This window comes from Heliomicrobium sulfidophilum, from assembly GCF_057715735.1.
This window is the reverse complement of sequence record NZ_JBVTZZ010000005.1, coordinates 230687-346029: the sequence shown is the minus strand read 5'-3', so window position 1 is coordinate 346029 and position 115343 is coordinate 230687. Positions and strand designations below refer to the sequence as shown.

Sequence of the window (115343 nt, the reverse complement as noted above, 5' to 3'; positions counted from 1 at the left end):
TGATAAAGCCGGGACCATGACCGGCATCCTCCCGTCCCGGCATGACCATCAGCAGGCCGGCGCCCAGTTCGGCGATCTGACCTGATACCTGTCGCCGCACCGTATCTCCAAGGGACATGAGGGTGACGACGGCGAAGACGCCGATGACGACGCCGAGCACTGTCAAGCTGGAACGGAGACGGTGGGCGGCGATGCCCTCGGCGGCCAGGCGGATATATTCACGCAGTTGCACTGAGCTTCCCATCCTTAATCCGGACGATCCGGTCGGCCCAGTTGGCCACATCCGGGTCATGGGTGACCATGACGATCGTCTTGCCTTCCCGGCGCAGGGCCGCAAACAGTTCGAGGATCTCCCGGCCGGTCTGCTGGTCCAGGTTGCCTGTCGGTTCATCAGCCAGGATCAGCGCCGGTTCGTTGGCCATCGCCCGGGCGATGCCGACGCGCTGCCGCTCGCCGCCGGAGAGTTCTGTCGGCCGGTGGTGCAGCCGGTGGCCGAGGCCGACCCGTTCCAGCAGTTCCTTCGCCCGGCGGCGCCGCTCTTCCGGCGGGACACCGGCGTAAAAAAGGGGCGTTTCCACGTTGCGCCAGGCTGTCAGGCGCGGGAGCAGGTGGAAGGACTGAAAGACAAAGCCCACCATGGCGTTGCGTAGGCGGCAGAGTTCCTTTTCGGCCAGGCTGGCTGTCTCATGGCCGGCCAGCCGGTACTGTCCCTCACTGGGCCGGTCCATGCAGCCGATGAGGTTCATCAGCGTTGACTTGCCGCTTCCCGAGGGACCCATGACCGCCAAAAACTCGCCCGTCGCCACCGTCAGGTCGATGCCGGAGAGCACCTGCAGGCGGCTGTCGCCGAAGGGGAAGGACTTGCCGACGTCAGTCATCTCGATCAGGCAACCTTTTTGGGCTTCTGGAGAGGCTTCTGGTGATCGGTTCATGTCTTTGTGCCATCCTCTGCCTTGGGCCGCTCCTCCGCCTTCGGGCGAACACTCTGCCCTGATGTGAATCTGGCGCCGCCAGGGATGATCACCCGGTCGCCAGGCTGGAGTCCTGACAGGATCTGCACAAAACTGTCATCGCGAAGCCCTGTCTCCACGGGGACAGTGACCGCCCGTCCCTTACGCAGCAGGTAGACCTGCGGTTTCCCCTCCTCTTCCCAAAGGGCGTCCACGCTGACGCGAAGGGCTTCCTCACGCTGATCCAGGATCACCCGCCCTTCGGCGGTCATGCCGGCGTAAAGGGTAATGCCTCTGGGCGCGCTCAGGAGGATGCGAAAGCCCTTGTTTCCCTCGTGGTCTCGGCTGATCATGCGGGATACGGTGAGCACTTTTCCGGAAAAAACCTGCCCCGGATAGCCGGCCAGGGTCCAGCGGACAGGCTGATCCGGCGTTAGTTTGAGTACATCCGTTTCATCGACCATGGCCTCAATGACCAGGGCGGTCGGGTCAGCCACTTCGGCCAGCGGCGTCCCCGGAGGCACCCAACTGCCGGTGGGCACTTTTTTTTCCATCAGTTGCCCGGCGATGGGCGTGGTGAGCGGCTGCCCGGCGATGCGGGCCACCGTTTCGCCTTCGTTGACCCGTTGTCCTTCATCGATGGTCCACTCGACAGGGCCGGGGAGGCTGGAAAAGAGGGTGTTCTGCCGTTTGGCCTTCACCTCGCCGCTGATCCAGAGGTCTTTTTGCACCGGCCCGCTGTCGACGGTGACGGTGACCACTTCCGGCGGGCCGGGCAGCAGGTAGTAAAGGGCGGCCAGAACGGGCAGCGCCGCCAGGAGCAGGATGATGACGCGCGGCGACAGGCCGGCGCGGGGCGACAGGAGCTGCCGCAGTTTTGTCATGCCGACAATCCTCCCATAAAAAAAATACCGGACGACCTAAAAACAGGTGCGTCTGGTATTTTTGCCTTTTATCGGGAATTCTATGAGTAGCCCTTTACCGCCTCGATCCGCCGAGGCCGGTCAAGGGGAGGGGTGGGAGTCCTTTCGACTGGATGAGCACCTTGAAGATCTCGCCCATGCCACCCGGCATGATCACCTTTTTCAAGGCCTGGTGGCGACGGAAATCCTCTACCGTCATTGAGGGACCTGTCTGCATGTCTTCCGGTCGGAGCCAGTGGACGAGAAACCACATCTGGCTCGTCAATCCTAGATTCTGCCATCCAAGCCCGGCAGCGACCGTTTGCAAGGACGTGAAGTCCACATGGGCGGTTATATCCTTTTCACCGGCGCCCTCCAGCGGATCCCAATCGGCCTGGTGGCACCGGTAACAGACGAGGGTGCCTTCACGACGTTCCGGGCTGTAGAGCTGCTCGGCAGCGTGGCCGTAGTCGACGGTGATCACGAAGCCTCTCGCCAGCAGGTGATCGACGGAACTCAGCCAGCCAGCGGCAGCCAGGTTGACCTCGAAGATCTGTCCTTCATCGAGTTTGAGGCCCTGGCCGGTGATATGGCGGGCCACCCAGTCTTCCAGAGCAGGATCGGATAAAGGGCCGTAATGCCAGCATAAGCTACCATCACCGCCTGTCCTTTCCGCCACATAGAGTTCCCAGGGACGGCCCCCTTTGAAGATCAGACGGTGCACTGGCAGGGCGTCGAGAAACTCATTGGTCACGATGACGCCTGAGAGGCCGGCCGGCAGAGCCTCTGCGGCTGACCAGCCGTAGGAACCCGGCGCGGCTGTGACGGGATCATTGTAGAGGGCGAGCGGCAGTCCGGCCAGGGCTTCTCGCTGGTGAGCGCGCAGGTTCGGGCTGATCTCGACGAGGTGATAGACGAGTCGATCGGCCAGAGGGCCGGCAGAGAGGGAATCGAGGATCGTCTGAGCCAGCAGTCCCCGGCCGGGGCCGAATTCGATGATGTCAAAGCGGTCAGGCCGTTCCATCTGTTCCCACATCTCTGTCAGTTGCCGCCCGATGACGCGGCCGAAAAAGGGGCTGATCTCCGGTGTGGTGATAAAGTCTCCGCCCCGGCCCATGGGGGGAGCGCCGGCTGTGTAATAGCCGTGCCGGGGATGGTACAGGGCCAGTTCCATATAGTCCCGAAAGGGGATCGGGCCCTGCGCCCTGATACGGGCGACGATTTCCTGCTGCAGTGGATCGGACATGGCGCGACCTCCTTGTTGTGGCTTTTCCCATCATACCACGAAGGCAGGAGCCAATCCAGGATTTGCCTCATTGGGAGGACAATCAGGGGCGCAACGCGAATTAGGCGCTATCGCCTCAATAGTGAGACAGGGCGACGGGACAGACGTTTTCTTCGAGGAATGGCATATCTGTAGTAACATCGGTACATAAGGAGGGCCCTCTATGAACAAAGAGGAAGGAATTCTGATCCTGGGCGGCGGCATCGCCGCCCTTTCGGCTGCCGAGGCGGCCCGTGGGGCTGATCCGGAGCGACCCGTCACCATCTGCACAGAGGAAGCCCACTACCCTTACTACCGGTTGCGGCTCTCCTTTTTGCTCGGTCAGCCTTTTGAAAAGCAGAGCCTGCTGCTCCACCCGCCCGGTTGGTACGACGAGCGCAACATCAAGGTGCTGTCCGGGTGGCGCGCCCGTTCCATCGACGGGGAGCGGCGCCAGGTCGCCTTTGAAAACGGGGAGACGATTCCCTACAGCCGCCTTGTGATCGCCGTCGGCGCCTCCGCCTTTTTGCCGCCGTTGCCGGGAAGCGAACTGCCCGGCGTCTACCGGGTGCGGCAATTGGATGATGTGGAGGTGATCAACGCCCAGGCGCACCCTGGCAGCCGGGTGATTGTCGTCGGCGGCGGCATCCTCGGTCTCGAAGCAGCCTGGACGCTGCGTGAACAGGGGATCGCCGTCACCGTTGTTGAGCATGGTCCCCGCCTGCTCGGCCGCCAGCTCGATGCGGGGGGATCGCGGATCCTGGAGCAGGTGGCCGCCGCTGAGGGCATCATCCTGCTCACCAGCGCCGACAGCGCAGCCATCGAAAAGGGGGAAGGATCCCTTCGCCTGCTGCTCGCCGATGGGCAAAGCGTAGAGGGAGATCTGATCATCTTCTCCACAGGGATCCGGGCCAATCTGGATCTGGCCCGACCAGCAGGAATCGCCACCGGTCGCGGCATCTGCGTTGACGAGTGGATGCAGACTTCTGTTCCGGACATCTTCGCGGCCGGCGATGTGGCGGAGTTTGCGGGGAACCTGCCCGGTCTCTGGCCGGTCGCCGCCGAACAGGGAAAAACAGCAGGCCGCAACGCCGTCTTGCCGAAAAAGGATTGGTCGTCCTACCGCCCGGCGGCCCTTTCCAACATGCTCCGCGTCTTCGGGATCAAGATCTTTTCCCTCGGCGCTGTTGCGCCGGGCGAGGGCGTTGTCACGCTAGGAGACGGGAGTGTCGCAACCGGTGAAGGGGTTGCGGCAGCGGGTGATGAGATTGCTGCAATGGGCGCTGGGGCAACTGGCGCTAAAACCTATAAACAGTTTTTCTTCCGCGACGGGCGGCTGGTGGGGGCGGTCCTCATGGGCGACCTGAAACTGGCCAATCGCCTGAAGGCGGCCATGGAGAGCGGACGTGATTTTTCCGGAGCCATGGAGACCTTGGAAACCTTCCTTTCAGCTCTCACCGATTAAAGGGCGACTTTTCTGGACAGGCTTGGCAATGATTGCATCGATTTGTTATGATGGGATACAAGAAAGGAGTGAACCGGTAATGAAGAAGTACGGTTGCTTGGTCTGCGGGTATGTGTACGACCCCGCCAAGGGAGATCCGGACAACGGCGTTGCTCCCGGAACCCCCTTTGAAGAGTTGCCGGACGGTTGGGTCTGCCCCCTTTGCGGCGTCGGCAAAGACGAATTCGAGCCCCTATAAATCGAACGCCAAAATCCTCGAACACCTTTCCATCGAGCATTTAACAGAGAAGGCGCATCAGAACCCCTAGGCAAGCAAGGCCGCTCATCGCGTGACGAAGGGCGGTCATTTTTTGCCCTTTTTGCGGAGCGTCGAATAGGCGGGCCAACGCTGGCCCATACTACCCGTTGGATAGAAAAAATTGCAGGTTCGTGGTTGACAATGGCAGAAGAGATGGCTATACTAAAAATACGAAATCAATAACAGTTATTATTAACGGGAGGTTTTCCAGATGGATTTTGTGAATGAAGTGAAACTGGGCGTCACCAAGGGCACCGTCGTCGAAGACGCCGTCAACGCCAACTTCCGCGGTGAAACGCAAGAGACGGGCCTCTATCTGGCCATGGCCCGCCAGGCTCAGCGCCAAGGCTATCCTGAAGTGGCCGAAGTGCTCAAGCGCATCGCCTGGGAAGAGGCGGAGCATGCTGCCCACTTCGCTGAACTGAATGGGATGATCTCTGAGTCGACCAAGGAAAACCTGGAGAAGATGCTGGCTGGCGAGATCGGCGCCAACAAGGGCAAGAAGATGGCTGCCACTGAAGCCAAGCAAAACGATATTGACGCCGCCCATGATTTCTTTGACGAGTCCTCCAAGGACGAAGCCCGGCACGCCCAGATGCTCAAAGGGATGCTGGACCGCTACTTCAAGTAAACTGCACAAAGGGAAATATGAAGGCAGAGCCCGCGCGGGCTCTGTTTTTTTCTCTGGACCTGGCAGGGTTTTTCCCGGGACTAGCCAAATGATTAGATGTCAAGGATGATAGTGCAGTCATTTCTCGCTTTGGCAGGAAGGGGAACCGGATGAACAAGATGGACTTGCACACCCACTCCACAGCCTCTGACGGTTCGTTGACGCCGCGGGAACTGGTCGCGCTGGCCAAGCGTGAAGGGGTGGGCCTGATGGCCTTGACTGATCACGACACCGTCGATGGTGTCGCCGAGGCCCGGGAAGCGGGAAAGGAATTGGGGGTCCAGGTCTTGGCCGGGGTGGAATTGAGCGTCGACCATGAACACCGGGAGATGCACATCCTCGGTTACCATATCGATACGGATCATCCTGCTCTCCAGGAGGGACTGCGCCAGTTGATCCACTACCGAGAGGAACGCAATCCGAAGATCATCGAACGGTTGCGGTCCTTGGGAATTCCGATTACTATGGAAGAAGTGGCCCAGGAGGCGGGAAGCACGGTCATCGGGCGTCCTCACTTCGGCCGGGTGCTCGTGAAAAAGGGTGTCGTCGCTTCTGTGGACGAAGCCTTCGCCCAGTATCTCGGCAGCGGCAAGCCCGCTTATGTGAAAAAAGAGCGGCTCCTGCCGGAGGAGGGGATCGCCTTGCTGCGCCGGGCCGGTGGCATTCCGGTGCTGGCTCATCCGATCTTTTTGGCAGAACAATCCTATCCGGAACTGCTGGCGCTGCTGCAGCGCCTGAAGGCTGCCGGCCTGATGGGCATCGAAGCCTATTATCCGGAACATTCCTTTCATGATATCCGCAAGTTTGTCCGTCTAGCCGCAGAAACAGACCTCTATGTGACCGGGGGAAGCGATTTTCATGGCAGCAGCAAGCCGTCGGCCCGCCTGGGCCGGATACTGCCGGATGGAGGTCCCCTGCCGGAGGAGGTCCGAAAACGTATTGAGGAGTGGATCGGCCATGTATGAACTGATCGTGCAGACCCACTTTGACGCCGCCCATTTTCTTCGGGACTACCCCGGCGATTGCGCCCGCATCCATGGCCACACCTGGCAGGTGGAAGTGACCCTGGCGGGCAGCCAGCTCGATGAATTGGGGATGCTCATCGACTTTAAGGTAGTCAAACAGGCGGTCAAGGCGATCTGTGACCAGCTTGACCACCAGATGATCAATGAACACGAGTATTTTCAACATCGCAACCCGACGGCGGAAAACCTGTCCTGTTACTTTTTTCATGAACTTGCCGGCTGGTTGAAAGAGAACCATCCCCATGTGCGGGTCGGCATGGTCCGCATCTGGGAATCGCCGCGCGCCTCCATCTGCTACCGGGCCGATGACGACCTTTCCGCATAAGGTGAGACAGAAAAATCAACCAAGGAGTCTAGCATGCTGACATACGAAGACGTTTGGGACGACCTGTTGGCCGCACTGGAGGATTCAGGTCTCGAAGCCTTTGAGGTACAAAACTTCATCGAGACGAGCACCTGTCTCCGGGAATTTCGCTGCTATTGCCAGGTCCCGGGAGCGAGCGCCGGTTCGGAAATCCGGGCAGAGATCGCCTTTGTCTGGGATGCCGTGATGACGGCTCGTTCTGTCTATGGTCATGAGGCCACACCGCCAAGCGGCTTTCGAACGTTACCCGGCTTGCTCTCGCGCGAGGGCGTCTTGGCCGACGCGCTTGAACTGGAGATCAAGTATTATTTCCCGGCCAAAGACTTTGAATCGGCCGGCTTTTTGACACGCACCGTCCAGAGCATCATCATGGGTATTGTCGATCATCAGAATTTCCCTGAAGTGAACTTTGAGATCTCCGTGGCCCCTGATCAGGTGGTCCATGTGCACCGCGCCTACGCCTTCTACCGCTGGCCTGTGCCCTTGAACACGGAGCGTTTGGAATTGACGCCCCTCTGCAAGGAGATCGCCCGGGTGTTGCAGGCGCTTCACCACTCGGGTCATTTTGAGGAGTCTGTCTAGATGGACAGGGTCGTGCTGGCGCCGCGACAATTTCCCGATGGCTTCGGTTATGATGTGGCTGGATGCCAACCCGGCGCCACGGTGGCCGATTACCTCGACGCTGTCGACGCATTTTTTTCGAGTACTGCTTGGACTGCTCTGCGGCAAGGCCGCGATTTGACGGGTTGGACTTCCTGTGAGGGGTGCCCTGGCTGCTGCCGCGAGCGGATTCCCTTAACGATCGGCGACGCCGTTCGCCTGTCCCTTGCCCTGCCGGATGTAGCCGAGCGAGCGGAGGCAGCAGGCGTGGTGACGGCGGAAGACTTGGTCAAGGTCATCGACGCCTTCGGTGAGATTCACACCCAGGGAAGGGCCATGGATATCACCCTGCGCCGCGACGAGACTGGTTGGTGCGGCCTTTTTGACGATGCAAGCCGGCGCTGTCGCCAACACGCCCTTCGTCCCCTCGTCTGCCGGACCTATTTCTGTTGTCCCATCTCCCATCGCGCCGAGAAGCTGCGCCAGCGGATCCTGAACGCTGGAGAGGATGAACTCGTCCGGCAGCTCCTCCTGTCTTCGCGAGGGCCGGCCTGGCTGGCCCGGGGATTGCGTCTTTCCGACTACCCGCCCGGCCCTTGGAGCAGAACAGACGGTCTACCGATTCTGTATGAGGCGGAGACGCCGCTGGCGCCGTTCCTGACGGGCCTTCACCTTGCCAGATAGCCAATCTGGTGGTATGCTAAAAAAAAGTGGAAATAAAAAAGATAAATGAATTTTGTTTTTTGAGAAAAGGGGATGGCGCGGGTGTTAGAGTACAGGACGCGCAAGCTCGGCTCGTGCAATATCGTTGACTTGAGAGGCGAGATCGATGGTCTCGGCCTCGAACGGTTTAAAAAGGCCTTGTCGGAAGCAGTGACGGAACAGTGTGAGGCCATTGTGTTAAACTTTTCCGATGTGGTTTTCATCAGCAGTTCTGGGCTAGGGGCTCTGGTGGCCTACTATAAACAACTGCAATCAGACAACCTGCAACTGACCGTCTTCGGGCTCAGGGATGTCATCCGTCAGGTCTTTGAAATCGTGCGTCTCAATAAGGTCATCGCCATCGTCGACTCCGAAGAGGATGCCCTCGCGTTGGTGACTGCGGCAAAGGAGTGAGGGGCCATGGATTTTTTGAGTTTGACCCCTATCCAGATGGACGCGTTGCGGGAAGTGGGGAATGTGGGCGCCGGCAACTCAGCGACAGCCCTTTCCCAGATGGTCCAAAAAGCGATCGATATGAAAGTCCCCTCGCTGGGAGTTGTGCCTTTTGATCATGTGGCAGACCATATGGGCGGCCCGGAAGCCCTGGTTGCTGGTGTCTATCTGCGAGTGGAAGGTAAGGCGCCGGCGAACCTGCTCTTTGTCTTGCCCATCGATTCCGCTAAGGCGCTTGTCGATATGTTGATGGGCTTTCCCCCTGGGACAACCCAGGAGATCGGCGAGATGGAAACATCAGCTCTCAAAGAGGTGGGGAACATCCTGGCCGGCACCTACCTCAGCGCCCTGTCCATGTTCACCCGGCTTACCTTTGAGCAGTCTGTTCCGGCGCTGGCCATCGACATGGCGGCAGCCATCATCAGCGTCGTGCTGACGAGCATTGCCGAGGTGGGTGATCATGCCCTGCTGCTGGCCACCGAGTTCGTCGGCCAGGGGCAGCAGATCGCCGGCTCCCTGTTCTTGATCCCGGAAGAAGGCTCGCTGGAACGGATCCTCGGTTCCCTCGGCTTGGCCTGACGGTCCTGACGTCTACTGAACCCCGCCTAGGCTAGGTGGGGTTTTTTCACCCCCCAAAAAGGTTGCTCCTGTGAATGGGTCTGTTGGAAAGGAGTCTGAGAAGAGATGCTGCGCTACCATTCCCGTCTCGTCGGTGATGTGGAGATTTTTACGCTTTCCGGCAGTTTCGACGCTTTGGGGGCGGCCGCCTTTCGCAACCATGTGGTCCCGCGCATCGAGCAGGGGCAACGGAGGTTTATTGTCAACTTCTGCGGCGTCCATTTCATCGATTCAACCGGACTCGGCTTTCTCGTTTCGATTTTGAAGACGATCCTCAAAAACGGCGGACGATTGCGGATTGCTTGTTTGAATCCCCTTATCAATGAGATCTTCGTCATGACCAAATTGGATCAGGTCTTTGATCTCGACGATACGGAGGCAGCGTCGCTCCAGCAAATCCAAGGAACGACAACGTGACCGGAACCCCCCGCTTGTTCTTCAAGCCCTTGTGATGAAGAAACGGAACAGGGGAATGCTTTTATCAGGGAGTTGGAAAAACGGTTGCGGTCATGTCATTGCATGAAGTTGGGACCTGATGTATAATACCCCTCAGGGGGTACTAACAGCTCCCGTAAGGAGGTGTTGCCAAATGAAGATCACCGAAACCATGGGTATTAGCGAATGTGTGGCCAAGTTTCCCAATACGGTGCCCGTTTTTATGAGCTTCGGCATGAGTTGCCTGGGTTGCTCGGCGGCTCGCTTTGAGAACATCGGACAAGGCGCGCGCGCTCACGGCATCGATGTGGATAAACTGATCGAAGAGCTGAACAAGGTCGCCGGCAAGGGTGACGAGGCCTGCGGCTGCGGTTGTGGTTGCGAATAGAGGCTGTGCGAAGAAGAACCCTCTGCGGAGGGTTCTTCTTTTTGTTCTCATAGTCTGATTTTTGTGATGATTACGGCAAGTGTTATTTATTCCTCTACTTGCGGCCCTTTGGCGGACGTGAGTATAATTAATCTGTAATATATACGGGAGTCTTCCCGTTGAAGTATGGGGAAGGAGGATCTATCGTCGATGCAATACAATGTACCCGTGCAAGTACCGGTCGGTGTCTCCAACCGGCACATCCACCTTTCCCAGGTTGATGTAGAAGCCCTATTCGGGGCCGGTTATTCGCTGACGGAGATGAAGCCTCTTGGACAGCCGGGTCAGTACGCCTGCAAAGAGGTGCTCATCGTGGCCGGACCGAAAGGAGTCATTTCCAATGTGCGCGTCCTTGGGCCTGTGCGCAAGCAGACACAGGTGGAGGTCTCTCGGAGCGACTCCTTTGTGCTCGGAATTCAACCGCCCGTTCGCGACTCAGGCGACTTGTCCGGTTCCCCCGGTTGTGTTCTGATCGGTCCCAAGGGTTCGGTCATCCTCAAGGAGGGCGTGATCATCGCCTCACGGCACCTGCATATCCACTCGACAGAAGCAGAGGCTCTCAACTTGAAGGATAAGGACCGTATCACCGTCGCTTTCGGAGGGGAGCGGGGGATCGTTTTCCAAAATGTGCTCGTCCGGGCCGGTGAGACGATGGCCCTTGAATTTCATCTTGACACCGATGAGGCGAATGCCTGTCTGCTCAAGAGCGGTGAAATGGCCTATATCATTGAAAAAGGCGAGCCCGAGGCGGCGGAAGTTCCGGTCGCGACTGTATTTGCAGCATCGTAAGCGGTTTATTCTTATTTCATGAAGGCGAAGTGGTTTTCGTTGCGGAACGAAAACCGCTTTTCTTTTCTAAACGGATGCTCGCAGGAATTGGCTTTCATTTTGCTTCTATTTTTGGTTTGGGCTGCCTGTATGGTTCTACTGATTCGGGTTTTCCGGGCACGTAGACGACAGCGGGGAGGAACGAAAAGTGCGCCAGATGGGTATCGAATTTATCACGATTGGCGATAAGTTGGCCAGACCGATTTTTACGTCGGATGGACAGGTGTTGCTTGGCAAAGGGGTCGTGCTTACGGCTGGCTACATCTCGAAACTGAAAAATCTCGGCATATCGGCGATTTATATAGAGGATGACCGTTTCCAGGATGTGAAGGTCGAAGATGCGGTCAGTGAGGGGACTCGCAGGGAAGCGTTGCAGAGCCTGAAGGATGCCACCGATTATGTCCGCTCCGGCAGAAAGATCGATGGCGCCAAGGTCAAGAACTCCGTCAACTCGGTCATCGAGGATTGTCTAAGCAGCCAGGGCATTCTCGTCAACCTGATGGACATGCGGACAAAGGAGAATTGGCTGCTTCCCCACAGCGTATCGGTTTGTGTGATGGCCACCATGCTTGGTGTCGCCCGCAGTCTTGACAGGCATCGTCTCCAGGACCTGGCCGTGGGGGCGCTGCTACATGATGTGGGCTTAACGACGGTGCCCAAAGAGATCCTGGACAAGGGCGAGGACCGGCTCGGCAAGGAAGAGCGGGAGATCTACGAAAAACACGCCGAAGAAGGTTTCAACATCATCCGTCGCACGGGGGAACTGAGCATCGTGGCGGCTCATGTGGCCTACCAGCACCATGAGCGTGTCGATGGAACCGGCTTTCCCCGGGGGATCCAGGATGCGGACATTCATCTGTATGGGAAGATCGTGGCCATCGTTGATCTTTATGACAAGTTGATCAATGGTGCCATGGGATCGAGGCCGCTTGCGCCCCACCAGGCTTGCGAGGTGCTGATGGGCCTCTCTGGCCGCTACCTCGATCTGAGCCTGGTTCAGCTCTTCTTGAAAAATGTGGCCACCTACCCCACCGGCATGTCGGTGCGCCTTTCCACCGGCGAGATCGGCGTCGTCGTCGATCAGAACAAGTCGATCCCCATGCGCCCGGTCGTCCGGGTGCTCCTGGAACGGCACCGCTTTGTGGAACCGAAAGAGTATGACATGATCAAGGATACGACGGTTTTTATCCAGGACGTGCTGCGCTGATTGAGACGCTGCCATCCCGGGCACTCTAACAGGGATGGAAGGACGGAAAAAACATTGAAGAAAGATATCCGCAGTTGGCTGAAGGATATGTTAGGTATTACTCTCGGGGGATTGATCTTCGCCTTTGGATTGAACTACTTCATTATCGCCAACCATCTGGCCGAAGGGGGCTTAACTGGTGTGGCCTTGACGCTGCACTATCTCTTCGGCTGGCCAGTTGGCGCCACCTACCTGATCATGAACATCCCCCTCTTTATTATCGGTTGGCGTGTGCTCGGCACCGAGTTTGCCTTGAAGACGGTCCTCGGCACCGCAGTGGCTTCCATCGGTGTCGACCTGACCCGCTCTTTTCAATCCCCCATGCCGGGAGACCTGTTGCTGGCTTCTCTGTACGGGGGGTCGGCCATCGGCCTCGGACTGGGGGTCATTTTTTTGTTCGGCGGGTCCACGGGCGGCGGCGACATCATCGCCCGCTTGGTCAACCACCGCTGGGGCTTGCCCATGGGCCGCGTTCTCTTCATGGTGGACGTGGTGGTGATCACGTCGGTGGGCTTCATCTTCGGCCAATCGGTGGCCATGTACACTCTGGTGGCCGTCTTCGTCGCCAGCCGGATCATCGACTTTGTTCAGGAGGGCGCCTATACAGCCCGGGCGGCCATGATCATCTCCGAGAAATCGACGGAGATCGCCCAGCGCGTCCTCGATGAGTTGGAGCGGGGCGCCACTGTCTTCAACGCGCGCGGCGTCTACACCGACGCCGAGAAAAACGTCCTCTACTGCGTCGTCAGCCGCTCCGAACTGGTGCGGCTGAAGTCGCTGGTGTATGAAATCGACCCCAGGGCCTTTATGATTATCAACGAAGTTCACGAGGTGCTCGGCGAGGGGTTTCGTAACTGGCACTCTTCTTGAGAGGTTGAGGTAAGCCGGGGTAAATTGGTTACGTTCTACTTCTCTTGAGGAGACAATCTACGATCCGAATTTTTACTTCGCGCATAGCTTAATATGCTGGAATTGTTCGTTACAATATGCACACTAAAAGAGAGAGCGTCGGGGGTTGATACCGGTCTCTCTCTTTGTCACCTGCGATTAATCAGAAGGATGTCCAGTACCAAAAAATCATCTAATAAATCGTTGACTAGCCATATTGAAGTTTGGCAAATTACATCTTGGATCTGGGGTGGATTGGCGGAGTGAGCGGTTTGGGCGGAGCGGCGTCGTGAGCGCAGGTTGCGAAGCGGAAAAGCGCGCCACGGTTCACATGCAGAAAAGCCCAGAGGTTTGGCGCGCCCGCGCAGCAACCAAGCGAACAGCCGCGCAGCCCTTAGCGAACTCCGCCAATCCACCCCGATCGCCAATCGCCCTTTACCAGCACATCCAAGAGTGGGCTCAAAAGAAGAACAGCGGCGCCGGCACCGCTTGAAACTCCGGCGGCACAGGGGCGGCAGGGGCCGCCTTTTTTTGTTCCCGGTTGATCTCCTCCTGCAGATCGAGAAGGTACTCAAGGGCGTGCTTTTCCATGGTTCCTTCGACCTTTTGACTGTAGAGGATCCGCTCGATGGGGCCGATTGTCTGAGCGAACATCTCGATTTTTTCGGAGAGCAGGCTCAGCATGCGCTCCTCGATGGTGCCACGGGTGCTCAGGTTGTAGACGTGAACATCGCGGCTCTGGCCGAGGCGGTGGACGCGGCCGATGCGCTGCTCCACACGCATGGGATTCCAGGGCAAGTCGTAGTTGATCACCTGACTGCAAAACTGCAGGTTGATGCCCTCGCCGCCTGACTCTGTCGAGATCAGCACAGGCACATCGCTCTTTTGAAACTGGTGCTGGGTCATTGCCCGGGTCCAGCGGCCCAGGCCGCCGTGGTAGACGAGGACGGGGATGCCGGCGGCTTGTAGGTGCAGGGCCAGGTAGTCCATCGTCTGAACGTACTCGGTGAAGATGACCACTTTTTCCCGGTTCTGCTTGAGGAATTCGGTGACTACATGGCCTTTGGCGTTTTGGCGGATCTTGCGGGCCAGGGGAACTAGTTCCTCCAATCCCATCTGCTCGATGGTACCGAGGGCGGCAAAGGAACTGGAGCAGACTTCGCGCAGCAGGATGAGCAAGCCCAGGGTGCTCTTGCGGTTCTCCTTGCGGCGCTTGAATTCACTGCGCAGGTATTCGATGACGGCGTTGTAGAGCTCCCGCTCCGGCTCGGTCAGTTCGATAGGGAGCAGGTGAACATGCCGTTTGGGCAGTTTGATGGCGCACTGTTCCCGGTGATGGCGGATGAGGACGCCTGAGAGGATGTCCTGCAGTTCCCGGGCGTCTTTTGGTTCTCGCTTGCCGCGAAGGAAGGCTGATTGGAAGTCGGCAATGCTGCCGAAATAACCGGGGCGAAGCAGGTCGACCAGGTGGTAGAGTTCCTTCAAGTCGTTTTGCACCGGCGTCGCCGTCAGCAGGAGCAGGCTTTTGGCGTTCAAGGTACGGACAAACTGATAGTTGCTGGAGCGGGGATTTTTCAACCGGTGAGCCTCGTCGATGATGACGGCGTCGTAAGGGATCTCGCCGATGATGTCAGCATGGGGCGAACGCTTTGCCAGATCGAGCGATGTAACGACAAAGGGGTGCCAATGCCAGCCGTACTCGCGTTTGTTAACCCAGCAGGGGAAGCCGAATTTGTTGCGCATCTCGCTGGCCCACTGACCGGTGAGGTTTTTCGGTGTGAGGATGAGCACTTTGTTCATCTGGCCGCGCTGCTGCAGTTCTTTTAAAAAGATGCCTGCTTCGATCGTTTTGCCGAGACCCACCTCATCGGCCAGGATGGCCCGACCGCCCATCGGATAGAGGGCTTTCCAGACAGCGTCGATCTGGTGGGGAAGGGGTTCAAAATCCAACTGGCTGAGACAGGTGATCCGGCCCAAGGCTGTCGTCATTCCTCCCCAATCGCCGCGTCAAAAGATGTCTCTATTCATTGACGGCTGATTGACTGTTAATGTCCCGAACCTCTTGTTATTGTGCGGGAACGACCTGTTCTTATCCTGGAAATTTTTCAGAAATATGTACATACTAAAGATGGTAGCGAGTGGGGTCGAAAATAGGAGGAGGATGCCTCTTTGGGCTACACCTTTGAATTCACCTGGGTCCTGCGGCTCCCGGTGGAGGAACTGCCATCAGAACCATCGACAAGCCCTGGCGAACAACTGCTCTGGAAACGCACTCACGGCAACATCATTCTGGGCTTTACCCGGGAAGGCGGACGCATGTACCCCGTGGGCATGCCGGTGTTGATCGTGACGAACCGAGAGGAGACGATCGGCATCGGCCGGATCCAGCGCTGTGAGATCCACGCCCTCCCAAACGGCAAACAGACGACCGTTGTCGAGTTTTCGATCACGCGCATGTTCAATGAGGAGGAGAGGCCTGTCGTCTCCGGGGTGTTCAAGGAGATGTATGGCTATCTCCCTGAGGGTTTATAGGTCTGATTTTGATTCGAAGGAAGGCGTTCACCCTGTTTGTGCTTTTGCCTGCTTATAATGAAGCTGTTGCGCTGCCGAGGCTGTTGGAAAAATTCGTTTCTCTGCAGGCGCGCTATCCCGAACTGCAGATTGTTGTGGTTGATGACGGTTCCGCCGATAAGACGGCAGAGGTGGCGGAAGGGTTTGCCGACCGGTTGTCTGTAACGGTGGTCCGGCATGGGAAAAACCGGGGGTTAGGTTGCGCGATGAAGACAGGGCTGCGCTGGGTCTGTTGTCACGGCGCTGCCGAGGATGTGGTCGTCACCATGGATGCCGACGACACCCATGATCCCGGTCACATCCCGGCGATGCTGGAGACGATCGACAGGGGCGCCGATGTGGTGATCGCGTCTCGGTATCAACAGGGCGGCGAGCAGGTAGGGTTGTCGCCGCTGCGGCGCATCCTTTCCTGGGGCGCGTCGACACTGCTCGGTTGGATTTTCGGCATTGACGGCGTCCGGGACTACTCGTCAGGCTACCGCGCCTACCGCATCGGGGCGCTGCAGCGCGCCTTTGAGCGGTTTGGAGAAAATTTTATCGAGGCCAGTGGCTTTCAATGCATGGCCGAGATATTATTGAAGATGAGAACCTTAAACCTGCGCTTTGGCGAGGTGCCACTGGTGCTTCGCTATGACCGCAAGGAAGGGCGGAGCAAGATGCCGGTGCTGGAAACGGTGCTGCAATATTTCTTCCTGGCCCGGAAAGTGTCTAGATTGGAGATTCTGCATGAAGAACGGCTTGGGTAACGGCATTTATCTGATCCTTACGGCGGTTTTCCTGGGGGCGATCGGCCAGGTGCTTCTCAAGATGGGTGCCAACCGGCTCGATATCCGGACGGGCCCCTTTCTTGAGATGCTGCCGCAGGTGATCATACAGATGCTGAAAAACCCCCTCCTCTTGGGGGGGCTTTTGGTTTTCGCCATCAGTTCGCTGCTCTGGATCATCTCGGTGTCGAAGGTGCAACTCAGCCTGGCCTATCCGCTGGTCAGCCTGGGCTATGTGATCGTCCTCTTTGCCTCCTGGGCTTTCCTGGGTGAACCGGTGAACTTGATTCGAGTCGGTGGGGTGCTGGTGATTTGTTTCGGCGTCGTTATGGTCGCGCAGAGTTGAATCGGAACCAATGGAGCGCCTGGCGGGGCTTCGCGCCCTGGGCGCTGGCCTTTGTTTGCCTGGCGGGGCTCATGCTGCGCCTGAAGGGGATCGATTCCCCTTTTGTCGACTTTCATGGATGGCGCCAAAGCGATACGGCGGCCGTGGCCCGCTTTTTTTATGAGCGCCAGTTCAATCTCCTGCGGCCGCAGTTGCCCTACTACGGCGCGCCGCCCAATTATGCCGAATTGGAGTTTTCACTGGTCCCGGCGATCACGGCCGGGTGGTATTACATATTTGGGGAAGCAGCCTGGGTGGCGCGCTCGGTGATCATCCTCTTCTCCCTCTGGTCGCTGGTGTCGGTCTACCGGATCGGCGCCCATTTCTGGGGGCTCTGGCCGGGGCTGGTCGCCGCCGTGATGATGGCTGTCCAGCCCTTCTATGTCTACTTCTCCCGTTCTTTTCAGCCCGATGTGCCCATGCTTGCCCTGGCGCTGGCCGCCCTCGCCGACTTTCTTTTCTGGTCCAGGGAGGGGTCGCAGTTTCATGCCTGGCGGGGATGCTTCTGGCTGACGCTGGCGGTGCTTGTCAAGCCGCCGGCAGCCATCGTCTATCTGCCCCTCCTCGTCTGGTGGTGGACAGCCTATCGCTCCGGAAGGGAAGGCAGCCTTTTTGTGGGGATCGCCTACCTGTTTGCGCCGGCCGTGGCCTTGCTGATCTACCTCCAGTCGATTCACGGGATCGCGGAACACCCCTTCGTCTCCAGCATTGCGACCTCCTTCACGGCCAGGCTCTGGCAGGAAGGGATCCCGGCGGATTGGTACGGCGACCTGGGGCGGGGGCTCTTTTTCTTCGTTTGTACGCCTTTTTTCGTTTTGCCCGCTTTGCTGGGCCTGCTGCGAGGCCTCTTTTCCCCGGAACGGTTATGGATCGTGGCCTGGATGGCCGGCCTGGCCGGTTTTTTTCTGCTGGCCGGCAGCCATGTGTTGAACAATCTCCAGTATTATTTTCTTCCGGCTGTGCCCCTGGCGGCCTTGCTTGTGGGCGTTGCGGCCGGGCGGTTGACCGCGCGCGAGGCCGGGCTGTTCCGCCGCGCTACCGCCGCCAGCCTAGCCCTGCTTCTTCTCGTCGGAGGATCCTTCCTGCTTTCCGCCTCCTTCCAGCGCGTGCTGCCCGAACGTTGGCTTCGCTACCATCCTTGGACCTATGAGAACTGGTACCAACTGGACGAGAAGGCGCTGAAGGTCGGTCAGGCGTTGGAACAGATCACACCGGACGATGCGCTGCTGGTTGTCGCCGAAGGCTCTCCGCGCAGCCTCTTTTACAGCCGTCGCTTCGGCTGGTTTATTCCCCCGGAGGAGTGCAGCGCAGCGTACCTGGCAGGGGTGCGCGCCGAAGGGGCTCGTTATCTGGTCTGGCCTGAGGAAAAAAGGCCAACCCATCTGGAGGGGTTGGCCGGGGACTGGCGTCCTGAGGGGTTCTGGCTCTTTGAGTTGGGGAGACCGTGATAAGAGCGTTCTGGGTGAGAAAGGGGAGAGCGAATGGCGGATGAGAGGATCCTGCAGGAATTAATGGAACTGAAGGATGGACAGGCCCAACTGACACAGATGGTGGCTGATCTGGTTCGCATTGTGGGTAATACGAATGCCGCTGTCGAAGAACTTCGGCATGATGTGGACGCTATGAAACGGGAAGTGGTTGTCATGCGGCGGGATATAGATAGTTTGAAAGTGGTTACAATCCAGATCCAAGGCGCCGTGGAAGATATACGCGAAACTCAGGAAGACCAGGGAAATCTCTTGGACTTGCTCGCCGTTCGGGTCAATCATTAGGAAGCGAAAATCCTTGGCCTCTCCAAAAGACGATGAAATAAACGATTTGTTCTTGACTCTACTCGGCTTTTTTGGGCTTCGATAAAATCTCATAGCCGCCCATCCCCACCAGGAAGACGCCGAAGATCTTTCGCAGGAGTGGGCCGGGCAGGTGGGTGGCCAGCAGCGCGCCGCCGATGGCGCCGCTGATCGCGCCCAGCGCAAGCAGGAAGGCCAGCTTTGGCCGCACGTTGCCGTTTTTAAAATGGGTTGCTAGGGCCACGGCGGACATGGGAAGAAAGGTGGTCAGCGCCAGCGCCTGGGCTTGGTGCTGCGGCACATCGAGCAACAGGATCAGCGCCGGGACGAGGAGTGTGCCGCCGCCGACGGCGAGGCCGCCGAGGATGCCGCTGAAGAAGCCGATGACCGATAGGGTGATCATCTCCATAACAACCGCACCCCGGCTACGATCATGACGATCCCAAGCAGTTGACGCAGGCGGTGGGGGGAGAGGCGGTTCATCAGCCGCGCCCCCAGATAGGCGCCTGCCATCCCTGTCAGCACGATGGGCCAGAAGAGGGACCAGGACAGGTGCCCCTTTTTCCAGTAGATAAAAGCGCTGGCCACAGAAGTGGGAAGGATGACGGCTAACGAAGTCCCATGGGCCTGATGCTGGGCGACGCCGAGCAGGAAGACCATGGTGGGGATGACGATCGTCCCGCCGCCGATGCCGATGAGTCCATTGATCAGGCCGGTGGATAACCCCGATAAAACCAGTATGATGTTCGTACGACTGTTGCTCAGGTGAAAAATGGCAGACGACCTCCGCTCACAGTTTGCCCCGGCTTTCGCTTAAATATGGCTGACTCCCCTTTTACGCATCCCACAGGGACGCGCTTTTTTTATGTTTATATCCCGTTCTTTCCCTTTTGGACTTTGCTTATGATCAAGAATAAACATCAATTGTGGCGGCCACTCACAAGGAATGGGAGAGAGGGAAGGGTGGATCAAACATGGCAGACCTTTTCCCTGGCCTGATATGGTCTGTGCTGGGGGTCAGCCTCATCGCCGGGTTGACCACGACAGGTGGTGCCTTGTGCGTATTGCTGCTCGGTTCGCTCGGTTCGCGGAACCTGAGCGCGCTCCTCGGCTTCGCCGCCGGGGTCATGGTTGCGGTTGTCGCCCTCGATTTGCTCCCATCGGCCTGGAGTTGGGGCGGGACTTGGGCGGTACTCAGCGGCTTTTGCCTGGGCGCCTTGCTCATCGCCGGCTGTGACCTCCTCTTAACTCAGCTCACCCTCTCGTCAAAGCGGGGAAGGCAGGCGGGACCTTTGCGCAAGATGGGCTATCTCATCGCCCTTGGCATCTCGTTGCATGACTTTCCCGAAGGGATCGCTATCGCCGCCGGGACGGCTGCGGAAAGCCACCTTGGTTGGATCGTGGCCGTCGCCATCGGTCTGCACAACATCCCTGAGGGCATTGCCACAGCGGCGCCGCTGCGCATGAGCGGGATGGCGCCTTGGAAGATCATCCTTCTCACCATGGTCATGGCCTTATTTACCCCCTTGGGCACCCTGCTGGGATTCGGCATCCTGGCGCTGTCGACGAGGTCGATCGCCCTGTTGCTCGCCCTGGCCGGCGGCGCCATGGCCTATCTGGTCTGGGACGAATTATGGCCCGAGGCGAGAAAACGCTCTTCCTACTGGGCCTGGGCCGGCGCGATCGCAGGGGCGCTGGGGATGGCCGCCCTCTCGGGCATGCATCACTAGAGGGCGACGCCGGCTTTACGAATTGAAAAAAATGGAATATAGAAGTAGGCCTGTCCATATGTATTGATCAGAAAATAAAGTCATAAGGAGGATCACCAGATGGACAGGGAGCGCAGTTGGTCGGCTGGCATTATCTTGATCGTGACGGCCCTCGTCATCGCCTTCGGTTTAGGCGGATGCTCGGCTGTCGACCGCTTTATCTCCATGAAGGACGAATTTAAGGCCAAGGAAACAAATAACGTCAAAACCGATCAGGTGGTGAAAAAGGAACAAACGGCCACACAGGGTCAGGCTCTTCCTGTCGATAGCGCTGCCAGAACAGAGACTGTTCCGCCGGGACCGGAACAGACGGTCATGCTCTATTTCGCCGATGACAAGGGGCAGAACCTGGTCGTAGAAAAACGGTCGATTCCCAAAACGGGGAGCATCGCCAAAGCGACTGTGAATGAACTGATCAAGGGACCCAACGTCAATTCAGGCGCTCAACCGACGATCCCGACAGGCACGCGGCTGATTGATATCAATGTGAACAAAGAGGGTCTTTGCACCGTCAACCTGAGCAAGGAGTTACAAAAGAACCACCAGGGCGGATCGGCCAGTGAAGCCTTGACCGTATACTCGCTTGTCAACACGTTGACCCAGTTCCAAGCGATTCAAAAGGTTCAGATCCTTGTGGAGGGGAAAAAGGTTGAGACTTTGGCTGGTCATATGGATGTTTCGCAGGCGATGGCAAGGAAAAATTCAATGATCACCAATGAGGGGAACACGGCCCAGAAGGCCTCCGATGGAGCGCAAAAGGCATCTGGCTCTGCAAACGAGAGCAATGGGACAGAGAAGAGAAATAATTAAAGGCGGAATCGGTGAGGCCATCTTCGCCGAAAAACGCTTGGTGAAGGCATGACGTTCGGCGCCTCTCGGCGCCGGACGTTTTTCTCCTTATTTAAGATGTGATTTATGAAAAAATGCAACCAACGAGTCGGTCTGCTGCGTCCAATTATTGAAATAAAAAACAATTGGACGAAGTTCTCAGACAATAAGCCCAAAGGCTGGGCAGGGGTGAGAAAACGTTTTACAATACGGGGAGAGAACAGTCCGGTTCGACGTGGAGGAATCATGAAACAAGTAAGATACAAGTCGATCGTCTATTGCCTGCTGACCACAACGATGAGCGCCTTTTTATTCTCTCCCGCGACGGCGCTGGCAGTGCCTGTTTCCGATTTATCAAGCGCCGGCGCCTCTGCGGCTGGTCAGGTTCAACCTCCGGGAGCTTATCCGGTGGAGGTCCAGGGGCAGGTGGTCAACGTCCGCACCGGACCGGGAACGGACAATGCCATCATCACAACGGTGAACAAGGGGCAACAGCTTTCTGCCAGTTCGGGCCGAAACGGGTGGACTCAGGTCACTCTTCCTGATGGTCGGACAGGATGGATCGCCGATTGGCTGATAGAGAGAGGAGCCGCTGCTTCTCCGCTCACCCCGCCGGTAAGTACCCCAATACCCCAGGCAAATCTGCCAACACAGAAACCGGTGCTCCAGAAGGATCTGCGCGCTTGGAAAGCGACGGCTTTATCGCCTGTCAATATCCGCAACGGTCCTGGGATGGCATATGATGTGGTACGAACAGTTCCTGCCGGGGAGAGCTTCGATTTGCTTCAGGTGCGTGATGGCTGGTATCAGTTGGCGCAAAAGGGCCAGTCTGCCGGTTGGTCTGCGTCATGGCTGTTTTCAACGCAGGCGCTTGCTCCCGGCAGCGTCGGATCCAGCGGGGTTACGCCCAGCCGCGGCACGCCGGTTACTCGACCGGTGGCGAACTTTCTGGCCGGGAAGACGATTGTCGTCGATCCTGGACATGGAAACGTCAATTTAAAATGGAACGTCGTCGACGATGGCGCGAAAGGGCACCAAGGAACGCGAGAGAAGGACATCACCCTCGACGTCGGACTCCGGCTTGCCGAAATCCTGAAGGCAAGGGGGGTCAATGTGATCATGACGCGGACGGCCCAACAGGTCATCCGCTCCGAGAATGACCTGGCGTACCGCGCCGATGTCGCCAACAAGGCCAAGGCGGATCTGTACGTGAGCATCCACTGCGATTCCCATACGGTTTCGGAAACAGGCGGCACGACGACCTATTATTTTTATAAAGACGATGAATCCCGTCAAGGAGAAGGGACGCGCATGCGGATGGCCGGCATGGTCCAGCAGTCGCTCGTCGCTGCTTTGGGACGTCGTGACATTGGGATCAAGGGCGCCAACTTCGCCGTGCTGCGAGAAACGAATATGCCGGCTATATTGGTGGAGATGATGTTCATTTCCAACCCCGCGGAAGAGGAGCTGCTCAATCAGGAGACGGTCCGGACTAAGGCGGCGACGGCTATCGCCGACGGTTTGCAGCGCTTCTTTGAACAGCCCTGATCGAGGGAGAACTTTTCTTTTCAGAGGGAATAATCTATGTTATGGTTTAAAGGTCTGTTGGTGTCAGTCTAGGGTTCTGTTGCCAGTTCGGCTAGGAGTGAGAAAGTTTGAAACGTTGCCAACCTATTGGCATATTTGACTCGGGCGTCGGCGGCTTGACCGTGGCGCGTGAGGTGTTTCGCCAATTGCCGGGGGAAGAGATCCTCTATTTTGCGGACACCGCCCATGTTCCCTATGGTCCTCGGCCTGTTGCGGAGTTGATCCGGTTCGCCCTGGAGATCACGGACTTCCTGGTTGCCGAAGGGGCGAAGCTGATCCTTGTCGCCTGTAATACGAGTTCATCGCTGGCGCTTGATATCATCCGGGAGCGTTACAGTGTCCCCGTTGTCGGTGTCGTCAACCCTGGCGCAGAGGAAGCTGTCCGTCTCTGCCGGAATGGGCGAATCGGCGTGTTGGCGACGGAAGCGACGATCCGTAAAGGCGCCCACAGCCGGCGTGTGGGAGAACTGAACAGCGCCATGCAGGTCTTCGGTCAGGCATGCCCTCGTTTCGTGCCCCTGGTCGAATCGGGGCGCCATCGCAGTGACGAAGCGCGCCAAGCTTCCAGGCAGTACCTGGCGCCGCTGATCGACGTCGGTGTGGATACGATCGTGCTCGGCTGCACCCATTATCCCTTTTTAGAGCCGTTGATCCGAGAGGCGATCGGTGACGACATCACCTTGATCGATCCGGCCTGCCAGACGGTCGCGCAGGGAAAGGCGCTCATGGAAAAAGGGCTCATCCCCTACCGGGATCCCCGAGGGCCAAAACCGCGCCACCGTTATTATGTCAGCGGTGATCCCGAGTCCTTTGCCCGGGTGGGTGGCGCACTCCTCGGTATGCCACTGTTCAACGACACCTGTCAGGTATGCCTCGACGGCATCCTGGAACGGGAACGGGGTCAGAAAGTGGTCTTTGCTTAAATCGCCTTTTTGTCCCGGCCTAAGCGCCGGGTCTCTCTTTGTAGTTTAGTTTTTCCGGAACAACCAGGCGGAATGGACAGGTGGGTTGTGTGATGGCGGAAAAAGTGGGATTGACGACAACGATCCCTGTTGAGATCGTCTATGCTGCCGGAAAGGTTCCGGTGGATCTGAACAATGTCTTTATCACCGGTGATGCGCCGGGGCAGTATGTCGACCGGGCGGAACAGGCCGGCTACCCGCGCAACATCTGCGGATGGATCAAGGGCCTCTATGCGACGCTGCTCGAACAGAAGGATTTGCGGCAGGTCATCGCCGTCACCCAGGGCGATTGCTCCAATACCCATGCCCTGATGGAGACGTGGCAGGTGGCCGGCGTCAAGGTGCACCCCTTTGCCTTTCCCTATGATCATGACTACGATCTCTTGCAGTTGCAGATGGAAAAGCTGATACAGGCGTTGGGCGCTGATTGGGATTCCGTGCGCCAGTGGAAAGGGCGGCTGGATCTGGTGCGCAAAAAAGCCCATGAGGTTGACCGTCTGACCTGGGAAGCGGATGTTGTTGACGGGTTGACGAATCACCTGGCTCTCGTCGGCTGTTCTGATTTTAACGGCGATCCGGATGCGTATGAGGCGTACTTGGACGGGATCATTACTGAAGCACGGGGAAAGGGAGAAGGGGAGACGAAGCAGGGTTTGTTCGGAGATCCGCAGTTGGTCAGGCTGGCCTACGTGGGGGTTCCCCCGATCGTCACAGATTTGTATGTATATATTGAAAGCATGGGCGGGAGAGTTGTTTTCAACGAGGTTCAACGGCAGTTCGCCATGCCCTTTGATGTAGAGGATATCATCGAACAGTACCGGCGCTACACCTATCCCTATACGATCTTTGACCGGATCGAGGATATCAACCGGGAGGTGGCGCGGCGAAACATCGATGGGATCATTCATTACACCCAGAGTTTCTGTTACCGCCAGATCGAGGACATCATCCTTCGCCAGCGTACCGATGTGCCCGTGTTGACGCTGGAGGGGGATCGACCGGGGCCGCTCGATGCGCGGAGCCGGATGAGGATTGACGCCTTTTTGGACATGCTCGCTGGGTAGCGCACCCTCGGAACGACTAGTGTACCGCCCTTGAACTGCGCCACTACATAGGCGTAGGGCGCAGTCGGACCGTTCGCTAAGAGCTGCGCGGCTACTCGCTTGCCTGCGCCGCTGGGCGCCAAACGTCTCGGGCTTTTCTGCATGTCGTGGCGCCCTTTTCGCGGCGCAGGCTGCGCTCGCTGACGCCGCTCCGCTCAAACCGCTCACGGTCCGACTGCGCCCTGTCGCTACACAGGCTGTGCCGCCTGCTGTATAGCGCTCGTTTACATCAGCGGAGGGCGCAGCCGGACCGCTCGCTAAGAGCTCCGCTAGGGCGCCAAACCTCTGGGCTTTTCTGCATGTAATGGCGCCCTTTTCGCGGCTCAGGCTTTGTTCGCTTGGGCTATGGGGCCACATATAGAAATCCGTCGATGACGTCACATCAGGGGGCGAAGACATCGTGAAAATCGGTCTAGACCTCGGCAGCCGCTACGTCAAAGCGGTTTTTATGGAAGATGATCACCTCGTCGATCATCGCTATTACGATACGCTCGCCTTCTACCGCGACTATGGCCGCAAGGTCGATGGCGAACTCGTTGTCGATTATGAGCGGCTCGGCTGGCCCTCGGGGGCGTCGATCACGTCGACAGGGTATGGGCGGAATCTGGTCAAGATCGCCGGCGGGCAGGTGATTCCGGAGTTGCGCGCTCACACGAGAGGGGCGGTTTTTCAGACGGGGCTCTCCGATTTTACGCTCCTCGACCTGGGCGGTCAGGACAGCAAGGTGATCAAGGTGGCAGGGGGACGGATGGTGGATTTTCGCACCAACGACAAGTGCGCCGCTTCCTCTGGGCGCTACCTGGAGAACATGGCGGCCGTATTGGCGATGGATGTGACGTCCCTCGGTCAATGCCGGGACAACCCCGTGGAGTTGTCGTCCACTTGCGCCGTCTTCGGCGAGTCGGAGCTGATCGGTCAGATCATCGAAGGCCACCCGATCGAACACCTGGCGGCGGGGGTGAACCGCACCATCGTCAAGCGTGTCGAGCCGATGCTACGGGAACTGTGCAGCCCGGTGGTTGTCTTTACGGGCGGCGTAGCTCGGAGCGGGGCGATCCGATCCATGTTGGAGGAAGCCCTCGATGTGCAGGTCATTCTCCCCGCCCATCCTCAACTGAACGGAGCCATCGGCTGCGCTGTGTGAAATTTTTCACGAAAAATGCCTCTATGAGGCAGGTTTTTTACTGTACGCGTTGAATCATATTGGTTGGGTCCAATCGAAGCATGCTCAAGGGTCAGCGTTGAAACTGTCCCGTCTCGGGACAGTTTCATTTATACAACAGCAAATCACTAAAAGATCAATTGAAGGAGGATGCCTGGATTGCGTACTATCACATTCGAACAGATCGCTTCGGCTGTGGAAGGACTGTGCATCAAAGCCAACACCCAGATCGGCGCCGATGTGAAAGAAGCGCTGGAAAAGGCCCACGCTGCGGAAGCATCGCCCCTGGGCAAGACCATCATCGGTCACATCATGGAGAACAACGCCATCGCCGAAAGGGAGATCGTCCCCATCTGCCAGGACACGGGGATGGCTGTCGTATTTGTCACCATCGGCCAAGAAGTCTATGTCGAAGGCGGCCTCACCGATGCCATCAATGAAGGCGTGCGCCGCGGCTACGAAAAAGGCTACCTGCGCAAGTCGGTCGTCAAAGACCCCCTGCTCCGCGTCAACACGGGGGACAACACGCCGGCCGTCATCCATTATGATATCGTTCCCGGGGACAAGCTGCACATCATGGTCGCTCCGAAGGGCTTCGGCAGCGAAAACATGAGCCAACTCAAGATGTTCAAGCCGGCTGACGGCGTGGAAGCCATCAAGAAGTTTGTCATCGAGGCTGTCGAAAAAGCCGGCCCCAACCCCTGCCCGCCTATCGTCGTCGGCGTCGGCATCGGCGGCACCATGGAAAAGGCCTCTTTCCTTGCCAAAAAAGCGCTGCTTCGTCATATCGGCCACCACAGCGAGAAAGAGCACATTGCCGCGCTGGAAAAAGAGCTGCTTGAGAAGATCAACAACCTGGGCATCGGCCCCCAAGGTCTTGGCGGCAACACAACGGCGCTCACGGTCAATGTAGAGACCTACCCGACCCACATCGCTGGTCTGCCCTGCGCCGTCAACATCAACTGCCATGTGGCCCGTCACACCGAAATTGAGTTGTAATCCGGCATAGAAGGGAAGGAGAGTTGGAATCATGAATGCTGTACGGTTGACAACGCCGTTGACTCAGGAGGCCCTGCGCCAACTGAAAGCCGGCGATACGGTTCTGATCAGCGGCACCATCTACACCGGCCGCGATGCCGCCCACAAACGTCTGGTCGAAACCCTTGACCGTGGGGAAGATCTGCCGTTTAATGTAAAGGACGCCGTCATTTATTTCGTCGGCCCCTGTCCGGCCAAACCGGGCCAGGTGATCGGCTCTGCCGGCCCCACCTCGTCCTACCGGATGGATACCTACTCGCCCCGGCTGATCGAGCAGGGCCTGACCGGCATGATCGGCAAAGGTTTGCGGGGACCGGCTGTTGTTGACGCGATGAAGAAGCACGGCTGTGTCTACTTCGTCGCCATCGGCGGCGCTGGCGCCTTGATGGCCCGCTCGATTAAAGAAGCGAAGGTCATTGCCTATGACGACCTTGGCACCGAAGCCGTCCGTGAACTGGTTGTCGAAGACTTCCCGGTCATCGTCTGCATTGATGCCGAAGGCAACAACCTCTACGAACAAGGGCGGGCTCAGTACCAGCGCGCATAACCACCTCCCGGCGGGACCGGCGGTGGAACCGCCGCCGGTCGCCCGGAGAGGAGTTTTATTATGGAACGTTTTGATGGCCGCCAGGCAGATCAACTGCGTCCGATTCAGATCCAACGGCAGTACCTGATCCATCCGGAGGGTTCCGTGTTGATCACCGTCGGTAACACGAAGGTGATCTGCACAGCCACGGTGGAGGAAAAGGTGCCGCCTTTTCAGAAGGGCTCCGGCAAGGGCTGGGTGACGGCCGAATACAGCATGCTCCCTCGGGCGACGGGAACCCGCACCCAGCGGGAGGTCACCCGCGGCAAAGCCTCGGGTCGTACGATGGAGATCCAGCGGTTGATCGGTCGGGCGCTCCGATCAGTCGTCGACCTGCAGCGGCTCGGCGAGCGCACCATTTGGATCGACTGTGATGTCATTCAGGCCGATGGCGGAACCCGTACCGCATCGATCACCGGCGCCTTTGTGGCCCTCAAGGACGCCTGCGATAAACTGCTGAAGAATAAACAGATTCAGAAGGATCCTATCGTGGAACCGCTAGCCGCTGTCAGCGTTGGCAAGGTATCGGGCGAACTCCTGCTTGACCTGGCTTACGAGGAAGACTCGAAAGCCGAGGTAGACATGAACCTGGTCATGACCGGCGGTGGCCGCTTTGTCGAGGTGCAGGGTACAGCCGAGGGGACCCCCTTTGACCGGGATGAACTGGACGCCATGATCCGTTTGGCTGAAAAGGGAATCCGTGAACTGATGGAAGCCCAGAAACAGGCGCTGGCGGAAAGTGCGCGGAAATAGCCATCCACGAGATCATCGCCTCAGAAAAAAGAGCCGGCGCCTTGCCCGGCTCTTTTTAGTCTTCTGCTCGGGATGCCTTGACAAGCAGTAGAACGAAGAAGTACGATGATTTTGAAAATATCAATCAGAAATGTTGCCGGGCCTGCGAGGGGGAAGCGGTATGTTTAAGATCATCTTGGCGACCCAAAACATGGGGAAGGTCCGCGAATTTGAGGCCATGACACAGGCGCAGACACCAGCGTTGCCGATCGAGTGGTTGTCGCTGCGCGACTTCCCCCAGATCACCGATCTCAAAGAAACGGGCGACACTTTCCGTGATAACGCTCTGATGAAAGCCGAACAGGTCGCCCGCGCCTGCGGCGTGCCTGCTATGGCCGACGACTCGGGCTTAGTGGTCGATGCATTGAACGGAGCGCCCGGCGTCTACTCGGCGCGCTTCGCCGGAGAGCCCAAGAATGATCGTCGCAACAACGAAAAACTGCTGGCGTGCTTACAGGGTGTTCCCGCCGAAGAGCGGAAGGCTCGCTTTGTCTGCATCCTGGCATTGGCCATGCCGGACGGGCAGAAGTTTTTTGCCGAAGGCGTCTGCGACGGGGTCATCGCTGCTGAAGGGCGCGGAGATGGCGGCTTCGGTTATGATCCTCTCTTCTACCTGCCGGCATACGAGAAGACCTTCGCCGAACTGCCAGCCGAGATAAAGAATAAGATCAGCCACCGCGCGTCGGCGATGGAAAAGATGTTCTTCCTGCTGCGTGTTTTGCTCTTTCCTGAGCCAGAACCGATTACCCAGCCTAATTTGTAATAACTTACCCCAGCGTGATTTCTCCGATCAAGTGCAGAGTGAAATCGGACAAGACGGTTCAAGCAGGACTGACTTGTCTTTTTCCAGACTCTCTCCGGGGCGGTTGATGGAATCGCCTCGTTGTTGATATTACAGATTGTCGATTCGCTTTGTAAATTTTGGAATGCATCGTAGGACTTGTCATCTTGTCAGCCGCATCACCGTATGTTATAATGTCATTCGATGTCTCGTGGAATGAGACGTTTAGAGGTTCCTTTGGTCACGGGGCGTAGCGCAGTTTGGTAGCGCACCTGCTTTGGGAGCAGGGGGCCGCAGGTTCAAATCCTGTCGCCCCGACCATCTTCATCTTCCCCTTCAGCGGCAGAACTGCTTGCGGCAAGGGGTTGCCGGAACCGATCAGGCGCCTGTAGCTCAGCTGGATAGAGCACCTGCCTTCTAAGCAGGGCGTCGGGGGTTCGAATCCCTCCAGGCGCGCCATTTGAATATTTCTTGACAACGGTCATCGCAGGAATTAGAGTATAAAAGATACAGGAGTTATGCGGGAGTGGCGGAATTGGTAGACGCACTGGATTTAGGTTCCAGCGGGCAACCGTGGGGGTTCGAGTCCCTTCTCCCGCACCACCGTCGTTTGCAAATCGGCAGCATGACCGCTTACCTCGGTGATCCGTCGCCGAGGTTTTATTTTTAATCACGCAAAGGAGGAGAATAAAACCCTAATATTTGGGAAAAATATGAAAGCTTACGTTCGAATCCTTTTGTGATAGCAGGAAATGCGAGATTGCCGTAGAATAATACCCTTATGCTTTTTAAATTTTCGGATAGACTACTAAAGGTCAAATCCGGCAACAACAGCCATCTTTACGATACAATCAATGGAAGGGGTACATACGTGAAGGCTTCAGTAGAAAGGCTCGCTAACAACCAGGTATCGCTGCAAATCGAGATTGATGAGGCAACATTCGAACAAGGGCTGGAAAAGGCCTATAAGAAAGTCGTCCGCCAGGTAGCCGTCCCCGGTTTCCGCAAAGGCAAGACCCCCCCGCAAGATTCTGGAAGCCCGTTACGGCAAAGAGGTTCTTTTTGAAGATGCCGTGGAGATCCTTGTGCCGGAAGCGTACATGCAGGCTATCGAAGAGAACAATGTGGAGCCTGTGGAGCAACCGAAAATCGATCTGGTCCAGATGGAAGCCGGCAAGCCGCTGATCTTCAAGGCCATCGTCACCGTCAAGCCGGAGGTCGCCCTCGGCGAATACAAAGGCGTCGAAGTGAACGTCCAGCCTGTGGAAGTGCGGGAAGAGGACGTCCAACGGCAACTGGAGACCATGCAGAAGCGCCATGCCCGCATTTCCACCCTCACGGAAGGGCAGGCACAGTTGGGCGACACGGCTGTCATCGACTTTGAAGGATTCAAGGATGGAATTCCTTTCGAAGGCGGCAAAGGCGACGATCACCCCTTGGAGTTGGGTAGTAACACCTTCATCCCTGGTTTTGAAGAAGGACTTGTCGGCGTTTCCGTCGGTGAAACGATCGATCTGAACCTGACCTTCCCCGAGCAGTACCATGTGGTGGAGCTCGCGGGACAGCCGGTCGTCTTCAAAGTCACTGTCAAAGAACTCAAGCGCAAAGAGTATGCCCCCATCGACGATGAGTTCGCCAAGGATGTCAGCGATTTCGAGACCCTTGACGAATTAAAAGAAGATATCCGTAAAAACTTACTGAGCGCTGCCGAAAAAGCTCGTGAACAGGCCAAGCAAAAAGCGGCCGTCGAAAAGGTCGTAGGCGACTCCCAGGTGGAGATCCCCGCGGTGATGATCGACAATCGCGCCGACCAACTGATGGAAGAGTATGGTCAGCGGTTGAACTACCAGGGCATCTCTTTGGAACAGTTCCTCGCGATGACCAAGCAGACCGAGAAAGACTTGAAGGCGCAGTTTATCCCGGAAGCGGAAAAAGTGGTCAAGCAAGAACTTGTTTTGGAAGCGGTGGCCAAAGCCGAAGGAATGGCTGTATCTAATGACGAATTGAACAAAGAGATCGAGGAGATAGCCGCCAACTACCGCAAACCGGCCGCTCAGATCCGGAAGCTCCTTGAATCGCGCGGCCAGATCGACACCCTGAAAACGGGGATGCTCTTGGATAAAGCCGCCAAATTCCTTGTCGACAGCGCCAAAGAAATCGCTGGTTGATCCGGGAAATCGCGAACTGCGCAGCTTTCCCGGACATAGATTGAACTGTATACCTGAGGAGGTTTCTTGGATGAGTCATCTGGTTCCAATGGTCGTCGAGCAAACCAATCGCGGTGAACGGGCGTATGACATCTATTCCCGGCTGTTGAAAGATCGGATCATTATCCTGGGCAGCGCCATTGATGATAATGTTGCCAATCTCATCATCGCCCAGTTGCTCTTTTTAGAGGCCGAGGATCCGGACAAAGACATCCACCTCTATATCAACAGTCCGGGAGGCGCGATCACGTCCGGGTTTGCCATTTACGACACGATGCAACTGATCCGCTGCGACGTATCCACAATCTGCGTCGGGATGGCCGCCTCCATGGGCGCCTTCCTTCTGACTGCCGGCGCAAAAGGAAAACGCTACGCTTCACCGAACGCTGAGATCATGATCCACCAGCCCCTTGGCGGTGTCAAAGGCCAGGCCACGGAAATCGAGATCCATGCCCGCCACATCCTTAAGACGAGAGACCGTATCAACCACATCCTGGCGGACCGCACGGGCCAGCCTTTGGAACGGATCGAACGGGATACGGATCGGGACTATTTTATGTCGGCAGAGGAAGCGAAAGCCTACGGCATCATTGACGGGGTGATGGACTTTAAGCCGCCGGCCAAGGCATGAGTAGCAGAGAGGTGAGGATATGTACAAAGGTTTCGGTGACGATAAAAGTCAACTGAAGTGTTCCTTCTGCGGCAAGCTGCAAGATCAGGTCAAAAAGCTGGTCGCCGGCCCCGGAGTCTACATCTGCGACGAATGCATCGAACTGTGCAACGAGATCATTGAAGAAGAACTGCAGGACGAGAACACCTTCGACCTGGGCGACGTGCCTAAGCCGAAGGAGATCCGAGAGATCCTGGACCAGTACGTCATCGGTCAGGAACAGGCCAAAAAGGCCTTGTCTGTCGCTGTCTACAACCACTATAAACGGATCAACCTGGGTTCGAAGATCGACGACATAGAACTGCAGAAATCGAACATCGTCATGCTAGGCCCTACCGGCAGCGGGAAAACGCTGCTGGCCCAGACACTGGCTCGCATATTGAATGTGCCCTTCGCCATCGCTGACGCCACCTCCCTGACGGAGGCCGGTTATGTGGGCGAGGATGTGGAAAACATCCTGCTCAAGCTGATCCAAGCCGCTGACTACGATGTGGAGAAAGCGGAAAAGGGTATTGTCTACATCGACGAGATCGACAAGATCGCCCGCAAGTCGGAGAACCCCTCGATCACACGGGACGTCTCCGGCGAAGGGGTTCAACAGGCGCTGTTGAAGATCCTAGAAGGCACGGTGGCCTCCGTACCCCCGCAGGGCGGACGGAAACACCCCCACCAAGAGTTCATTCAACTGGATACGACGAACATCCTCTTCATCTGTGGCGGCGCTTTTGACGGCATCGAAAAGCTGATCATGAACCGCATCGGCAAGAAGACGATGGGCTTCAACGCCGAGATCAAAGGCAAGCAAGAAAAGAAGATCGGCGAAACCCTCCGGGAGATCCTGCCGGTCGATCTGCTCAAGTTCGGCTTAATCCCCGAGTTTGTCGGCCGTTTGCCGGTCATCGTCACCTTGGACGCCCTTGACGAGGACGCCCTCGTGCGCATCCTGACAGAGCCGAAAAACGCCCTCGTCAAGCAGTATCAGAAGTTCTTTGAACTGGATCAGGTTCAGTTGGAATTCACCGATGACGCCTTGAAAGCCATCGCCCAGGAGGCGATCAAGCGCAACACAGGCGCTCGCGGCCTGCGGGCCATCTTGGAAGAGGTTATGCTCGACGTGATGTTCGACATCCCGTCCCGCAACGACGTCACCAAGTGCGCTGTGACCAAGGAAGTCATTCTGAAGCAGAAGGAACCGGTTCTGGTCACGAGTGACAGAAAAAAAAAGAAGGAAGAGTCGGCTTAGGGGCGCAGGGTGAGCCGGCTGACAAGACGCCGATAGGGCGATCACCTGAATCGTCGCTCCCGGGCAAGCGCCCGACGACCCGAACCAAACCCGGTACGCGCCAATGACACAGACCTCGGAGGATCTCGATCCTCCGGGGTTTTTGTTTTTCCGGTCCCCCATCTCATAAAAAGCCGACGCCGTCGGATACTATGGGGGATTGGCAAAAACAGAAATGGAGTGACGGCGGTGAACGTTTGGTCGGGATTAGGTGGATTGTTGGGCCTCCTCCAGATCTTTTTCATCGTTATCATCGGGATGTACTTCTGGCACCTGCTCAAAAACCAACAGAATTCCAAGACGGCGGTAGAGCGCGAATCAAGAAAGGAACTGGAAAAACTCCAGACCTTGCGCCGGATCGCCCTCACCGAGCCTTTGGCAGAGAAGACGCGGCCGGCGACCTTTGGAGAAATCGTTGGCCAAGACGACGGCATCCGGGCGCTCAAAGCGGCCCTCTGCGGTCCCAACCCGCAGCATGTGCTCATCTACGGTCCCCCTGGGGTCGGAAAAACAGCGGCAGCCCGTTTGGTCCTCGAAGAAGCCAAGAAAAATCCCCTGTCGCCCTTCTCAGCGCAAGCGAAGTTCATCGAGATCGACGGCGCGACGGCTCGCTTCGATGAACGGGGCATCGCCGACCCGCTCATCGGTTCGGTCCACGACCCGATCTACCAGGGAGCCGGCGCCCTAGGCATGGCCGGCATCCCACAACCAAAACCAGGGGCCGTGACGAAGGCCCATGGCGGGGTGCTCTTTATCGACGAGGTGGGGGAACTCCACCCTATTCAGATCAACAAGCTCCTCAAGGTGCTCGAAGACCGGAAGGTGCTCCTGGAAAGCGCCTATTACTCCAGCGAGGATCTGAATATCCCCAGTCACATCCACGATATCTTTCAAAACGGCCTACCTGCCGACTTCCGCCTCATCGGCGCCACAACCCGACTGCCCCAGGAGATCCCCGCAGCGATTCGTAGCCGTTGCCTGGAGGTTTTTTTCCGCCCCTTGACCCAGGAGGAAATCGGGACAGTAGCGCGCCGCGCAGCAGAGAAGATCGCCATGTCGATCCCTGAGCAGGCGGTCGAGGTGATCCGCCGCTACGCCACCAACGGACGTGAGGCTGTCAACATCGTCCAGATATCGGCCGGCCTCGCCCTTGCCCGCAGTGTCGGCGTCCTCTCTGTAGAGGATGTGGAATGGGTCGTCCACTCCGGCCAGTACGCACCCCGGCCGGAGAAAAAGGTTCCTCCAGAGCCGCAGGTGGGCGTCGTCAACGGCCTAGCGGTGATGGGGCCCTCGATGGGCGCCTTGATGGAGATCGAGGTGACTGCCTTGCCGGTCACTGCCGGCACGGGGATGCTGACGCTAACAGGGATCGTCGATGAAGAGGAGATGGGCGGGCTGGGCGGGCGGACGATGAAACGGCGCAGCCTCGTCAAAACCTCTGTCGACAACGTCTTGACGGTTCTGCGCGCCCAGACGGGAATTGAGCCGAGGGACTGGGACATCCATGTCAACTTCCCCGGCGGAACCCCTATCGACGGACCCTCAGCTGGCATCGCCATCGCAACGGCGATTTACTCATCCGTCAAAGGAGTCGCCATCGACAACCGGCTGGCCATGACAGGGGAGTTGTCGGTCCGCGGTCAGGTGAAACCGGTGGGGGGCGTTGTCACAAAGGTGGAAGCGGCGCGACTGGCCGGGGCAACCCGCGTGCTGATCCCGGCGGAGAACTGGCTGGAGCGTTTTTCTTCGATTCCAGGAATTTCCGTTATCCCCTTGCATACGATGGAACAAGTCTTTGCTGAAGCGCTATTGACGGATTCATCGTTGGCGGAGACGACTATTGCGCCTCCGGCAGACCTGTTGCCTGCGGCTGCTGTCGGTGTGGTGGCGCCTCCCTAAGCAGGCTTGTGAGTGAAATGATCTAATCGAAGGTTGCTGCCGGTTCATGGAGGGAAAACGCTGGGCTTTGTTCCCCGATTATAGTAAAATGAGGATAATCTTCTGGCCCCTTCAGAAGAGTAGGAGGTGTTTGCCCCGATGGCCGAAGAAAAGAAGATACGGCAGACGATACAGGAATTGCCCCTGCTGCCTTTGCGGGGGATCATCGTCTTTCCTTACATGGTTGTGCACCTGGATGTCGGTCGGGAGCGTTCCGTCAATGCGATTGAAGAAGCGATGGCCCAGGACCGGATCATCTTCCTCGCCACCCAGAAGGAAGCCCAGACCGATCAACCCGGCGCAGAGGACATCTACCAGATCGGCGCCATTGCCGAGATCAAGCAACTGCTGAAGCTCCCCGGCGGAACGATCCGCGTGCTCGTGGAAGGCCTGGCCCGTGCGGAGATTCTCGAATACATGGACATGGAACCGTTCATCCGCGTGCGCATCCGAGAGCATATCGAGCCCGACATTAAGTCGAACGCCGTGGAAGCATTGATGCGTTCCCTCGTCAACCAGTTTGAGCAGTACGTGAAGATCTCCAAAAAAATCCCGCCGGAAACCTTCGTCTCTGTCGTGGCTGTTGAAGATCCCGTCCGGTTGACCGACATCATCTCGTCCCACCTGACACTGAAGACGCAAGACAAACAACGCATCCTGGAAGCCCTCGACGTGGCCGAACGCCTGGAGATCCTGACGGAGATCCTGGCCAAAGAGATGGAGATCCTGGAACTGGAGCGCAAGATCAACGTCCGCGTCCGCAAGCAGATGGAAAAAACCCAGAAGGAATACTACCTGCGCGAACAGATCAAGGCCATTCAAAAGGAACTGGGCGAGAAGGAAGACCGCCAGGCCGAAGGGGAAGATCTGCGCGACAAGATTGCCAAGGCCAAACTGCCCAAAGAAGCCGAGGAAAAAGCCCTCCGCGAGGTGGAGCGCCTCGAAAAGATGCCGCCCATGGTGGCGGAAGCGACGGTGGTCCGCAACTACCTGGAGTGGCTGCTCGCTCTGCCCTGGGCGAAACAGACGAAAGACCGCCTCGACATCGACAAGGCCGAGGTCATTCTCAACGAGGATCATTTCGGCCTCGACAAGGTGAAGGAGCGGATCATCGAGTACCTGGCCATTCGCAAGTTGGCCCAAAAGATGAAGGGCCCCATCATCTGCTTCGTCGGCCCGCCAGGTGTCGGCAAAACCTCCCTCGCCCGTTCCATCGCCCGGGCGCTGGAGCGCAAGTTTGTTCGCCTCTCCCTGGGCGGCGTCCGCGATGAGGCCGAGATCCGCGGTCATCGGCGCACCTATGTGGGCGCCATGCCGGGCCGCCTGATCCAGGGACTGCGCACGGCGGGATCGAAAAACCCCGTCTTCCTGCTCGACGAGATCGACAAGATGAGCATGGACTTCCGCGGCGACCCGGCGTCGGCGCTCCTAGAGGTGCTCGATCCGGAACAGAACAGCACCTTTTCGGACCACTTCATCGAGGTCCCCTTTGACCTGTCCAAGGTCTTGTTCATCACCACCGCCAACGGCATGCACAACATCCCCCGGCCGCTCCTCGACCGGATGGAGGTCATCTACATCCCCGGCTATACGGAGGAGGAAAAGACGCGCATCGCCCTCGACCACCTCATTCCCAAGCAGTTGAAAGAGCATGGCCTGAAAAAAGAACAGGTCCAGATCTCGGAAAACACGGTGCGCCGCCTGATCCGCGAGTACACCCGCGAGGCAGGCGTCCGTAATTTGGAACGGGAGATTGCCGGCCTCTGCCGCAAAAGCGCACGGGCCATCGTCAAGGATCCCGAGCGTCGCGTTTCCATCTCGGCCGGCAACCTCCCCTCTTATATCGGCATCCCTCGATTCCGCTACGGCTTGGCCGAAGCGGAATCTCAGGTGGGTGTCGCCACGGGGTTGGCTTGGACGGAAACTGGCGGTGACACCCTGGCCATCGAAGTGGCTCTCATGCCGGGCAAAGGCAGCCTCGCCTTAACGGGCAAACTGGGCGACGTGATGAAGGAATCGGCCCAAGCCGGCCTCACCTATGTTCGCTCCCGCGCCAGCGACTTGGGCATCGCCGACAAATTCCACCAGAACACGGACATCCACATCCATGTGCCGGAAGGTGCCATCCCGAAAGACGGTCCTTCCGCTGGTATCACCATCGCCACAGCCCTCACGTCTGCCCTCAGCCGGCGGCCAGTCCGGCGGGAGGTGGCCATGACCGGCGAGATCACCCTCCGCGGTCGTGTGCTTCCCGTCGGCGGCATCAAAGAGAAGATGCTGGCAGCCAACCGGGCCGGATGCACCACCGTCATATTGCCGGCGGAGAACAAGAAGGACCTGGAAGAGGTCCCGGCCAACGTCAAGAAAAAACTGCGCTTCATCCTGGTCGAGCACATGGATCAGGTCATTCAGGAGGCCTTGCTCGAACCAGCGCCGGTGCAAGAGCCTGAGCCGCCGGAGACGATCCCCGCCGCCATGGAAACGCCCGTGCCGGTCTATCAAGGGATGATCGAAGAGACGCCGCCGGGATTGCAGACCTGAGAAGGTTGAGCGGTAGGACTTCGGCTCGATGACATGCCCATGATGAGAGGTACCCGCCTTTGGGTACCTTTCTTCCCATTGTCTCGCCAATAGACAAAGGTGGGGCAATAGAAGCATGCAACACAGGCGCGTAACAGAAGAATATGGCTTTGAACTGAGGTTAAGAGATGAGCGATAAGGCTTCCTTTGAAGGCAACGTTCTATTGCCTGAACAGACGAATGCTCAAAGGCCCGAACCGGCGGTTTCCAGCCCGCAAGAACCGACCAATCCAGTGCCGCAGGCTCCGGCGATCACACCGCCCGGCGCAGGCGGGGGCAAAGTGGCGGACGCCGGCCCGACCGAATCGTGGCTGAAAATCAAAGAGGCCGAGTTTGTGATCAGTGCTTTCAAAGGGGAGCAGTACCCTGAGGACAATTTCCCCGAAGTGGCCCTCGTCGGCCGGTCCAATGTGGGCAAATCGTCCTTGATCAACAAGCTCTGCAACCGCCGCCACTTGGCCCGAACCTCGTCGACACCTGGTAAGACGCAGACGCTCAACTTTTACCGGATCAATCAGGCCGCCTATATCGTTGACCTGCCCGGCTATGGCTATGCCAGCGTCTCCAAAACGCAGCGGGCCAGTTGGGGACCGATGATGGAGCACTACCTAAAAAAGCGGCCCCAGCTCCGCGGCGTCATCCAGTTGATCGATATCCGCCACCCGCCGTCAAAGGACGATATTGCCATGCGCGAATGGCTGAACCACTTCAAAATCGGCGCTGCCGTCATCGCCACCAAAGCGGACAAGATCAACCGAGGCCAGTACGCCAAACATGTGAAGCAGATCCGCCAGGACCTGGGTGTTCCCAAGGAACTCCCCATCATCGTCTTTTCGGCGGAAACGGGTCATGGAAAAGAGGATGTTCTCGAACTGCTTGATTATTTCTGGAACGAGATGGAGACGCAGCCTGAGGTGTGAAGCGAGATCTGTGAACCGCCAGAATATGTCGCCGAAGCTGCTCCCAAAAGCGAGGACTCAAGCTGCGAATAACCGCTTCTGCTATAGAGGCGGTTATTTTTTGTATAAACGGTGGTTCCCCGCATAGAGATGAGGGATGAGAAATTTCTTCCTAGGAGGGAAGAAGATTCTGGAACGGAAGAAGTCTTGGCGAATAAATATAGATACCAAAAAGGAGGTATCCCTTTGAAGCGGATGCATGTGACTAGGATGGGCCGCCTGCTGGTCGGCCTGTTGATCGTCAGCGTCACCCTTGCCGGCTGCCTTTCTCCACAAGCAACGCAAAACAAGGCTGGCTCAAAGACAGCGACGATTCGCTTAAGCGAAGTGGTTCACTCCGTCTTTTATACGCCCTTGTATGTAGCACTCAACAAAGGATTTTTCCAGGAGGAGAACCTGAACATCGAGATGAGCACCGCCTGGGGCGGCGACAAAGCGATGACGGCGCTCGTGGCTGATCAGGCAGACATCGGACTGATCGGACCGGAAACGATCATCTACACGCACCAACAGGGTTTGGACAAAAAAATCCTCTGCTTTGCCCAATTGACACAGCGGGACGGTTCCTTCCTGGTGGGCCGGCCCGGACAAGGCTTCTCCTGGGAAGGCTTGCAAGGTAAGACGATCATCGGCGCCCGCAAAGGCGGCGTGCCGGAGATGGTGCTCGAGTATGTGCTGAAACAAAAAGGCCTCAAGCCCTTTGAGGATGTGAAGATCATTCAGAACATCCAGTTCACTGCCACGGCTGGCGCCTTCCAGGCGGGAACGGGCGACTATGTAGCCCTTTTTGAACCGACTGTGTCGGAATTGGAACAGGCTGGCGCCGGTCAGGTCGTCGCTTCTCTGGGCGTCGAATCGGGCAAGATCCCCTACACCGTCTTCATGGCCTCTGAGGAATACATCAATCAAAACCGCGAGGCGGTGCTGGCTTTTACGCGCGCCATCTACCGGGCTCAGCAATGGACGGCTTCTCACAACGTCGACGAGATCACCGACACCATTTTGCCCTCTTTCCAGGGCAGCGAACGCGCAGTCGTTCGAAAAGCGGTAGAGCGGTATCATCAGCAGGAGAGTTGGGCTACTGATCCGCGCATGCAGCCGGGGGGACTCGATTATCTCCAGTCGATCATTGAATCGGCAGGAGAGTTGAAACAGCGCATTCCCGAGGAGGCCATGGTCCGTAACGATATCGCGGAAGAGGTTCTGCGGGCTGCAGGGCGATGATGCAGGATGGGGGAAAGCGAACAGGCCTTGTTCCGGCCGTTGAACTGCAGGATGTTTCGGTCACGTACCAGACCCCGAAGGGGGAAATTCCGGCCTTGGCGGGAATCAATCTGGGTATCGCTGCCGGAGAGTTTGTAGCCATCGTCGGCCCGAGCGGTTGCGGCAAGAGCACCATCCTCTCGCTGATCGCCGGGCTATTAAAACCTACTGCCGGAGACATCCTGATCAGCGGTGAACGATCAGGCTTGCACAGCACTCGGGTGGGCTACATGCTGCAGCAGGATTATCTCTTACCCTGGCGGACAGTTCGGGAAAATGCGCTGCTCGGCTTGGAAATAATGAAGGAAGTTGGACCAGAGCGGGAAAAAAAGGTAGAGACTCTCCTCGAAACCTACGGATTGGGCCATTTTTTGCACCATCATCCCCAGGAACTCTCGGGGGGGATGCGGCAGCGGGTTGCCCTGGTGCGTACCTTGGCTGTCGAACCGGAGATCTTTTTGCTCGATGAGCCCTTTTCTGCCCTTGATTACCAGACGAGGACGACGATCCAGGAGGAGGTATGGCGGGCGCTACGGGCGTCAAGACGGACAACGATCCTGGTCACTCATGATGTAGTTGAGGCGGTCGCCATGAGCGACCGGGTGATCGTGCTGTCCTCCCGGCCCGCCCAGGTAAAAGGGGAACTGGTCATAGACGTTGGCGTTGAACGGCCTGGGCCCTGGCAGGCCCGTAAAGCGGCGCACTTCAATGAGTACGTCGACGCCGTTTGGGCGGAATTGAAAGCCTACGTACCGTAAATGCGAACGGGAACGCGACAGATCCGGGATGTAAAACCTGTCGACGGGGATAGAGAGAAGGGAGATGCGCCGTGTCTACGATTCCCCGCCAGGAGTACTTGCGGCGTTTGCGCAGAGAAAGATGGTTCATCATCCTCATCCAGGCAGGACTGCTCGCAGCGGCGCTTGTCACCTGGGAGGTCCTGGCCGACCTGCGTGTCCTCGATCCCTTCCTCGTCAGCAAGCCCAGCCAGGTGGCAGCGCTGTTGACGAAACTGGCGAAGGAGGGTGAACTCTGGCATCATGTTGGGGTCACTGTCGGCGAGACGGTGGCCGGTTTTCTTCTGGGCACGCTTCTGGGCTTGGGAGTCGCCATCCTGCTCTGGTGGTTTCCCACGCTGGCTCGTTTGGCCGATCCCTTTTTGGTTGTGCTGAACAGCACCCCCAAAATTGCCCTAGGGCCGATCTTCATCGTCTGGATGGGCAATGGTGTTGGCGCCATCTTGACAATGGCCTTGACGATCTCAGTGATTACTACGATTACCGTTATCTATGCCGGATTCACCGAGGTCCCTGACGGGTATGTGAAGCTCATCGGCGTCTTCGGCGGAACCCGTTGGGATATCCTGCGCAAGGTGATCCTGCCGGCATCCGTGCCGACCATCGCGGCCGCCCTGAAGGTGAACATCGGCCTCAACCTGGTCGGCGTCATCGTCGGTGAATTTCTTGTTTCCAAGGCCGGCCTTGGCTATCTGATCATCTACGGCGGCCAGGTCTTTCAACTGACCCTCGTCATCGCCAGCATCGTCATCTTGGCGCTGGTGGCGGCTGTCATGTACCAGGCGGTCGTTTGGCTGGAGCAGCGCTGGGTTGCCGGCAGAGCGCCGGGGAATAGTCGCACCCACCTTGGCTCTGGCGGTTAGGACGGTAGTTGGCGTCCGATTACCCCGAAGGGTGCTTGTGTAAGTATTCAAACAAGAAGAGATAATAGATCTGTGGAACAAGCGACGGAGCGGAATAATGGGTAAGGATGGGACATTTTGCAGCGAAAAAAGCGGCAATCGTTAAGGAGCGAAAGAGTCCTTACAGACATCGAAAAAAATATCCAAAAGCTCCGTGCTGATTTCGAACGAAGCGACGACCTGCGGCTGCGTCGCCTCCATGTGGACATGGATGGACAATCTACACCTGTTGCCCTGGCCTTTCTCGTGACAGTCACAGATATGCAACGACTGGATCGGATCATCATGTCCCTGCAAAAGGATCGCACTTCAGCTGACATCATCCCAACGGCCCTTTCGGATCGCCTGAAACGCTTTGAAGAGGAACTATTGGCAGGCGGATCAGTACTCGCCATCACCCATTGGAATAAGGCGATGAAGGAGATGCTTTTTGGCGCAGCGCTGTTGTTCGTCGAGGGAGCCGCAGTCACATACGCCTTGCGTATCCCCAAAAAGACAGGGCGCTCCCCGGAAGAGCCCGAATCGGAACAAGTGGTGCGCGGCCCACACTACGGATTTGTGGAAGACCTATACGAGAACATCGCCCTGGTCCGCAGGCGCATGAACAGCCGTTCGCTCAAGGTGGAGGTTACGGAAGTGGGGCGAATTTCACTGACGAAAATCGCCCTCCTCTACATCGAAGGGGTCATTGATCAGCGGGTGCTGGCCGAAGTGAAAGAACGACTGGCCTATATCGATATTGACGAAGTGGCTTCCAGCAACACGCTCGAAGAATGGATCGAGGATCATCCCATCTCGATATTGCCGCAGATAGCCCATACCGAACGGCCCGATGTAGCCGCCTCAGCGCTGGCTGACGGACGATTTATCATTCTCGTCGATGGCTCTCCGTCGATCCTGATCGCGCCAACCACCTTTATCGAGTTTTTTCATTCCCCAGAAGACCAGTATGAACGATACTACTTTGGCAGCTTTACCCGGATCCTTCGCTACCTCGGTGCCTTTATTTCACTTGCCTTTCCCTCCATCTATGTGGCCTTGACAACCTTTCACCCGGAAATGCTCCCCAGTCTTCTGTTGTTTTCCATTGCCTCCTCCCGGGCCGGGATCCCCTTTCCTGCCTTGATGGAGGCGCTCATTATGGAGAGCATCTTCGAATTGCTGCGGGAGGCGGGGCTTCGCTTGCCTCGGTCAGTGGGACAGGCTGTCAGCATTGTCGGCGCGTTAGTCATCGGTGAGGGGGCTGTTCGAGCCGGGCTCGTCTCACAGGCGATGGTCATTGTTGTTGCCATCACCGGCATCACCTCCTTTGCCATCCCTGCTTTCAATCAAGCCCAAGCCTTCCGCATGCTTCGCTTTCCGCTGCTTTTGCTGGGTGGCACCTTGGGCGTCCTCGGGTTGCTCTGCGGCTTGTCGGTCCTGTTTTTGTACCTCTGTGGCATCCGATCCTTTGGAGTGCCCTATCTAAGCCCCCTATCCCCGCTAGAACCGCTGGCGTTGCGTTCAAAGTTGTTGCGCTTTCCCCTTTGGACGATAACGAAGCGGGACGACTATTTGGCGCCTTCCCACAATACAAGACGAATCGGCAAAAGCGCCGGGCGAAGGAGGATGGCCATGATGGCTCCAGATGGAATCGACAGCCTTCCCGTTGAAAAAAGGCGACCATTTACGCCCTTGAATCAAGTGGCCCGCCTTCCGCAAGAAGGGGTGGAGAGGAGGCGCGATGGGGATCAGTAAACCACATGGAGGGCTGGGCATGCGCCCTGTCTTGTTGCTCACAGTCCTCTTGTCTTTCCTCCTCGCAGGCTGCGGGGAGAAACAGGAATTGGACCGAGTAGCCTTTATCATCGCCGTTGGCATTGATAAAGTAGAGGAAGGGCGGTTCCAATTGACGGCGCAATTCTTCAAGGCCCCGGCCCGGATTGGTGTGGAAAGTGAGAAGATGAATCCTTTCTGGCTCATTAGCGTCGAAGGGGAGAGCGTGATGGACGCCTCGCTGAAGCTGCGACGACGTGTGGACGGTCCGATCAGCTGGCACCAGGCAAGGACATATATTATCGGCGACAAGGCAGCCCAAGAAGGCATGAAGGATATCGTTGATTTTTTAGTCCGCAATATAGAAGTGCGCAAGGGGGCCAACATGGCGATTGCGGAAGGCAGTGCCCGCGATTACATGGTCTTGGCGCCGGAATTTGAGATGAACATTGCCCAAGAGACATGGCGCATGATCGAAAACTACCGCGACTGGGGTGGAACGACGCGCCTGCGAATGGGCGAATTTATCCTGGCCTCCTATGAACCGCAGATGGGCGTTCTTTTTCCGTATTTGCGCAAGGACAAGCCCACCCCTGTAGAGTCCATGAAAGGAAAAAAGGAAGAAAAGCTCGAGTCTCATGCCGTCCCTGCCGTGAGCGGCGGCGCCATGGTTCGTGATTTTCGCATGCGCGGTCAGTTGAATGAAGAGGAGACACGAGGCTACCTGTTGGTTCGAGCCAAGGAAAAGGCCATAGTGCCCGTTTTGGTAGATTGCATGGATGAAGAAGCAGGTGGACAGGCCACCGTCGTCCTTTCATCGGTCCGCCGGAGGATAGAGGTGGGCGATAATGGTGGGATCCCTGCTTTTCGAATCGAGATTACCGCCAGCGGCAAATTGATGGAGTATAATTGCGAAACGCCGCTGGTCAAAGACAGAGTGAAACAGTTGGAGGAGATGACGTCGGAAAAAGCACGCCACTTTGTGCTCGCAGCCTGGAACCAAGCGCAACAGTCTGAAACAGACCTGTTCGGGCTTAGCCGAGAGTTGAAGGCGTTCTACCCTGAGATCTGGAGGAAAGAAAAAGAGCAATGGTCCCAACGGTTAAGTGAGATCACGCTGGACGTCAATGTGAATGTCCGTCTTTCCAACGTAGGGACTATCGACAAGGGCGTCATCTCGGAGAAGCAAAAAGCGAAACAGGGGGATGAAGGGTGATCATCCTCCTGCTTGGCATTGCTGGCCTGATGCTTCTTGTACAGGGAAAGTACCTCGAAGAGGCCTCTTGGGCGACGAAAGGGATCTATGTTTTCATGCTCGTGACGGGGTTCTACTACACCCTGATCGGCAGCCAGATGGGAGAGCCGCTGGTTCACCCGACGCGCTGGATCAGTCAATTGTACATGCCCATGGGCGAAAGGCTTTACGATTGGCTTGGCTTCGCCTTCTTTCGGTAGCGAAGGATAAGCGCCCCGAGGGGAAAACCAATGGCCCAGGGAAGTAGGTAAAGGGCGTAGGCTTTATTGACAAAGTCAAAAACGTCGAGGAGATGTTCATAGACAAATAAGGAGAGGCCCACGGTCAACAGCGCCGCCGGTGGGATCAAGAGTGAGCGATCCTTTGCGCCAAGCCAATCGGTCAGATGATCAATAAAACTATAGAAACAGATCATGCTTTTGATCAGCGATGAGAAAAAAAAGATGGGAATGAACGCCACATCCAGGCGATCAAGAAAAACGCCGAGCTCTTCGTGACGCACGACACTGAAGAGCGGAAAAAGGAGCGTATCGGCTTCCGCTCGCCCGAAGACGGCGATGACGATCATGTCGCGGAGCGCAAAGAGCAGCGTCGAGAGGATAACAGCGTAGAGGAGTGGTCGCAAGAGGCTCCTGTCTTTGGGGGCATGGGCGAGAAAAGGGAAGAGGAGGATCAACTCGGCGAAGGGAAAAGAGAAACCAGCCAATCCCTGGCGGAGGAAGTCCCCTGTCGGTGCTTCCAAGAGGGGGAACAGGCGGTGCACATCGAAGAGGGGGATTGCCAACCCGTAAATGGCCAACAAGCCGGCGATGATCAGCGGCAAGAGAAGCAGGGCAAAGCGAGCGATGACCTCTGGACCTAAGACGGCGCCGTAGGCGACAACGATGATCAGCGGCAAGGAGAGAGAGAGGGTTGAAGCAGTAGGGTAAATCTGGTACATGAGAAGGGTGTTCAGGTTATTCAACACCAGCGCGGCCAAATGCAAAGGAAACCAGAGCCAAAAGAGAGCGAGAATGGAGCCGATTCGTTGGCCAAAGGCCTTTCTGGAGAGACCGATCAGGTTTTCGCCGGGATAGAGGTCTTTGACGGCAGAAAGCAAGAGGGCGTAGCCGCAGGCGGGAAATCCGAGCAACAGCGAGCCGATCCAGGCGTCTTGCTTGGTGATTCGTGACGAGGGCGTCAAAATGATCCACGATCCCAGCAAAAAGATGGTGGCGAGCGCAAAAACCTGTGTGGAAGAAATCAATTCTTTTCGCATACTTCTAGTATGCACCGCGAAAAGAAAAAGGCCTCCGGTCAGTTCGGGAGGCCTTGTGGAAAAAGGTTCTTTTTATTTTGGCGGATTTTCCAGATAATCATAGCGGTGATCAAAGACCCGCTTCGTCTTCTTTTCGCTGCGCGGCAGTCCCCCCTGGGGGAGGACCTCTACATCAGCGACGATGCCAATGACCGACTTGATGTTTTTGCGGCAGGCGCGGGCCACCTCTTCCGGCTGGTGCCCGTTGGACAACTCGACGCAGATGCGGATGTGGTCTTTGTTATCCACCCGCTCCAGGACGATCTGGTATTCGCTGGACACACCGGGGGTGTGCTTGAGGACATGGTCGATCTGGCCGGGGTAGATGTTGACCCCTTTAATCTTGATCATGTCGTCGGTCCGTCCCAGCACACGCCGGATCATGGGGAAGGGGCTGCCGCAGGAGCAGGCGTGCGTCTCGATGGTGGTGATATCCCGGGTGCGGTAACGGATGAGGGGCATGCCTTCCTTGGCGATGGTGGTGATCACCAGTTCGCCTTCCTGGCCGGGCGGGAGCACATGGCCTGTCTCCGGATCGATGACCTCGAAGATGAGGTAGTCAGACCAGAAGTGCAAGCCTTCGTGGCAAGCGCAGTCGATGGCGATTCCTGGTCCGTAGATCTCTGTTAGGCCGTAGATATCAAAGGTTTCGATACAGAAAATCTCTTCGATGCGCCGACGCATCTTATCGCCCCACCGTTCGGAGCCAAAGATGCCGAGACGCAGCTGGATCTCCTCCAGCATTCCCCGGCGCTCCGCCTCTTCCGCCAGCATCAGGCCGTAGGAAGAGGTGCCGATGAGCACCGACGTCTTCAAGTCGGTCATCATCTCCAACTGCTTGTCCGTGTTGCCAGGGCCGGTCGGAATCGTCATAGCCCCCAGCTTTTCCACGCCGGCTTGAAAACCGATGCCGGCCGTCCACAAGCCGTAGCCTGGCGTCACCTGCACACGGTCGCGGCGGCCAACGCCGACCGTTTCCAAGCAGCGGGCCATCATGACGGCCCAGTCGTCTACATCCTTCTGGGTGTAGGGCACGATGACCGGTTTGCCTGTCGTGCCAGAGGAGGAGTGAATGCGAACGATCTCTTCCTCATCGACGGCAATCAGGCCGAGCGGGTAGGCTTGACGCAGGTCTTGCTTGGTAGTGAAGGGCAGGCGGGCGAGGTCTTCGATGGAACGGATATCCTCAGGCTCGATTCCCGCCCTCTGAAAACGCTCACGGTAAAAAGAGCTCCCCTGGTACGCGCGACGGAGGGTTTGCGCCAGTTGGGGAAACTGGCTATGCGCGATAGCGTCAAAATCAATGGGACGGCGAATTTCCGCCCGTTCACAGGTGACGGCAGATGGGGTCATGGTTCTCTTCTCCTCTCATGCTCTACTGATTGTGCTCAGGATCTCCGTTTCTTAGGCGCTTCGTTGCGCTATGGTTTCATTGCCCCATTGCGCTCAGGTTCTTCTCAGGCATCTCGGCTCGGCTCCATGACCTTTCCATGAATGTTCATGCGTTCATGCGGCGCAACGATCCCGTCCGTCAGAAAGGAACCTTACATCCTGTCTTTTAGGATACCAAAGGCGCTGTTCCGGCACAAGACCCCAGGTTGCGGCCAGCCAGGAAGGCCTGGCGGTTGATCTCGCGCAGGCGGGACGGCAGGATCGCCTCCGCCGCTCGCCAGAGCAGTTCGGCCGTAACGGGAAGGCCGGGCAGTGTGGACAGGGCGCCGAGCATGACCATATTGGTTGTCTTGGCGTTGCCTGTCTCCAAAGCGGCGGCGGTTGCGTCTATCAAATGGACGCGCTGTCCCTGTTGCTGCAAAAACTCGACGATGCCCGCTTCGTCATAGCGAGTCAGGCCCAGCGAGGCTGCTGGCGGGATGATCGGTCGGCGGTTGATGACAGCCTGGCCCTGGGGCGCGAGTTTCGGCCAGCCCTTGAGGCTCTCAGCCAGTTCCAGGCTGATGAGGACATCGGCGGCGCCGTCCGGGATCAGGGCGCCCCAGAGGCGTTCACCGACGCGGACATGGCTGATGACGGAGCCTTCCCGCTGGGCCATGCCGATTGTTTCCGACGTGCGAACCTTGTATCCGGCGGCCAGCGCCGCTTCGGCGAAGACGCGCGACGCCAGGACGCCGCCCTGGCCACCGACGCCGGCGATGATCAGGTTAAAGGTTTTCATGACTCCACCTCCGGCGAAATGGCCTTCCAGGGACAGACCTGGGCACAGGCGCCGCAGCCGAAACATTTTTCCCGGGCGATGGCGACGGCCCGTTTGCCCGATTGCTCCTTGCTGCCGCCTTCCCCTCCTGTATGTACCTCATAAAGGGCGGGGCAACCGAACTTACGCAGGCAGATGCCGCAGCGGCGGCAGGCTTCGGCGTCGATCCGGTAGGGGGTGGAACGGCGCACGAGGTTGACGCAGTCGCGCCGGGCGATGATCACAGAAACGCCGGGGTAGTCCAGGGCTTCCCGGGCGGCGGCGATGGTGGCCGGGATGTCATAGGGGTCCACGGTCCGTACCCATTCGACGCCGCAGCCGCGTGCGACAGTGGCGATGTCGATGGTCGGCGCGATCTCGCCTGTCCCCTTGCGGCCCAGGCCGGGGTGAGGCTGGTGGCCCGTCATGGCGGTCGTCCGGTTATCGAGCACGACGAGGGTCATCCGAGCCTGTTGATAGACGGCGTTGATCAACGGCGGGATGCCGGAGTGGAAGAAGGTCGAATCGCCCAAAAAGGCGATGTGGGGACGGTCTGGCTCGATGTGGGAAAAGCCGGCCGCCATCGCCACCGAAGCGCCCATGCAGACGATGGTGTCGGCGGCACCCAGCGGGGGCATGGCGCCCAAGGTGTAGCAACCGATGTCGCCGGTGAAGAGGGCGTCGCGGCTCCGGGCGGCTTGGATGAAGGCGTAAAAGCTGTTGCGGTGGGGACAGCCGGCGCAGAGGATGGGGGTGCGCAGCGGCGGAGACGGGAGGGGTTGGGACGCTGCCGGAGCCGGAGCAGCCGGTGCAGCGAGCGCAGGTGACTGATCACAAGGGAGCGAATCGGTGACAAAGCGGCGCAGCAGGGGCAGCAACAGATCGGTGTTAAACTCCCCTTCCCGGGGGAGGTGACCGGAGTGTTTGCCGATGATTGACAGGGTGAGACCGGTCCGATAGGCTGCTACGGTCAACTGCTCTTCGATGACCGGTTCCTGCTCCTCGACGATCAGCACCGATGTTTTGCCGCGCAGGAAATCGAGAATAGGCGCGGCGGGCAGGGGGACGGGGGCGCCCACTTTATAGACGGGAATGGAGACGCCGAGGGTGTGCAGCCCTTCTTGAACATAATTGAAGGCCACACCGCCGGCGACGATGGCGAGATCGTTGGCCGCGTTCCCAGGGCAACCGGCTAAGGCGGCAGGGGAACCTGCATTGCCTTCCCCACTGATGGGAACAACTCCGTTCAAACGTCGCTGCAAAAACCAGCGGCCCATCTCCTCTTGGATCGCGTTCAGCCGGCGGTGGCGTTTGGCTGACAGGGCCGGGAGGATCACCCAGCCGGGGTCGCGCTCAAAGCGGATCGGGGGGAGGGGGAGGGTTGGCTTCGGCGGCGGGGAAAAGGGCATATCCTGGCAGACGTGGGCTGTCCGGGTAGTGGGCCGGACGATGACCGGAACCTGTAAGTCCTCGGACAATTGAAAGGCCGCTTTGACCATCTCCCGGGCTTCCGCCGGCGTAGCCGGATCGAGGACGGGGAGCTTAGCAAAGCGGGCGAAAAGGCGCGTATCCTGTTCCGTCTGGGAACTATGTGGACCCGGATCGTCGGCGACGATCAGGACGAGGCCGCCCTTCACACCTAGATAGGCCAGGGTCATCAGGGGATCGGAGGCGACGTTGAGGCCGACCTGTTTCATGCAGGCCATGGCCCGAGCGCCCGTCCAGGACGCAGCGATGGCCGTCTCAAGGGCCACCTTTTCATTGACGGACCACTCGGCGTAAATGCCGTAATCGGCAGCATGATCCAGGATCCGTTCTGTCACTTCCGTCGACGGGGTGCCGGGATAAGCGGCCACCACACGGACGCCGGCTTCGATGGCGCCCCAGGCGATGGCTTCATTCCCCATCAGCAGCCGGCGCGGCGGTTCGGCAAGTCTGTTCATTGGCCTGTTCCTTTCTTTTCTGCATTTCGTCTTTAATTCGACTTGCCGCGCTAAAACCCTTGTTCCCGGGTAGTGATGGAAAAAGCTTAGATCTATGGCGAACTTTGCACCCTTTTTCGATGTTCCAAAGGGTTGTCTATGATAGAATGAAAATACTGCGGCCGACCAGCCCTTTGGTCCAATTCGGCAACCAGCAGGAGGTTTTTTTCTTGCGCATCACGGAACTGGCTCTCAAGCGACCGGCGATGATGACGATGGTCGTCCTCTTTTTCGTTGTCATCGGCCTCTACAGCTACCGGAGCATCGGGGTCGAGCTATACCCTGCCTTGAATACGCCCTTTGTCACTGTGTCGGCGGCCTACCCCGGCGCAGGCGCCGAGGAGATCGAGACTCAGGTGGTCAAGCCCCTGGAAGAGGGACTCTCCTCCCTAGCCGGCTTGAAAAAACTGACCTCTGTCTCCGTGGAAGGGCGGGCCACCATCCTCATCGAGTTTGAACTGACGGCGGACGCCAACCAGGCCGCCATCGACGTGCAGAAAAAGGTGGACTCCATCAAGGGTCGCCTTCCTGAGGATGTGAAAGACCCCGTCGTCATCAAACGGGACATGAACGCATTGCCGGCGGCCGCCATCTCTTTCAGTTCATCAAGACCCCTCTATGAGGCCAACGAGATGGCCAAGGACCTGATCAAAGAGCGGTTGCAGAAAATCCCCGGCGTGGCGGAGGTGACCATCTCGGGCGGCCAGGAGCGGGAAATCCAGATCAACATCGACCGAACGAAGTTGGAAATGTACGGCCTCTCCATCAACCAGGTCATCCGCCGCCTCGACTCGGAAAACCTGAACGAGCCTTCCGGCCGCCTGGATCGCCCGGAAGCGGAATACATGGTGCGCGTGCTCGGCCAGTTTCGCTCCGCCGAGGAGATCCGCAACCTGGAGATCCCTCTGTCAAAGGGCGGAAACATCGCCCTGCGGCAGATCGCCGAAGTGTCCGACACCTACAAAGAGGTTCGCGAGTACACCCGCTTAAACGGCCAGCCGGCTCTTGCCCTGATGGTCTTCAAGCAGTCGGACGCCAGCCTCGTCGATGTGGGCGACCGCATCAAAAAAGAAATCGAAGCCATAAAAAAAGAGCTTCCTAGCGACACCCAGTTGATCATCGCCCGTGATTTTTCCCAGTACATACGTCTTTCCGTCAATGGCACCCGTTCCAACATTCTCGAAGGCATTCTGACGACCAGCGTGGCCTTGCTCTTTTTCCTGCGCGACTGGCGTTCCATGGTCTCCGTCCTCATCGCCATCCCTACATCGCTCATCTCCACACTGGCCGGGATGTATTTCGCTGGCTTCACCTTTAACGTTATGTCCCTCATGGGGATGGCCATGTGCATTGGCATCCTCGTAGACGACTCGATCGTCGTCTTAGAAAACATCCACCGCCACTTGGCCATGGGCAAAAGCCCCAAACAGGCGGCCCTTGACGGCCGTTCTGAGATCGGCATGGCCGCCATCGCCATCACTTTGTCCGACGTGGTCGTCTTCGCGCCCATCGCCTTCATGAGCGGCATGGTCGGCCAGTTCTTCCGCCAGTTCGGCCTGACGGTTGTCTTCGCCACCCTCATGTCGCTCTTTGTCTCTTTCACCTTGACGCCGCTGCTCGCCTCCCGGCTGATGAAGCCTCATAACGGCGAGAAAACATTCCACCCGCTGGCCGGCGTCTCCTGGTACCAGGGGGTGCGGCGGCTGTCGGCGCGCTTCTGGACGCCGGTTGATCGATACGCCGTCCTCTTTCGCGATAAGTACCTAAGCATCCTCGAATGGTCCTTCGGCCACCGCAAAAAGGTGATTGCCGTCGGTGTCCTCTTTTTCTTCGCCTCAGTGGCCCTCATCCCCCTCAAACTGATCGGCTTCGAATTTGCGCCGCGGACCGACCAGGGCGACCTGACGGTCAACGTGGAACTGCCCATCGGCACGCCGATCCAGAAAACAGACCAGGCCTTAAAAACGATCGAAGCGTACCTGCAGACGATCCCCGAGATCCGCTTCTTCCAGACCTCCCTCGGTTCAACGGGCGGCATCGGCATGGGTTCGGCCGGTTCGAACATCGGCCGCATCGGCATCTCCCTCGTCGACAAGAAGGAACGGAAACGTTCTGTCTGGGACGTGTCCGAACAAATCCGCCAGTGGGCCGTCCATTTCTCCGATGGCCGGATCACGGTGACGGAGAGCGACTCGATGGCCTCCGGCTCCGGTTATCCCATTCAGATCGAGGTCTCTGGCTCGGATCCAAACAGGCTCATCGAAGCTGTCGATGAGATCAAATCGATCGTCGTTGAGACAAGTGGGTCTCGTGACATCGACACGAACTGGCGGGTCGGCCAGCCGGAGATCCAGGTCTCCATCGACCGATTGAAAGCGGCCTACATGGGCGTATCGGTCAAGGATATCTCAGAGACGCTGCGGGCGTCCCTAAACGGCAATGTGGCCACCAAGTTCCGCGCTGGCGATAAGGAATACGATGTCACCGTCCGAATCAACCAGTTGAACAAGTCGGATCTCGATTCCTTACGTTCCTTGACCTTGACCAACAGCGCCGGCATGCCGGTCCAACTGCGGCAGGTGGCCCAGATCAGCATGGGAACGGGGCCGACGGAGATCCGCCGGGCCGACCGGCAGCGGACGATCACCGTCTCCGCTGGGTTGCAGGGCCGGGTCCTCGATGACTTCCTCAAGGAGGTCGACGGCAAGATCAAGGCCAAGGGCTTGCCCCAAGGCGTCTCCTACAAATTTACAGGCTCGGCGCAGAGCATGAACGATTCCTTTGGTGAACTGGTAGCCGCCCTGGCTTTGTCCATCGTCCTCGTCTACATGGTCCTGGTCATGCTCTACGAGTCCTATATGACGCCCTTTATCCGCATGCTGTCGCTTCCCCTAGGCATCGCCGGCGCGTTGATCGCCTTGGCGGTGACGAAAAACTCCTTGAACATCTTCTCGTTCATCGGCATCATCATGATGGACGGTCTTGTCGCCAAAAACGGCACCCTCCTCATCGACTACACCCACACCCTGCGGGAGCAGGGCCGCTCCCTGAAAGAAGCGCTCGTGGAGGCCGGCCAGACCCGTCTCCGTCCGATCATCATGACGACGGTGACCATGGTCGTCGGCATGCTACCCTCGGCGCTGGCCCTCACCGAGGGTAGCGAATCGCGCTCCAGCATGGCCGTGGTGCTCATCGGCGGCTTACTCGCATCGACCCTCTTCACCCTCGTCATCATCCCCGTCGTGTACACCTTGATGGAGGATTGGAAAGAGGGGTTGCGGCGGCGGTGGGGGAGGCTGAAGGCGCGATTGTCGGGGCAAGGCGGGGTTTCGGCGTAGCAGGCGCCGCTCATGTAATGGAGGTTTCCTCGTAAAAGACGATTGGTAGAGGAAAAGCGGGGTGTATTGGCTCCGCTCGCTGCGCCAATACACCCAGGCTTTACTAAAGGACTATCATCATTGAAAGCATGAAGACGTTCAAAGAAAAGTTAATGTAACACCGATAACCTCGGCAGTAATGCCGGGGTTTTTTGTTGGGAGTCTGCTTGGCTGCCGGTGCCGTCTCTGTAATCACCAAGCAGCAGGAACACCCAGCGCCCCGGGACAGGCGCAAAAATTCCCTTTCTACATAATATGTCAGGGCTACAGCGGGGAACCGCGAGTTGGGCCGTCACATATACTGCACCAAGTCAAATGAAAATGAAAATCAATGTCAGAAAGCAGGGTGATAGCCATGTGTGGTATTGTCGGATGGATCGACTGGGAGGCCGACCTCTCCCAGCAGGGGCCTGTTCTGGCGGCGATGGTGGAGACGCTGACCCACCGCGGTCCGGACGCTTCGGGGACATGGGTCTCGCCACGAGCGCTTATCGGCCACCGGCGCCTGAGCGTCGTCGATCTCATCGGCGGCGTCCAGCCCATGATCCGGGAGGTGGGCCGGCGCCGCTACGTATTGACCTATAACGGCGAACTGTACAACACGCCGGAACTGCGGCAGGAGTTGGAGACGCGGGGCCACCGCTTCCACACCCGATCGGACACGGAGGTGCTCCTCGTCTCTTACATCGAATGGGGCGAGAACTGTGTCCATAAGCTCAACGGCATCTACGCCTTCGGCGTCTGGGATGAGATGGAAGGACGTTTGTTCCTGGCCCGGGACCGCATGGGCGTCAAGCCCCTCTTTTACACCCGCCGGGGCAGCGCCTTTTTGTTCGCCTCCGAACTCAAAGCCTTGCTGGCCCATCCGGACATTCGGCCGGAGATCGACGCCGAGGGCTTGGCAGAGATTTTTGCCGTCGGACCGGCCCGCACGCCCGGTCACGGCGTCTTCAAAGGGATCCAAGAAGTCCGCCCCGGCCGCGCCCTCACCATCGATGCGGCGTCGATGCGGCTAAATCCCTACTGGACGCTGCAAAGTCGGCCCCATGAGGACGACCTGGAAGGGACGACAGCGCGGGTCCGTGAACTGGTGCTGGACGCCATCGAGCGGCAACTTGTCTCCGACGTGTCGGTTTGCACCCTCTTGTCGGGCGGGCTCGATTCGAGCACCCTGACGGCTGTCGCCGCCCATGTGTACGAGCGGGACGGATTGGGCCCCTTGAACACCTACTCGATCGACTATCGGGACAACGATATCTACTTCAAACCGAGCGCCTTCCAACCCAATGCCGACGCCCCTTGGATCAAGCGCGTCTCGGCCCATCTCGGCACCGTCCACCACGACGTGATCATCGACACGCCTGAACTGGTGGACGCCCTCAAAGCGGCCCTGTGGGCACGCGACCTGCCGGGCATGGTCGATGTGGAATCATCGCTCTACCTCTTCTGCCGGGAGATCAAAAAAGGCGCTACCGTGGCCCTATCGGGCGAGTGCGCCGATGAGGTCTTCGGCGGCTACCCCTGGTTCCACCGGCCCGAACTGTTGAACGCCGGTGCTTTCCCCTGGTCCCGCCGCATCCACGAGCGGGCCAGCCTGCTGGCGCCGGAGATCCGCGAATATATCCAGCCGGAGGCCTATATGGCGCGGCGTTACGAGGAGACGCTGGCCGAGGTTCCGCGCCTGCCGGGAGAAGCGGCCGAGGAGGCGCGCCGGCGGGAGATGTTTTACCTGAACATCACCTGGTTCATGACCACTTTGCTCGACCGCAAGGACCGCATGAGCATGGCCCACGGCCTGGAGGTGCGCGTTCCCTTCTGTGACCACCGCATCGTCGAGTATGTCTGGAACATCCCCTGGGCGATGAAAACCTGCGAAGGCCGCGAGAAAGGCATCCTGCGCCGCGCCTTGCGGGGCATCCTGCCGGAAGATGTGCTCTGGCGAAAGAAGAGCCCCTACCCGAAATCCCACCACCCTGCCTACACGTCCGCCGTCCGCTGCTGGCTCATGGAGGTTCTCGACGATCCCGCGTCGCCCCTCTTGCCGCTCATCGACGTGGAGCGGGTGCGCGCCTTGGCGAAAGCCGATGTGGAGACGACAGACCTGCCCTGGTTCGGCCAACTGATGGGACTTCCGCAACTCTACGCCTACCTGGCCCAGGTCGACCTGTGGCTGCGCAATATGCAGGTTAGCATCCGCTAAGGCGGATCATAGATGAAAAAACCCGCTATGGATGCTCATAATCCCTGTTGCCGCCCGTCAAAAAGACGCGGACCGAGGAGAGGGAAGGGACATGCAGCGACTGATAAAAGGGAATGGATGGAATTTTCGACCTCGGGAGGTTTTTCCCGAGGTCTTTTGACCTTTTTCGGATTGCATTTTGTATTGAATATTTCAAGGGGGCATATACTATTTCCAAAATACAAGCAGACTCAAGGCGACAGTAGTATTCGGTGCAGGTCGCCTTGCGTGTATGGAGGGTGAGTTGTGATGACAGGTTCCCCCTATGACGTGGCAACAAGGGAAAAGGCATTGCAGACGCTGGATGATGAATACCGCCGCTACCGCCAGGCTTTGGAAGCCGCCTTCACACTGGCGGAAATGATGATGCAAAAGGCGCTGGAACCGGTCCGTTCGGAACTGCAGACGATCCGCGAACGGCTTGAATCGATGCCGGCCACGCCCGACATCCCCCAGATCCCCGGACAGGGCATCCTGACCGATCTGTCGGACAGCGCCCCCAATCTGGCCGTAGGTTCGGCAGAGAGCGGCGGGGTGGCGGAACGGGAGAGCGGCACGGCCCGGAAACCGCGCAGCCGGAAAAAGGAAAAGACCGAGGAAAAGGCCAAGAACCCTCGCATCCGCTGGGGATCGACCGATGAGGAGATCCGTCATACTGTCTTTGAGCAGTTGCGCTCCCTCGAGGAAAGAGGGAAGGAGATCACTATCACCACGATCAAAGCCGAAGTGCCCAGCATGATGCGCTATGTCTACGGGGAGAAGGCCCTCTTCAAGGGGATCGGAGAACTGCTGGAAGAGTACCGCAGCGAAGGGGGCAAAAAGGACCAAGGCGCAATCGCTTCCCACGTGATCGAACTGCCCAGCCGGAGAGAGGGGAGCGATTTTGACGGTCCTGAACCGGACCCGTCACCGCTCAGCGCGCCGCTGGTCACGGTGGAAGACGAGGCCGCCCTGTTCAAACCGGACACGTCAGCGACGCCGGTAGGAGTAGGGAGATTGCTCGATCTGACAAAAGTGTGATTGCAGTCATTTCGCGCCGACCCAGTTGGCAATGGTAACACGTGAAATAGATACAAAAAACTCGGAGCCTCTCGATAGAAATGGACGGATCCTTCTCTTGCAAGGGAAGGATCCATCCGCTCTACGGGAGGCTCTTTTAATTATTAGCAAGGAGACACAAGGTCAAGACAGCGCAAACCTCATGAGCCGCTCTGAACGTTGTGAAATCCGTTTCTTTTGCGTTTATCCTCTGATTTCTACCGTTCGCGGCTTTTTTTTACATAAAAAGGCCAATTTGTTCTTGTAGCTCGGACATTGTTTTTTATTGACGGACAGTACAACGAACCCTATAATTAGGGCTAAGATCGTCAATCGCTTAAAGATTGGCAGCAAAAGGAGGAGAAAAATGGGTAAAAGCAAATGGCTGAAAGGCTTGGGCGTCGTGCTCAGCCTGGCCTTGCTGGCCGGTTGCTCCGGGCAGCCCAAGGCAGCCCAAGCGCCGGGACAATCGGCGGATGAGATTCTGATCGGGGCGAACTTCGAGCTTTCGGGGGACGTTGCTACATACGGAACCTCGTCCTTGAACTCCGCCATGCTCTACTTTGACGAAGTGAACGCCAAAGGCGGTATCAACGGCAAGAAGATCAAGGTTGTCAAGTATGATAACAAGTCGGACAAGGCCGAATCGCTGAGCGTCGTGACCCGCCTGGTGACCCAGGACAAGGTTTCCGCTGTCATCGGTCCCGTCACCTCCGGCAACACCCTGAGCGTCGTCACCTTCGCCGACGACAAGAAGGTGCCCGTCATCACCCCGACGGCCACCAACCCAGACGTCACCGTCGATCCGAAGACCGGCAAGGTGCATGAGTACGTCTTCCGGACCTGCTTCCTCGACTCCTTCCAGGGCAAGGCGGCCGCCGAATTCGCCCTCAAAAAAGGCGCCAAAAACGCCGTCATCCTCGTCAGCCAGGCCGACGAGTACTCCAAGGGTCTCGGCAAGTTCTTCAAAGAAACCTTCACCGCCGGCGGCGGCGCCGTTGTCTCTGAAGAAGCCTTTGACAAGAACGACAACGACTATCTGGCCATCCTGACCAAGGTGAAGGGCAAAAACCCTGACGTGATCTACCTGCCGGCCTACTATGAAGCCGTCGGCAAGATCGTCAAGCAGGCCCGCGGTCTTGGCATCACGGCTACCTTCGTCGGCAGCGACGGCTGGGACTCGCCGAAACTGACCGAAGTGGCCGGCAAGGACAACCTGAACAACTGCTTCTTCACCAACCACTACACCCCGGAAGATCCTGATCCGGCCGTCCAAGCCTTCGTGAAGGCCTACAAGGATAAATACGGCCAGGTGCCCGACGCCCTCGGCGCCCTTGCCTATGACGGCGCCCGCCTGATCGTCGACGCCATCCAGCGCGCCGGCAGCGCCGAACCGACCAAGATCAAAGAAGCCCTGGAGGCGACGAAAGACTTCCCGGCCGTCACCGGCAAGTTTACCCTCAACGCAAACCATGACCCCGTGAAAGACATCGTCATCGTCGAACTGAAAGACGGCGTCCAAACGGTCAACTCCAAGATCAAAGCCCAGTAACCGCTGACGCGAAACGGAGATTGGGAAGTCCCGAGCGACTGAAGTTTCCTGTTCAACGATAACCCTGCCGGGGAGAAGAAAACTCCAGGAAGCGGCAGTCTCTTCCGGGCGGTTTTCTTCGTTGACAGGGAAATGTACACAGAAGTACAATTATGATAGGCATCATGTATGTAGCCGCCGGTTTCAGCGAAGAAACTCGTTCCGGCTAAAGCGGATTCCCAGCAACTCCCTACGACGGGGTCGGACAATGACGTTCGCCGTCACATGACGACGGAAGTTTATGGCCGACCTTGTTTTTATGTCCAGGGGTTGTTCTTTCCATCACTGAAAGGGGATTCCTATGCCGATGCGGACCCGGCCGGACAAGGGGGGGTGACGGGGAACAGTTCCGGCGAGCGGTTCCTGAGGACATATTTTTTTGGACATATTCTTGCGAAAGAAAATGAAAGGGGAGGTCACGTTCGTGCAGTGGAAAAAGAGTTTCGTGGCGGCTGTGTCCCTCGTTGTTACAGCCAGCCTGCTGACCGCCTGTTCCGGCGGCGGGAGCAAAGATACGGCAGCCAACGCGCCTGCCGCCAATGAGTTTGTCATCGGCGGCAACTTCGAACTGTCCGGTGGACAAGCCACCTTCGGCAAAGCGGCTGTGAACGGCGCCAAGATGGTCTTTGACAAGGTCAATGCCGAAGGCGGCATCAACGGCAAAAAGATCAAGTTCGTTGCCCTGGACAACAAGTCCGAGGCCACTGAATCGACGAACGTGGCGACCAAGCTGATCAACTCCGAAAAGGCTGTCGCCATCCTCGGTTGCACCACCTCCGGCGACACCCTTGGCATGGTCCAATTGGCCATGGACAAGAAAGTCCCTGTCCTCTCTACGTCAGCCACCAACCCCAAGGTGACCGTCGATGAAAACACGAAGAAGACGAACGACTTCATCTTCCGCGCCTGCTTCATCGACCCCTTCCAAGGGACGGTCATGGCCAACTTTACGCTGAACAACCTGAAGCTGAAGACGGCCGCTGTGCTCACCGACAACCAAGCGCCCTACTCGAAAGGTCTCGCCCAGTTCTTCAAAGAAGCCCTCGTCAAAGGCGGTGGCGAGATCGTCGCTGACGAAGGCTACGTCACTGGCGACCAGGACTTCAAAGCGACGCTGACGAAGATCCGCGGCAAGAACCCCGATGTGATCTACGTCCCTGGCTACTATGAAGAAGTCGGTAAGATCGTCAAACAAGCTCGCGAATTGGGCATGACCATGCCGATCATGGGCGGCGACGGCTGGGATTCGCCGAAGTTGACCGAGATCGCTACCCCGGCTGCCCTGAACAACACCTTCTTCTCGAACCACTACTCCTCGGAAGATACGGATCCCCTGGTTGTTGACTTCGTCAAGAGGTACAAAGAACTGTACGGCGAAGTGCCGGATTCCATGGCTGTTCTCGGCTATGACGGCGCTCTGATCATGGTCGACGCCCTGAAGCGCGCTGGCGAACCGAACCCCGTCAAGATCAAAGAAGCGCTCGCCTCCACCAAGGACCTCCAGACGGTCACCGGCAAGATCAGCTATGACGAACAGCACAACCCGATCAAAGCCGCTGCCATCATCGAGATGAAAGACGGCAAGCAGACCTTCAAGGACAAAGTGGCTCCGAAGTAATCGCTACGTTAATAAGGAAGGGGGGGATGGCTCCCCCCTTCCATTCTGACAAAGGAGGGGCTGACAGACGTGGAAGTATTTTTTCAACAGCTTATCAACGGCCTCTCCCTGGGCAGCATTTATGCTCTCATCGCGCTGGGGTACACGATGGTGTATGGCATCATCCGATTGATCAACTTCGCCCACGGTGATGTGTACATGGTCGGAGCGTATGTAGGGTTTTTTGCGACGACCCAGGGATGGGGTTTCCTTCCGTCGCTCATCATTTCGATGGTTGTCTGCGCGATCCTGGGGGTCGTCATTGAACGGCTCGCTTATAAACCCTTGCGTGGGGCGCCGAAGATCGCCGTCCTGATCACCGCCATCGGCGTATCCTTTTTCCTGGAAAACGGCGGCGTGTTGGCTGTGGGCGCGAAAATTCGCACTTTCCCCAATGTCTTCCAAGAGGTGCAGTACCACTTCTTCAATGGCAGTGTCGTCATCACCAACCGGCAGATCGTCATCATGGTCGTCACGGTGTTGCTGATGCTGTTGCTCCAGTACATCGTCCATTACACCAAGACCGGCAAAGCGATGCGGGCCGTCTCCCATGACACCCAGGCGGCCATGCTGATGGGCATTAACGTCGACAACACCATCTCCGCCACCTTTGCCATCGGGTCTTCGTTGGCCGCGGCAGCGGGCGTACTGGTGGGGATTTACTATAACGCCATCAACCCTTACATGGGCATCATGCCTGGCTTGAAGGCCTTCGTGGCCGCCGTCGTCGGCGGCATCGGCGTCATTCCCGGCGCTTTCGTGGGCGGTCTCTCCCTTGGCGTTATCGAGGCCCTTGTCAGCGGGTACGGTCAGTCGCTCTACCGCGATGCCGTGGCCTTTGCGCTGTTGATCATCATCCTTATCGTCAAACCGTCGGGGCTGTTCGGCAGCAACGTGCGGGAGAAAGTGTAGGTGAGCGGCGTGAAAAAAATGTTGAACCTGCCCAACCTGATCGTCGCCGCCGTTCTCCTCCTCTTTTACGGTCTCGTCAGCTTCGGCCTCGAACAAGGTTTCATCGATGACTACTACAAGTTGAACCTCTTTTTGATCTGCATCAACATCATCCTGGCCACGTCCTTGAACATCATCAACGGCATGACCGGCCAGTTCTCCATCGGTCACGCCGGCTTTATGGCCATGGGCGCCTACGGCTCGGCGATCATGACCATGAAACTGGGCTATCCCTTCCCTGTCGGGATCCTCGTGGGCGCCCTGGCGGCGGCCGTCGCCGGCATCCTCGTCGGTATGCCGACGCTGCGACTGAAAGGCGACTACCTGGCCATCGCCACCCTCGGCTTCGGCGAAATCATCCGCGTCATCATCCTGAACATTGAGTATGTCGGCGGCGCCGCGGGTTTGAACGGCATCTCCCAACTCACGAACTGGGAATGGCTCTTCTTCCTCACCGTGGCGACGGTGTTGATCATCAAGAACTTCATGACCTCCACCCACGGCCGCGCTTGCATCGCCATCCGTGAGAACGAGATCGCCGCCGAGACGATGGGCATCGACATCACCCGCTACAAGGTCATTGCCTTTACCATGGGCGCCTTCTTCGCGGGCATCGCCGGCTCCTTGCATGCTCACTACTTTTACACCATCCAGCCGACCACCTTCGGCTTCATGAAGTCCTTCGACATCCTCGTCTTCGTCGTCCTCGGCGGCCTTGGCTCCCTGACTGGTTCGGTCATCTCCGCTATCGGCCTGACCATCCTGTCGGCCTTCTTGCAGGAGTATGCCGAACTGCGCATGGTCATCTACTCGCTGCTGCTCATCGTCGTCATGCTCGTCCGTCCCCAGGGCCTCATGGGCACGGCCGAATTCAGCTATGCCGGCATGCGCCGCCTCTACGCCCGGTTGACTGGCAAAGGAAGGGGGACTGGCAATGATACTGCTGTCGGTTAATCACCTGAGCAAAACCTTCGGCGGCTTGAAGGCCGTCTCCGATGTCAACATCGAGTTGAAGATCGGCGAACTGGTCGGCCTCATCGGACCGAACGGCGCCGGCAAGACGACCCTCTTCAACCTGCTGACTGGTGTCTATAAGCCGACCGAAGGCGACATTGCCTTGCGGCGGGAGACGATCGTCGGCTTGAAGCCCTACCAGATCAACCAGAAGGGGATCGCCCGGACTTTCCAGAACATCCGCCTCTTCTCCAACCTGACCGTCTTGGACAACGTCAAGATCGCCTACCACCAGCACCGCAGCTACAACATGCTGAGCGCCATCTTGCGCCTGCCTTCCTACTTTCATGGGGAAGATGAAATGGACAAGAAGGCGGAAGGCCTCCTGGAGATCTTCAAGCTCGGCCACAAAAAATACGAATTGGCCAAGAACCTGCCTTACGGGGAACAGCGCCGCCTCGAAATCGCCCGCGCCCTGGCCGCTCAGCCGCAACTGCTGCTCCTCGACGAGCCGGCAGCCGGCATGAACCCCCAGGAAACGGCCGAACTGATGGAGATGATCCGCTGGGTCCGCAAGGAATTCGACCTGACCATCCTGCTCATCGAACACGACATGTCCCTCGTCATGGGCATCTGCGAACGCATCTACGTCCTCGACTACGGCCAGATCATTGCTGAGGGGACGCCGGATCAGATCAAGTCGAACCCGAAAGTCATCGAAGCTTATCTCGGAGAGGATGTGTCCCATGCTCACGGTTAAAGACCTGCACGTATACTACGGGGCCATCCACGCCCTCAAAGGCATCTCCCTGGAGGTCCAGCAGGGCGAGATCGTCACCCTCATCGGCGCCAACGGCGCCGGCAAGACGACGACATTGCACACCCTGTCCGGCCTGATCAAGCCCAAGTCGGGCGAGATCCGCTTCCAAGACCAGGACATCGCCGGCAAGGCCGCCCAGAAGATCGTCGCCATGGGCATGTCCCAGGTTCCGGAAGGCCGCCGCATCTTCGCCAACATGTCCGTCCTGGAGAACCTGGAACTGGGCGCCTTTCTCCGCAAGGACAAGGACGGCATCAAGGAGGACATGGAGAAGGTCTTCACCCGCTTCCCGCGCTTGAAGGAACGGACGAGCCAGCTCGCCGGCACCCTCTCCGGCGGTGAACAGCAGATGCTGGCCATGGGCCGCGCCCTCATGTCCCGTCCCAAGTTGATGCTCCTTGACGAGCCCTCCATGGGCCTGGCGCCGCTCCTCGTCCAGGAGATCTTCGCCATCATCAAGGAGATCAACAAGGCCGGCACGACGATCCTGCTCGTCGAACAGAACGCCCACATGGCCCTCTCCATCGCCCACAAAGCCTACGTTCTGGAGACCGGTAAGATCGTCCTCTCCGGACCGGCGAAGGAACTGGCGGAAAGTGAAGAGGTGAAGAAGGCGTACCTGGGCGGGTAATAACAATCGACCGTCGCTGCAAAAACTCTTGGTCTAACGTAACAGACCAAGAGTTTTTTGCATTTTATGTTAGTCGAAGCGATGGCGTAGGGACTAAGACAGAAATAATAAAATCGCTCTGCCCGATGCTATCTATCGATAGAGGGGCAGAGCGATTTTATTATTAACATCTGAGTAGAGCGGTAGTTATTTTACGATTCGTTACAACCGTAGATACCTCGGAATCCACGCCTCAAACTTATTCTTTGCGCTACAATTCGGACAGACGCAGAGGATCTCCGCCATCGCGTGGCTCTCATCAGCAACGCGGTGAGTGGAACCGATGTAGACCACATCGAGGGGGACCGTGTGCGGCAGGGCTTCGTTGTGAACGACCCCTTTGACACTGAGTTCGAAGCGCTCCCGGCAGGCCCGGCATGTCAAGATGACTGCTTTTTGTTTGGAAATGATCATGAACTACACCTCCGCTTAAAGTCACTTTCTCACTTAGGGGAAATAAAAAAGACCTTTCGATAGAACCGCCTTCTGCAGTAAATCGAAAAGGTCTCATCGGCGAGACAAAGGTGGGAACAGTAAAGCGCAGTGCCTTTAATTGAAAAAATCATGAGGAAGATGTATGTCCGTAACGTGCCCGTAACGGATTTAATATGTACTTATCATATGCAATTCTTTGACGACCGTCAAGAGGAGAAAACTAAGGTTGGAGCACTGCCAGGCGCTCTTTTTTTGTTTTTATTAATCGTCAATAAAAAAGACTAGGTTGTTATTCCCTATTCGTTAGGATTCGATTGGATTGTGCGAACATATATTTTTACTACGGAGATACCCTTTTCGTCACTGTCTCTGGATCAGATGGCATGGATTGGAGTTGGTTCCATGGCCCATAAGTTGTCGAAAAAATATAACTTGGGCGACAAACTCAAGTATAATATCGTGACAGCTACCGGAAAAATGCTCTTGCCTGAGGGGATTATTCTGAGCAAACAGTTTTACAACCAGTTGCTGACCTGGGAGTCGGAAGGCATCGACCTCTATGAACAAGAAAACAGCAAGGACTATGAGCAGCAGTTTCTCGCGTTAAAGCAAAAGGTTGCTGAAAACCAGTTTTACATTGAAACAGTCCATCAACTGAGAGCGTTAATGTCTGAAATTATGCTACAGAAGCACCGACCGGAGACGATGGAACTGTTGGCGCGTTCCGTCGTCGACGCGGTGGTGCAACATCCCGAACGGGCGCTGCAGTTGCCCTGCTCCTGTCAAAATGAGGAGTTGGTCTATTTCCATTCTGTCAGTGTATGCCTGATCAGTCTCTTGATCGGTTTGGATTTAGAACTCAGCGCTGACCGTCTGTACCTGCTGGCCCTCGGCGCTTTACTGCATGATCTGGGAAAACTGTATGTCCGGCCGGAGATTCTCTTCAAGCGCGGCGAGTTGTCCAAAGAAGAGCGGGAAGAAATGATGGAGCACCCTATCCTAGGATATGAGGTGCTCCACAAATGTGAGATTCCGGATACAGTGCTCCAGTGCGTCCTCCAACACCATGAACGGTGCGATGGCGCCGGGTACCCCTTTGCCTTAAAGTACGCCCAGATCGAGTTGGATGCCAGAATTGTGGCGGTGGCCGATGTTTATACGGCGCTGACGGCCAACCGGCCTCACCGGCAGGAGTATGGCTCCCTGGATGCGCTGGAGATCATTCACTCCAAATGCCGGTTAGGTTTGGACGGACATCTCGTTGACACGTTGGATTTCGTGGTGCTGAAGCAGCTTGCGAATATGAAGGTGGATTTAAGCAACGGGTACACGGGAAGCATCGTGCAGATCGATGAAAAAGACATCTTTCATCCCAAAGTGCTGGTTTGCGAAATTGGGGGCACCAGGATCATGAGTCCCTTTATTTTTGACTTAAGAGAGAATCCAGCCATCACGATCGACCGGATGCGGCCAAGTGTGAAAAAAAAGCAGACACCCGGATCTGGCGTTGCCAGGTAAGCCGGTGAATGATTACCTAGATGATCTCGGCGATGACCTCGATGAGTTGTTCGTTTTCAATGAAGCCCTGTGACCGGCAAAAGGTTACAGGGGTGTCGACGTAGCAGGCGCTGCTAGCGCTCGACGACGAAGCGCTGGACCAGTTCGCTGAGCCCTCGCGCCGTTTGGGCCATCATCTCGGTGGAGGCGGCAATCTCCTCCATCGCGGCTGTCTGTTCCTGTGTCGAGAGGGCGATGCGGTGGGAGGTGTCGTTGTTGCTGCGGGCGATGGCCGAGACGTGATCGACCGCTTCCAGGACCTGCTGTTCTTCGCTGGCCAGTTCGATGATTGCCGAAGAAATGGACTGCATCTTCCCGGTCACATCGGCGACGGCGTGGAGGATTTCTCGGAAGGATTCGCCGGCGCGCCGGACGACGCTGATGCCCGCCCGGACCACTTCGGTCTCGCTTTCGATGGAGTGGATGGCGCGAGCGCTCTCGGACTGCACCGAGGCGACTAGGCGGGCGATGTCCTGGGCCGCAAGGCGCGACTGTTCGGCCAGCTTACGCACCTCTTCCGCCACGACGGCGAATCCGCGGCCTTCGCTGCCAGCACGGGCCGCTTCGATGGCCGCGTTGAGGGCCAGCATCTGGGTCTGGCCGGCGATGGCGGTGATCGTCTCGACGATGCGCGATATCTCTTTCGACCGTTCACCTAACTGGTGGATCACCGCCGCCGACTGGAGGACCGTATCGTGGATGACCTGCATCTGACCGGTCGCTTCGTCGATCGAGCTTTGCCCTTCCATCGCGCGGCGCTGGGCGTTGGTCGTCGCTTGGGCCACTTCTGTCGCCGTTGTCGATAGGGAGGACAGTTGAGCCGTCATGCGGCGGACGACATGAGCCGTTGCCGCTGATTCCTTTTCCTGGTCTGCGGCGCCGGACGAGACCTCCTGGACCGCCCGGGCGATCTCTTCCGAGGCCTCCGCCGTCTGACCGGCGGCCAGTTGCAGGTTGCCGGCGAGGCGGTTGACTTCACAGGTGCTTTTCATGATGCCGTCGACGAGGGTCTTGACGTTGGTGATCATATTATTGAAGGCGTTGGCCAGGTCGCCCACTTCGTCCTTTTGCCGGACATCGACGGCATGGGTAAAGTCGCCTTCGGCCAGCCGCTTGGAGACGGTCACCATGGAGTTGAGAGGCCGGATGATGATGACGGCGATGATCAGGATCGTCGTGCCGGCAAGGCCGACAAGGGCGACGGCGGCAACGGTCAGCAGTTTCCAGAAGAGCTCCTTGGTGCGGGCGGCGATGAGCATGTCGGCCCGCTCCTTGCTGATCGATAGGCGAAAGCTGCCCCAGTGACGGCCTTCAAAAAATACGGGATAGGACATATCCCACATGGTGATCGTCTTTCCCTCGATCTTTCGTTCATAGACGGTTTTCAAGGGCTTTTCACGATCAAGGTTGGCGACGGCTGCTCCGCCGGCGGCATCGTTGAATATCCGGTTGGAGCGGTACTTTTGGCTGATAATTCCCGTGGCGCCCCAGGAGTCGCGGGAAAGGACGGGGTCGGTAGGGCTGTAAAAGGAGTTGTGGGTGGGTACGAATCCTGTTTTCGCCGGGTCGGGTGAGTATTTTGTCGGCAAGGCGAAGACCACATCGGGGTCGCTGCCCATGAAGGAGTCGATGTAGCGCTGCCAGTACTGGTCGGTGTAGGGGTCGGCTTGGGAGAGGTATTTGTACTCATACTCCCGCATGGGGATGCGGGCGCCGTCGAAGCGCTCCACTGTCTCATCCGGTTTAAATCGTTTCTCCGCTTCCACCTTGCTCTCTGGGATCAGGATCAGTTCATCATTGAAGAGCATCTGCTTCAACTCTTCACCGCGGACGAATTTGCCGGAGGGGAGTTCGACGCCGTTGCGGATATGGCTTTCGACCATGGCTTCTAAGCCTTTGGCCGCCGACTTGACAAGCGCTTCCCCTTTGGCGGTGAGGTCGCGCTCCACCCGGGATTGGACGCTTTGAGTCTCCATCCAGCCGTAGACGGCTAACGTCGTCACCAACCCGATCGACAGGGTGGTGCAGGTCCAGGCGGTCAGTTTTGTTTGCAGTCTCACCGCTGCGCCACCCCCTTTTTTCAGAATTTTCACTATAGTCCTATTTTACCGGATCTTCCAAAATGACGCAACAGCCGATGCCTTTTTTCATTCTCGCTGAAAGGGGAAGTTTTTTCTAAATGCTAAAGGTGAGGAGGTATCATCACGATAAAAACAGGTAGGAGGGGATCGCTTTGACTACGCCGATTCAGCGTATGATGGATACATTCGATCTGCCCAGCGTCGCCAGAGGCCAGGCGGCCGCCACGGAGGCCCGGAACGGCGCCCTCTTTCAGCGGTTGATGGAGGAACAGTTGCAGAAATCGGCCGATTCTACCGCAGGGGCGGCCATGACAGAGGCAGAGAAAGAAAAAGAGCGCAAGCGGCTGAAGGAATCCTGCCAAGAGTTTGAGGCGCTCTTTCTCCAGCAGATGTTGAAGGGAATGCGCAACACCGTTGTGAAATCGGACCTGATCGAAGAGGCGCCGGGCCGCAAGATCTGGGAGAGCATGCTAGATGAGGAGTATGCCAAGCAGATGGCCAAGCGGGAGGAAGTCGGCCTAGCGAAGATGCTTTATAAGGAATTGAGTCGTCCCCTCGAATAGGGGGCGGCTTTTTTATTGTTCGGCCGAGAGCGCAGGAACACCATTGGCCTGGCGCGAAATAGATTGTTCATAGGGGAGATAAGGAGGAATGGCGAATCGTGTCTGCTATGAAAGCGCTATCCGCCGCTCAGTTGCAATCGCGCCGTCTGCCGCTGGACCGGCTGACCGCCCGGTGCGAGCCGGAGATCTTCGAGTTTTCCTCCACCCGGGAGATCGCGCCGCTGGAAGAAGGGATCATCGGGCAGCCACGGGCCGTTAAGGCGATGGAGTTCGGCCTCGGCGCTAAGCATCCCGGTTTTCATATCTACATCTCCGGGCCGGTCGGTTCGGGGAAGACAGGTTTTGCCGTCACCAAGGCGAAGCAGGTGGCCCAGTCGGGGCGGACGCCTGATGACATCTGCTATGTGTATAATTTCTGCCAGCCGGACCGGCCCATCGTATTGACCCTCCCGGCTGGGATGGGGAGCGAGCTGCGCCGCGACGTGAAGGAACTTGTCGAGGAGTTGCAAGCCGAGATTCGTAAAGCCCTTGAGGGCGAGACCCATGAAAAACACCGGGCGGCCTTCCTGCGACAGGTGGAGACGAAGCTGACGGCCATGTTCCGGGAGATGGAGGAACTGGCCAAGGAAGAGGGCTTTATCCTGCAAAAAGGGCAGTCGGGCATCTTCACGATCCCCATGACCGAGGAAGGCAAACCCATGTCCAAGGATGAATTCGAAGCCTTAGACGAAAAGGAGCGTCAGGCGGTCAACGACCGGGAGCATCAGTTGGAAAGCCGGCTCGCCGATGTGCTCCGCCGCTCCCGGAATCTGCAAAAGGAAGCGAACAACCACATCAAGGAGATCGAGCGCGACACGGCCCAGCAGGCGACGAAACACTTGGTGGATGCGATTAAAGAAAAATACAAAAACCACCCCAAGGTGATCGAGTATCTTTCCCATGTGCAGGAGGATGTGCTGGAGCATCTGAGCGACCTCAAAGGAGGCGGCGCATCGGACGAGGAGGAGATCGCGTCGGCCCAGTTCTTCCTGCTGGCGCGGGGGCAGAAGCCGTCTCCGCAGATGCGCTATGAGGTCAACCTCTTTGTAGAGAATGCCACCCAGGTGGGCGCGCCGGTCATCGTCGAATCGAACCCCACCTTCACCAATCTCTTCGGCAAGATCGAGTACCGCAGTTCCTTCGGCAGCATGGCCACCGATTTTACGATGATCAAACCGGGTGCTGTCCACCAGGCCAACGGCGGCTTTTTGATCGTGCAAGCGTTGCCGTTGCTCACCTTGCCAGGCGCCTGGGAGGGGCTCAAGCGGGTGCTGCGGACGCGGGAGTTGCGCATCGAGAATCTGGGCGAACAGCTCGGGCTGTCCACGGGAGCCACCTTGAAGCCGGAGCCGGCGCCGGTCGACGTGAAGGTGATTCTGATCGGCAATCCGCGTGTCTACTACCTGCTCTACAATATGGACGAGGATTTCCGCAAATTTTTCAAGGTCCGTGTCGATTTTGACAGCGTGATGGAACGGAATCGGGAAAACATACGCAAGTATGCCGCCTTCGTCGGCTCTGTCTGCGACCGGGAAAAGCTGCCGCCTTTTTCGGCCGGGGCTGTGGCGCGTATCGTCGACTATTCGAGCCGCCTCGTCTCCCACCAGCGAAAGCTCTCCACCTCCTTTCACGACATCAAGGACATGATCGTCGAGTCGGCCATGTGGGCCCAGAGCGGGGGGGCCGAAGAAGTCCTGGCGTCTCATGTGGAGCGGGCGACGGAGGAGAAGAACTTCCGCGTCAACCGCATTGAGGAGCGCATCCAGGAGACAATGCGCGACGGGATGCTCCTCATCGATACGGACGGCGCTGTCGTGGGTCAGGTGAACGGCCTCGCTGTCCTCGACATGGGCGATTACGCCTTCGGCAAGCCGAACCGGATCACGGCTCGCGTCTTCCTCGGCCGGGAGGGTGTCATCCATATCGAGCGAGAGATCCGTCGAAGCGGGCAAAGCCATTCCAAGGGCGTCTTGGTGCTGACCTCCTTTTTTGCCGCCCGCTTCGCCCAGGAGCGCCCTCTTTCGCTCTCGGCAGCGCTGACCTTCGAGCAACTCTATGACGGCATCGACGGCGACAGCGCCTCTTCGGCGGAACTGTACGCCCTCTTGTCGGCGCTGTCGGGCCTGCCGATCCGTCAAGACATCGCCGTGACTGGCTCGGTTAACCAGCGGGGGGAGGTGCAGCCCATCGGCGGCGTTAACGAGAAGATTGAGGGTTTTTTCCGTCTCTGCCAAGCGCGCGGTCTGACGGGGTCGCAAGGGGTGATCATCCCGGCCCAGAATGCGCCGAACCTGATGCTCGATCAGGCGGTCCTTGACGCTGTCGAGGCGGGCGTTTTTCATATTTACGCCGTGTCCCATGTCGATGAGGGCATCGAAATCCTTTCCGGCGTCGCGGCAGGACAGTCGGATGAGGACGGCAGGTATCCTCCTAGCACGGTCAACGCCCTGGTGGCAGAAAAGCTGCTGCACATGGAGGAAAAGTGGCTGGAGTCATCGAAACAGGCTAGAAAAGCCCGGAAGCCTGTCCGGACGGAAGAGAAAACGGTTCAAACGGTGGTTGAATAAAAGACGTTAACAGAAGGAGCGCAGATCAGAAGGGGCGCTCCTTTGAATAGATTCCTTTGAATCGATCTTATTTTTGGGAGGCTGCTGTGTTTAACGAAGAAACTACACGCTTCAAGGTATATTTGATCGGCCTCTTGCTGCTGGCCCTGGTCTTGCGCGTCACCGTGATCGCCTTGCAAGGACCGACCCTCTTTCTGCACAGCGATGACTTGGGGTATGTGCAGTGCGCCGCCAAATGGCTCACGACGGGCACGATGACCTTCGGCTCCGACCGGCCGACCGCCTTCGTGGGGCCTGTCTTTCCCGGTTTTGTGGCCCTCGTCTTCGCCGTCTTCGGCAGCGATGATGCCGGGGTGCAGGCAGTTCGCTATGTGCAGGCGCTGCTCGGGGTCCTGTCCGTCTTTCTCACCTATCGTCTTGTGGAGAAATTGACCGAAAGGCGAACGGCGCTGCTGGCAGCTTTGTTTATGGCCGTCTATCCGTCGAATATTCTGATCAATGGGCTGATTCTCACGGAAACCCTTTTCACCGTCTTGCATCTCGGCTATCTTTTTTTGCTGGTCAAGTTGAGCCATGAGGAGCAACTCAGTGAAAAGGCGGAGATGTTTTTCTTCGGGCTCCTGGGCGCTTATACGGCGCTGTTGACGCTGACGCGGGCGACGGCGGCCCTCTTTCCGGCTGTTTTCATGCTGTACATGCTCTGGCGGCGGCGGTTCACCTTCCAGAACTGGCTGCGCAACGGCTTGATCGTAATGATGGTCTTTACGGTATGCATGTCCCCTTGGTGGATCCGCAACTATATCGCTTTTGAACGCTTCATTCCCTTTTCCTCGGGCGCCGGGGAACCGCTGTTGCTTGGCACCTACATTGAGATGGAGGGGCTCGTCAACGGGGCGGCGCCGGAATGGCCCGTCGGCGATGACGAGTTGGACGCCCAGGAGAAGTATAAGGAATATGCGATTGAACGGTTGAAGGAGAATGTGCCCAAGGAACCGCTACGATATCTGAAATGGTACACCTGGGGCAAGTTTATGTACATGTGGGGCGGCCCCTTCATGTGGGAGCCCATCTGGTCGTCGATCCGGTATTGGGTGGACTTCGTCCATCAGGCGCTGATGGTCTTGGGATTGGCCGGCATCGGGACGGCCCTCTGGCGCTGGTGGAACCGGCGGGAAGAGCTTCGCGCCCAAGGCGGACTGTTGTGTGATGAGGTACCGAGAGATCGCTGGGGCGCTGGGGGGCGGCTGGTAGGCCTGGTGCTGCTGCTGTCCATCCCTGTCTACTATACGGCGCTGCACAACCTCTACTTCGGTTTTGCACGCTACAATATCCCTTTTCTGCCGATCATCTTCTGTTTTTCCGCTTATGCGGTGATTGAGGCCTTTGATGCGCTGCTGGGGGCGCGCAAGGGGGATTATGGGCGGAGCAGGTTATTTCGGTAAAGAACATAAGCTCTTTTAGAACAAGACTACCCCCGCTATTCGGTGCATGGAACAATGCGATAGAAAAAGGATCCCCGAGTGTGGTGCTCGGGGATCCTTTTTCAACTTCTCACGATTTTGGGTTTTTGCTTGGCCACGGGCCAGGGTCGCTCGGTTTGTCGACCGCCGGTGAGTGATCGATGAGAAGATCGTCCCCCAGGTTGTTCGCCTCTTCCGTGACCGCCATGTGATCGAGGCGGGTAAAGCGAGGGCCATCCTCCGGCGATGTTTCCGGCAAAGTCTCCGAATCCCCTGGCACACCTTTCACAGAACTCATAGGCGAGTCCATGATTACCAAGTTTCGACTTCAGGCTCTTTGCAAGCCGGGCAGTTGTCGAGCTTTTTGTTGGGGGTCAACTCATTGGCCGTTTCCATCTGGTGGGCTTTGGTGTTGGCAGCCTGTTGGCCGCACTTGTCCTTCATGTCCAAGTATCGTCACCTCCATTGGCTAGTTTGCGCGGGGGAGAAGGAGGACATGCATCAAGGCGCTTTTCTCCCGGCGGCAGCGTCCGTGTCGGTGAGGCCGGTGTACTCCATGACGACGGAGGTCTTTCGGAGAGGGGGCTTTATCATTGACTGTGGATCTGTCGGAACTGAAGTGTGTGTCTATTGAATGGAGCCGCCAGTGGTGGCGCCCATGGCATAGGGAGAGGGATCACCGACAAAGCCTTGCGAAGGGGTCAGAGAAGTCGCCGACAGACCGGTTGAAGGGGCGTAGGGTGAGGGGCTGCCGACAAAACCAGGGGTCGGTGTCATGGTGCTAGCGGAGAGGCCGGAACCGCCGATGGAAGAGAAACCACCCAAGGCGCTCATCAAACCGCCACTGCCCATGCCTCCCATGCCGATGGAACTGGTGGCGCCGATGCTGCCAGTAGAGGAGAAGCCGCCACCGCCCATGGCCATGCCGGTTCCCCCCATGGACATGGCCGTACTTCCGCTTCCTGGTGCTGTCATGCCAGTGCCGCTCTGGGTGGAGGGAGGTTCACCCATGAAGCCCGGGGTGGGGGCGAAGGCGGAGGCGGACAGGGTCGAACCCTGCGCATAGGGGCTTTGTTCACCGACAAAACCGGCGGTCGGCGCGAAGGAAGACGCAGTGCCCATGCCGATGTTGTTGCCGAAACTCCCGGAAGTGCCGCCAAAGTTGGAGGTGCCGCCGATTCCAGAGGTGCCGCTGAAGCCAGAGGTACCAGCGAAGTTGGAGGTACCGCCATAGCCGGAGGTTCCACTGAAGCCGGAGGCGCCGCCGAAATCAGAATTCCCGCCGAAGCCGGAAGTGGTCCCAAAGGGGGTGACGCCGTAGGAGGCTGTGGAGCCCGTACCAGAGGTCAAGCCATAGCTAATGCCCAAACCGGAAGCGATGCCTATGGAGGGGGAGGCCATTTGCATGATCGTGGAAGCGTACTGTTGAGACTGATTGGACAGGCTTTGCAGTTGCTGCGTCATCTGGGAGCACACGTTTTGCAACTGCTGCAGTTGGGATTGGGTCTGCGCTTCCCGCTGCGCCAGCGATGTCAACTGTTGTTCATTGTTCCGTTCGATCTGGCGCATCTGTCCGACAACGGATTCGACTTGACGGAGCGTGGACTGCATGTTTTGGATCTGCTGGGTGATCTGTTGGTTCACGTAGACTCCTCCTGTTTCAATTGGCCTAGTCTAGCCTTACAATTCCCTGCCGGGATAGGCGGTAAACGAGGAGTTTTCTGGTAAACTGTTTAAAAGCGTAGTCAAGTCGTGTACATTGAAAGGGAGCTTTCGGCGCAGTGACAAGCACAGGAAAGGACTGGAGACAAGAGATGGACTCTTATCGCGACCGCGCTGTCGTCATCCTATCGGGCGGTTTGGACTCGACCACCTGCATGGCCTTGGCCGATTGCCGGGGTGAAGATATTTTTGCGCTCACCTTCGCCTACAATCAGCGCCATATCGGGGAGATTGAATCAGCCAAGGCGGTGGCCCGTCACTATGGGGCGCGCCATCAGATCATCGATCTGGGCGCGGTTTTCGCCGCCAGCGCCCTTACTTCGGCGGAAATCCATCCGGAGATCGTCCCGTTGGTTGCCGAGGGAGGTCCCGTTTTGATGCCGGGCTCGGACCCGGGTTCGGTTCTAAGTTCGGTCCCCGCGTCAATGCCAACATCGGTTGCAACTGCGATCCCGGCGACTTATGTGCCGGCGCGAAACATTCTTTTTTTGGCATACGCCCTTTCCTTCGCGGAAAAAGTGGGCGCACGGCGGATTTACGCCGGTGTGAACGCCTTGGACAACCCCGGCTATCCTGATTGCCGGTCGGAATTTATCGCTGCTTTTCAGCGGATGATCGACGTCGGGACGAAGGCGGGTACAGAAGGCCGGAGCGTGGAGGTGTTCACGCCGCTGATCGAGATGAACAAGGCTGATATCATCCGGCTCGCTTTGCAACTGGAGGCGCCGCTGCACCTGACCCTCACTTGTTACTACGGCGAAAGCCCGGCCTGCGGGGTCTGCGACAGTTGCCGCTTACGGCTGGAAGGGTTCCGGCTGGCGGGGCAAAGCGATCCGATCCCCTATCAGGAGGGATCGTGATTCAGCCAGTGAGAGCGGCTCTTATCACTTGTCAATGGTAGGAAACCATCGAGCCTAGGGAGTAAATGGGTATGTTGCATTACTGTTACGATGGCGAGTTTGATGGGTTGCTGACGGCCATCCATGAAGCCTATTATCGACGGCAGGTCCCTGACGATATCCGCCCGTCCGGGTGCGCCGAGACGAATCTCTTCGCCGAAGAGGTGGAGATCGCTACCGAGCCGGACAAGGCGGAAAAGGTCTTCACAGCCATCGCGGCCAAGATCTCACCGGACGTGCGCCGCCACGCCGCCTACGCCTTTTTGTCGGAACTTCCAGGGATGGAAAAGGCGATCTACGAGTACCTGCGCCTGGGCTTTCGCATGGGAGCCGCCGTGGACGCCCACTTGACGGACGAGCGGGTGCTGCGGGTCCATCGGATGAGCGCCAAGGTGCAGGCGGAACGGCACCGCATGCTCGGCCTGCTTCGCTTCCGCCTATTAGAAGGAAACATCTATTACGCGCCGATGGAGCCGGACCACAACATCACGGGGCTGCTGGCGCCCCATTTCACGGACCGGCTGGGTGATCAGAACTGGGTCATTCACGATCTCCGGCGGGGCTTGGCTGCTCTGTACAACCAAAAGGAGTGGATTTTGACCGAACTGGATGGCGGGGTTGACTTTTCGCAGGCGACGGTGGAGACGGTGTACCAGGACCTTTGGCGCGACTATTTCCAGAGCATCGCGATTACCGGCCGGATCAACCCGCGTTTGCAGCGGCGGTGCATGCCAGCCCGGTATTGGAAGCACTTGGTCGAAAAGTAACGGGGTGAGGGACGATAGGAGAGCAGGTTTCTGCCTGGGGACAGTAGTTGGTGGGGCAACGGGGGAAAGCCGGCGCGGGATATTTACGGGTGGCAAATGGACAGGCTGATAATGCGGCGCGTTTCTTTTCGATAGCGATCGTTCGTTAGCGGTGCTCGACCGCGAGAGGTTTGAAGCGTACGGTCCGAAAAAATAGGGCGACTTACCTGTTTAGTAACTGATGTTTGATCATGAAGGGAGAATATCGAATGGACAGCCAAGAAATGGCCGGACTCGTTTCCGACTTATTGCTGCGGGACAAACGGTTTCGCGCGAGCGTGATCAAAGGAAATGAACTGCTCATCCAGTTCAATGATCTGGAGGAAGCGGGACCGGTTTCGAACTGGGTCGGCATTCAGGTGCGCTTGGGAAACAGTATGGAAGAGATGGAAAGGCCGGTAGGTGGATGCGGGTGTCCGCACCGGCAGGGGTAATACGAGAGGAGGAAAGATGCCGATGCCAGTCATTGCTGAGGTTACCATTATTCCGCTGGGGACCGGTTCTCCCAGTCTGAGCCACTACGTGGCCGATTGTCACAAGGTGCTCTGCGGGGCCGAGGGGATACGTTACCGGTTGACGCCGATGTCGACCCTTATTGAGGGGGAACTGGACTGTGTAGTCGACATCATCCGAAAGATGCATGAGGTTCCCTTCGCCGCCGGAGCGATGCGGGTGTCAACGACCATCCGCATCGATGACCGCCGAGACAAAGCGTTGTCCATGGAAGGGAAGGTTCGGGCGGTGGAGGAGAAGTTGATCAACATATAAGAATCCCTCTGTTGAAAGAAGTAATGGTAATATTAAGTAGACAAGGGCAGTTGTTTTTTGAAAAATGGTGTATTTACAAAGGGCGGGGGAGTAGTATTTGAATATTACTGCAATCCCGGGGATAAACCGGTTGATACAAGACCTAAAGAAAAAATCGGAAATCGAACGAATCATCCTTTTTGGTTCACGGGCTACAGGCGATCATGAGGAACGTTCTGATATCGACTTGGCCATTGTGGCGCCCAATGCGTCCCAGCGACAATGGCTGGAAATTCTGGATGCAGTGGAAGAGGCAGACACATTGTACTTGATTGATGTCTTACGCTGGGAAGAGGTTTCTCATACGCTCAGGGAAAGAATTACCCTTGAAGGGAAAGTGCTATATGAGCGAGGAACAAAAAGCAGCGCAAAGTCTACTCAATCTGGGAAATGCGCTGAAGCGACTGAAGGAGGCTTTACGGGAGCCTGAAGAAAACAACTTGGTGATTGATGGGACCATTCAACGATTTGAGTTTGTCATCGAACTTTACTGGAAAACACTCAAGCGATTGCTCCTGTTGGAGGGTATTGAAACAAAAACTCCACGGGAAGCCTTGCGGCAGGCCTATACGGTGGGTTGGATCCAAGACGAACAAGTTTGGCTGCAAATGTTAAAAGACCGTAACGAAACCCCTCATATTTATGACGAATCTGCTGCAAAGCGCATTTATTGGAACATCCGAAGCAACTACCCTACGCTGGATGGAACGTATCACTTTTTGCTTAACAAGTTCAGTAAAGAGTCGCTAGGGAAAGGCCCGACAATGGCCGAATCAGAACCTGCGCAATCCAAATAATACCAAGCAAATTAGTGACCCCTTAAGGGCAACTGCACCACATGAGCGCCTGCATCCAGAGCGGCATGAATGACGGGTGCTTTGGCAAACAGCGCGTCTAACCTGTACACATCCGTTATTTTTCCATAGGTCTCGGCCATACGTCGGATCAATCGTTGGGCGACGGTGGTTTCTCCTTCATCCTTGTCCACCCCATCCTGAGGTTTTCGCATTTCCCAGTCATAAATCAGGTTCGCGCTACCGCCAACCTGTTGGGCGACTACGGCCGCATGATAATAGTCGGTGGTCTTGTCGCGATGTTCGCGCGTGAGGCATTCGGCCCAACGATGGGCTTTGGTGTTTCCACCAGGTGTTCTTCAGAGGATTACTTGTAGTTTTGTGGGTGGCTGTGCTACACTTTGCATTGAGGATTCCTCCTTTGTGCAGTGTTTTGCGTTGCAACAACTCACTTCGACAAAGGGATTAGGAATCCTTTAAACTTTTCAGGAATTTAATCTAATTATATCCATTTTCCTGTGGGAATTGTCGCGTTTTCGTGACAATTCTTCAACAGCGCTTCAGATAAGGGATTGGCGGACTTTTTTTCAAAGATGCGTGGGCTCTGGGAAATCCCTTTAAACAAACAACACTTTACTATTCGATATACTGACATTTGACGTCCCATCCCTTCGGGTGAAATTCCTTCTAACAGCAGGTAATCCCCCCAACCCCGTCGAACCCTCTTTCAAAATCGTTTGAGGAAGGTGATCGGGATGAAGAAAAGGGGGATATTGCTTTCTCTCGTGTTTTTGCTTTCCCTATCCCTTGTCGGCTGTGGCGGCCCGTCCAACACCGAATCGAAGTCCCTGATCGTGGAAGAGAACAAATCAACGCAGCAGGCGGAGTCCAACAACGCTGCAACGAAGAAGAACATCGCCCTGGTCATGAAGACATTGACCAATCCCTTTTTTGTGGAGATGGAAAAAGGCGCCCGACGGGCCGAGAATGAACTGGGCGTCAACCTGATCGTCAAGGTGGGGGCCAAGGAAACCTCTATCGAACAGCAGATCGCCATTGTCGATGAGTTGATCCGCGACAAGGTGGACGCCATCGTCATCGCCCCCGGCAGTTCCACCGAACTGATCCCGGTCCTCAAGAAGGCCCAGGACGCCAAGATTCCCATCGTCAACATCGACAACCGCTTAAACCCAAAACTGTCCAAGGAACTGGGTCTAGTCGAGGTGCCCTTTATCAGCGTCAACAACGAACAGGGCGCCTACCTGTCGGCGAAGATGATCGCGGACAAGGTCAACCGGCCGACAGAAGCGATCATCTTAGAGGGGATCCCGGGCACTGACAACGGTGAACAGCGCAAGCGCGGCGCGCTGCGGGCCTTTGGTGAAAATCCGAACATACGGCTGGTCGCTTCTGAGACGGCCAACTGGAAGATCGACGAAGGCCACGATGTCACTGCCAAGCTTTTTGAGCGGCATCCCAATATCGGCGCCATCTTCTGCGCCAATGACATGATGGCCCTAGGCGCCATTCAATACCTAGAGAAGACGGGGAAAAAGGACGTCCTCATCGCCGGTTATGACGCTTTAGATGAAGCGAAAAAAGCGATCCACGCCGGCAAGCTGCTGGCGACCATCGACCAGCAGGCCGACCTCCAGGGCTACACAGGGATCCAGTATGCCTATAAAGCGATCCAGGGCGAGAAAAGCCCGCCGGAGACGATGGTCGATGTCAAGGTGATCCACGCCAGCGACGTGGAATAAGGTCGTTTTTCAGGACGGGAAGCGATGAACAAAGCGCCGAGCTTCAACATAACCCAAAAGTTCATCCTCTATCTTTTGCTGATGACCATCATTCCGCTCGTGATCGTCGGGATGGTGTCTTTCAGCATGTCCAAACAGATCATCCAAGAAGAGGTCAGCGCCTATACGCGGGAATTGATGAGCAACCAGCGCGACTATATGGTGCGGATGCTGGAAGAAGTGGAGAGCCTCATCGCTAATATCTCCAGCATCGAAGACATCAAAGCTGTCGTCGATGATCGCGGCGAACGGCCAGACGACTTCACCAGCCTGGCCACACAGGCCAAGATCGGCTACATACTGAGCGGCTACACCAACTTGAAAGGCCTCGTCTCCATCGATATCTTCTCCCTGGCCGGCGCCCACTATCATGTGGGCGACACCTTGAACGTGCAGGAGATTCGCAGGGACCTCAAAGAGCAGATTTATCAGGCGGCGTTGCGTTCCGATAAAGCGGTCCTCTGGACCGGCATCGAGGATAACGTCAACGCCAACTCCAAACATAAAAAAGTCATCACGGCGGCCAAGGTCCTCAAAACCTTCGACAGTGAGACGATGCGCGAAAAGCCGATCGGTCTGCTGCTGGTCAACTACAGCATCGAAGCTTTCTATGCTCACTTCATCCAGACCGACTTCGGCAAAGACGCCTTCATGATCATCGTCGACGGCAAAGACCGGATCATCTTTCACCCCCAGAAAGACAAAATCGGCAGCCAGATCAACCCGGAACTGCTGACGGCCTTCAGCGGCGCCACGGCGACCATCAACGAGAAGATCGACGGACAGGAGATGTCGATCACCTATACCCGATCCGAAGTAAACAATTGGAAACTGGTCAGCTTCATCCCCATCGACAAGCTGACGGCCAGGACGAGCGATATCCGGAACAGCACCCTATTGGCGCTGGCCCTCTCCATCGGCGTGGCCGTCTTTTTTGCCTTCCGTTTCAGCAAGCAGAACGTGGAGCCGATCAAAGAGATCACACGCCTCTTCCAGGAGATCCGTGAGGGGACCATCGATGTGGAAAGGCGCCTTCCCGAAGGACCTCGCGACGAAATCGGCGAGTTGATCCGCTGGTTCAACACCTTTTTGGACAGCCTGGCCGAGAAAAAACAGACCGAGCAGGAACTGCTGCAATCGATCGAAACACAGACCCAGTTGACGCTCCATCTGGAGAAGCTGAACCGGGAATTGATGGCCGCCAAAGAGGAAGCGGAGAAATCGAACCAACTCAAATCGGAGTTTGTGGCCAACATGAGCCATGAGATCCGGACGCCCATGAACGCCATCATCGGCATGACGGGCCTGCTCCTCGATACGCCGCTGAATCCCCAGCAACGCGAGTTTTGCCTGATTGTCCAGGATTCGGCCAATTCGCTCTTGACGATCATCAATGACATCCTCGACTTCTCCAAAATGGACGCTGGCAAGATGGAACTGGAAATGATCAGCTTCAGCCTCGTCAATGTCGTCGAGAGCATCGGCGAAATGCTGGCCTCGAAAGCCTTTGAAAAGAACCTCAACCTATCCACCTTTGTCGACCCTGGCACGCCGCCGCTGCTCCTCGGCGATCCTGTCCGTATCCGCCAGATCCTGCTCAACCTGGTGGGCAACGCCATCAAGTTCACCCATCGGGGGGAAGTGGCCCTTCGCGCCGCGGTTCTATCCGAAACGGAGCAGGCCGTCACCATGCGCTTTGAGGTCTCCGATACGGGCATCGGCCTCTCGGAAGAAGCCCGCCGTCGCCTCTTTCGCCCTTTCACCCAGGCGGACGGTTCGACGACCCGCAAATTCGGCGGCACCGGCCTGGGCTTGTCCATCTCCAAGCGGCTCGTGGAGATGATGGAGGGCGCCATCGGCGTGGAGAGCCAGTTGAGCAGAGGGTCTACTTTTTGGGTGGAGATCCCCTTGCCCAAAGGCCACCAGCCCGGTGAACCGGAGGAAACAGAGGAATTCCTCCGCGGGCGCCATGTTCTGCTCGTCGGCGCCAGCGGCAGCAGCCGCCACAGCTTGCGCCAGTACCTCGCCGCCTGGGGCATGACGACGGGAATCACCGATGAGGCCGATGAGGCTCTTCACCGGCTGAGGCAGGCCGCTGCCGCCCAGGCGCCCTACGACTTGGTGATCGTCGAGTCAGGATTGCCGGGGTTGGACAGCCTGGCCTTCGCCCGGCAAGTCCAGGACCAGTTCCCGAAGGCCAATCTGAAGCTGATCATGGTGACGGCCTTCAACGCCCGCGAAGAAGGGGAGACGGCCCTCGAAAAGGGATACAACGCCTACCTGACCAAGCCAATCAAGCAGTCGCAACTGTTCGACTGCATCGCCAGCGCCATGATCGGCTCGGCGTCAAATGCGATTTCCCTTTCTACACCAACACCAACGGCTGCCCTATCGTCGGCTTCATCTGCGTCTCCCTCCTTGTCTCCGCCGCCGGTACCTTTTCCGGCAACGGCGCCGTCACCGATGCCATCGTCGACGATCGAGTTGCCGCACAGCCATCGCCGCATCCTTTTGGCTGAGGACAATCAGGCGAACCAGCGATTGGCCCTTTTGCTCCTGAAAAAATTCGGCTTTGAGGCTGATGCTGTCAGCAACGGCCGCGAGGCGGTGGAGGCCTGCGCCACTGGCAAGTATGCCCTGGTGTTGATGGACTGCCAGATGCCCGAAATGGATGGCTTTGAGGCGACCCGATTGATCCGCGCCGCCCAATCAGCCGGTGGACCGGCTGTGCCGATCATCGCCATGACAGCCAATGCCATGCAGGGCGACCGGGAATGCTGCATCGCCGCAGGGATGGATGATTACATCAGCAAGCCCATCAACCGGGAGGCCATGCAGGAAGCGCTCCGGAAGTGGATCCCTGAGAAAGGGAGCAGGGATTCGGAAGACACATTGTAAAATACAGAGTAAAAAGGATTTTTTGCAAAAAGGCCAATGGGCAAAAAAGGAAGTTGGAGCCATGAAGGTCCATCGCTTTTGCAGAAGCAGAGGCTTGGTTTTTCATGGCTTTTTTCGTGTACCAAATTGCAACAACGATTAGCCGAGGGTGGAGCAAATGGTGGAGGAGGGCGATTATTATAAGGGCGCTGTTAATTCGTGCTTTTTCGCCGCAAAGTCGAAGTGAAAAGCAGGAAAAGGCAAGCCGGTATCCAATTGAGCATAGAAGGGATGGAGCGGTCCATGATGCCCTACACTTTGTTCCGGGAGGGAAGGCCTTTGTCCCAGCGATGCTTTGATGTAACCTTTTGGGGGGTGAGGGGTTCCCTGCCCATGCCAGGGCCGCTCACGACTCGATATGGCGGCAATACCCCCTGTGTCCAGGTGCGGATCGGGGAGCGCGATTTTATCATTGACGCGGGATCGGGTCTTCATCACTTGGGGCAGGCGTTGAGCAAAGAAAACAGTGGGTCCATTCAAGGAACCTTTCTCATCTCCCACCTCCATTGGGACCACATCCAGGGCTTCCCCTTCTTTTTACCTGCTTTTGCCAGTAAAAACCGCTTCACCCTCTACGGTCAGGCAAAGTTGGGAAAAACCTTTGCGCAGCTGTTCCGGGGGCAGATGCAGCCCCCTTATTTTCCCGTCCTGCTCGATGCCATGGGGGCCCAGTTGGACTTCTGCGATCTGGCGGGCGGCGACGTCCTCGATTTCGGCGATGGCGTCACGGTGCGGACGGTCTTGTCCAACCATCCCGATGAATGCTTGGCCTTCCGAATCGAACAGGGTGGACGTTCCTGCTGCTACGTGAGTGACACGGAGCACTATGCCTGGATTGACCCGGTGTTGAAAGAATTCATCGCCGGCGCTGATTTGGTCATCTACGACGCCTGTTATACCGATAGGGAATACGAGGGCGGCGAAGGGAAGCCATCCCGCAAGGGCTGGGGGCATTCGACTTGGCAGGAGGGCATCAAGCTGGTGCAGACTGCTGCCGCAAAAAAGCTGATCCTCTTTCACCATGCGATGGAACGGACCGATGTGGACTTAGATCAGATCGAGGGAATGGCGAAAGTCCTCTATCCTGACTGCCTGGCGGCGAAGGAAGGGATGACGATCCGTCTGTAATTTTGATACCGATGCGATTCCATTGCTGTTTCCGATTCGAAGGCCAAAAACGAATCGGGAACGGCGAAGCCGGGAACAGGGGCGGAGGAAGATTCTAACGCCTTGACAGCCATTTTCTCGCATGCTAAGATGGGCTCAAGTTCAGCACAAGTTCATAGAGATGCCTCATCTCCGTCGAGGTGAGGTAGAGGCGCGGTTAATCAAGAGTAACTCCGGGAAGGTCCAATGGCATGGACGGCGCAACGGAGGGAAAGGGATGGCCGCCGAAGTCCAGGTTTGCCACATCTGGGCTGGGTCTGCAGTGAAGAACTGCAGGACTGTCACCGGGGAACATTCCCACTTCTCATTCGGCATGCTGTGCTGGTTGAGGAAGGTTTCACGGTGGAGCGCTATCTTACGAGATGTATGGGAAAGGGAGAGAGGCATTCTTAGGCGCATGAGTAAACCGCCGCCGGGAATGACCCCGGCGGTTTTTGTTTTGCCTCGAACGAATGCCAATATATTCCTTTTGGCCATATAAAAGAAATGAAGCACATTGTGATGAGGGGAGTCGGCAACATTGAAACTACACGGAACTACTGCCATCAACGAGCGGGGACATTTGGTCATCGGAGGCTGCGATGCAACGGACTTGATCAAGGAGTTCGGCAGTCCTTTGTATGTGATGGATGAAGCCCACCTGCGGGAAAACTGTCGGAAGTATTACGAGGCCTTCAGCGCCTCCGGCGCCGGCGAGGTGCTCTTCGCCTCGAAAGCCTTTATGAACATGGCCATGTGCCGCCTGGTGGAACAGGAAGGTCTGGGGCTCGATGTCGTCTCTGGCGGCGAACTGTACACGGCCCGCCGCGCCGGCTTCCCTATGGAGAAGATCTACTTCCACGGCAACAACAAGACGCCGGCTGAACTGCGCCAGGCGATCGAATACGGTGTCGGACACATCGTCGTCGACAACCTCTACGAAGCGGACCTGCTGAACGCCATCGCCGGAGAGATGGATGCCCGGGTGCGGGTGCTCCTGCGCATCACCCCTGGCATCGACTGCCATACCCACGAGTTTGTCCGCACCGGTCAGATCGATTCCAAGTTCGGCTTTACCTTGCCCACCGGCCAAGCCCTCGCTGGCGTCAAAGCCGTCCTGGAGCGCGGCAACCTGATCTATGATGGCCTCCACTGCCACATCGGCTCCCAGATCTTTGAGTTGGAATCCTTCAGCTACGCCGCTGAGGTGATGATGACCTTCATCGATGAGATCCGCCGGGAGACAGGCGCTGAGACGGCGATCCTCAACCTGGGCGGCGGCTTCGGCATCCGCTACACCGAGGCGGACACCCCGGGCGATGTGGCCGAGTACGCCCGCATCGTGCTCTCTGCCGTCGCCCTGGAGGCGGAAAAGCGCGGTCTGCCTACGCCGAAGGTCCTCGTTGAGCCGGGCCGCTCCATCGTCGCCACGGCAGGCACGACCCTCTACACGATCGGTTCTGTGAAGGAGATCATCGGCGTTCGCAAGTATGTTGCCGTCGACGGTGGCATGACCGACAACCCCCGTCCGGCCCTCTACGGCTCCCGCTATGAATCCATGCTGGCCAACAAGGCCACCCAGGAGGCCGAAGAGGTCGTCTCCGTCACCGGCAAGTGCTGCGAATCGGGCGACATGCTCCTCTGGGACGTGTCCCTGCCAAAAGTGGAGTCTGGCGACATCCTCGCCGTGTCCTGCACCGGCGCTTACAACTACACCATGTCCATGAACTACAACCGGCTCGGTCGTCCCGCCGTGGTCTTCGCCCGTGACGGCAAGGCGGCGGTGGTCGTGGAACGGGAGAGCCTTGACGACCTGATTCGCAACGACCGGATTCCGCCGTACCTGCAACGGTAACTCACTTCATAGGCAGGCTGCGGTTGACGCAGACAGCTACCTGCCATACTGAGAAATAACGTATCTTGTTCAACGGACCATCCGCTTATCGACGGGTATCTACGAAAGGTGGTGAAGCACATGTCGGAAAAGTTCTATGAGATGATGATCGAATCGCTGAATCAATCCCAGAATCCCCAAGCGGTACGCCCGGGAACCGACGATGCCGCTGACACCACGCCGGAGAAAAGCAGTCGGTAAGTACGGAGAATGCTCATGATAACGGTGGCCTTTGTGCCGCCGTTTTTCTTTTTATCAGAATGGAGCCGTTTTTTTGGGGACAGCCCATCCGCCAATGGGCAAGAAGTGGAAAAAAACAAAGTCCCTATGCTATAATGTACGTTATGAATGCGCGGGGAGGCGGCGGCCGGTGGAGATCATCCTCACACACAACAATACCGATTTTGACGGCTTGGCTGCCTCTTTTGCCGCCTCAAAGCTCTACCCCCGCGCGGTCCCTGTCCTTGCCGGAAAACTGAGCGCCAATGTACAGGAGTTCATGGCGCTGCATAAAGATACGCTGGGGTTTAAGACGATCAAGGACATCCCGGCCCACCAGGTGAAGCGGGTGATCCTTGTCGACACCAAGATGGCCTCCCGGGTGGGGCCTTTGGGCCAGTTGACGCAAAAACCCGATGTGGATGTGCACATCTATGACCACCACCCCGCCAGCGCCGACGATGCGCCAGCATCCCTGCTGGTGCGGGAGGATGTGGGTGCCGTGACAACGCTCCTCGTCGAGATCCTGCGCCGCCGCCACTGCCGGCTGACGCCTTTTGAAGCGACGGTGCTGGCTCTGGGCATCTACGAAGACACGGGCGGGCTTATGTTTTCGACGACGACTGAGCGCGATGCCGCTGCGGTAGCTTACCTGCTCGGTCGCGGCGCCAACCTGTCGGTGATCAACGAGTTTATTGACCGCCCCTTGTCGGTGGAGCAGAAGGAATTGCTCCGGGAACTGACTCAGCGTTCCGTCGTCCTGGTCATCCATGGCATCCGGGTCGTCGTCACCTCGGCTGAACTGGAGGAGTACGTAGAGGGACTCTCCCATCTCGTTCACCGCTTGGGCGACATTGAAAGTCCCGACGTGATGGTGGCCGTCGTGCGCATGCATGACCGGGTCCATGTGGTGGCCCGCAGCCGCATTGAGGCGGTGCGGGTCAACACCCTTGTACACCCCCTCGGAGGCGGGGGGCACGGCTCAGCGGCGGCGGCCTCGATCAAGGGCGGCGAAGCCGGGCTCATCCTGGAGCAATTGGTGAAGAGCCTCTATAGCACGATCCGGCCCCAACAGGGTGCCCGGGAGATCATGTCTTCGCCGGTGAAGACGATCACCCCCGATACGACCATCGATGACGCTGGCAAGGTGATGCTCCGCTACGGCCATACGGGGCTTCCGGTGGTGGAAGGCGACCGTTTGGTCGGTGTCATCAGCCGCCGCGATTTCGATAAAGCCTACATCCACGGCTTGCGCCATGCCCCCGTCAAGGGGTTTATGTCGCGCAACGTGATCACCATCAGCCCCGATACATCGCTGCGCGACATCCAACGCCTGTTGATCGAACATGATATCGGCCGTTTGCCTGTCCTCGAAGGGGGAAAACTGGTCGGCATCGTCTCCCGCACGGACGTGTTGCGCACCCTCCACGGCGAGAACATGCCTGTTCGCTACTGGACCAATTTCGGGATCCAGCGGGCGGGCGAAGCGGCGCCGCTGGGGATGGACCGACAACTGGCCCAGCGAATGCGCGGACAACTGCCGCCTCCTATCTTCGACCTCTTCGAAGATGTGGGCCGCCTCGCCGACGGAAACGGCGTCCAGGTCTATGTGGTAGGTGGCTTTGTGCGAGACCTCCTGCTGGGTGTGAACAACCTCGACATTGATCTGGTCGTTGAAGGTGACGGCATCCGCTTTGCTGCCGAACTGGCACGTTTCCTCAAAGGAACCCTGCGGACCCATGAAAAGTTCGGCACTGCCGTCATCCGCTGGGGTGACCAGAAGATTGACGTGGCGACGGCGCGGCGGGAGTTTTACCAGTATCCGGCCGCCCTTCCCCAGGTGGAGGCTTCCGACCTGCGCCAGGACCTCTACCGGCGCGATTTTACCATCAACGCCCTGGCCATCCGCTTGAACCGCGATCGTTTCGGCGAATTGGTCGACTTTTTCCAGGGACTGAAGGACTTGGAACAGGGGATGGTCCGCGTCCTTTACAACCTGAGTTTTGTGGAGGATCCGACGCGCATCCTGCGGGCGGTCCGCTTTGAACAGCGCTATCGCTTCACCATCGAACCCCAGACGATGGGCTTTGCCCGGGAGGCCATCGCCCGGCAGATGATCCGGGAGCTCTCCTATGAACGCATGGTCGACGAGTTAATCCTGATCCTGAGCGAGGAAAACCCAGCGCCGGCGTTGCGCCGAATGACAGAACTGGGTCTGTGGGAATTCCTCCTGCCGGGGCTGGAGTGGAACCCCTGGGTGGAGGTGGAGGTGGCCGCCGCGCCGCCCCTGCTCAAGGCGCTTGCCGAGGCGGGCCTGCCTATTCCACGGCGGCCCTGGGTCGTCTATTTCTACGTCCTGGCCCGGCACCTCTCCCTGGAAGGCGTTTCTTTTGTCAACGACCATTACCCGTTGAAGCAGGCCATGCGGGAGGGCTTGTTCAAACTGCATAAGGAAGGGAAAGCTACCAACCAGGCCCTGATGAACTGGCTGCGGGGCGATCATCCCTTGAGTAAACTGGAGGTCCTTCTCCGGGACTGGCCCGAAGAAGCCATTCTGGCCTTGCGGGCTGGCTTTTCCCTCTCCGATACGTTGCGCCTCATGGCTGCTTGGCGGCAGATCCGGGAGACGCAGCCCCGACTGACGGGACAGGACCTGAAAGCGCTCAAAATCCCGCCGGGACCGGTCTACGCCCGGATCCTGAACCGGTTGCGCCTGGAGCGCCTCGACGGCCGGCTGGCCGACATCGACGCCGAGCGGGACTTCGCGATCCGCCTCTTGAAAGGGGAATCGCCACCGTTGGAGACAAAAGGAGGCAACCATGTTTGATTTTGATTTGACCAGTTTGGTCGCTCGGGCGCCAGCCATCCTGATCGCCTTGGCCTTGCACGAATACGCCCACGCCCGCATGGCCGTCTGGCTGGGCGACCCGACACCACGCTGGGAGGGCCGCCTGACCATCAACCCGATCTCCCACCTGGACCCGATCGGCACGCTCATGCTCATCTTCGGCCCCTTCGGCTGGGCGAAGCCGGTCGGCGTCAACCCTTACAACTTCCGGGGCAACAAACAGCGTGGGATGATGTTCGTCGCCCTGGCCGGGCCAATGATGAACGTGCTCCTGGCGATCGTTTCGGTGGCTCTTTTCGTCGGTTTCGGTAATGTCAGCGAGGCGAGGGCGCTGCTGTGGAGCATGATCAGCATCAATGTGGGCCTCGCTGTCTTCAACCTGATCCCCATTCCGCCCCTTGACGGCTCCAAAGTCCTGGCCGGCCTCTTGCCCTACCGGAGTCAGGGCTGGTTGCGCCAACTGGAGCAGTACGGCCCCATGCTTCTGCTCGTGCTCGTCTTTTTCCCGGCAGTGTCGAGCGTTTTGTTTCAGCCCCTGTATGACGCGCTATACAGTCTGGTCTTTCCCGTAGGCATCGCCATTGGCCAATTACTATTTTAGAGAGACGCCTTTACAGAAAGCGCAGAGGAGATTGCTTCAATTCGTTTATGACATAAGCTTGATGGATTTAGCGTTTTTACAAACCTTAACAAGGCGCAACCGGGTGTATAAAGGTAATCATAGTGAATGGTGTCATAGAGGAAGGAGTCTTCAACGTGAAAAAGGGAAAAATCTTCAGCGGCATGCGCCCGACGGGTCGTCTGCACATCGGCCACCTGAGCGTCATCGAGAACTGGATCCGTTTGCAGGACGAGTATGACTGTGTCTTCGGGGTCGTTGACTGGCACGCGCTGACGACAGCCTTCGATGATGTCCAGGCGATGCAGCAGCGCATCCGCGAGATCACCCTCGACTGGCTATCGGCAGGCCTCGATCCCGAAAAGAGCCCGATCATGGTCCAGTCTCAGGTCAAAGAACATGCCGAGTTGCACCTGCTCTTTTCCATGATGACCCCGTTAAGCTGGCTGGAACGGGTCCCCACCTATAAGGACCAGATCCAGCAGTTTGGCGCCCAAGGCAAGGACATCAGCATGTACGGCTTCCTGGGCTATCCATTGCTTCAGGCGGCCGACATCCTCGTCTACAAAGCCACTCATGTGCCGGTCGGACAGGATCAGATCCCCCATATCGAGTTGAGCCGCGAGGTGGCTCGTCGTTTTAACCACCTGTACCAGAGGGAGGTCTTCCCGGAGCCGCAGGTCCTCCTCTCTGAGGTGCCCATGCTGCCGGGGATCGACAACCGCAAGATGAGCAAATCCTATGGCAACGACATTCCCTTGTCGGCGACAGCCGAGGAGATCAAGGAAAAGGTGCGCCTGATGGTCACCGACCCGGGCCGCGTGCGCAAGACCGACCTGGGCAACCCCGATGTCTGTGTCGTCCACATCTACCACAAGATCTACAACAATGGGGAGGTCGCCGACATCGGCGATCAGTGCCGCAAGGCCGGCATCGGCTGCGTCGCCTGCAAACAGCGCCTGGCGGCCAAGCTGGAAGCGGTCCTCGGCCCCATCCGGGAGCGGCGTGAAGATCTGCTGGCCAAGCCCGGCCGGGTCGACGAGGTTCTGGCGGAAGGTTCTCTTCAGGCCCGGGCCAAGGCGGCCGACACGATGGAACAGGTCCGCGAGGCCATGGGTGTCCGTGGGGTCATGGACTGACCGGCCATGGCATACCAGGTCAGCCTGCCCGTTTTTGAGGGGCCCTTCGACCTGCTCGTCCACTTGATCGAGAAAAACCAGGTCAACATCTATGACATCCCCATCGCCCAGATCGCCGCGGAGTACCTGGCTTACCTGCAGCAGATGGACGAGCTTGATCTGGAGACGGCGAGCGCCTTCTTGCTGATGGCTGCCCAACTGCTGGCCATCAAGGCGCGCATGCTCCTGCCCAAGCCGCCCAAGGCGGAGGCCGAGGGGGCAGGCGATGACAACGAGGACCCGCGCCAGGAATTAGTCGACCGCCTGATTGAGTACCGCCGCTACAAGGCGGTGGCGGAACTGCTCAAGGAGCGGGAAGTGGACCGCAACCGCGTCTACAGCCGTGTTGTCGACCCGGCTACCCTGGCCTGCCTCTTCGGCGAAGAAAACCCGCTGGAAGGGGTGATGGTCGGCGACCTACTGGCGGCCTTGCGCAAGGTCTTGAGCCGCCAGGACAAGGAAGACCCTGTCGCCGATATCCCTCGGGAGGAGATTTCGGTGCAGGCGCGGATGCAGGAACTGCTCGCGTCGATCGCCCAGCTTCCGCCCCAGGCGCCGATCCCCTTTTCCGCTCTTTTTGCGGGGCGGTGGCGCCCGGCGGAGATCATCGTCACCTTCCTGGCCATGCTGGAACTGGTGCGCCTGAAAAAGGTGCGCGTTCTCCAGCGGGAGGCCTTGGATGAGATCTATCTGATGGCTTCAAGTGGATAGGCCATCGTTCTTTGTACGTCTTTTTGAGGTTTTCTGTGTACGCCGAATGGGACGGTTATGGCCTAAGGCCGATTGAATGGCTACGGCCTGTGGGGGGATTCCGTTGACCGCCATGTTTCCCAATTCGATGAGCCGTGTGATCGAGGCGCTTCTTTTTGTCTCCAGCGATCCCCTCTCCGTCGAGGCGCTTGCCGAAGCGACAGGCTTCGCCGCAGAAGCGGTGCGGGAACTGCTTGCCGGACTCAAGGCCGACTATGACAGGCAGGAGCGGGGTTGGCAGTTAGAAGAGGTGGCCGGCGGCTTCCGCCTGTCTACCCGGGCTGAGTACGCCCCCTATATCGAGCGGTTGCTCCGGACGCCCCAACAGGGTCTTTCCAACGCCGCCCTGGAGACGCTCTCCATCATCGCCTACCACCAGCCAGTGACGCGCGCCGAGATCGAGCAGATCCGGGGCGTCAAGGCGGACCGCTCCCTGGCGACACTGCTTGGCAAGGGGTTGATCCAGGAGGTGGGGCGGAAAGAGGCCCTGGGCCGGCCCATCCTCTACGGGACGACAGACAGCTTTCTTCGCCATTTCGGCCTGCGCAGCCTCGATGAACTGCCAAAGCTGGAGGAAGTCTTCCTCCAGGAGGAACTACCTCTAACAGGGCGCGGGGAACATATCAATCCGGAGGTATGACGGATGCAGCCTGAACGCCGACAACTGACGCTGACTGGGATAGGCCTTTCCTATCTGGAATGGAAGGGGAAGGGGACAGAGCCGCTGCTGCTCCTGCACGGTCTGGGCGACCATGCCCTCATCTGGACTCCCTTGGCGAAAGGGCTCGCCGACCGCTTCCACATCGTCGCCCCGGACATGCGCGGCCACGGTGAGAGCGACAAGCCGGGGAGCGGCTACAGCTTTCGCGAGGTGATCGCCGACCTGGAAGGCTTGATGGATCACCTCGGCTGGAGTGATGCCCACATCGTCGGCCACTCCTGGACGGGCAAGCTGGCCCCCATCTGGGCGCGCCTGAACAAAAGGCGCTTCCGGAGCATGGTCCTCGTCGATCCGATCTTTATCGTCAAGATGCCGGCCGTCATGAAACTGTCTTTTCCCATCCTCTTTCGCGTCCTCGACAGCTTAAAAGGGATGGGACCCTTCAGAAGTTACGCTGAAGCAGAAACGCTGGCCAGAGGCTTGCGCCAGTACCAGGGTTGGAGCGAACACCAGCAGATGGTCTTCCGGGAGGGTTTGGAGCAGAAACCTGATGGCCGATGGGGCAGCAAATTCGTCGTGCCGGCCCGCAACCAGATTTTCGACGATGTGATGCGCGTCGCCGGCCTGACCGAACCCATCACCGTGCCCACCTTGTTCGTGCAGCCCGAAAAAGGCGTCAACCGCGCTGATTTTCAGATGAAACCCTACATAACCTACCTCAAGAACCTGGAAGTCCACCGCATCGCCGGCAACCACTGGCCCATGCTGGTGGAACCGGAGATCTTCAACCGGACTGTGGAGGAGTTTCTTGTCAAGCAATTGGCAAAGCATGCATAGCAAGAACACTGCTGGCGCCTAGCGTGCGGTGAAACGTTAGTTGGTCGGGTATGCGTACGTCTTAGCGTCTAGTATGATTAGAAAATGATTGAGCTTTAGACCGATTCTCAAAATCTGAAAAGTCGGGGTGGATGGGCCTGCGAGCGATTTGGGCGGATCGGCGAGAGCGAGCGCAGGCTGCTGAGCGACAAGGGCGCCATGACATGCAGAAAAGCCCAGGAGGTTTGGCGCCCAGCGAAGCAGCCAAAGCGAGCCCGCCGCGCAGCCCTTAGCGAGCAGGCCCATCCACCCCCGATTTTCCACAAATGTTCGAATCGAACCGAATAAGGAAATAGCGCCGCTAGCATCCCAGCAAAGCTAAGCGGAGCTCAAGAGGGAGGTGGGCTGCCAGTGACGGCCCAATACATCGACGGCAAAGCCATCGCCGCCCAACTGCGGGCGGAGATCAAGGAAGAGGTCAGCGCCCTCCGCGAGCGGGGGATCACGCCCAAACTGGCGGTCATCTTGGCCGGAGACGACCCGGCTTCCGTCGTCTACGCCCGTTCCAAAGAAAAAGCAGCGGCCAACCTGGGCATCGCCTTCGAGCTGTTCACTCTGCCCGGCGATACGGCGGAGGCAGACCTCTTAGCTCTCATTGACCGTCTGAACGCTGATGCCGGCGTCCACGGGATCATGGTCGAACTCCCCTTGCCCAAACAGATCGCCAAGGAAAAGGTGATGGAGGCGATCCATCCCCTCAAGGATGTGGACGGCGTCCATCCCCTCAACCGGGGTTACCTGATGGCCGGACAACCCGGTCTCGTCCCGGCGACACCGATGAGCTGCATCGAACTGCTGGAGCGTTCCGGCGTCGAGTTGGCCGGCAAGCGGGTCGTCATCATCGGCCGCGGCGAGACGGTGGGAAAGCCCCTCGTTTTCCTGCTCCTGCGCCGCAACGCCACTGTGACCGTCTGTCACACGCGCACAAAAGACCTGGCCGCCGAGGCGCTTCGCGCCGAAATCGTCATCGCCGCCGCCGGCAAAGCCGGCCTGGTGACTGGGGAGATGATCGCACCTGGCGCCGTGGTCATCGACGCCGGGATCAATGAAGGCGACGACGGAAACATCGTTGGCGATGTGAAGACCGGGGAAGCGGCAGAAAAGGCGTCGCTGATCTCGCCGGTACCCGGCGGTGTCGGCGCCTGCACGACGGCGTTGCTCTTTCGCAACGTCTTGACCGGGTTAAAGTTGCAAGGGGGAAAGGCCCATGAGTGACATCTTTGAACGACCGCTGCGGGAGGTTATCGCCCAGGCCGCGTCAGCGTCGCCGACGCCGGGCGGCGGTTCCGTCTCGGCCATCGCCGGCGCTTTTGGCGCGGCCATGGCGGCCATGGTGGCCAACCTGACCGTAGGCAAGGAAAAATACAAGGATGTAGAGCCTCAGGCGCGGGAGCAACGGAAGCGGCTGGAGGGGATCACCGCCCGGCTGGAAGAGCTCGTTCAGGCCGATATGGATGCCTTTGAAGCCTTCATGGCCGTCTATAAGCTCCCGAAAGACACGGAGGAACAAAAAGCGGCCCGGGCCAGGGCACGCCAGGCGGCGGCGATCCAGGCCACCGAAGCGCCCCTCGCCATCGGCGACGCCTGCCTGGAGGCCTTAGAGGCGGCTGTCGAATTGGCGGCCATCGGCAACGGAACGGCCATCTCCGATGTGGGTGTCGGCGCTTACCTGGCCGAAGCCTCCCTCAAGGGCGCCCTGCTCAGTGTCGACATCAACCTTCCCGCCATCGACGACATCGACTACGTGGCGAAGGCGAAAACGCGGCGGGATCGGCTCATCACTGAGGCGGAACGTCTGCGCGCCCAGGCCGTCCACATCGTCAGCAAACGGATTCAGGGTTAAATCAGACTAATTAAGTCAGAGAATGGAATATTTTAGTGTCGTTGGTGGGATGCTATCCTTCCGAATGGGAGGGTGGCCGTTCCATGACCAAGCTGTTGTTCTGGACCCTCATGGCTGGCGCTTTTGTCGTCGCCCTGGGGGTCCTTGTCGCTTACCTGCCCTTTACCATGCATATCCGGTACCGCAGAAACGGCGAAGAGGATGACTTCGTCGTCAACTGGGTCTTATTCGGCATCCCCCTCAATCTGGTGACTCTTCCGAAGGTCGACCTGAAATCGGAAAAAACGCCGCCCACCATCCTGTTTCGCCTTAAGAAGCTCTATCAACGAAATGATCATAAACAGGAACAGCGATTTGACCGCCTCCTGTCCGGTTTCCCGACGGCTTGGCCGCGTTTCAAACGGCTTATGCGGATCGTTCGCCTGGAAAAGCGCAATTTTCGCCTGCGCAAGCTGCGCTGGGAGACGCGCATCGGCGTAGGGGACGCGTTGGACACAGCCCTTCTGGCGGGGGGCCTTTGGTCCTTCAAATACATGCTGGTGGCCTCGTTGGACAAGTTTGCCGACAACGTCGACGGCCGGCCGAAGGTTAAGGTTGTCCCGAGCTACGGCTCAAAGCGGCTGGACGTATTTCTGGAATGTGTCTTCACCATCCGGCCTGGTCATATCATTGTCGTCGGCTTATGGAACGCCGGTTACTTCCCAGGAGACATGTCAAAAACCTTCGCTAAGGCGAAAGAGGGGGCTCGCAAGGAGCAGCCTTCCTATCAAAACACCTCTGTCGGCAAGGGACGCTTGTGGCAGACAGCAGGTCGAAACCCCGCTGTGAGACGCAGACCGGGGTTGTCGAGGTGGGCCATTGGGCCGAATCGATATCAGTTTAAGAAAAGATAAAAAACATAAATAAATATTCCCCTTCGAGCCACAATACTACAATGAATAGCGAATGAAAGGGGAAGACACATAGAGATGAATCATCCCATCGAGGCGCTGATGCGAACGGCCATGGAAAGCATCAAGGAAATGGTCGACGTGAACACCGTCGTGGGCGATCCTGTAAAGGCGCCTGATAACAGCCTGATCATCCCTGTCTCTCGCGTGGCCTGCGGATTCGCCGTAGGAGGCTCCGAGTTTGCTGAGCCCAAAGGAACGGATATTCCCGACGTGGAAGCGGTGCTTCCCTTCGGCGGCGGCAGCGGCGCCGGCGTATCGGTGCAACCGGTCGGCTTTCTCGTCGTTCATGAAGGAAACGTTCGCCTGCTGCCGGTTGAAGGCAATGCGGCGATCGATCGCTTGATCGACCTGGCGCCTCAGGTGTTAGACCGCATCCGGGACATGGTCGGCGACAAAGGGGAGGAAATCGAAGACCGTCCTGGCGCCTGTAGCGAGGCGAAGGAAAGGGACCTCTGATCTTAAAGCTATTATTCGAGAAAAAATAGCGCAGCAGAAAGGGAGAGCGGCGATCCAGGGCGTTGGATCAGCCGCTCTCTTTACTCCCTTTGCTTATTCGAACAGAACCCAGTGTTCTTCCGGCGGATCCTTGTGCAACTCCCGCTGTTTGGAGGAAGGTGGCTCTGTGATGGCGCGACCGAGAGGTTTAACAGGCTTAGTCGCCGAGTCGTCATCTCCCGGCGCTGGTTTTTGCGGCGGCGCCGCCGGAGACGGAGTGGCCGATGGGGAGGCGTTGTTTAGCCTTTCCCTACTGGGAGTCTGCCCATCGGGAGCAGAGGAGCGAGAATCGGCGCCTCCGGAATGTGTCCCTTGCGTCGATCCTTCTGAATTGGCTCCCCCTTGCACTGGTTCACCGGAAGAAGAGAAAGGCGAAGGAAACAAACTCGGCGGGGTTCCTGGAGTAAAGCCATTGGGGGACTGGGAGACATGGCCTGGCGGAAGTCGGCCTGACTCGTTCTTTGCCACCTCGTCCTCTTTCTCGCCGGACCGCGCCCAGGGGTCCACATCCTTCGGCCCCACGTAGCGCGCCATCCGTTGGGCATGATACCCCTCCGGCCGGGCAAACGCCTCGACAGGGTAGTCCTGAAGAGTGGTGCTGAGCACTTCCCGAAACATCTGGGCGGGGTAGGAGCCGCCGTAGACTTGTTTTAGGTAGTGATTACTATCAGTGCGGTCATAGCCCATCCAGACGGCGCAGGTCACTTCTGGCGTATAGCCGACAAACCAGGCGTCTTTGTTGCCCTTGACGTTCTTAAACTCAGGCAGGGGTGGCAGTTCTGTCGTCCCTGTTTTTCCAGCGACGGGGCGGCGCATCTGTGCCCGGAAGCCGGTGCCCGATTGGACGGCCGTGATCAGCATGTCCGTCACCCGGTAAGCGGAGACAGGCGACAAGACCGCTTCCTGCTTCGGCTCGATCGTTTTTTCTTTCCCCAGGGCGTCGACGACGCGCACGACGGCATGGGGCTCTACATAGACGCCGTTGTTGGCCAGGGCTGAGAAGGCACCGGCCATATGCAGCGGCGCAACCCCTTCGGTCATGCCGCCCAGAGCGAGAGAGAGGTAACGGTCTTTATCGGTCAGGGGAAGGCCGACCTTTTTGGATAGTTCGACGCCCTGCTCTGTTCCTACCGTTTTTAACAGGTAGACAGCTGGGATATTCACCGAGTAGGCCAGAGCCTCCCGGATCGTCAGCGCGCCTCGGAATTTGCCGTCATAGTTGGCAGGGGCGTAGCCGTTGAAGTCCATCGGCCCGTCATAGACGATGTCCTCGGGGATGAAGCCATTCTCCATGGCGGGGGCGTAGACCATGACCGGCTTGATGGTCGATCCGGGCTGGCGGCGCAGTTGGGTCGCCCGGTTGAAGCTACGGCGGCCGTCATAGCCGCGGCCTCCGCCGACAGCGAGGATCTCGCCGTTCTTGTGATCGACGACAACCATGGCCGACTGCACCGGTTGGTCATCTGGTCCCGGCGGGTAGAGGGACCCGTCATTGATCACCTCTTCGACGCGCCGCTGAACCGTCGGATGGAGCGATGTATAAATCTTCAGACCGCCGCGAAAGACCTGATCCTCCGTATAGCCGTGCCGGTTGCACAATTCGGAGACGACGTGATCGATGAACGCAGCAAATTGGCGGTTCTGGGTAAAACCGTGCAGTTGCTGGGGCAGGGGCGTTTTCTTGGCCTCATCCAGTTCCGATTCGCTGGCGAAACCGTTTTTCGCCATGATCGAGAGGATGGTATTCCGACGATCCAAGGTCGCTTCCGGATTTGTAATGGGTGAGTAGTAGCTGGGCGCCCGCGGCATGGAGGCAAGCAACGCCGCCTCTGCCAGGCTCAACTCGGAGATGTTCTTGCCGAAGTAAGTATGGGCCGCTGCCTGCACCCCATAGGCGCCGTTGCCGAAGTAGATGCGGTTGAGATACATCTCCAAGATCTGCTCTTTGTTGAAGCGTGATTCGATCTGAAAGGCGAGAAAGGCCTCCTGCACCTTCCGCTTGATCGTCTTATCGGTGGTGAGGAAGGTGTTTTTGACAAGTTGCTGGGTGATTGTGCTGGCGCCCTGAGAGTAGCGACCGTCTTGGAAGTTGGCCACTAGGGCGCGCGCGATGGCCCGGAAGTCGACGCCCTGGTGGTCATAGAAACGCACATCCTCGGCGGCTACGATGGCGTTCTTCATGGTTGGCGGGATCTCGCTCAGGGTAACCGGGATCCGGTTTTGCTCGCCGTGCAGAGCGGTGATCATGGCGCCTTCACGATCATAGATGAAGGAAGTGGCAGCTAAGGAACCAAGGGTGGAGGCGTTCAGTTCGGGCCGGTCATGGAGATAGTAGAAGACAAGGCCGAGGAGGCTGACGAAAAAAAGGAAGAAAATGCCGAGTGTAACCTGTAGCAGTCTTTTTCCCAAGAGACGGGGAGCGCGCGGGGGGGTGCCAGAAGAATCACTTTCGTCGTTCCATGCCGGATCAGGCTTGGACCTTTGGGTCATAGAGGAAACACCTCCCGCTGTAAGACATTCCTGCCGTTGTTCGGAACAATGTCGGTCTGACAAACCGGAAATTCACTGTAATATATTAACATAAATAGAATTAAAAAACCATTTTAATTCATTCACCCCCTGTAACGATTTGAGAAAGAGGCGCGCTGGTTCTAGCCTGTCCCTTCCCCTCATAGTTTGTACCGTCGAGGGGGGATGGGGATGAATGCCATTTGGCTCTTTTTTCTTTTAGGCGGTATCGGCATCGCTGCGGCGCGGGGCGATGTGCAGAAAGTGACCGATGGCGCCCTGAAAGGGGCGGAGATGGCCGTCGAGGTCGCCCTAGGGCTGATCGGCGCCATGGCTCTTTGGCTGGGCATCATGCGCATCGCCCAAGAAGCCGGGCTGATCGACCTGCTGGCCCGATTCGCCCGGCCTTTCCTGGTCCGGCTCTTTCCGTCGATTCCACCGAATCATCCTGCGCTCGGCCATATCTTGATGAACCTGAGCGCCAATGTGCTCGGATTGGGGAGCGCGGCGACCCCCTTCGGCATGAAGGCGATGCAAGCCATGCAGGAACTGAACCGAAACCGGCCAGAAGCGTCAGAGGCTATGTGCACTTTTTTGGCATTGAACACCTCCTGCATCACCTTGATCCCGGCGACGATCATCAGCGTGCGTGTCGCCGCCGGTTCGGCAAACCCGACGGAGATCGTGGGGCCGACCATTCTGGCAACGATGGTCGGCATGACGGTGGCGGTGACGGCCGATTGGTTGTTGCGCAGCTATTATCGGCGACGGGGGGGTTGACTATGCCCGCGGCAATCCTGGACACCTTGTCCCAATGGACCGTCCCGGCGCTCTTTGCCATTGTCCTTGTGGCGGGGGCGCTGCGCCGCGTCAATGTCTATGACGCCTTTGTGGCTGGCGCCGAAGAGGGCTTTTCCATCGCCGTTAAGCTGATCCCCTATCTGGTGGCGATGCTGATGGCCATCGGCATCTTCCGCGAGACGGGGGCCATGGACATGGTGATGGCTTTTTTCCATCCGGCGACCTCCTGGCTCGGGATTCCGGGCGAGATCCTTCCCCTGGCCGTCATGCGCCCCCTCTCCGGCAGCGGCGCCCTCGGCGTGGCCACCGAGTTGATCCAGACCTATGGCGCTGATTCCTTCATCGGGCGGTTGGCCTCGACGATGCAGGGGACGACCGATACGACCTTCTTTGTCTTGACGATTTACTTTGGCGCTGTCGGGGTGCGCCGGTACAGATACAGTTTGTACACGGGGTTGCTGGCCGATGTGACCAGCTTTTTAGCGTCTGTCTACTTTTGTAGAATTTTCTTTAAATGATTTGCGAAGTTATTCAAAAAGTACTTTCCTTCACAAAACAGTTATGGTATGATATCAACCAGAAGGAGTTGCGCGTCTATTCTGAAAAAAATAAATTTGTAGAAAAATGCTCCTGAGTTATGGTATTTTTTTCAAGAAAAAAGGAATCCTCTACGTCGAAACGCTTATTATGCGAATAATTGGAAGAGAGGTGCGAGAGCCATGCCCATGTCCCCGTTCTTTCAAGTTGGAGATCGCGTTATTACCTACAATTCTCAATCGGGGACCGTCGTTGATGTCATCACTGACGACGACAACACGAGAATTCTGTTGATCAAAATTGACAACATGCATGGGGAATATGCCTACGAATTTACCGAGGTCGTGCCTGTGCAATCGACAGGCCCCTACAAAGCGACGAAGGCCGATCCCTTGTTGGACTTCAACATTAAGATGAGACACAACTATGCATAGTCGAGAGAATCTTTGAATTGTAGAGGGTATGAAAGGGGGCCTGCCGGAAGCAGGCCTTTTTGTATGCCCCGAAGGGTTTTCATGATATAGTGTTAGGAAAAACTATGCCGGAATGGGTCCGAGAAATGAGGGCAGCTATGGACAGTACAACCGTCCGTTTGCAGAAGTTGCTGGCGGCGCACGGCGTCGCTTCGCGACGGGAAGCGGAAGAGATGATCCGGGCGGGGCGCGTGCGCATCAACGGGAGCGTCGTTCGTGAGCAGGGGGTGCGTGTCGACGAGTCGAAGGATGTTGTTGAGGTGGATGGCCGCGCCCTGGAACGGCGGGAGGCGCCGGTCTACTATGCCTTGTACAAGCCGAGGGGTATCGTGACGACCTGCAAAGATCCCCAGGGGCGGCAGACGGTCCTCGGCCTCTTGTCTGACGTCCATGAGCGCGTCTATCCTGTAGGGCGGCTCGATCAGGACACAGAGGGGCTTCTTTTGTTGACCAATGACGGGCAACTGGCCTTCCGTCTCACCCACCCCCGTTTCGGTGTCGAAAAGACTTATCGCGCCCGCCTGCGCGACGATGTGAGCGAAGCGGCGCTGAAAGCGCTGGCGGAAGGGGTCAAGCTGGAAGAGGGGATGACAGCGCCGGCTAAGGTGCGCCTGCTTCGCCGGGAAGGGGGTGCCACCTGGATCGAGATCAAGATCCACGAGGGTCGCAAGCGCCAGATACGCCGCATGGGCGAGGCTGTCGGCCATCCGGTCATCGATCTGGAGCGGATCTCCTTTGGCCCCATCACGCTAGGCAATCTGAAGCCCGGAGAAGTCCGGCCATTGACTGCGCCAGAGCTTCGGGCGCTGAAGGCGGCGGCAGGGATGAAAGAAGCGGCAGCACCCGCCAGAGACGGACGCCGACAGACTCCCCAGGATCGGAAACAGGGGGGCGGCAGCGACCCTGGCGTTACTCGGGACCGCAAGCGAGAAGCTTCTACCGGTCCTGGTGCTCCACGGGATCAGAAACGGGGCGCCTTTACCCGATCCAGCGGTCCCCAGGAGCACAAAAGGGGAGCCTATGTCGGTCACGGTCGCCCTGACGAGCGGAAAAGCGCATACGCCGGCCCGGCAAGTCTGGACGAGCGTAACGGCGTGAAGTATAGTGATATTCGAGACAAGGCGAAAACGGTTCACCAGGACCAAAAGGGGCCGACCAAAGGTACAGTGAAGGGACCGGCGAAAGGCCCAGCAAAGGAACGGGCAAAGGGGTCAACACAGGGCCCTGCTAAAGGACCAGGAAAAGGCCCGAAGGGTTTCCGAGAAGGAAGGGACGGAGGCGATCGGCGTGACAAGAGCGCGTCTGGAAAAAGGTCTGATTCAGGTGTACACGGGAAATTCCAAGGGAAAAACGACGGCGGCCCTCGGTCTTGCCCTGCGGGCCCTCGGTCACGGGTTTAAGGTCTATATCATCCAATTCATGAAAGGCAGTTCCTATTATGGGGAACTGTTTTCCTTGCAACGGCTCTCTCCCGATATCCAACTGGCCCAGTACGGCCGCAACTGCCCCCATGATCCGATGATCCGCCAGGGGGAGATGCAGTGTGTCGGCTGCGGCGGCTGTTTCGTGCGCAAGGGAGCGGCGACCGAACAGGACCGGCTGATGGCTGATCGGGCCATGGAGCGGGCCAGGGCGGTGATTACCGGCGGCGACTACGATATCGTCATCCTGGACGAGTTGTCCAACGCCCTCTGGTTTGAACTGGTCACCCTGGAGGCGGCGCTGGACCTGCTGGCGGCCAAACCGGATCATGTGGAAGTGGTCATCACCGGCCGCAACACGCCGCCGGAGATCCTGGAGAAAGCCCACCTGGTGACAGAGATGCGGGAGATCAAGCACCCCTACCAGATCGGGGTGCCGAGCCGTCGGGGCATTGAATACTAATCCTGCAAGTACGGGGAAGGGGTTGGCGCCGTCTTGGCGATGCACCAGGCCTACCTCGCCACCTGCGTCTTGCACGATATGGGGATGTAGCCGAAAAAAGAGGGTTTTTAGCCCCATATCTCGAATTATGGAAAAATAGGAAAAGTCGTGGTTGGAGTGGTGGCTGCGTGTTCGCTGGACTGACCATAATGTGGAGTGACAATAGTGCTTAACGGAATCAGCGGGGACGAGTGGCGGCGTCCGGCTTTGCGGGCGCGGGTGCGCCTCGATTTTCACACATCCATTCGCAAAAATAGGCTTTTTTTCGGCGCCCCTGATGTGGACAAGGAGGCCGAGGGCATCCGTGAGCAGCAGGTGGCCCTGTTGCGCAATGTGCCCATCCAGGGGATCACCGTCGAAGATATCGATGCGGCCATCGATATCTACATCCTGCTCGATGAGGCGACAGGGCGGGAGATCGCCTTCGCGCCGGTCATCGTGACCGTTGGCGCCGATACGCTGGAAGACCTGATGCGCTTCACCCTGCGCGACGAGTTTCGCAAGATCGAACTGCTTGAACCGGAACAGTTCTTCCTCCACCGCTTTGAATTAGAGCGATTTATCTACCGGATCAATGAGGATCAGAAACAGTTTCGCCAAGCCTTGGAACGCCGGCTGACGCCGCGCTGATCTGAAGCATGGCCCATTCGCCGGCGCGTGCTTTATTGCTTTTGCGGGAGCATCGCCGGGACAACGTTCCGATAGGAGGCAACGACGACACTGGATACGCCAAGAGTCATCGTCATCGGAGGGGGGGCCGCCGGGCTGACGGCGGCCATCATGGGGGCCAGAGCAGGGGCTCCCCTTTTGCTTTTAGAAAAAAACGATCGCCTGGGGAAAAAACTGCTCATCACCGGCAAGGGCCGCTGTAATGTGACGAGCGACAGTGACACAGAGGGGATCATCGCCAACCTGCCGGGCAACGGCCGTTTTCTTTACAGCGCCTTGCGGGCCTTTGATGCCCGACAGACGATGCGCTTTTTTGAGGAGGAGTTGGGCCTTCCGTTAAAAGTCGAGCGGGGCAACCGTGTCTTTCCCCAGAGCGACCGGGCCGCCGACGTGGTCGACGCCATGGTCCGCGAGTTGAAACGGCTCAAGGTGGAGGTGCTGACCGGGCGAACGGTGACGGCCATCGAGCGGGACGGCGACGGCGCCATCGGGGGCGTCCGCACGGCTGACGGGCAATTCCACGCCGGCGCCGCCGTCATCGTGGCGACAGGGGGCAGCACCTACCCCGGCACAGGCAGCAGCGGCGATGGCTTCCGTTTTGCCGGCGAACTGGGCCATACGGTGACGACCTTGCGACCGTCGCTTGTGCCTCTGGTCAGTGCGGAACCTTGGGTTAAGGAACTGCAAGGGCTGACACTCAAAAACGTGCGGGTGACGCTCCAGGACAAGGCCGGCAAAAAGCTGGGCGAGGAGTTCGGCGAGATGATCTTCACCCACTTCGGCGTTTCCGGACCGGTGATCCTCAGCCTCAGCAAAGATGCGACAAATTACTGGGAGAAAAGCGGCGCTCCGGAGAATCATCCCCTGCTCATCAAGATCAACCTGAAGCCGGCCCTGACGCCGGAGCAGTTAGACGCCCGGATCCAACGCGATTTCGCCCAGTTTCAGCGCAAGCAGTTCAAAAACGCCCTGGGCGATCTGCTGCCTAAGTCGCTGATCCCGATCGTCATCGCCCTATCGGGCATCTCGGAAGACAAGTTTGTCCACCAGATCACCAAGGCGGAGCGGCGCAACCTTTTGGAGACACTGATGGCGCTGACCGTGACGGTGACAGGCCACCGGCCCATGAGCGAAGCGATCGTCACGGCCGGCGGTGTCGATGTCCGCCAGATCGATCCGAAAACGATGGCCAGCAAGCAGGTCCCCGGCCTCTTCTTTGCCGGCGAGGTGGTCGACGTGGACGGCTACACGGGCGGTTTCAACCTGCAAGCGGCCTGGTCGATGGGTTATGTGGCCGGGCGGGCGGCGGCGAAGCTTGTCAAGGCCCAGTCCGGAGGGCTATAATGGGCATACCCGGTGTCGAGCCGGGGAGAATGGGAGGACGGTTTATGGGAGGCAATCCGGGAAGCAAACGCGTAGCAGCCGCCGCCTTGCGACTGGCGATGAGCGAGAGCCGGGAAGACGAGCATCAACTGCGCCGCCTCTATGCTGAAGAGGGGATCCGGACGGCGGCTGTCGATTACGGCGGCGAGTTCATTCCGGCGGTGAAGAAGATCATCGAGCGGGCGGTCGTGGCGGCCAAGCGGGAAGGGGTCATCCGGGAGAGCCATCCAGAAGAAGGCGCCGTAGCCGGCGCTACCCACGAGGCGTTGACCCAGATCCTGCCCAAAGCCGTCGGTTTGAACATCGGTGGCAAGGTGGGGATTGCCCGGTACCATGACCACATCAGTGTGGCCGTCTTTTTCGGCATCGGCCTGCTCCATTTGGACGAGGTGGCCGTCGGCATGGGCCACCGGGCGGCTTTGTAGCACAGCAGTACGGTAGGGGGGAGAGACATGACGGTCAATTATGTGCGCGGCATTCGCGGTGCCGTCACTGTCGAGGAGAACACGAGGGAAGGCATCCAGCAGGCCACGAAGGAACTGTTGCGGGAAATTATCGAGGCGAACGAGCTGCGCCTTGACGCGATCGCCTCCGCCATCTTCACGGCGACACCCGATTTGAATGCCGATTTTCCGGCCTATGCGGCCCGCGAGATGGGTTGGCATCAGGTGCCGCTCATGTGCATGAGCGAGATCAGCGTGCCTGGGGCCTTGCCGCGCTGCGTGCGGGTCCTGATTCACGTCAACACGCCAAAAGGACAAGATGATATGGTCCATGTCTACCTGGGCGGCGCCGTCCAACTGCGGCCCGATTTGAGCCGGTAAATATACAGGATCGCATTCTCTGCTTTAAAAGCGTAATAAGGCGCTCCAGGCCGTCCCTTTCTGAGGGGCGGCCTTTTTCGCGTTTTTTTGGTGAAGATTTTAACAAAAGCGACGGTGGAAAAAAGGATCGCCACCCTTTTTATAGAATGTTATTATTATGTTTTATCAGGATTTGTTCTAACTAGAACGGAAGTCTTGTACGTGAATGGAAGTAAAACGGTCGGAGGGCCCTGTGATGAGCCAAATGGTTAGATCGACGGACCAAGCGGCCTGTGATCGCCACGGTGTCGTCGCGCAGGAAATGGAAGCCCACCATGGCGACACTGCCGGACGCAGGGATTTCGAGGCGGCGCTCAAGGACAGTGAGGAGCGCTACAGTCTGGTGCTTGCAGGCGCCAATGACGGAATCTGGGACTGGGACATCCGGACAAACCGCGTCTTCTACTCCCTTCGATGGAAGGAGATGCTCGGGTACGGACCGGACGAGATTGGCGATCAGATCGGAGATTGGCAGCGCCTGCTTCACCCCGAGGATGCTGCCTGGGTGACGGCTGTTCTCAAGAACTACCTGGCCCGGCACATGGCGAGCTTTCAGATCGAATACCGCCTGCGCTGTTATGACGGCGGATACCGCTGGATCCTCACGCGCGGACAGGCGATCTGGGATGAGGACGGAAAGGCCGTTCGCATGGCCGGCTCCAATACGGACGTGACAGAGCGCAAACGGGTGGAGTTGGAGCTTCAGGAGGCGAAGGAAGCGGCAGAAGCGGCTAGCCGGGCGAAAGGCGAATTCTTGGCAACGATCAGCCATGAGATCCGCACCCCCATCAATGGCATCCTTGGGATGACGGAACTGCTGCTCAATACGCCCCTGACGCCGGAGCAGCGCGAGTTTGCCGCCACGGTCAGCGACTCTGCTTATCTGCTGCTCAACCTCATCAACGATGTCCTCGATTTCTCCAAGATGGAAGCTGGAAAGCTCTGCCTCGAGCCGGCCAATTTCGAGATTCGGGCGCTCGTGGAGGATTTGGCGCCTTTTTTTGAAGCGAAAGCCCGTGAGAAGGGGCTTGACTTTCAGGTGATCTGGAGAGACCCTGTCGAGGGACTGCTCCGGGGCGATCCCCTCCGCCTGCGGCAGGTGCTCTTCAACCTGCTCGGCAATGCAGTCAAGTTTACCGAAAAAGGCAGCGTGTCACTGGCGGTGGGGTTGCACCGACAACAATCCCAGGAAGTGGCCCAGGATGCTGCCCAGGAAGCAGGCGAGGTTGTTCTTCGCTTTGAGGTGGCCGATACGGGCATCGGCATGAGGGCTGAGATGCAGCGTTGCCTCTTTATCCCTTTCAGCCAGGCCGACAGTTCCACAACGCGCCGCTATAGCGGAACAGGCTTGGGATTGGCCATCACCAAACAGTTGATCGAGTTGATGAATGGACAGATCGGCGTCACCAGCGAGGTGGGTAAAGGTTCGACCTTCTGGGTCACCGTCCCGTTGCAGCGCCTGGCCGCGCAAGCCGTTGCGCCAACAGTTTCGATGATTGAAGAACGGGAAGGGGTCGGTGATGTGCCTGAGGTAGCGCCGCTTGTCCAGGAACCCCACGTCAACCAGATGATCCTTCTCGCCGAAGACAATCCTGTCAACCAGAAACTGGTCTTGCTGCAGTTGAAAAAGCTGGGCTTGCAAGCTCGCGCCGTCATGAACGGTCGTGAAGCGGTGGAAGCGGCCAGAAGCGGCCATTATTCCTTGATTCTGATGGATTGCCAGATGCCGGTCATGGATGGGTATGAGGCTACCCAGACGATCCGTTCTCTCGAAGGGAAACAGGGCGGTCATACGCCCATCATCGCCATGACTGCCTATGCCATGCAAGGCGACAAGGAGCGCTGCCTCCAGGTGGGGATGGACGATTACCTCAGCAAGCCCTTCGTCATCCAGGCCTTGCGCCAGGTGCTCGAACGCTGGCTTCCCGCCGGGCCCCCCTCCGGCGCCGACCCGATCGAGGCAGACGCCATCGACAGGGGCGTATTGGACAGCCTGCGGGAGTTGCAGGAAGAGGACGAACCGGACATTGTGGCCGAGGTCATTGAGATCTTTTTGCGCGACACGCCGCCGAAGATTGAGGCTTTGCGCGAAGCGGTTCGACAGCGGGACGCTCGCGCACTGGCCAACCTGGCCCACAGCCTCAAGTCGAGCAGCGCCGGCATCGGCGCCAATGCCCTGTCGGCATGCAGCAAGGAACTGGAGATCATGGGTCGGCAGGGGCGGCTCGACACGGCGGCGGCCAAGGCGGAACAGGTGAGCTGCGAGTTTGAGCGAGCCAAAAAGGCGCTCCAATGGCTGATCGGCCATCAAAGGGGGTAGCGGTTTTTTTCACAATAGGCAGGAATCGACAATCCTCTATGGAATATTGTCCTAATGGACACAAGTGCTTCGTGAGTTTCCCTGACAGAAGAAACAGAGACGACAGGAAGAGAGGGGAAGGCCATGAGCGATCAGTACAGCCAGATCAGCAAGATTTTTGAAGACAATCTGCCGCAGTTGTCGGAGGCGATCCTGGTGCGCCAGTCGGTGGCGCCGACAGAACTGACGGACAAATTTAACGATATCGGGCGCCTGCGCGCTCTGCAGGATATCCGGGCCCAACTCTCCTTTCTTTCCGAGGCGGTGGCGACGAAAAGCCCGTCGCTGTTCACGGACTATGTCTCCTGGGTGAAGGTTCTCCTGGCCGGGCGTGGCATCCCTGCAGCCGATCTGGTGAAAAACCTGTCTTTTACCAAGGATGTGCTCCACGAGATGCTGCCGGCGGATCTCAACCGCATCGTCTCGGAGTACCTCGATCTGAGCATCGAGCGCCTCGATGAGATACCTGCCGATCCGCCGACCTATTTTACGCCCGACGCCCCCCTGGCCGACCTGGCGCGGCAGTACCTGGACAGGCTGCTGCAAGGAGAACGGCATGCCGCAGCCCGGCTGATCATGGATGCCGCCCAGTCCGGCCTTTCCGTGCGCGACATCTATCTTTTCGTCTTTCAGCGTTGCCAGTACGAGATCGGACGCCTTTGGCAGATGAACCGGATCAACGTGGCCCAGGAGCACTACTGTTCGGCGGCCACCCAGATGATCATGGCCCAGTTGTATCCCTTTATTTTTTCCGGGCCGTCGAAAAACCGTCGGCTCGTCGCCACCTGTGTGAGCGGCGAGTTGCATGAGATCGGAATCCGCATGGTGTCGGACTTTTTGGAGATGGATGGCTGGGACACCTATTACCTCGGGGCGAGCACGCCAGCCACCAACGTTGTTCAGGCTGTGCGGGATAACAATGCCCAGGTGCTGGCCCTGTCGGCGACGATGACCTTCCATGTGCGCATCGTGGAGGACCTGATCCGGGTCGTGCGCGCCGCGAAGGATGTGGGCGACGTAAAGATCATGGTCGGAGGCTATCCCTTCAATATCGAAAAAGAATTGTGGCGGCAGGTTGGCGCCGACGCTTATGCGGCCGATGCGCTGGAAGCGGTGGATGTGGCCAACCGGCTGGCGACAGGCGAGTGATCGCGGAGGCCCTTCTTGACGAAAAAGGAGTGTTCTCCCTATGAGCGCAGTGGAGAATGGCAACGGAATCACATTGCTCTGCGACTGGCAGGGGATGATCCTGCGCGTGAACAGCAACAGGCTGGGTTTTTCCGCGCGGATCCGGGCAGGTCAGCCCTTCCCCGGTATCGTTGACCGGAGTTGCACCGATAAGGCTCTCAACTTTTTGGCCGCCCTGCGCAAACAGGGTTCTGTCTTCAACTGGGAACTGAACGTCCCTCTGGGCGATCAGGTGCTCGGCCTCTACTTCGCCGGCTGCGCCTCTGAGGGAAAGCTGCTCATCGCCGGGGCGCGGACCCGATCGACGATGGCGCGTCTCTATGAAGAGATGGTGGACAGCGGCAACCAGACGCCGGCGCTGCGAGCCACGCTGAAGGATCTGGCCGCCCAGACTGGCACCCAGGCCGACTGGGACAGTGAGCTTTACGAAGAGGTGACACGCCTCAACAATGAACTGGTGAACCTGCAGCGCGTCCTCGTCAAGAAGCTGGAAAAGAGCGAGGAGCGCTACCGGTTGTTGGCCGAATACGCTTCCGACCTGATCTCCCGCCACACGACGGAAAACATCATCCTCTATGCATCGCCGGCCAGCCGTTCCCTCCTGGGCTATGAGCCCGAAGAGATCCTCGGCCGTTCCGGCTATGAGTTTTTGCACCCTGAGGATATGGACAGGGTGGGCGACAACCTGCGCGAGGCTATGGCGCGCCTGGAGCCGCGCCTGTTCCAGTACCGGATGCGCCGCAAGGAAGGGCGGTATGTCTGGTTTGAGTCGACGGTCCGGCCCGTGCAGAACGTGGAAACGGGCAAGGTCCAGGAGGTTGTCTTCGTGACCCGCGACATTACAGAGCGGAAGCGGGCCGAAGAGGAACTGCACGCGGCCAAGGAAAAGGCCGAGACGGCCGACCGCGCCAAGAGCGCTTTCCTGGCCACGGTCAGCCACGAGATCCGCACGCCTCTGCATGGAATTATCGGGATGATCGACCTGCTTCTCGACACTACCTTGACAGAGGAACAGTCTGACTACGGGCGCACTATCGGCGAACTGTCGCGGCTGCTGTCGTCGATCATCAATGACATCCTCGATTTCTCCAAGATGGAGGCCGGGCGGATCGAGATGGAGACTGTCGACTACGAACTCCGGCTCGTCGTCAACGACGTGATCAACCTGTTGCGCATCCGCGCGGAGCAGAAGAACCTCGACTTCACCTGTGACATCCATGAGGAGGTCCCACGCTTTCTGTGCGGCGATCCGATCCGGTTGCGCCAAATCCTGATCAACCTGGGCGGCAACGCCGTCAAGTTCACAGAAAAGGGCAAAGTGGCGCTGCGGATCACGACGGCTTCCCAATCCGGGCAGGGCAGTCTTGGCAACGGCGCCGCCCGCTTCCTGCGCTGCGAGATCCATGACACCGGCATCGGCATCAGCGACGAGGTGGCGCCCCGCCTTTTTCAACCCTTCTCCCAGGCAGATATGTCCACGGCGCGCCGTTACGGGGGAACGGGGTTGGGACTGGCCATTTCCAAACGCCTCGTCGAGTTGATGGGCGGCGAGATCGGTTTTCAAAGCATCCCCAGTCTGGGGACGACTTTCTGGTTTACGGCGCCCTTGGTGGAGTCATCCCTCCCGGTGTCCGGCGACAATCAAGCGCTAGAGGAATTGCTCCTGCCGGAATTGCCGGAAAAACGGATCCTGCTGGTGGAAGACAACCCTGTCAATCAGAAGCTGGCCACCATCCAGTTGAAAAAGTTCGGCCTCCGCTTGCACGCCGTCTCCAACGGTCGCGAGGCCGTCGAGGCCATCCGGCGGGAGAAGTACAGCCTCGTCTTGATGGACTGCCAGATGCCGGAGATGGACGGTTTTGAGGCGACCCGGGAAATCCGCCGGATCGAGGCGGAACAGGGCGGTCATGTCCCCATCGTCGCCATGACGGCACGGGCCATGCGCGGCGACCGGGAGGAGTGTCTGGCCAGCGGGATGGATGATTATATCAGCAAGCCGATCCGCACGGTTGAACTGCACCGGATCCTGAATCACTGGATCTTCGCGATCGAGACGGAAAAAACGGAATCGCCCGGCCCCAGCGTCGAGTCGTAAAAGAGGCTCCCATCCGATAGATACGGAAGGGAGCCCCTTTGATTTATTGACTTGTTTGTCTTTTGGCGAACCTAGGCCATAAGCTGGATTTACTTTAGCTTGGTGTTGACGACGTCCCAGAAACTCTGGTCCTCAAAACCGAGACGCCAGATGCCGATGCCGCCCAGGCCGTACTGGTTGACGAGGTCCAGCTTGTAACCGGAGGACTGGGCGTTTTCATACCAAACCGTATGGCTGCGGCCATAGCTGTCGGTGTATGTAAACCAGGGCGATTTGGACGTATCGTCCCACTTCGGCGTCACACCGTACTGGCTGAGCAGTTTGGGAACAGTGAGGTAGTTGACCGTCTTCGTGCTGCTGCCGTACCAGTCATAGCCGTAGGTGGCGACGCCAAGGAGGATCTTTTCTTTCGGCATCGTCGTCAAGGTATACTGGACGGCCTTGGTGACATAGCCGATGGAAGCGACTGGGCCAGGGGTTCCGCCGGGGTAGTGCTCGTCATAGGTCATGATCTGGACGTAGTCGGCGTACTGACCGATGGCGTTGAAGTCGAAGGCGCCGCCCCAGTTGGAGGTGGTGTCGTTGTAGGTCTTGCCGATGACAGAGAGGATGACCGTGTAGCCCATGGGGCTAAGGGCTTCCTTCACTTCTTTGACGAACTGGGTGTAGTTGCTCCGGTCAGCCGGGTTGATGTACTCGATGTCGATGTTGACGCCGGCGTAGCCGTTGGCCGGCAGGATTGTCTTCAACTGGCTGATCACGTTCTGCCGGGCTGTGGGGCTGCCGAGGAGCGACGAGGCGATAGTCTGGCTGAAACCGCCGTTGGTGTAGTTGTGGATCAGGGCATAGGCCTTGATGCCTTTCGATTTCGCCAAGGTGAGCCCGTCGGTGGGGACCGTGCCGGTCAGGTTGCCCTGCCCGTCCACCAGATAGGTGAAGGTGGAGATGGCGTTCATGGAACTGCCGTAATTGACGAGGGAATTATAGGCCGTCTTATCGCCCACGTAGTCGACGGGGTAGTAGCCGAGGATCACCTTGCTGGAGGAGGTGGTCGGTGTTGTCGTCGTGGAAGTCGTGGTTGTTGGAGTTGGGCTGGTGGTTGTGGGCGAGGTGGTTCGAGTGCTTTTCTTCGCCGCGAAGGCCAGACCAGGAAGTATCAGGGACAGAATCAGGAGCAGCGGCACGATGAGGCGCAACTTTTTTTGCATGACCTGTGCACTCCTTTTGTGGTGTATGGTTTTTTATCGCTTGTCCCAAAACCAATGTAACATAGCGTGTATTTTTCAGATATAAGACCTTAGTCCTGATATTTGTTTAAAAAATAAGAAAAAACCGTCCTGTTGCGGGCGGTTTTTTCCGTAGTTATGGGGTTTTGCGAATCAAGGCGTATTTGATGTTTTTTTGACCTTGCGCGGTTCGCCGGTTTACGAGATCATTCTTCTCGCGGCGCCGTGGGATCGCAGTTGGGGCGAGGGATTCGGGAAACCATCGACAGTTTGATGAGATAGTAGCACTCTTCCCGGGCCATATGGTCGGGGACCAGGGGAAGCAGGAAGCCGAGGACCTCCTTGGTTCTCCTTGTCGCTTCCACCTCTTGCAGGAATGCGGTGAAGCCGTTGATCTCCTTCTGCACCTGCCGGTTGAAGTAGTCGAGGGAAGGGAATTCCCGCAGTCCTGTCCGCATAAACCCAGCCAAAGCGACTGCTTTTTTATAGAGCATATCGAAGCGGCTTTCATAGATCATGCTGGAGTCGATCAGCGGCTTCTCCACCGGGTCGAGTCCGGCGGCGATCATCGCCGCATGGCCGGAGGCGTCGGAGAGCCAGAGCAGATGCAGTTGCGGCAGCGAGAGCGGCGGGCATTGACCGGCGATAAGGGAGCGGAGGATGCGCAGATAGTCTTCCACCTCGTTGACCATGTGGTTGAGGAGTGTCGGCGGGAGATTGATCTTGATCGGTTCGGTGAGGTGGCAGCGGATTAAGTGCAGCTTAAAGAGGCGGATCTCCTGCGCTGCGCGCTGGGCCTGCTGGTTGAGCTCTTGCAGGTCCGTTCCCGGCCCTGCCTGCCGGGCCGCTTGCAGCAGCCGGTCAAAGTCGGCGATAAAGTGACGGGCCCGCTCGATCTCTTGCCTTTCATCAGGCGCGAGGCCCGTGTAGATGAAACGGGCATGGTCCCCCAGGATCTGCAGCCAGAAACGATGCTCGAAGAGAGCCGTCTCTATGTATGCGGTGCCATCCAAGGTCTTTCCCTCCTTTGCTGACCTGCTCATGGGGAACGACCCCACGAAGCGACGCGAACTGGGCGGTAGATCATATGCAGGTCAGCGCTGAAAGGTTCCTCTGGGGTATACCATCTGTTTCGATAAGGAACATTAAATCCGTCAGGGTAATTGCATCGGGACTTATCTCGATTGAGATGACACCCCATCATAACGAAGGAGCGGTTAAGTCAGAAATGCAAAAACTGCGTGTTGGCATCATCGGAGCCGGTTTGGCCCTAGAACAACTCCATTACCCGGCTTTTCAGGAGTTGAAAGACTACTACGAAATCAAGGCGGTCTGTGACATCAACCGGGGAAAGGCCGCCGAATGGGCGCGGCGGTTCGGTCTTTCCGACAAGGATGTGTATACCGACTACCTGCCCATGGTGACTCGGGATGATCTCGATGTCATCGATATCATGGTGCCCATTGAACTTAACTACAAGGTGACGGCTGAGGTGGCCGAAGCGATCTCGGGAACGAAAAAAGGCATCATCTGCGAAAAGCCCTTGGCGCCTACGCTGGAGCAGGCGAAGGCCCATGCAGAACTGCCCAAGAAGTACGATGTGCCGATCATGATCGCCGAAAACTACCGGTTTAACGAAGAGATCAATATCATCCGCGACCTGGTGCGGACGAAACGAGTCGGCGATATCTACTACTTTGTGCAAAACCGGGTGGCCTGTTTCCCCTGCGAAATGGGTAAGCCGAACAAGTTTCCCAACACGCCCTGGCGGCAGCACCCTGACTATCCAGGCGGTTCGATCATGGACACCGGCGTCCATGACATGGCGGCCTTGCGGCACATCTTCGGCCCTATCGACAAACTGCACGCCTTCGGCGTCCCGTTGTATAACGGTGAGTACGCCCCCTATGCTACTGTATCTGTCAACTTCCGCTTCAAAAGCGGCGTCGTGGGCCAGTTCTCCTTCTTCACCGCCGGCAAGGAGATGCAGCGGCCTTTGGTGGGCTTGCGTATCTTCGGGACGACAGGGATGATCTATCTGGAGGAGCGGGACTGCGGTTTTGTCAACGTGGCCTACAACGACGGCAAGTCGGAACTGATCCAGTACCGGCCCCAGCGGGGGTATTACAACGAACTGCTCAACTTCTACAAGGCGATGACGGGACAGGAGGCGATCGCCGTGTCACCGGAGTTGGAGTATGGCGACACGAAGACGATCCTCGATATCCTGCAGTCGGCCAAGGAGGGGAAAGTGGTTTCCGTGGATGAGGAGTGGGATTTTATTCCGGCCTATGACAAAGTGCGGCGGGATCAGGAGCAACCGGGAAGGCCCATGATGTAAAGAATAGACGCTCATAAAGACGCTCCGTTTCTCCAGCGCAAAAGCATTATGCCAAAACGAAAGGCCCTGTACTGTTTCTCTAAGCAATACAGGGCATTCTCTATTTAAGTGAACATCATTGTGGGTCGAAATCAAAAAAGATTCTAGTCAAAGACTGGGTCGATCAGGGCTTGTTGATCCGAACTTCCTTAGTCTCTTCGTTAAAAACCACATCAAAGCCCAGGTTTTCGCTGAGCAACCGCACTGGCGAGAGAATACGGTCGTTGACAGTTGGCAGCATTCCGATATTTGCGATGCTTTGTTGATTCAGCCGTACTTCGCCGCCGTCAAGGGGGATGTCCAGGCTTTTGCCACTAACAGTGATCGTCGCCCGGCGCTCGCCCTCCCGGTACTCTACGGTTCCTCCCAAAGCCTCACCCAGGAAGCGCAACGGCAGGTATGTACGGTCATCCTGGAGGAAGGGGGCGCTGTCGAGAGACAGGTGATCCTGATTGATCCAGGCCTCCTTTTGGTCGAGGAAAAAACGCAACTGCTTGGGTTTCCCCGGAGACAATGCTTCTTTTGCCCGGATCAACTGGAGCGGTTCATAACCGACTGTCTGATCGGGCGTTAAGCCCACTTTGTCGACAGGCCGGTCCAGGGCGGTGGTGTAGTGGGCGATGGTCAGTTTCAGGACACCGCCGTGTTCGAGTTCAAAGAGGCTCTGGACGGAGCCCTTGCCAAAGGTTCTGGCGCCGATGAGGACGGCATGAGCCCGTTCCCTGAGGGCGCCAGAGAGCAGTTCCGAGGCGCTGGCCGAGCCCTTGTCAACGAGGATCGCCATGGGGATGGGCCTTTCTTTTCCGGTGGTGGTGAAGGTTTCTTTGGGCAGTTTTCGGCCGGCTATGTGGTAAAGGGGTCCCTCGGGAAGCAGGAAATCAGCCAATTCTTCCACCGCCGTGACTTCACCGCCGCCGTTGCCGCGCAGGTCGATGATCAGTTGCTTCATGCCGGCCTTTTGCAGTTGTTCGTAGGCGTTTTTGAATTCCTCGCCGGTGCGTTCGCCGAAGGTGCTTACCTGAATGTAGCCGATGGTTCCTTCGAGCATGCGACCCTCCGCTTGGGGCATTTCGATGCGCCGCCGTGTCAGGTTGATATTCCGTTCTTCTCCGGATTTGTCCAGTTTCAAGGTAAGGCTGACAGTGGTGCCTTCGGGGCCGCGCACTTTTCCGGCCAACTCGTCGACGGATACGCCGTAGGTCGACTCGCCGTTGATGCCGACGATGGCATCGCCGCTTTTGATGCCGGCTTTTTCCGCCGGAGAGTTGGGGATGGTCCTTTCGACGGTGGGGTACTCTCCGCCAGGGGCGATAACCATGCCCACGCCGTGGTAATTCATGTTCACCGATTCCAATAGCTCCT

108 protein-coding genes, 3 tRNA genes and 1 riboswitch (2 of these 112 running past the window's edge) are annotated in these 115343 nt (G+C 57.9%); of the genes, 91 read left to right on the top strand and 20 right to left on the bottom strand.

Features of this window, described 5'->3' with window-relative positions; translation table 11 throughout:
- The 4 genes from AC0CW1_RS07385 to AC0CW1_RS07370 all read right to left on the bottom strand — a co-directional run.
- Window positions 1-232, bottom strand: partial view of an ABC transporter permease gene (locus tag AC0CW1_RS07385; protein ID WP_488182428.1) — the 5' portion only. It extends 965 nt beyond the left edge of the window; the window shows 232 of its 1197 coding nt (coding positions 1-232); the start codon lies at window positions 230-232; its stop codon lies beyond the left edge, outside the window.
- Window positions 219-932, bottom strand: a complete 714-nt coding sequence (locus AC0CW1_RS07380) for an ABC transporter ATP-binding protein (RefSeq protein ID WP_488182427.1) — start codon at window positions 930-932, stop codon at window positions 219-221. Before AC0CW1_RS07380 ends, AC0CW1_RS07385 begins: the two co-directional genes overlap by 14 nt.
- Window positions 929-1834: an efflux RND transporter periplasmic adaptor subunit gene (locus tag AC0CW1_RS07375; protein WP_488182426.1), complete on the bottom strand. Its 906-nt coding sequence runs from the start codon at window positions 1832-1834 to the stop codon at window positions 929-931. Before AC0CW1_RS07375 ends, AC0CW1_RS07380 begins: the two co-directional genes overlap by 4 nt.
- Before the next feature lie 94 nt (window positions 1835-1928).
- Window positions 1929-3098: a class I SAM-dependent methyltransferase gene (locus AC0CW1_RS07370; RefSeq protein ID WP_488182425.1), complete on the bottom strand. Its 1170-nt coding sequence runs from the start codon at window positions 3096-3098 to the stop codon at window positions 1929-1931.
- A gap of 202 nt (window positions 3099-3300) precedes the next feature.
- On the opposite strand from AC0CW1_RS07370, the gene AC0CW1_RS07365 reads away from it, so the two are divergent.
- The 14 genes from AC0CW1_RS07365 to AC0CW1_RS07300 all read left to right on the top strand — a co-directional run bounded on the left by AC0CW1_RS07365 (window position 3301) and on the right by AC0CW1_RS07300 (window position 13117).
- Window positions 3301-4581: an NAD(P)/FAD-dependent oxidoreductase gene (locus tag AC0CW1_RS07365; RefSeq protein WP_488182424.1), complete on the top strand. Its 1281-nt coding sequence runs from the start codon at window positions 3301-3303 to the stop codon at window positions 4579-4581.
- Between the two features lie 79 nt (window positions 4582-4660).
- Complete coding sequence (rd, locus tag AC0CW1_RS07360) at window positions 4661-4819, top strand: rubredoxin (RefSeq protein WP_488182423.1); 159 nt, start codon at window positions 4661-4663, stop codon at window positions 4817-4819.
- 271 nt (window positions 4820-5090) lie between these two features.
- Window positions 5091-5510: a ferritin-like domain-containing protein gene (locus tag AC0CW1_RS07355; protein ID WP_161260162.1), complete on the top strand. Its 420-nt coding sequence runs from the start codon at window positions 5091-5093 to the stop codon at window positions 5508-5510.
- Between the two features lie 149 nt (window positions 5511-5659).
- Entirely contained in the window at window positions 5660-6514 is an 855-nt protein-coding gene (locus tag AC0CW1_RS07350) for a PHP domain-containing protein (protein ID WP_488182422.1), read from the top strand.
- Window positions 6507-6899, top strand: a complete 393-nt coding sequence (gene queD / locus AC0CW1_RS07345) for a 6-carboxytetrahydropterin synthase QueD (protein WP_488182421.1) — start codon at window positions 6507-6509, stop codon at window positions 6897-6899. Before AC0CW1_RS07350 ends, queD begins: the two co-directional genes overlap by 8 nt.
- A gap of 33 nt (window positions 6900-6932) precedes the next feature.
- Window positions 6933-7520, top strand: coding sequence for a hypothetical protein (locus AC0CW1_RS07340; protein WP_488182420.1), 588 nt, complete (start codon window positions 6933-6935; stop codon window positions 7518-7520).
- A complete protein-coding gene (locus tag AC0CW1_RS07335) occupies window positions 7521-8222 on the top strand; it encodes a YkgJ family cysteine cluster protein (RefSeq protein WP_488182419.1) in 702 nt (233 codons plus the stop codon). It abuts the gene before it with no gap.
- A gap of 81 nt (window positions 8223-8303) precedes the next feature.
- Window positions 8304-8654: an STAS domain-containing protein gene (locus AC0CW1_RS07330; RefSeq protein WP_488182418.1), complete on the top strand. Its 351-nt coding sequence runs from the start codon at window positions 8304-8306 to the stop codon at window positions 8652-8654.
- 6 nt (window positions 8655-8660) lie between these two features.
- Complete coding sequence (locus AC0CW1_RS07325; protein WP_488182417.1) at window positions 8661-9272, top strand: chemotaxis protein CheC; 612 nt, start codon at window positions 8661-8663, stop codon at window positions 9270-9272.
- A 105-nt stretch (window positions 9273-9377) separates the two neighbouring features.
- Window positions 9378-9728 (top strand): STAS domain-containing protein, encoded by a 351-nt coding sequence (locus AC0CW1_RS07320; RefSeq protein WP_488182416.1) that lies wholly within the window; start codon window positions 9378-9380, stop codon window positions 9726-9728.
- Window positions 9729-9900: 172 nt separating this feature from the next.
- The gene (locus AC0CW1_RS07315) at window positions 9901-10134 is read left to right on the top strand and encodes a DUF1858 domain-containing protein (protein WP_488182415.1); all 234 of its coding nucleotides are present in this window, start codon (window positions 9901-9903) and stop codon (window positions 10132-10134) included.
- Between the two features lie 189 nt (window positions 10135-10323).
- Window positions 10324-10962 carry a phosphate propanoyltransferase gene (gene pduL, locus AC0CW1_RS07310; RefSeq protein WP_488182414.1) on the top strand — a complete coding sequence of 213 codons (639 nt, stop codon included), beginning with the start codon at window positions 10324-10326 and terminating at the stop codon, window positions 10960-10962.
- A 196-nt stretch (window positions 10963-11158) separates the two neighbouring features.
- On the top strand, window positions 11159-12208 hold the full coding sequence (locus AC0CW1_RS07305) for an HD-GYP domain-containing protein (RefSeq protein ID WP_488184110.1): 1050 nt from the start codon (window positions 11159-11161) through the stop codon (window positions 12206-12208).
- Window positions 12209-12262: 54 nt separating this feature from the next.
- Window positions 12263-13117 carry a YitT family protein gene (locus AC0CW1_RS07300; RefSeq protein WP_488182413.1) on the top strand — a complete coding sequence of 285 codons (855 nt, stop codon included), beginning with the start codon at window positions 12263-12265 and terminating at the stop codon, window positions 13115-13117.
- A gap of 477 nt (window positions 13118-13594) precedes the next feature.
- Here AC0CW1_RS07300 and AC0CW1_RS07295 read toward each other — a convergent pair whose 3' ends face one another.
- Window positions 13595-15124, bottom strand: a complete 1530-nt coding sequence (locus tag AC0CW1_RS07295) for a DEAD/DEAH box helicase (RefSeq protein WP_488182412.1) — start codon at window positions 15122-15124, stop codon at window positions 13595-13597.
- Between the two features lie 180 nt (window positions 15125-15304).
- Here AC0CW1_RS07295 and AC0CW1_RS07290 point away from each other — a divergent pair, with 180 nt between their 5' ends.
- From AC0CW1_RS07290 to AC0CW1_RS07270, 5 genes are read left to right on the top strand one after another with little or no spacing between them, the layout of a single operon-like run.
- The gene (locus AC0CW1_RS07290; protein ID WP_488182411.1) at window positions 15305-15667 is read left to right on the top strand and encodes a hypothetical protein; all 363 of its coding nucleotides are present in this window, start codon (window positions 15305-15307) and stop codon (window positions 15665-15667) included.
- Window positions 15668-15705: 38 nt separating this feature from the next.
- Complete coding sequence (locus tag AC0CW1_RS07285; protein ID WP_488182410.1) at window positions 15706-16452, top strand: glycosyltransferase family 2 protein; 747 nt, start codon at window positions 15706-15708, stop codon at window positions 16450-16452.
- Window positions 16433-16816: an EamA family transporter gene (locus AC0CW1_RS07280; protein WP_488182409.1), complete on the top strand. Its 384-nt coding sequence runs from the start codon at window positions 16433-16435 to the stop codon at window positions 16814-16816. The genes AC0CW1_RS07285 and AC0CW1_RS07280 overlap by 20 nt, the downstream gene beginning before the upstream one ends.
- Window positions 16783-18303, top strand: coding sequence for an ArnT family glycosyltransferase (locus AC0CW1_RS07275; RefSeq protein WP_488182408.1), 1521 nt, complete (start codon window positions 16783-16785; stop codon window positions 18301-18303). Before AC0CW1_RS07280 ends, AC0CW1_RS07275 begins: the two co-directional genes overlap by 34 nt.
- Before the next feature lie 33 nt (window positions 18304-18336).
- Window positions 18337-18627, top strand: a complete 291-nt coding sequence (locus AC0CW1_RS07270) for a hypothetical protein (protein WP_488182407.1) — start codon at window positions 18337-18339, stop codon at window positions 18625-18627.
- Between the two features lie 58 nt (window positions 18628-18685).
- Here AC0CW1_RS07270 and AC0CW1_RS07265 read toward each other — a convergent pair whose 3' ends face one another.
- Both AC0CW1_RS07265 and AC0CW1_RS07260 read right to left on the bottom strand, forming a co-directional pair.
- Window positions 18686-19054: a sulfite exporter TauE/SafE family protein gene (locus AC0CW1_RS07265; protein ID WP_488182406.1), complete on the bottom strand. Its 369-nt coding sequence runs from the start codon at window positions 19052-19054 to the stop codon at window positions 18686-18688.
- Complete coding sequence (locus tag AC0CW1_RS07260; protein WP_488184109.1) at window positions 19045-19353, bottom strand: sulfite exporter TauE/SafE family protein; 309 nt, start codon at window positions 19351-19353, stop codon at window positions 19045-19047. The genes AC0CW1_RS07265 and AC0CW1_RS07260 overlap by 10 nt, the downstream gene beginning before the upstream one ends.
- Before the next feature lie 266 nt (window positions 19354-19619).
- On the opposite strand from AC0CW1_RS07260, the gene AC0CW1_RS07255 reads away from it, so the two are divergent.
- The 26 genes from AC0CW1_RS07255 (at window position 19620) to AC0CW1_RS07130 (ending at window position 45061) form a co-directional block, all read left to right on the top strand.
- Complete coding sequence (locus AC0CW1_RS07255; protein WP_488182405.1) at window positions 19620-20375, top strand: ZIP family metal transporter; 756 nt, start codon at window positions 19620-19622, stop codon at window positions 20373-20375.
- A 99-nt stretch (window positions 20376-20474) separates the two neighbouring features.
- Window positions 20475-21224 (top strand): GerMN domain-containing protein, encoded by a 750-nt coding sequence (locus tag AC0CW1_RS07250; protein ID WP_488182404.1) that lies wholly within the window; start codon window positions 20475-20477, stop codon window positions 21222-21224.
- A 264-nt stretch (window positions 21225-21488) separates the two neighbouring features.
- Window positions 21489-22790 carry an N-acetylmuramoyl-L-alanine amidase family protein gene (locus AC0CW1_RS07245; RefSeq protein ID WP_488182403.1) on the top strand — a complete coding sequence of 434 codons (1302 nt, stop codon included), beginning with the start codon at window positions 21489-21491 and terminating at the stop codon, window positions 22788-22790.
- A 107-nt stretch (window positions 22791-22897) separates the two neighbouring features.
- Window positions 22898-23752, top strand: coding sequence for a glutamate racemase (gene murI / locus AC0CW1_RS07240; RefSeq protein WP_488182402.1), 855 nt, complete (start codon window positions 22898-22900; stop codon window positions 23750-23752).
- Between the two features lie 92 nt (window positions 23753-23844).
- The gene (locus AC0CW1_RS07235) at window positions 23845-24855 is read left to right on the top strand and encodes a 2-hydroxyacyl-CoA dehydratase family protein (RefSeq protein ID WP_488182401.1); all 1011 of its coding nucleotides are present in this window, start codon (window positions 23845-23847) and stop codon (window positions 24853-24855) included.
- A 439-nt stretch (window positions 24856-25294) separates the two neighbouring features.
- A complete protein-coding gene (locus AC0CW1_RS07230) occupies window positions 25295-26038 on the top strand; it encodes an acyl-CoA dehydratase activase (protein ID WP_488182400.1) in 744 nt (247 codons plus the stop codon).
- A 177-nt stretch (window positions 26039-26215) separates the two neighbouring features.
- A complete protein-coding gene (locus tag AC0CW1_RS07225) occupies window positions 26216-27055 on the top strand; it encodes a fumarate hydratase (protein ID WP_488182399.1) in 840 nt (279 codons plus the stop codon).
- Window positions 27056-27086: 31 nt separating this feature from the next.
- Window positions 27087-27641: a Fe-S-containing hydro-lyase gene (locus tag AC0CW1_RS07220; protein WP_488182398.1), complete on the top strand. Its 555-nt coding sequence runs from the start codon at window positions 27087-27089 to the stop codon at window positions 27639-27641.
- A 60-nt stretch (window positions 27642-27701) separates the two neighbouring features.
- Complete coding sequence (gene rph / locus AC0CW1_RS07215; protein ID WP_488182397.1) at window positions 27702-28433, top strand: ribonuclease PH; 732 nt, start codon at window positions 27702-27704, stop codon at window positions 28431-28433.
- 160 nt (window positions 28434-28593) lie between these two features.
- A complete protein-coding gene (locus tag AC0CW1_RS07210) occupies window positions 28594-29235 on the top strand; it encodes an XTP/dITP diphosphatase (protein WP_488182396.1) in 642 nt (213 codons plus the stop codon).
- A gap of 262 nt (window positions 29236-29497) precedes the next feature.
- Window positions 29498-29574, top strand: a tRNA-Pro gene (locus AC0CW1_RS07205).
- A gap of 61 nt (window positions 29575-29635) precedes the next feature.
- Window positions 29636-29712 (top strand) — tRNA-Arg (locus tag AC0CW1_RS07200).
- A 61-nt stretch (window positions 29713-29773) separates the two neighbouring features.
- Window positions 29774-29856 (top strand) — tRNA-Leu (locus AC0CW1_RS07195).
- 178 nt (window positions 29857-30034) lie between these two features.
- Window positions 30035-30319 carry a trigger factor family protein gene (locus AC0CW1_RS07190; RefSeq protein ID WP_488182395.1) on the top strand — a complete coding sequence of 95 codons (285 nt, stop codon included), beginning with the start codon at window positions 30035-30037 and terminating at the stop codon, window positions 30317-30319.
- A gap of 7 nt (window positions 30320-30326) precedes the next feature.
- Entirely contained in the window at window positions 30327-31421 is a 1095-nt protein-coding gene (tig, locus tag AC0CW1_RS07185) for a trigger factor (RefSeq protein WP_488182394.1), read from the top strand.
- A 70-nt stretch (window positions 31422-31491) separates the two neighbouring features.
- Window positions 31492-32091 carry an ATP-dependent Clp endopeptidase proteolytic subunit ClpP gene (clpP, locus tag AC0CW1_RS07180; RefSeq protein WP_488182393.1) on the top strand — a complete coding sequence of 200 codons (600 nt, stop codon included), beginning with the start codon at window positions 31492-31494 and terminating at the stop codon, window positions 32089-32091.
- A 19-nt stretch (window positions 32092-32110) separates the two neighbouring features.
- Window positions 32111-33373, top strand: a complete 1263-nt coding sequence (gene clpX / locus AC0CW1_RS07175; protein ID WP_161253284.1) for an ATP-dependent Clp protease ATP-binding subunit ClpX — start codon at window positions 32111-32113, stop codon at window positions 33371-33373.
- A 228-nt stretch (window positions 33374-33601) separates the two neighbouring features.
- On the top strand, window positions 33602-35311 hold the full coding sequence (gene lonB, locus AC0CW1_RS07170; protein ID WP_488182392.1) for an ATP-dependent protease LonB: 1710 nt from the start codon (window positions 33602-33604) through the stop codon (window positions 35309-35311).
- Window positions 35312-35449: 138 nt separating this feature from the next.
- Window positions 35450-37891, top strand: coding sequence for an endopeptidase La (lon, locus tag AC0CW1_RS07165; protein WP_488182390.1), 2442 nt, complete (start codon window positions 35450-35452; stop codon window positions 37889-37891).
- A 350-nt stretch (window positions 37892-38241) separates the two neighbouring features.
- Entirely contained in the window at window positions 38242-38850 is a 609-nt protein-coding gene (yihA, locus tag AC0CW1_RS07160) for a ribosome biogenesis GTP-binding protein YihA/YsxC (RefSeq protein WP_488184108.1), read from the top strand.
- A gap of 234 nt (window positions 38851-39084) precedes the next feature.
- Window positions 39085-40113 carry an ABC transporter substrate-binding protein gene (locus tag AC0CW1_RS07155; protein ID WP_488184107.1) on the top strand — a complete coding sequence of 343 codons (1029 nt, stop codon included), beginning with the start codon at window positions 39085-39087 and terminating at the stop codon, window positions 40111-40113.
- A gap of 95 nt (window positions 40114-40208) precedes the next feature.
- A complete protein-coding gene (locus AC0CW1_RS07150; protein WP_488182389.1) occupies window positions 40209-40910 on the top strand; it encodes an ABC transporter ATP-binding protein in 702 nt (233 codons plus the stop codon).
- 71 nt (window positions 40911-40981) lie between these two features.
- Complete coding sequence (locus AC0CW1_RS07145; protein ID WP_488182388.1) at window positions 40982-41812, top strand: ABC transporter permease; 831 nt, start codon at window positions 40982-40984, stop codon at window positions 41810-41812.
- A gap of 117 nt (window positions 41813-41929) precedes the next feature.
- The gene (locus AC0CW1_RS07140) at window positions 41930-43588 is read left to right on the top strand and encodes a spore germination protein (protein ID WP_488182387.1); all 1659 of its coding nucleotides are present in this window, start codon (window positions 41930-41932) and stop codon (window positions 43586-43588) included.
- Between the two features lie 19 nt (window positions 43589-43607).
- The gene (locus AC0CW1_RS07135) at window positions 43608-44822 is read left to right on the top strand and encodes a Ger(x)C family spore germination protein (RefSeq protein WP_488182386.1); all 1215 of its coding nucleotides are present in this window, start codon (window positions 43608-43610) and stop codon (window positions 44820-44822) included.
- A complete protein-coding gene (locus AC0CW1_RS07130) occupies window positions 44819-45061 on the top strand; it encodes a hypothetical protein (RefSeq protein ID WP_488182385.1) in 243 nt (80 codons plus the stop codon). Before AC0CW1_RS07135 ends, AC0CW1_RS07130 begins: the two co-directional genes overlap by 4 nt.
- Here AC0CW1_RS07130 and AC0CW1_RS07125 read toward each other — a convergent pair.
- The 4 genes from AC0CW1_RS07125 to iorA all read right to left on the bottom strand — a co-directional run bounded on the left by AC0CW1_RS07125 (window position 45028) and on the right by iorA (window position 50292).
- Window positions 45028-46107 (bottom strand): GerAB/ArcD/ProY family transporter, encoded by a 1080-nt coding sequence (locus tag AC0CW1_RS07125; protein ID WP_488182384.1) that lies wholly within the window; start codon window positions 46105-46107, stop codon window positions 45028-45030. The genes AC0CW1_RS07130 and AC0CW1_RS07125 overlap by 34 nt on opposite strands.
- An 84-nt stretch (window positions 46108-46191) precedes the next feature.
- On the bottom strand, window positions 46192-47511 hold the full coding sequence (locus AC0CW1_RS07120; protein WP_488182383.1) for a phenylacetate--CoA ligase family protein: 1320 nt from the start codon (window positions 47509-47511) through the stop codon (window positions 46192-46194).
- Between the two features lie 205 nt (window positions 47512-47716).
- Window positions 47717-48331 (bottom strand): indolepyruvate oxidoreductase subunit beta, encoded by a 615-nt coding sequence (locus AC0CW1_RS07115; protein WP_488182382.1) that lies wholly within the window; start codon window positions 48329-48331, stop codon window positions 47717-47719.
- Window positions 48328-50292 carry an indolepyruvate ferredoxin oxidoreductase subunit alpha gene (iorA, locus tag AC0CW1_RS07110; protein ID WP_488182381.1) on the bottom strand — a complete coding sequence of 655 codons (1965 nt, stop codon included), beginning with the start codon at window positions 50290-50292 and terminating at the stop codon, window positions 48328-48330. Before iorA ends, AC0CW1_RS07115 begins: the two co-directional genes overlap by 4 nt.
- Before the next feature lie 209 nt (window positions 50293-50501).
- Here iorA and AC0CW1_RS07105 point away from each other — a divergent pair, with 209 nt between their 5' ends.
- From AC0CW1_RS07105 to AC0CW1_RS07065, 9 genes are all read left to right on the top strand, one after another.
- Window positions 50502-53669 carry an efflux RND transporter permease subunit gene (locus AC0CW1_RS07105; protein ID WP_488182380.1) on the top strand — a complete coding sequence of 1056 codons (3168 nt, stop codon included), beginning with the start codon at window positions 50502-50504 and terminating at the stop codon, window positions 53667-53669.
- A gap of 394 nt (window positions 53670-54063) precedes the next feature.
- On the top strand, window positions 54064-55908 hold the full coding sequence (asnB, locus tag AC0CW1_RS07100) for an asparagine synthase (glutamine-hydrolyzing) (RefSeq protein ID WP_488182379.1): 1845 nt from the start codon (window positions 54064-54066) through the stop codon (window positions 55906-55908).
- 285 nt (window positions 55909-56193) lie between these two features.
- Window positions 56194-56967 (top strand): hypothetical protein, encoded by a 774-nt coding sequence (locus AC0CW1_RS07095; RefSeq protein ID WP_488182378.1) that lies wholly within the window; start codon window positions 56194-56196, stop codon window positions 56965-56967.
- Between the two features lie 385 nt (window positions 56968-57352).
- Window positions 57353-58537 (top strand): ABC transporter substrate-binding protein, encoded by a 1185-nt coding sequence (locus AC0CW1_RS07090; RefSeq protein ID WP_488182377.1) that lies wholly within the window; start codon window positions 57353-57355, stop codon window positions 58535-58537.
- 463 nt (window positions 58538-59000) lie between these two features.
- Window positions 59001-60194, top strand: a complete 1194-nt coding sequence (locus AC0CW1_RS07085; protein ID WP_488182376.1) for an ABC transporter substrate-binding protein — start codon at window positions 59001-59003, stop codon at window positions 60192-60194.
- A gap of 69 nt (window positions 60195-60263) precedes the next feature.
- Window positions 60264-61145, top strand: coding sequence for a branched-chain amino acid ABC transporter permease (locus AC0CW1_RS07080; RefSeq protein ID WP_012281449.1), 882 nt, complete (start codon window positions 60264-60266; stop codon window positions 61143-61145).
- Window positions 61146-61163: 18 nt separating this feature from the next.
- Window positions 61164-62138: a branched-chain amino acid ABC transporter permease gene (locus tag AC0CW1_RS07075; RefSeq protein ID WP_488184106.1), complete on the top strand. Its 975-nt coding sequence runs from the start codon at window positions 61164-61166 to the stop codon at window positions 62136-62138.
- Entirely contained in the window at window positions 62119-62898 is a 780-nt protein-coding gene (locus tag AC0CW1_RS07070) for an ABC transporter ATP-binding protein (protein WP_488182375.1), read from the top strand. Before AC0CW1_RS07075 ends, AC0CW1_RS07070 begins: the two co-directional genes overlap by 20 nt.
- On the top strand, window positions 62885-63589 hold the full coding sequence (locus AC0CW1_RS07065; RefSeq protein ID WP_488182374.1) for an ABC transporter ATP-binding protein: 705 nt from the start codon (window positions 62885-62887) through the stop codon (window positions 63587-63589). Before AC0CW1_RS07070 ends, AC0CW1_RS07065 begins: the two co-directional genes overlap by 14 nt.
- Before the next feature lie 201 nt (window positions 63590-63790).
- Here the strand turns inward: AC0CW1_RS07065 and AC0CW1_RS07060 are convergent, their stop codons facing one another.
- The gene (locus tag AC0CW1_RS07060; RefSeq protein WP_488182373.1) at window positions 63791-64042 is read right to left on the bottom strand and encodes a hypothetical protein; all 252 of its coding nucleotides are present in this window, start codon (window positions 64040-64042) and stop codon (window positions 63791-63793) included.
- A gap of 423 nt (window positions 64043-64465) precedes the next feature.
- On the opposite strand from AC0CW1_RS07060, the gene AC0CW1_RS07055 reads away from it, so the two are divergent.
- Complete coding sequence (locus AC0CW1_RS07055; RefSeq protein WP_488182372.1) at window positions 64466-65581, top strand: HD-GYP domain-containing protein; 1116 nt, start codon at window positions 64466-64468, stop codon at window positions 65579-65581.
- Window positions 65582-65694: 113 nt separating this feature from the next.
- Here AC0CW1_RS07055 and AC0CW1_RS07050 read toward each other — a convergent pair whose 3' ends face one another.
- Window positions 65695-67680 carry a methyl-accepting chemotaxis protein gene (locus AC0CW1_RS07050; RefSeq protein WP_488182371.1) on the bottom strand — a complete coding sequence of 662 codons (1986 nt, stop codon included), beginning with the start codon at window positions 67678-67680 and terminating at the stop codon, window positions 65695-65697.
- 173 nt (window positions 67681-67853) lie between these two features.
- On the opposite strand from AC0CW1_RS07050, the gene AC0CW1_RS07045 reads away from it, so the two are divergent.
- The 3 genes from AC0CW1_RS07045 (at window position 67854) to AC0CW1_RS07035 (ending at window position 72312) form a co-directional block, all read left to right on the top strand.
- Window positions 67854-68264, top strand: a complete 411-nt coding sequence (locus AC0CW1_RS07045; protein ID WP_488182370.1) for a rod-binding protein — start codon at window positions 67854-67856, stop codon at window positions 68262-68264.
- A 107-nt stretch (window positions 68265-68371) separates the two neighbouring features.
- The gene (locus tag AC0CW1_RS07040) at window positions 68372-70870 is read left to right on the top strand and encodes a Lon protease family protein (RefSeq protein WP_488184105.1); all 2499 of its coding nucleotides are present in this window, start codon (window positions 68372-68374) and stop codon (window positions 70868-70870) included.
- A gap of 86 nt (window positions 70871-70956) precedes the next feature.
- A complete protein-coding gene (locus AC0CW1_RS07035) occupies window positions 70957-72312 on the top strand; it encodes an ArnT family glycosyltransferase (RefSeq protein WP_488182369.1) in 1356 nt (451 codons plus the stop codon).
- A 109-nt stretch (window positions 72313-72421) separates the two neighbouring features.
- On the opposite strand, the gene AC0CW1_RS07030 is transcribed toward AC0CW1_RS07035, so the two are convergent.
- From AC0CW1_RS07030 to AC0CW1_RS07020, 3 genes are all read right to left on the bottom strand, one after another.
- Complete coding sequence (locus AC0CW1_RS07030) at window positions 72422-72589, bottom strand: hypothetical protein (protein WP_488182368.1); 168 nt, start codon at window positions 72587-72589, stop codon at window positions 72422-72424.
- A 53-nt stretch (window positions 72590-72642) separates the two neighbouring features.
- Window positions 72643-72780, bottom strand: a complete 138-nt coding sequence (locus tag AC0CW1_RS07025) for a hypothetical protein (RefSeq protein WP_488182367.1) — start codon at window positions 72778-72780, stop codon at window positions 72643-72645.
- A gap of 177 nt (window positions 72781-72957) precedes the next feature.
- Window positions 72958-73974: a hypothetical protein gene (locus AC0CW1_RS07020; protein ID WP_488182366.1), complete on the bottom strand. Its 1017-nt coding sequence runs from the start codon at window positions 73972-73974 to the stop codon at window positions 72958-72960.
- A gap of 170 nt (window positions 73975-74144) precedes the next feature.
- On the opposite strand from AC0CW1_RS07020, the gene queC reads away from it, so the two are divergent.
- From queC to ytfJ, 20 genes are all read left to right on the top strand, one after another.
- The gene (gene queC, locus AC0CW1_RS07015) at window positions 74145-74912 is read left to right on the top strand and encodes a 7-cyano-7-deazaguanine synthase QueC (protein ID WP_488182365.1); all 768 of its coding nucleotides are present in this window, start codon (window positions 74145-74147) and stop codon (window positions 74910-74912) included.
- 71 nt (window positions 74913-74983) lie between these two features.
- Entirely contained in the window at window positions 74984-75718 is a 735-nt protein-coding gene (locus AC0CW1_RS07010) for a TIGR03915 family putative DNA repair protein (RefSeq protein WP_488182364.1), read from the top strand.
- Between the two features lie 248 nt (window positions 75719-75966).
- Window positions 75967-76191, top strand: coding sequence for a hypothetical protein (locus AC0CW1_RS07005; RefSeq protein ID WP_488182363.1), 225 nt, complete (start codon window positions 75967-75969; stop codon window positions 76189-76191).
- 22 nt (window positions 76192-76213) lie between these two features.
- Window positions 76214-76525 carry an MTH1187 family thiamine-binding protein gene (locus tag AC0CW1_RS07000; RefSeq protein ID WP_488182362.1) on the top strand — a complete coding sequence of 104 codons (312 nt, stop codon included), beginning with the start codon at window positions 76214-76216 and terminating at the stop codon, window positions 76523-76525.
- Between the two features lie 97 nt (window positions 76526-76622).
- Window positions 76623-76994, top strand: coding sequence for a nucleotidyltransferase domain-containing protein (locus AC0CW1_RS06995; protein WP_488182361.1), 372 nt, complete (start codon window positions 76623-76625; stop codon window positions 76992-76994).
- Window positions 76909-77361: an HI0074 family nucleotidyltransferase substrate-binding subunit gene (locus AC0CW1_RS06990; protein ID WP_488182360.1), complete on the top strand. Its 453-nt coding sequence runs from the start codon at window positions 76909-76911 to the stop codon at window positions 77359-77361. The genes AC0CW1_RS06995 and AC0CW1_RS06990 overlap by 86 nt, the downstream gene beginning before the upstream one ends.
- Before the next feature lie 782 nt (window positions 77362-78143).
- Complete coding sequence (locus AC0CW1_RS06985; RefSeq protein ID WP_488182359.1) at window positions 78144-79118, top strand: substrate-binding domain-containing protein; 975 nt, start codon at window positions 78144-78146, stop codon at window positions 79116-79118.
- A 24-nt stretch (window positions 79119-79142) separates the two neighbouring features.
- Entirely contained in the window at window positions 79143-82055 is a 2913-nt protein-coding gene (locus AC0CW1_RS06980; RefSeq protein WP_488182358.1) for a response regulator, read from the top strand.
- A 372-nt stretch (window positions 82056-82427) separates the two neighbouring features.
- A complete protein-coding gene (locus tag AC0CW1_RS06975) occupies window positions 82428-83222 on the top strand; it encodes an MBL fold metallo-hydrolase (protein WP_488182357.1) in 795 nt (264 codons plus the stop codon).
- A gap of 177 nt (window positions 83223-83399) precedes the next feature.
- A riboswitch (Lysine riboswitch) is annotated at window positions 83400-83622 on the top strand.
- Window positions 83623-83781: 159 nt separating this feature from the next.
- Window positions 83782-85095, top strand: coding sequence for a diaminopimelate decarboxylase (lysA, locus tag AC0CW1_RS06970; RefSeq protein ID WP_488182356.1), 1314 nt, complete (start codon window positions 83782-83784; stop codon window positions 85093-85095).
- Window positions 85096-85504: 409 nt separating this feature from the next.
- Window positions 85505-88180 carry a CBS domain-containing protein gene (locus AC0CW1_RS06965; RefSeq protein ID WP_488182355.1) on the top strand — a complete coding sequence of 892 codons (2676 nt, stop codon included), beginning with the start codon at window positions 85505-85507 and terminating at the stop codon, window positions 88178-88180.
- Window positions 88173-88802 (top strand): site-2 protease family protein, encoded by a 630-nt coding sequence (locus AC0CW1_RS06960; RefSeq protein WP_488182354.1) that lies wholly within the window; start codon window positions 88173-88175, stop codon window positions 88800-88802. Before AC0CW1_RS06965 ends, AC0CW1_RS06960 begins: the two co-directional genes overlap by 8 nt.
- Before the next feature lie 155 nt (window positions 88803-88957).
- A complete protein-coding gene (gene trpS, locus AC0CW1_RS06955; protein ID WP_488182353.1) occupies window positions 88958-89959 on the top strand; it encodes a tryptophan--tRNA ligase in 1002 nt (333 codons plus the stop codon).
- A gap of 6 nt (window positions 89960-89965) precedes the next feature.
- Entirely contained in the window at window positions 89966-90709 is a 744-nt protein-coding gene (locus AC0CW1_RS06950; RefSeq protein ID WP_488182352.1) for a segregation and condensation protein A, read from the top strand.
- A 112-nt stretch (window positions 90710-90821) separates the two neighbouring features.
- On the top strand, window positions 90822-91388 hold the full coding sequence (gene scpB / locus AC0CW1_RS06945) for an SMC-Scp complex subunit ScpB (RefSeq protein WP_488184104.1): 567 nt from the start codon (window positions 90822-90824) through the stop codon (window positions 91386-91388).
- A 3-nt stretch (window positions 91389-91391) separates the two neighbouring features.
- Window positions 91392-92246: an alpha/beta fold hydrolase gene (locus AC0CW1_RS06940; RefSeq protein ID WP_488182351.1), complete on the top strand. Its 855-nt coding sequence runs from the start codon at window positions 91392-91394 to the stop codon at window positions 92244-92246.
- 390 nt (window positions 92247-92636) lie between these two features.
- On the top strand, window positions 92637-93500 hold the full coding sequence (locus AC0CW1_RS06935; protein WP_488182350.1) for a bifunctional 5,10-methylenetetrahydrofolate dehydrogenase/5,10-methenyltetrahydrofolate cyclohydrolase: 864 nt from the start codon (window positions 92637-92639) through the stop codon (window positions 93498-93500).
- On the top strand, window positions 93493-94128 hold the full coding sequence (locus AC0CW1_RS06930) for a cyclodeaminase/cyclohydrolase family protein (RefSeq protein WP_488182349.1): 636 nt from the start codon (window positions 93493-93495) through the stop codon (window positions 94126-94128). The genes AC0CW1_RS06935 and AC0CW1_RS06930 overlap by 8 nt, the downstream gene beginning before the upstream one ends.
- A gap of 83 nt (window positions 94129-94211) precedes the next feature.
- Complete coding sequence (locus AC0CW1_RS06925) at window positions 94212-95021, top strand: DUF2953 domain-containing protein (RefSeq protein WP_488182348.1); 810 nt, start codon at window positions 94212-94214, stop codon at window positions 95019-95021.
- A gap of 75 nt (window positions 95022-95096) precedes the next feature.
- Entirely contained in the window at window positions 95097-95537 is a 441-nt protein-coding gene (gene ytfJ / locus AC0CW1_RS06920; protein WP_488182347.1) for a GerW family sporulation protein, read from the top strand.
- 93 nt (window positions 95538-95630) lie between these two features.
- Here the strand turns inward: ytfJ and AC0CW1_RS06915 are convergent, their stop codons facing one another.
- Window positions 95631-98066 carry a transglycosylase domain-containing protein gene (locus AC0CW1_RS06915; protein ID WP_488182346.1) on the bottom strand — a complete coding sequence of 812 codons (2436 nt, stop codon included), beginning with the start codon at window positions 98064-98066 and terminating at the stop codon, window positions 95631-95633.
- Window positions 98067-98276: 210 nt separating this feature from the next.
- Here AC0CW1_RS06915 and AC0CW1_RS06910 point away from each other — a divergent pair, with 210 nt between their 5' ends.
- The 12 genes from AC0CW1_RS06910 (at window position 98277) to AC0CW1_RS06855 (ending at window position 110375) form a co-directional block, all read left to right on the top strand.
- The gene (locus tag AC0CW1_RS06910; RefSeq protein WP_488182345.1) at window positions 98277-98864 is read left to right on the top strand and encodes a nucleoside recognition domain-containing protein; all 588 of its coding nucleotides are present in this window, start codon (window positions 98277-98279) and stop codon (window positions 98862-98864) included.
- Between the two features lie 2 nt (window positions 98865-98866).
- Entirely contained in the window at window positions 98867-99403 is a 537-nt protein-coding gene (locus AC0CW1_RS06905) for a spore maturation protein (protein WP_488182344.1), read from the top strand.
- 201 nt (window positions 99404-99604) lie between these two features.
- Entirely contained in the window at window positions 99605-99856 is a 252-nt protein-coding gene (locus AC0CW1_RS06900) for a hypothetical protein (RefSeq protein WP_488182343.1), read from the top strand.
- Window positions 99857-99993: 137 nt separating this feature from the next.
- On the top strand, window positions 99994-101295 hold the full coding sequence (locus tag AC0CW1_RS06895; protein WP_488182342.1) for a pseudouridine synthase: 1302 nt from the start codon (window positions 99994-99996) through the stop codon (window positions 101293-101295).
- Window positions 101183-101779, top strand: a complete 597-nt coding sequence (gene cobO / locus AC0CW1_RS06890) for a cob(I)yrinic acid a,c-diamide adenosyltransferase (RefSeq protein WP_488182341.1) — start codon at window positions 101183-101185, stop codon at window positions 101777-101779. The genes AC0CW1_RS06895 and cobO overlap by 113 nt, the downstream gene beginning before the upstream one ends.
- Before the next feature lie 204 nt (window positions 101780-101983).
- Window positions 101984-102448: a hypothetical protein gene (locus AC0CW1_RS06885; RefSeq protein WP_488182340.1), complete on the top strand. Its 465-nt coding sequence runs from the start codon at window positions 101984-101986 to the stop codon at window positions 102446-102448.
- A gap of 90 nt (window positions 102449-102538) precedes the next feature.
- A complete protein-coding gene (locus tag AC0CW1_RS06880) occupies window positions 102539-103831 on the top strand; it encodes a BaiN/RdsA family NAD(P)/FAD-dependent oxidoreductase (RefSeq protein WP_488184103.1) in 1293 nt (430 codons plus the stop codon).
- Window positions 103832-103875: 44 nt separating this feature from the next.
- Complete coding sequence (locus tag AC0CW1_RS06875) at window positions 103876-104295, top strand: HutP family protein (RefSeq protein WP_012282964.1); 420 nt, start codon at window positions 103876-103878, stop codon at window positions 104293-104295.
- 27 nt (window positions 104296-104322) lie between these two features.
- Complete coding sequence (gene aroH / locus AC0CW1_RS06870) at window positions 104323-104694, top strand: chorismate mutase (RefSeq protein WP_488182339.1); 372 nt, start codon at window positions 104323-104325, stop codon at window positions 104692-104694.
- Window positions 104695-104929: 235 nt separating this feature from the next.
- On the top strand, window positions 104930-107053 hold the full coding sequence (locus tag AC0CW1_RS06865) for an ATP-binding protein (protein WP_488182338.1): 2124 nt from the start codon (window positions 104930-104932) through the stop codon (window positions 107051-107053).
- 123 nt (window positions 107054-107176) lie between these two features.
- Window positions 107177-108241: a cobalamin B12-binding domain-containing protein gene (locus tag AC0CW1_RS06860; RefSeq protein ID WP_488182337.1), complete on the top strand. Its 1065-nt coding sequence runs from the start codon at window positions 107177-107179 to the stop codon at window positions 108239-108241.
- Window positions 108242-108281: 40 nt separating this feature from the next.
- A complete protein-coding gene (locus AC0CW1_RS06855) occupies window positions 108282-110375 on the top strand; it encodes a PAS domain-containing hybrid sensor histidine kinase/response regulator (protein WP_488182336.1) in 2094 nt (697 codons plus the stop codon).
- 89 nt (window positions 110376-110464) lie between these two features.
- Here AC0CW1_RS06855 and AC0CW1_RS06850 read toward each other — a convergent pair whose 3' ends face one another.
- Complete coding sequence (locus AC0CW1_RS06850) at window positions 110465-111583, bottom strand: glycosyl hydrolase family 18 protein (protein ID WP_488182335.1); 1119 nt, start codon at window positions 111581-111583, stop codon at window positions 110465-110467.
- Between the two features lie 224 nt (window positions 111584-111807).
- The gene (locus tag AC0CW1_RS06845; protein WP_488182334.1) at window positions 111808-112614 is read right to left on the bottom strand and encodes a DUF2935 domain-containing protein; all 807 of its coding nucleotides are present in this window, start codon (window positions 112612-112614) and stop codon (window positions 111808-111810) included.
- 215 nt (window positions 112615-112829) lie between these two features.
- On the opposite strand from AC0CW1_RS06845, the gene AC0CW1_RS06840 reads away from it, so the two are divergent.
- Window positions 112830-113942: a Gfo/Idh/MocA family protein gene (locus AC0CW1_RS06840; RefSeq protein WP_488182333.1), complete on the top strand. Its 1113-nt coding sequence runs from the start codon at window positions 112830-112832 to the stop codon at window positions 113940-113942.
- 163 nt (window positions 113943-114105) lie between these two features.
- Here AC0CW1_RS06840 and AC0CW1_RS06835 read toward each other — a convergent pair whose 3' ends face one another.
- Window positions 114106-115343 carry the 3' portion of a S41 family peptidase gene (locus AC0CW1_RS06835; RefSeq protein ID WP_488182332.1) on the bottom strand. 268 nt of this gene lie beyond the right edge of the window, so 1238 of the gene's 1506 nt are visible here — the last part of the coding sequence; its start codon lies beyond the right edge, outside the window; the stop codon is at window positions 114106-114108.

Coding starts and splice junctions, on each gene's coding strand:
- AC0CW1_RS07115 (WP_488182382.1), bottom strand. CDS start 48,331: ATGAAAACCTTTAACCTGATCATCGCCGGCGTCGGTGGCCAGGGCGGC.
- clpX (WP_161253284.1), top strand. CDS start 32,111: ATGTACAAAGGTTTCGGTGACGATAAAAGTCAACTGAAGTGTTCCTTC.
- AC0CW1_RS07120 (WP_488182383.1), bottom strand. CDS start 47,511: ATGACCCCATCTGCCGTCACCTGTGAACGGGCGGAAATTCGCCGTCCC.
- AC0CW1_RS06950 (WP_488182352.1), top strand. CDS start 89,966: ATGGCATACCAGGTCAGCCTGCCCGTTTTTGAGGGGCCCTTCGACCTG.
- AC0CW1_RS07250 (WP_488182404.1), top strand. CDS start 20,475: ATGGACAGGGAGCGCAGTTGGTCGGCTGGCATTATCTTGATCGTGACG.
- AC0CW1_RS07265 (WP_488182406.1), bottom strand. CDS start 19,054: ATGGAGATGATCACCCTATCGGTCATCGGCTTCTTCAGCGGCATCCTC.
- AC0CW1_RS07335 (WP_488182419.1), top strand. CDS start 7,521: ATGGACAGGGTCGTGCTGGCGCCGCGACAATTTCCCGATGGCTTCGGT.
- AC0CW1_RS07370 (WP_488182425.1), bottom strand. CDS start 3,098: ATGTCCGATCCACTGCAGCAGGAAATCGTCGCCCGTATCAGGGCGCAG.
- AC0CW1_RS07295 (WP_488182412.1), bottom strand. CDS start 15,124: ATGACGACAGCCTTGGGCCGGATCACCTGTCTCAGCCAGTTGGATTTT.
- AC0CW1_RS07210 (WP_488182396.1), top strand. CDS start 28,594: ATGTTTAAGATCATCTTGGCGACCCAAAACATGGGGAAGGTCCGCGAA.
- AC0CW1_RS06930 (WP_488182349.1), top strand. CDS start 93,493: ATGAGTGACATCTTTGAACGACCGCTGCGGGAGGTTATCGCCCAGGCC.
- scpB (WP_488184104.1), top strand. CDS start 90,822: ATGTTTCCCAATTCGATGAGCCGTGTGATCGAGGCGCTTCTTTTTGTC.
- clpP (WP_488182393.1), top strand. CDS start 31,492: ATGAGTCATCTGGTTCCAATGGTCGTCGAGCAAACCAATCGCGGTGAA.
- AC0CW1_RS07155 (WP_488184107.1), top strand. CDS start 39,085: ATGCATGTGACTAGGATGGGCCGCCTGCTGGTCGGCCTGTTGATCGTC.
- AC0CW1_RS07320 (WP_488182416.1), top strand. CDS start 9,378: ATGCTGCGCTACCATTCCCGTCTCGTCGGTGATGTGGAGATTTTTACG.
- AC0CW1_RS06980 (WP_488182358.1), top strand. CDS start 79,143: ATGAACAAAGCGCCGAGCTTCAACATAACCCAAAAGTTCATCCTCTAT.
- asnB (WP_488182379.1), top strand. CDS start 54,064: ATGTGTGGTATTGTCGGATGGATCGACTGGGAGGCCGACCTCTCCCAG.
- AC0CW1_RS07245 (WP_488182403.1), top strand. CDS start 21,489: ATGAAACAAGTAAGATACAAGTCGATCGTCTATTGCCTGCTGACCACA.
- AC0CW1_RS06925 (WP_488182348.1), top strand. CDS start 94,212: ATGACCAAGCTGTTGTTCTGGACCCTCATGGCTGGCGCTTTTGTCGTC.
- AC0CW1_RS07235 (WP_488182401.1), top strand. CDS start 23,845: ATGGCGGAAAAAGTGGGATTGACGACAACGATCCCTGTTGAGATCGTC.
- AC0CW1_RS06855 (WP_488182336.1), top strand. CDS start 108,282: ATGAGCGCAGTGGAGAATGGCAACGGAATCACATTGCTCTGCGACTGG.
- AC0CW1_RS07355 (WP_161260162.1), top strand. CDS start 5,091: ATGGATTTTGTGAATGAAGTGAAACTGGGCGTCACCAAGGGCACCGTC.
- AC0CW1_RS07365 (WP_488182424.1), top strand. CDS start 3,301: ATGAACAAAGAGGAAGGAATTCTGATCCTGGGCGGCGGCATCGCCGCC.
- AC0CW1_RS07010 (WP_488182364.1), top strand. CDS start 74,984: ATGTTGCATTACTGTTACGATGGCGAGTTTGATGGGTTGCTGACGGCC.
- AC0CW1_RS07255 (WP_488182405.1), top strand. CDS start 19,620: ATGGCAGACCTTTTCCCTGGCCTGATATGGTCTGTGCTGGGGGTCAGC.
- AC0CW1_RS06865 (WP_488182338.1), top strand. CDS start 104,930: ATGAGCCAAATGGTTAGATCGACGGACCAAGCGGCCTGTGATCGCCAC.
- AC0CW1_RS07340 (WP_488182420.1), top strand. CDS start 6,933: ATGCTGACATACGAAGACGTTTGGGACGACCTGTTGGCCGCACTGGAG.
- AC0CW1_RS07380 (WP_488182427.1), bottom strand. CDS start 932: ATGAACCGATCACCAGAAGCCTCTCCAGAAGCCCAAAAAGGTTGCCTG.
- AC0CW1_RS06875 (WP_012282964.1), top strand. CDS start 103,876: ATGGGAGGCAATCCGGGAAGCAAACGCGTAGCAGCCGCCGCCTTGCGA.
- queC (WP_488182365.1), top strand. CDS start 74,145: ATGGACTCTTATCGCGACCGCGCTGTCGTCATCCTATCGGGCGGTTTG.
- AC0CW1_RS06960 (WP_488182354.1), top strand. CDS start 88,173: ATGTTTGATTTTGATTTGACCAGTTTGGTCGCTCGGGCGCCAGCCATC.
- AC0CW1_RS06975 (WP_488182357.1), top strand. CDS start 82,428: ATGCCAGGGCCGCTCACGACTCGATATGGCGGCAATACCCCCTGTGTC.
- pduL (WP_488182414.1), top strand. CDS start 10,324: ATGCAATACAATGTACCCGTGCAAGTACCGGTCGGTGTCTCCAACCGG.
- AC0CW1_RS07040 (WP_488184105.1), top strand. CDS start 68,372: ATGAAAGCGCTATCCGCCGCTCAGTTGCAATCGCGCCGTCTGCCGCTG.
- AC0CW1_RS07055 (WP_488182372.1), top strand. CDS start 64,466: ATGGCCCATAAGTTGTCGAAAAAATATAACTTGGGCGACAAACTCAAG.
- AC0CW1_RS06850 (WP_488182335.1), bottom strand. CDS start 111,583: ATGCAAAAAAAGTTGCGCCTCATCGTGCCGCTGCTCCTGATTCTGTCC.
- AC0CW1_RS06895 (WP_488182342.1), top strand. CDS start 99,994: ATGGACAGTACAACCGTCCGTTTGCAGAAGTTGCTGGCGGCGCACGGC.
- AC0CW1_RS06905 (WP_488182344.1), top strand. CDS start 98,867: ATGCCCGCGGCAATCCTGGACACCTTGTCCCAATGGACCGTCCCGGCG.
- rph (WP_488182397.1), top strand. CDS start 27,702: ATGGAACGTTTTGATGGCCGCCAGGCAGATCAACTGCGTCCGATTCAG.
- AC0CW1_RS07000 (WP_488182362.1), top strand. CDS start 76,214: ATGCCAGTCATTGCTGAGGTTACCATTATTCCGCTGGGGACCGGTTCT.
- AC0CW1_RS06990 (WP_488182360.1), top strand. CDS start 76,909: ATGAGCGAGGAACAAAAAGCAGCGCAAAGTCTACTCAATCTGGGAAAT.
- AC0CW1_RS07315 (WP_488182415.1), top strand. CDS start 9,901: ATGAAGATCACCGAAACCATGGGTATTAGCGAATGTGTGGCCAAGTTT.
- AC0CW1_RS07070 (WP_488182375.1), top strand. CDS start 62,119: ATGATACTGCTGTCGGTTAATCACCTGAGCAAAACCTTCGGCGGCTTG.
- AC0CW1_RS07075 (WP_488184106.1), top strand. CDS start 61,164: ATGTTGAACCTGCCCAACCTGATCGTCGCCGCCGTTCTCCTCCTCTTT.
- iorA (WP_488182381.1), bottom strand. CDS start 50,292: ATGAACAGACTTGCCGAACCGCCGCGCCGGCTGCTGATGGGGAATGAA.
- AC0CW1_RS06900 (WP_488182343.1), top strand. CDS start 99,605: ATGCCCATGTCCCCGTTCTTTCAAGTTGGAGATCGCGTTATTACCTAC.
- AC0CW1_RS07060 (WP_488182373.1), bottom strand. CDS start 64,042: ATGATCATTTCCAAACAAAAAGCAGTCATCTTGACATGCCGGGCCTGC.
- AC0CW1_RS07325 (WP_488182417.1), top strand. CDS start 8,661: ATGGATTTTTTGAGTTTGACCCCTATCCAGATGGACGCGTTGCGGGAA.
- AC0CW1_RS07065 (WP_488182374.1), top strand. CDS start 62,885: ATGCTCACGGTTAAAGACCTGCACGTATACTACGGGGCCATCCACGCC.
- AC0CW1_RS07350 (WP_488182422.1), top strand. CDS start 5,660: ATGAACAAGATGGACTTGCACACCCACTCCACAGCCTCTGACGGTTCG.
- AC0CW1_RS06840 (WP_488182333.1), top strand. CDS start 112,830: ATGCAAAAACTGCGTGTTGGCATCATCGGAGCCGGTTTGGCCCTAGAA.
- AC0CW1_RS07280 (WP_488182409.1), top strand. CDS start 16,433: ATGAAGAACGGCTTGGGTAACGGCATTTATCTGATCCTTACGGCGGTT.
- AC0CW1_RS06860 (WP_488182337.1), top strand. CDS start 107,177: ATGAGCGATCAGTACAGCCAGATCAGCAAGATTTTTGAAGACAATCTG.
- AC0CW1_RS07005 (WP_488182363.1), top strand. CDS start 75,967: ATGGACAGCCAAGAAATGGCCGGACTCGTTTCCGACTTATTGCTGCGG.
- AC0CW1_RS07305 (WP_488184110.1), top strand. CDS start 11,159: ATGGGTATCGAATTTATCACGATTGGCGATAAGTTGGCCAGACCGATT.
- AC0CW1_RS07220 (WP_488182398.1), top strand. CDS start 27,087: ATGAATGCTGTACGGTTGACAACGCCGTTGACTCAGGAGGCCCTGCGC.
- AC0CW1_RS06940 (WP_488182351.1), top strand. CDS start 91,392: ATGCAGCCTGAACGCCGACAACTGACGCTGACTGGGATAGGCCTTTCC.
- AC0CW1_RS06910 (WP_488182345.1), top strand. CDS start 98,277: ATGAATGCCATTTGGCTCTTTTTTCTTTTAGGCGGTATCGGCATCGCT.
- AC0CW1_RS07135 (WP_488182386.1), top strand. CDS start 43,608: ATGCGCCCTGTCTTGTTGCTCACAGTCCTCTTGTCTTTCCTCCTCGCA.
- AC0CW1_RS07090 (WP_488182377.1), top strand. CDS start 57,353: ATGGGTAAAAGCAAATGGCTGAAAGGCTTGGGCGTCGTGCTCAGCCTG.
- queD (WP_488182421.1), top strand. CDS start 6,507: ATGTATGAACTGATCGTGCAGACCCACTTTGACGCCGCCCATTTTCTT.
- AC0CW1_RS06915 (WP_488182346.1), bottom strand. CDS start 98,066: ATGACCCAAAGGTCCAAGCCTGATCCGGCATGGAACGACGAAAGTGAT.
- AC0CW1_RS07270 (WP_488182407.1), top strand. CDS start 18,337: ATGGCGGATGAGAGGATCCTGCAGGAATTAATGGAACTGAAGGATGGA.
- rd (WP_488182423.1), top strand. CDS start 4,661: ATGAAGAAGTACGGTTGCTTGGTCTGCGGGTATGTGTACGACCCCGCC.
- AC0CW1_RS07375 (WP_488182426.1), bottom strand. CDS start 1,834: ATGACAAAACTGCGGCAGCTCCTGTCGCCCCGCGCCGGCCTGTCGCCG.
- AC0CW1_RS07190 (WP_488182395.1), top strand. CDS start 30,035: ATGCTTTTTAAATTTTCGGATAGACTACTAAAGGTCAAATCCGGCAAC.
- lon (WP_488182390.1), top strand. CDS start 35,450: ATGGCCGAAGAAAAGAAGATACGGCAGACGATACAGGAATTGCCCCTG.
- aroH (WP_488182339.1), top strand. CDS start 104,323: ATGACGGTCAATTATGTGCGCGGCATTCGCGGTGCCGTCACTGTCGAG.
- ytfJ (WP_488182347.1), top strand. CDS start 95,097: ATGAATCATCCCATCGAGGCGCTGATGCGAACGGCCATGGAAAGCATC.